Source organism: Amycolatopsis sp. NBRC 101858, assembly GCF_030269325.1.
GTDB lineage: Bacteria > Actinomycetota > Actinomycetes > Mycobacteriales > Pseudonocardiaceae > Amycolatopsis > Amycolatopsis ponsaeliensis.
In genome coordinates this window covers 329391-440965 of sequence record NZ_BSTD01000005.1, presented here as the reverse complement: position 1 = coordinate 440965, position 111575 = coordinate 329391, and the positions used below count along the sequence as shown (strand labels likewise).

116 protein-coding genes and 4 tRNA genes (1 of these 120 only partly in view) are annotated in these 111575 nt (G+C 69.7%); 40 read left to right on the top strand and 80 right to left on the bottom strand.

Annotated features, from left to right (window positions below):
• The 31 genes from QSK39_RS36210 to QSK39_RS36060 form a co-directional block, all read right to left on the bottom strand.
• Window positions 1–19: the start of an adenylate kinase gene (locus tag QSK39_RS36210; protein ID WP_284745400.1), read on the bottom strand. 536 nt of this gene lie to the left of the window's left edge; only the first 19 of its 555 coding nucleotides appear in the window; it begins with the start codon at window positions 17–19; its stop codon lies off the left edge, out of view.
• Entirely contained in the window at window positions 16–1323 is a 1308-nt protein-coding gene (secY, locus tag QSK39_RS36205; protein ID WP_285482337.1) for a preprotein translocase subunit SecY, read from the bottom strand. The genes QSK39_RS36210 and secY overlap by 4 nt, the downstream gene beginning before the upstream one ends.
• A gap of 257 nt (window positions 1324–1580) precedes the next feature.
• Window positions 1581–2204 (bottom strand): LysE family translocator, encoded by a 624-nt coding sequence (locus tag QSK39_RS36200; RefSeq protein WP_285482336.1) that lies wholly within the window; start codon window positions 2202–2204, stop codon window positions 1581–1583.
• 31 nt (window positions 2205–2235) lie between these two features.
• On the bottom strand, window positions 2236–3474 hold the full coding sequence (locus QSK39_RS36195) for a hypothetical protein (RefSeq protein ID WP_285482335.1): 1239 nt from the start codon (window positions 3472–3474) through the stop codon (window positions 2236–2238).
• 152 nt (window positions 3475–3626) lie between these two features.
• Window positions 3627–4250 (bottom strand): hypothetical protein, encoded by a 624-nt coding sequence (locus QSK39_RS36190; RefSeq protein WP_285482334.1) that lies wholly within the window; start codon window positions 4248–4250, stop codon window positions 3627–3629.
• Between the two features lie 100 nt (window positions 4251–4350).
• On the bottom strand, window positions 4351–4797 hold the full coding sequence (rplO, locus tag QSK39_RS36185; RefSeq protein ID WP_285482333.1) for a 50S ribosomal protein L15: 447 nt from the start codon (window positions 4795–4797) through the stop codon (window positions 4351–4353).
• On the bottom strand, window positions 4794–4979 hold the full coding sequence (gene rpmD / locus QSK39_RS36180) for a 50S ribosomal protein L30 (protein WP_155548877.1): 186 nt from the start codon (window positions 4977–4979) through the stop codon (window positions 4794–4796). Before rpmD ends, rplO begins: the two co-directional genes overlap by 4 nt.
• A 1-nt stretch (window position 4980) precedes the next feature.
• Window positions 4981–5628, bottom strand: a complete 648-nt coding sequence (gene rpsE, locus QSK39_RS36175; protein WP_076163010.1) for a 30S ribosomal protein S5 — start codon at window positions 5626–5628, stop codon at window positions 4981–4983.
• A 34-nt stretch (window positions 5629–5662) separates the two neighbouring features.
• Window positions 5663–6061, bottom strand: a complete 399-nt coding sequence (gene rplR / locus QSK39_RS36170) for a 50S ribosomal protein L18 (protein WP_285482332.1) — start codon at window positions 6059–6061, stop codon at window positions 5663–5665.
• 2 nt (window positions 6062–6063) lie between these two features.
• A complete protein-coding gene (gene rplF / locus QSK39_RS36165) occupies window positions 6064–6603 on the bottom strand; it encodes a 50S ribosomal protein L6 (protein WP_285482331.1) in 540 nt (179 codons plus the stop codon).
• A 16-nt stretch (window positions 6604–6619) separates the two neighbouring features.
• Window positions 6620–7018 carry a 30S ribosomal protein S8 gene (gene rpsH, locus QSK39_RS36160; RefSeq protein ID WP_285482330.1) on the bottom strand — a complete coding sequence of 133 codons (399 nt, stop codon included), beginning with the start codon at window positions 7016–7018 and terminating at the stop codon, window positions 6620–6622.
• 85 nt (window positions 7019–7103) lie between these two features.
• The gene (locus QSK39_RS36155) at window positions 7104–7289 is read right to left on the bottom strand and encodes a type Z 30S ribosomal protein S14 (RefSeq protein ID WP_004558870.1); all 186 of its coding nucleotides are present in this window, start codon (window positions 7287–7289) and stop codon (window positions 7104–7106) included.
• Between the two features lie 4 nt (window positions 7290–7293).
• Window positions 7294–7857 carry a 50S ribosomal protein L5 gene (rplE, locus tag QSK39_RS36150; RefSeq protein ID WP_285482329.1) on the bottom strand — a complete coding sequence of 188 codons (564 nt, stop codon included), beginning with the start codon at window positions 7855–7857 and terminating at the stop codon, window positions 7294–7296.
• A complete protein-coding gene (gene rplX / locus QSK39_RS36145) occupies window positions 7857–8171 on the bottom strand; it encodes a 50S ribosomal protein L24 (RefSeq protein ID WP_086675498.1) in 315 nt (104 codons plus the stop codon). The genes rplE and rplX overlap by 1 nt, the downstream gene beginning before the upstream one ends.
• Window positions 8171–8539 (bottom strand): 50S ribosomal protein L14, encoded by a 369-nt coding sequence (gene rplN, locus QSK39_RS36140; protein ID WP_004558867.1) that lies wholly within the window; start codon window positions 8537–8539, stop codon window positions 8171–8173. Before rplN ends, rplX begins: the two co-directional genes overlap by 1 nt.
• Before the next feature lie 89 nt (window positions 8540–8628).
• Window positions 8629–8907, bottom strand: a complete 279-nt coding sequence (gene rpsQ, locus QSK39_RS36135) for a 30S ribosomal protein S17 (RefSeq protein ID WP_284745390.1) — start codon at window positions 8905–8907, stop codon at window positions 8629–8631.
• A complete protein-coding gene (gene rpmC / locus QSK39_RS36130) occupies window positions 8904–9149 on the bottom strand; it encodes a 50S ribosomal protein L29 (RefSeq protein ID WP_285482328.1) in 246 nt (81 codons plus the stop codon). Before rpmC ends, rpsQ begins: the two co-directional genes overlap by 4 nt.
• The gene (gene rplP / locus QSK39_RS36125; RefSeq protein WP_004558864.1) at window positions 9149–9568 is read right to left on the bottom strand and encodes a 50S ribosomal protein L16; all 420 of its coding nucleotides are present in this window, start codon (window positions 9566–9568) and stop codon (window positions 9149–9151) included. The genes rpmC and rplP overlap by 1 nt, the downstream gene beginning before the upstream one ends.
• Window positions 9569–9571: 3 nt before the next feature.
• Window positions 9572–10399 carry a 30S ribosomal protein S3 gene (gene rpsC / locus QSK39_RS36120; protein WP_086842942.1) on the bottom strand — a complete coding sequence of 276 codons (828 nt, stop codon included), beginning with the start codon at window positions 10397–10399 and terminating at the stop codon, window positions 9572–9574.
• Complete coding sequence (gene rplV / locus QSK39_RS36115; protein WP_086675501.1) at window positions 10399–10818, bottom strand: 50S ribosomal protein L22; 420 nt, start codon at window positions 10816–10818, stop codon at window positions 10399–10401. The genes rpsC and rplV overlap by 1 nt, the downstream gene beginning before the upstream one ends.
• A gap of 29 nt (window positions 10819–10847) precedes the next feature.
• Window positions 10848–11129, bottom strand: a complete 282-nt coding sequence (gene rpsS, locus QSK39_RS36110) for a 30S ribosomal protein S19 (protein WP_003102083.1) — start codon at window positions 11127–11129, stop codon at window positions 10848–10850.
• An 18-nt stretch (window positions 11130–11147) separates the two neighbouring features.
• Window positions 11148–11984 (bottom strand): 50S ribosomal protein L2, encoded by an 837-nt coding sequence (gene rplB, locus QSK39_RS36105; protein ID WP_285482327.1) that lies wholly within the window; start codon window positions 11982–11984, stop codon window positions 11148–11150.
• A 15-nt stretch (window positions 11985–11999) separates the two neighbouring features.
• Window positions 12000–12311 carry a 50S ribosomal protein L23 gene (gene rplW / locus QSK39_RS36100; RefSeq protein ID WP_003102087.1) on the bottom strand — a complete coding sequence of 104 codons (312 nt, stop codon included), beginning with the start codon at window positions 12309–12311 and terminating at the stop codon, window positions 12000–12002.
• On the bottom strand, window positions 12308–12997 hold the full coding sequence (gene rplD, locus QSK39_RS36095) for a 50S ribosomal protein L4 (protein WP_155548870.1): 690 nt from the start codon (window positions 12995–12997) through the stop codon (window positions 12308–12310). Before rplD ends, rplW begins: the two co-directional genes overlap by 4 nt.
• Window positions 12994–13650 (bottom strand): 50S ribosomal protein L3, encoded by a 657-nt coding sequence (rplC, locus tag QSK39_RS36090; RefSeq protein WP_125306110.1) that lies wholly within the window; start codon window positions 13648–13650, stop codon window positions 12994–12996. Before rplC ends, rplD begins: the two co-directional genes overlap by 4 nt.
• A 31-nt stretch (window positions 13651–13681) precedes the next feature.
• Window positions 13682–13987, bottom strand: coding sequence for a 30S ribosomal protein S10 (rpsJ, locus tag QSK39_RS36085; protein WP_003102098.1), 306 nt, complete (start codon window positions 13985–13987; stop codon window positions 13682–13684).
• Between the two features lie 409 nt (window positions 13988–14396).
• Entirely contained in the window at window positions 14397–15590 is a 1194-nt protein-coding gene (gene tuf / locus QSK39_RS36080; RefSeq protein ID WP_285482326.1) for an elongation factor Tu, read from the bottom strand.
• A 131-nt stretch (window positions 15591–15721) separates the two neighbouring features.
• Window positions 15722–17821, bottom strand: a complete 2100-nt coding sequence (gene fusA, locus QSK39_RS36075; RefSeq protein ID WP_285482325.1) for an elongation factor G — start codon at window positions 17819–17821, stop codon at window positions 15722–15724.
• A 63-nt stretch (window positions 17822–17884) separates the two neighbouring features.
• Window positions 17885–18355, bottom strand: coding sequence for a 30S ribosomal protein S7 (gene rpsG, locus QSK39_RS36070; protein WP_003102106.1), 471 nt, complete (start codon window positions 18353–18355; stop codon window positions 17885–17887).
• The gene (gene rpsL, locus QSK39_RS36065) at window positions 18355–18729 is read right to left on the bottom strand and encodes a 30S ribosomal protein S12 (protein ID WP_003102113.1); all 375 of its coding nucleotides are present in this window, start codon (window positions 18727–18729) and stop codon (window positions 18355–18357) included. The genes rpsG and rpsL overlap by 1 nt, the downstream gene beginning before the upstream one ends.
• A gap of 546 nt (window positions 18730–19275) precedes the next feature.
• The gene (locus QSK39_RS36060) at window positions 19276–19431 is read right to left on the bottom strand and encodes a hypothetical protein (RefSeq protein WP_285482324.1); all 156 of its coding nucleotides are present in this window, start codon (window positions 19429–19431) and stop codon (window positions 19276–19278) included.
• 165 nt (window positions 19432–19596) lie between these two features.
• Here QSK39_RS36060 and QSK39_RS36055 point away from each other — a divergent pair, with 165 nt between their 5' ends.
• Genes QSK39_RS36055 through QSK39_RS36040 form a run of 4 tightly spaced genes read left to right on the top strand, consistent with a single transcriptional unit; the run spans window position 19597 to window position 22325 of the window.
• The gene (locus tag QSK39_RS36055) at window positions 19597–20154 is read left to right on the top strand and encodes a YbaB/EbfC family nucleoid-associated protein (protein WP_285482323.1); all 558 of its coding nucleotides are present in this window, start codon (window positions 19597–19599) and stop codon (window positions 20152–20154) included.
• A complete protein-coding gene (locus tag QSK39_RS36050) occupies window positions 20154–20495 on the top strand; it encodes a hypothetical protein (RefSeq protein ID WP_285482322.1) in 342 nt (113 codons plus the stop codon). The genes QSK39_RS36055 and QSK39_RS36050 overlap by 1 nt, the downstream gene beginning before the upstream one ends.
• Before the next feature lie 13 nt (window positions 20496–20508).
• Window positions 20509–21699, top strand: coding sequence for a hypothetical protein (locus QSK39_RS36045; RefSeq protein ID WP_285482321.1), 1191 nt, complete (start codon window positions 20509–20511; stop codon window positions 21697–21699).
• The gene (locus QSK39_RS36040) at window positions 21699–22325 is read left to right on the top strand and encodes a hypothetical protein (protein ID WP_285482320.1); all 627 of its coding nucleotides are present in this window, start codon (window positions 21699–21701) and stop codon (window positions 22323–22325) included. Before QSK39_RS36045 ends, QSK39_RS36040 begins: the two co-directional genes overlap by 1 nt.
• Here the strand turns inward: QSK39_RS36040 and QSK39_RS36035 are convergent.
• Entirely contained in the window at window positions 22306–22527 is a 222-nt protein-coding gene (locus QSK39_RS36035) for a hypothetical protein (RefSeq protein WP_285482319.1), read from the bottom strand. The genes QSK39_RS36040 and QSK39_RS36035 overlap by 20 nt on opposite strands.
• A 58-nt stretch (window positions 22528–22585) precedes the next feature.
• Between QSK39_RS36035 and QSK39_RS36030 the strand changes: the two genes are divergently transcribed.
• Window positions 22586–23065 (top strand): GNAT family N-acetyltransferase, encoded by a 480-nt coding sequence (locus QSK39_RS36030; protein WP_353051106.1) that lies wholly within the window; start codon window positions 22586–22588, stop codon window positions 23063–23065.
• Here QSK39_RS36030 and QSK39_RS36025 read toward each other — a convergent pair.
• The 7 genes from QSK39_RS36025 to QSK39_RS35995 form a co-directional block, all read right to left on the bottom strand.
• Window positions 23058–23516, bottom strand: a complete 459-nt coding sequence (locus tag QSK39_RS36025) for a hypothetical protein (RefSeq protein WP_285482318.1) — start codon at window positions 23514–23516, stop codon at window positions 23058–23060. The two genes, QSK39_RS36030 and QSK39_RS36025, sit on opposite strands and share 8 nt — an antisense overlap.
• A gap of 51 nt (window positions 23517–23567) precedes the next feature.
• Complete coding sequence (locus tag QSK39_RS36020; RefSeq protein ID WP_086857721.1) at window positions 23568–23786, bottom strand: hypothetical protein; 219 nt, start codon at window positions 23784–23786, stop codon at window positions 23568–23570.
• A 13-nt stretch (window positions 23787–23799) separates the two neighbouring features.
• Window positions 23800–24006, bottom strand: a complete 207-nt coding sequence (locus tag QSK39_RS36015) for a hypothetical protein (protein ID WP_285482317.1) — start codon at window positions 24004–24006, stop codon at window positions 23800–23802.
• A gap of 26 nt (window positions 24007–24032) precedes the next feature.
• Window positions 24033–25718 carry a hypothetical protein gene (locus tag QSK39_RS36010; RefSeq protein WP_285482316.1) on the bottom strand — a complete coding sequence of 562 codons (1686 nt, stop codon included), beginning with the start codon at window positions 25716–25718 and terminating at the stop codon, window positions 24033–24035.
• 54 nt (window positions 25719–25772) lie between these two features.
• Window positions 25773–27620 carry a hypothetical protein gene (locus tag QSK39_RS36005; protein WP_285482315.1) on the bottom strand — a complete coding sequence of 616 codons (1848 nt, stop codon included), beginning with the start codon at window positions 27618–27620 and terminating at the stop codon, window positions 25773–25775.
• Window positions 27621–27929: 309 nt separating this feature from the next.
• On the bottom strand, window positions 27930–28571 hold the full coding sequence (locus QSK39_RS36000) for a zinc ribbon domain-containing protein (protein WP_285482314.1): 642 nt from the start codon (window positions 28569–28571) through the stop codon (window positions 27930–27932).
• A 61-nt stretch (window positions 28572–28632) separates the two neighbouring features.
• Complete coding sequence (locus tag QSK39_RS35995; protein WP_285482313.1) at window positions 28633–29811, bottom strand: MFS transporter; 1179 nt, start codon at window positions 29809–29811, stop codon at window positions 28633–28635.
• Window positions 29812–29906: 95 nt separating this feature from the next.
• Here QSK39_RS35995 and QSK39_RS35990 point away from each other — a divergent pair, with 95 nt between their 5' ends.
• Together QSK39_RS35990 and QSK39_RS35985 are read left to right on the top strand one after the other, a co-directional pair.
• Window positions 29907–30413 carry an Lrp/AsnC family transcriptional regulator gene (locus QSK39_RS35990; RefSeq protein WP_285482312.1) on the top strand — a complete coding sequence of 169 codons (507 nt, stop codon included), beginning with the start codon at window positions 29907–29909 and terminating at the stop codon, window positions 30411–30413.
• Between the two features lie 42 nt (window positions 30414–30455).
• Complete coding sequence (locus QSK39_RS35985; protein WP_285482311.1) at window positions 30456–31250, top strand: M15 family metallopeptidase; 795 nt, start codon at window positions 30456–30458, stop codon at window positions 31248–31250.
• 42 nt (window positions 31251–31292) lie between these two features.
• Here QSK39_RS35985 and QSK39_RS35980 read toward each other — a convergent pair whose 3' ends face one another.
• The 17 genes from QSK39_RS35980 to rplJ all read right to left on the bottom strand — a co-directional run bounded on the left by QSK39_RS35980 (window position 31293) and on the right by rplJ (window position 54853).
• Complete coding sequence (locus tag QSK39_RS35980; RefSeq protein ID WP_285482310.1) at window positions 31293–32741, bottom strand: SpaA isopeptide-forming pilin-related protein; 1449 nt, start codon at window positions 32739–32741, stop codon at window positions 31293–31295.
• Window positions 32742–32919: 178 nt separating this feature from the next.
• The gene (locus QSK39_RS35975; RefSeq protein WP_285482309.1) at window positions 32920–36831 is read right to left on the bottom strand and encodes a DNA-directed RNA polymerase subunit beta'; all 3912 of its coding nucleotides are present in this window, start codon (window positions 36829–36831) and stop codon (window positions 32920–32922) included.
• Window positions 36832–36918: 87 nt separating this feature from the next.
• On the bottom strand, window positions 36919–40422 hold the full coding sequence (rpoB, locus tag QSK39_RS35970) for a DNA-directed RNA polymerase subunit beta (RefSeq protein WP_285482308.1): 3504 nt from the start codon (window positions 40420–40422) through the stop codon (window positions 36919–36921).
• A 640-nt stretch (window positions 40423–41062) separates the two neighbouring features.
• Entirely contained in the window at window positions 41063–41920 is an 858-nt protein-coding gene (locus QSK39_RS35965; RefSeq protein ID WP_285482307.1) for an ADP-ribosylglycohydrolase family protein, read from the bottom strand.
• A 91-nt stretch (window positions 41921–42011) separates the two neighbouring features.
• A complete protein-coding gene (locus QSK39_RS35960; RefSeq protein ID WP_285482845.1) occupies window positions 42012–42989 on the bottom strand; it encodes a hypothetical protein in 978 nt (325 codons plus the stop codon).
• Between the two features lie 87 nt (window positions 42990–43076).
• Window positions 43077–43670, bottom strand: coding sequence for a hypothetical protein (locus QSK39_RS35955; protein ID WP_285482306.1), 594 nt, complete (start codon window positions 43668–43670; stop codon window positions 43077–43079).
• A 36-nt stretch (window positions 43671–43706) separates the two neighbouring features.
• Window positions 43707–44972, bottom strand: coding sequence for an MCE family protein (locus QSK39_RS35950; protein WP_285482305.1), 1266 nt, complete (start codon window positions 44970–44972; stop codon window positions 43707–43709).
• The gene (locus QSK39_RS35945) at window positions 44972–46150 is read right to left on the bottom strand and encodes an MCE family protein (RefSeq protein WP_285482304.1); all 1179 of its coding nucleotides are present in this window, start codon (window positions 46148–46150) and stop codon (window positions 44972–44974) included. Before QSK39_RS35945 ends, QSK39_RS35950 begins: the two co-directional genes overlap by 1 nt.
• The gene (locus QSK39_RS35940; RefSeq protein ID WP_285482303.1) at window positions 46147–47328 is read right to left on the bottom strand and encodes an MCE family protein; all 1182 of its coding nucleotides are present in this window, start codon (window positions 47326–47328) and stop codon (window positions 46147–46149) included. Before QSK39_RS35940 ends, QSK39_RS35945 begins: the two co-directional genes overlap by 4 nt.
• Complete coding sequence (locus tag QSK39_RS35935) at window positions 47325–48311, bottom strand: MCE family protein (protein WP_284747838.1); 987 nt, start codon at window positions 48309–48311, stop codon at window positions 47325–47327. The genes QSK39_RS35940 and QSK39_RS35935 overlap by 4 nt, the downstream gene beginning before the upstream one ends.
• Entirely contained in the window at window positions 48308–49336 is a 1029-nt protein-coding gene (locus tag QSK39_RS35930) for an MCE family protein (RefSeq protein WP_285482302.1), read from the bottom strand. Before QSK39_RS35930 ends, QSK39_RS35935 begins: the two co-directional genes overlap by 4 nt.
• The gene (locus tag QSK39_RS35925) at window positions 49333–50658 is read right to left on the bottom strand and encodes an MCE family protein (protein ID WP_285482301.1); all 1326 of its coding nucleotides are present in this window, start codon (window positions 50656–50658) and stop codon (window positions 49333–49335) included. The genes QSK39_RS35930 and QSK39_RS35925 overlap by 4 nt, the downstream gene beginning before the upstream one ends.
• Window positions 50655–51491, bottom strand: coding sequence for an MlaE family ABC transporter permease (locus QSK39_RS35920; RefSeq protein WP_003060266.1), 837 nt, complete (start codon window positions 51489–51491; stop codon window positions 50655–50657). The genes QSK39_RS35925 and QSK39_RS35920 overlap by 4 nt, the downstream gene beginning before the upstream one ends.
• A gap of 4 nt (window positions 51492–51495) precedes the next feature.
• Window positions 51496–52248, bottom strand: coding sequence for an MlaE family ABC transporter permease (locus QSK39_RS35915; protein ID WP_086675527.1), 753 nt, complete (start codon window positions 52246–52248; stop codon window positions 51496–51498).
• A gap of 38 nt (window positions 52249–52286) precedes the next feature.
• A complete protein-coding gene (locus QSK39_RS35910) occupies window positions 52287–53489 on the bottom strand; it encodes an ABC transporter ATP-binding protein (protein WP_285482300.1) in 1203 nt (400 codons plus the stop codon).
• Window positions 53490–53863: 374 nt separating this feature from the next.
• Window positions 53864–54250: a 50S ribosomal protein L7/L12 gene (gene rplL, locus QSK39_RS35905; RefSeq protein WP_086675529.1), complete on the bottom strand. Its 387-nt coding sequence runs from the start codon at window positions 54248–54250 to the stop codon at window positions 53864–53866.
• Window positions 54251–54298: 48 nt separating this feature from the next.
• Window positions 54299–54853, bottom strand: coding sequence for a 50S ribosomal protein L10 (gene rplJ, locus QSK39_RS35900; protein ID WP_285482299.1), 555 nt, complete (start codon window positions 54851–54853; stop codon window positions 54299–54301).
• A gap of 274 nt (window positions 54854–55127) precedes the next feature.
• On the opposite strand from rplJ, the gene QSK39_RS35895 reads away from it, so the two are divergent.
• The gene (locus QSK39_RS35895) at window positions 55128–56069 is read left to right on the top strand and encodes a hypothetical protein (protein WP_285482298.1); all 942 of its coding nucleotides are present in this window, start codon (window positions 55128–55130) and stop codon (window positions 56067–56069) included.
• A 1-nt stretch (window position 56070) separates the two neighbouring features.
• Here the strand turns inward: QSK39_RS35895 and QSK39_RS35890 are convergent, their stop codons facing one another.
• From QSK39_RS35890 to QSK39_RS35865, 6 genes are all read right to left on the bottom strand, one after another.
• Window positions 56071–56844 (bottom strand): alpha/beta fold hydrolase, encoded by a 774-nt coding sequence (locus tag QSK39_RS35890; protein WP_285482297.1) that lies wholly within the window; start codon window positions 56842–56844, stop codon window positions 56071–56073.
• A 70-nt stretch (window positions 56845–56914) separates the two neighbouring features.
• The gene (gene rplA / locus QSK39_RS35885) at window positions 56915–57634 is read right to left on the bottom strand and encodes a 50S ribosomal protein L1 (RefSeq protein WP_284747830.1); all 720 of its coding nucleotides are present in this window, start codon (window positions 57632–57634) and stop codon (window positions 56915–56917) included.
• Between the two features lie 79 nt (window positions 57635–57713).
• Window positions 57714–58151 carry a 50S ribosomal protein L11 gene (gene rplK / locus QSK39_RS35880; RefSeq protein WP_003079266.1) on the bottom strand — a complete coding sequence of 146 codons (438 nt, stop codon included), beginning with the start codon at window positions 58149–58151 and terminating at the stop codon, window positions 57714–57716.
• Between the two features lie 73 nt (window positions 58152–58224).
• A complete protein-coding gene (gene nusG, locus QSK39_RS35875; protein ID WP_285482296.1) occupies window positions 58225–59058 on the bottom strand; it encodes a transcription termination/antitermination protein NusG in 834 nt (277 codons plus the stop codon).
• Window positions 59059–59131: 73 nt separating this feature from the next.
• On the bottom strand, window positions 59132–59572 hold the full coding sequence (secE, locus tag QSK39_RS35870) for a preprotein translocase subunit SecE (RefSeq protein ID WP_285482295.1): 441 nt from the start codon (window positions 59570–59572) through the stop codon (window positions 59132–59134).
• A 26-nt stretch (window positions 59573–59598) separates the two neighbouring features.
• Window positions 59599–59671: transfer RNA gene (locus QSK39_RS35865), tRNA-Trp, on the bottom strand.
• Between the two features lie 334 nt (window positions 59672–60005).
• On the opposite strand from QSK39_RS35865, the gene QSK39_RS35860 reads away from it, so the two are divergent.
• Window positions 60006–60887: a TIGR03619 family F420-dependent LLM class oxidoreductase gene (locus QSK39_RS35860; RefSeq protein ID WP_285482294.1), complete on the top strand. Its 882-nt coding sequence runs from the start codon at window positions 60006–60008 to the stop codon at window positions 60885–60887.
• A gap of 5 nt (window positions 60888–60892) precedes the next feature.
• Here the strand turns inward: QSK39_RS35860 and QSK39_RS35855 are convergent, their stop codons facing one another.
• Entirely contained in the window at window positions 60893–61108 is a 216-nt protein-coding gene (locus QSK39_RS35855; RefSeq protein ID WP_285482293.1) for a hypothetical protein, read from the bottom strand.
• A gap of 133 nt (window positions 61109–61241) precedes the next feature.
• On the opposite strand from QSK39_RS35855, the gene QSK39_RS35850 reads away from it, so the two are divergent.
• The 3 genes from QSK39_RS35850 to QSK39_RS35840 are packed head-to-tail and all read left to right on the top strand — an operon-like array spanning window position 61242 to window position 63483.
• Window positions 61242–61592, top strand: coding sequence for a GntR family transcriptional regulator (locus QSK39_RS35850; protein WP_285482292.1), 351 nt, complete (start codon window positions 61242–61244; stop codon window positions 61590–61592).
• A complete protein-coding gene (locus tag QSK39_RS35845) occupies window positions 61589–62545 on the top strand; it encodes a hypothetical protein (RefSeq protein ID WP_285482291.1) in 957 nt (318 codons plus the stop codon). Before QSK39_RS35850 ends, QSK39_RS35845 begins: the two co-directional genes overlap by 4 nt.
• A gap of 35 nt (window positions 62546–62580) precedes the next feature.
• Complete coding sequence (locus QSK39_RS35840) at window positions 62581–63483, top strand: SGNH/GDSL hydrolase family protein (protein WP_285482290.1); 903 nt, start codon at window positions 62581–62583, stop codon at window positions 63481–63483.
• 90 nt (window positions 63484–63573) lie between these two features.
• Here the strand turns inward: QSK39_RS35840 and QSK39_RS35835 are convergent, their stop codons facing one another.
• From QSK39_RS35835 to QSK39_RS35810, 6 genes are all read right to left on the bottom strand, one after another.
• Entirely contained in the window at window positions 63574–63972 is a 399-nt protein-coding gene (locus tag QSK39_RS35835) for a MaoC family dehydratase (RefSeq protein WP_285482289.1), read from the bottom strand.
• The gene (locus tag QSK39_RS35830) at window positions 63969–64418 is read right to left on the bottom strand and encodes a MaoC family dehydratase N-terminal domain-containing protein (protein WP_285482288.1); all 450 of its coding nucleotides are present in this window, start codon (window positions 64416–64418) and stop codon (window positions 63969–63971) included. Before QSK39_RS35830 ends, QSK39_RS35835 begins: the two co-directional genes overlap by 4 nt.
• A 78-nt stretch (window positions 64419–64496) precedes the next feature.
• Window positions 64497–64661, bottom strand: a complete 165-nt coding sequence (gene rpmG / locus QSK39_RS35825; RefSeq protein WP_005152047.1) for a 50S ribosomal protein L33 — start codon at window positions 64659–64661, stop codon at window positions 64497–64499.
• A 51-nt stretch (window positions 64662–64712) separates the two neighbouring features.
• Window positions 64713–64785, bottom strand: a tRNA-Met gene (locus QSK39_RS35820).
• Between the two features lie 50 nt (window positions 64786–64835).
• Window positions 64836–64908: transfer RNA gene (locus QSK39_RS35815), tRNA-Thr, on the bottom strand.
• 80 nt (window positions 64909–64988) lie between these two features.
• The gene (locus tag QSK39_RS35810) at window positions 64989–67634 is read right to left on the bottom strand and encodes a putative bifunctional diguanylate cyclase/phosphodiesterase (RefSeq protein ID WP_285482287.1); all 2646 of its coding nucleotides are present in this window, start codon (window positions 67632–67634) and stop codon (window positions 64989–64991) included.
• Between the two features lie 237 nt (window positions 67635–67871).
• Here QSK39_RS35810 and QSK39_RS35805 point away from each other — a divergent pair, with 237 nt between their 5' ends.
• From QSK39_RS35805 to lon, 4 genes are all read left to right on the top strand, one after another.
• A complete protein-coding gene (locus QSK39_RS35805; RefSeq protein WP_285482286.1) occupies window positions 67872–68810 on the top strand; it encodes a GNAT family N-acetyltransferase in 939 nt (312 codons plus the stop codon).
• A 70-nt stretch (window positions 68811–68880) separates the two neighbouring features.
• Window positions 68881–69735 (top strand): SAM-dependent methyltransferase, encoded by an 855-nt coding sequence (locus QSK39_RS35800; protein ID WP_285482285.1) that lies wholly within the window; start codon window positions 68881–68883, stop codon window positions 69733–69735.
• A complete protein-coding gene (locus QSK39_RS35795) occupies window positions 69732–70580 on the top strand; it encodes an SAM-dependent methyltransferase (protein ID WP_285482284.1) in 849 nt (282 codons plus the stop codon). Before QSK39_RS35800 ends, QSK39_RS35795 begins: the two co-directional genes overlap by 4 nt.
• 300 nt (window positions 70581–70880) lie before the next feature.
• Entirely contained in the window at window positions 70881–73286 is a 2406-nt protein-coding gene (gene lon / locus QSK39_RS35790) for an endopeptidase La (protein ID WP_285482282.1), read from the top strand.
• Window positions 73287–73347: 61 nt separating this feature from the next.
• Here the strand turns inward: lon and QSK39_RS35785 are convergent, their stop codons facing one another.
• On the bottom strand, window positions 73348–74364 hold the full coding sequence (locus QSK39_RS35785; protein WP_353051105.1) for a LacI family DNA-binding transcriptional regulator: 1017 nt from the start codon (window positions 74362–74364) through the stop codon (window positions 73348–73350).
• Window positions 74365–74535: 171 nt separating this feature from the next.
• Between QSK39_RS35785 and QSK39_RS35780 the strand changes: the two genes are divergently transcribed.
• From QSK39_RS35780 to QSK39_RS35760, 5 genes are read left to right on the top strand one after another with little or no spacing between them, the layout of a single operon-like run.
• Window positions 74536–76182, top strand: a complete 1647-nt coding sequence (locus tag QSK39_RS35780; protein WP_285482280.1) for a glycoside hydrolase family 13 protein — start codon at window positions 74536–74538, stop codon at window positions 76180–76182.
• Between the two features lie 19 nt (window positions 76183–76201).
• A complete protein-coding gene (locus tag QSK39_RS35775) occupies window positions 76202–77557 on the top strand; it encodes an ABC transporter substrate-binding protein (RefSeq protein ID WP_285482279.1) in 1356 nt (451 codons plus the stop codon).
• Window positions 77554–78510: a carbohydrate ABC transporter permease gene (locus tag QSK39_RS35770; RefSeq protein ID WP_285482278.1), complete on the top strand. Its 957-nt coding sequence runs from the start codon at window positions 77554–77556 to the stop codon at window positions 78508–78510. Before QSK39_RS35775 ends, QSK39_RS35770 begins: the two co-directional genes overlap by 4 nt.
• Window positions 78507–79367, top strand: a complete 861-nt coding sequence (locus QSK39_RS35765) for a carbohydrate ABC transporter permease (RefSeq protein WP_285482277.1) — start codon at window positions 78507–78509, stop codon at window positions 79365–79367. The genes QSK39_RS35770 and QSK39_RS35765 overlap by 4 nt, the downstream gene beginning before the upstream one ends.
• Window positions 79368–79390: 23 nt before the next feature.
• Window positions 79391–82237 (top strand): CBM35 domain-containing protein, encoded by a 2847-nt coding sequence (locus QSK39_RS35760; RefSeq protein ID WP_285482276.1) that lies wholly within the window; start codon window positions 79391–79393, stop codon window positions 82235–82237.
• 46 nt (window positions 82238–82283) lie between these two features.
• Here QSK39_RS35760 and QSK39_RS35755 read toward each other — a convergent pair.
• Window positions 82284–82366, bottom strand: a tRNA-Tyr gene (locus QSK39_RS35755).
• Between the two features lie 117 nt (window positions 82367–82483).
• Here QSK39_RS35755 and QSK39_RS35750 point away from each other — a divergent pair.
• Together QSK39_RS35750 and QSK39_RS35745 are read left to right on the top strand one after the other, a co-directional pair.
• Complete coding sequence (locus QSK39_RS35750) at window positions 82484–82975, top strand: YajQ family cyclic di-GMP-binding protein (protein WP_285482275.1); 492 nt, start codon at window positions 82484–82486, stop codon at window positions 82973–82975.
• Window positions 82976–83061: 86 nt separating this feature from the next.
• Window positions 83062–83535, top strand: coding sequence for an HIT family protein (locus tag QSK39_RS35745; RefSeq protein ID WP_285482274.1), 474 nt, complete (start codon window positions 83062–83064; stop codon window positions 83533–83535).
• Window positions 83536–83682: 147 nt separating this feature from the next.
• Here the strand turns inward: QSK39_RS35745 and QSK39_RS35740 are convergent, their stop codons facing one another.
• Entirely contained in the window at window positions 83683–84351 is a 669-nt protein-coding gene (locus tag QSK39_RS35740; protein ID WP_285482273.1) for a hypothetical protein, read from the bottom strand.
• Window positions 84352–84550: 199 nt separating this feature from the next.
• Here QSK39_RS35740 and QSK39_RS35735 point away from each other — a divergent pair, with 199 nt between their 5' ends.
• The gene (locus tag QSK39_RS35735) at window positions 84551–85687 is read left to right on the top strand and encodes a sialidase family protein (RefSeq protein ID WP_285482272.1); all 1137 of its coding nucleotides are present in this window, start codon (window positions 84551–84553) and stop codon (window positions 85685–85687) included.
• Window positions 85688–85738: 51 nt separating this feature from the next.
• Window positions 85739–86620: a glucose-1-phosphate thymidylyltransferase RfbA gene (rfbA, locus tag QSK39_RS35730; RefSeq protein WP_285482271.1), complete on the top strand. Its 882-nt coding sequence runs from the start codon at window positions 85739–85741 to the stop codon at window positions 86618–86620.
• On the opposite strand, the gene QSK39_RS35725 is transcribed toward rfbA, so the two are convergent.
• Genes QSK39_RS35725 through htpX form a run of 3 tightly spaced genes read right to left on the bottom strand, consistent with a single transcriptional unit; the run spans window position 86617 to window position 89927 of the window.
• The gene (locus QSK39_RS35725) at window positions 86617–87927 is read right to left on the bottom strand and encodes an NtaA/DmoA family FMN-dependent monooxygenase (RefSeq protein ID WP_285482270.1); all 1311 of its coding nucleotides are present in this window, start codon (window positions 87925–87927) and stop codon (window positions 86617–86619) included. The two genes, rfbA and QSK39_RS35725, sit on opposite strands and share 4 nt — an antisense overlap.
• A 1-nt stretch (window position 87928) precedes the next feature.
• Window positions 87929–89023, bottom strand: a complete 1095-nt coding sequence (locus tag QSK39_RS35720) for an LLM class flavin-dependent oxidoreductase (protein ID WP_285482269.1) — start codon at window positions 89021–89023, stop codon at window positions 87929–87931.
• A gap of 52 nt (window positions 89024–89075) precedes the next feature.
• Entirely contained in the window at window positions 89076–89927 is an 852-nt protein-coding gene (gene htpX, locus QSK39_RS35715) for a zinc metalloprotease HtpX (RefSeq protein ID WP_285482844.1), read from the bottom strand.
• 135 nt (window positions 89928–90062) lie between these two features.
• Between htpX and QSK39_RS35710 the strand changes: the two genes are divergently transcribed.
• From QSK39_RS35710 to QSK39_RS35700, 3 genes are all read left to right on the top strand, one after another.
• Window positions 90063–91031, top strand: a complete 969-nt coding sequence (locus QSK39_RS35710; RefSeq protein WP_285482268.1) for a YncE family protein — start codon at window positions 90063–90065, stop codon at window positions 91029–91031.
• Between the two features lie 40 nt (window positions 91032–91071).
• Window positions 91072–91947 (top strand): TIGR03560 family F420-dependent LLM class oxidoreductase, encoded by an 876-nt coding sequence (locus QSK39_RS35705; protein WP_285482267.1) that lies wholly within the window; start codon window positions 91072–91074, stop codon window positions 91945–91947.
• A gap of 86 nt (window positions 91948–92033) precedes the next feature.
• Window positions 92034–92624 (top strand): helix-turn-helix transcriptional regulator, encoded by a 591-nt coding sequence (locus QSK39_RS35700; RefSeq protein ID WP_285482266.1) that lies wholly within the window; start codon window positions 92034–92036, stop codon window positions 92622–92624.
• On the opposite strand, the gene QSK39_RS35695 is transcribed toward QSK39_RS35700, so the two are convergent.
• The 4 genes from QSK39_RS35695 to QSK39_RS35680 form a co-directional block, all read right to left on the bottom strand.
• Window positions 92617–93717 carry a lanthionine synthetase C family protein gene (locus QSK39_RS35695; RefSeq protein ID WP_285482265.1) on the bottom strand — a complete coding sequence of 367 codons (1101 nt, stop codon included), beginning with the start codon at window positions 93715–93717 and terminating at the stop codon, window positions 92617–92619. The two genes, QSK39_RS35700 and QSK39_RS35695, sit on opposite strands and share 8 nt — an antisense overlap.
• Window positions 93714–96668, bottom strand: coding sequence for a lantibiotic dehydratase (locus tag QSK39_RS35690; RefSeq protein ID WP_285482264.1), 2955 nt, complete (start codon window positions 96666–96668; stop codon window positions 93714–93716). The genes QSK39_RS35695 and QSK39_RS35690 overlap by 4 nt, the downstream gene beginning before the upstream one ends.
• Before the next feature lie 66 nt (window positions 96669–96734).
• Window positions 96735–96857, bottom strand: coding sequence for a hypothetical protein (locus QSK39_RS35685; protein WP_285482263.1), 123 nt, complete (start codon window positions 96855–96857; stop codon window positions 96735–96737).
• Window positions 96858–96962: 105 nt separating this feature from the next.
• The gene (locus QSK39_RS35680) at window positions 96963–97331 is read right to left on the bottom strand and encodes a YrdB family protein (protein ID WP_285482262.1); all 369 of its coding nucleotides are present in this window, start codon (window positions 97329–97331) and stop codon (window positions 96963–96965) included.
• 204 nt (window positions 97332–97535) lie between these two features.
• Between QSK39_RS35680 and QSK39_RS35675 the strand changes: the two genes are divergently transcribed.
• The 12 genes from QSK39_RS35675 to QSK39_RS35620 all read left to right on the top strand — a co-directional run bounded on the left by QSK39_RS35675 (window position 97536) and on the right by QSK39_RS35620 (window position 110294).
• Entirely contained in the window at window positions 97536–98768 is a 1233-nt protein-coding gene (locus QSK39_RS35675; RefSeq protein WP_285482261.1) for a class I SAM-dependent methyltransferase, read from the top strand.
• Between the two features lies 1 nt (window position 98769).
• Window positions 98770–99561 carry a glycosyltransferase family protein gene (locus tag QSK39_RS35670; protein WP_285482260.1) on the top strand — a complete coding sequence of 264 codons (792 nt, stop codon included), beginning with the start codon at window positions 98770–98772 and terminating at the stop codon, window positions 99559–99561.
• On the top strand, window positions 99558–100205 hold the full coding sequence (locus QSK39_RS35665) for a PIG-L deacetylase family protein (protein ID WP_285482259.1): 648 nt from the start codon (window positions 99558–99560) through the stop codon (window positions 100203–100205). The genes QSK39_RS35670 and QSK39_RS35665 overlap by 4 nt, the downstream gene beginning before the upstream one ends.
• A 4-nt stretch (window positions 100206–100209) precedes the next feature.
• A complete protein-coding gene (locus tag QSK39_RS35660) occupies window positions 100210–101229 on the top strand; it encodes an NAD-dependent epimerase/dehydratase family protein (protein ID WP_285482258.1) in 1020 nt (339 codons plus the stop codon).
• On the top strand, window positions 101229–102509 hold the full coding sequence (locus tag QSK39_RS35655) for a DUF4910 domain-containing protein (protein ID WP_285482257.1): 1281 nt from the start codon (window positions 101229–101231) through the stop codon (window positions 102507–102509). Before QSK39_RS35660 ends, QSK39_RS35655 begins: the two co-directional genes overlap by 1 nt.
• 5 nt (window positions 102510–102514) lie before the next feature.
• Window positions 102515–103891: an MATE family efflux transporter gene (locus QSK39_RS35650; protein WP_285482256.1), complete on the top strand. Its 1377-nt coding sequence runs from the start codon at window positions 102515–102517 to the stop codon at window positions 103889–103891.
• A 7-nt stretch (window positions 103892–103898) separates the two neighbouring features.
• On the top strand, window positions 103899–104843 hold the full coding sequence (locus tag QSK39_RS35645; RefSeq protein ID WP_285482255.1) for a glycosyltransferase family 2 protein: 945 nt from the start codon (window positions 103899–103901) through the stop codon (window positions 104841–104843).
• Window positions 104840–106024 carry a polysaccharide pyruvyl transferase family protein gene (locus QSK39_RS35640; protein ID WP_285482254.1) on the top strand — a complete coding sequence of 395 codons (1185 nt, stop codon included), beginning with the start codon at window positions 104840–104842 and terminating at the stop codon, window positions 106022–106024. Before QSK39_RS35645 ends, QSK39_RS35640 begins: the two co-directional genes overlap by 4 nt.
• A complete protein-coding gene (locus QSK39_RS35635) occupies window positions 106021–106569 on the top strand; it encodes a dTDP-4-dehydrorhamnose 3,5-epimerase family protein (protein WP_285482253.1) in 549 nt (182 codons plus the stop codon). Before QSK39_RS35640 ends, QSK39_RS35635 begins: the two co-directional genes overlap by 4 nt.
• A gap of 5 nt (window positions 106570–106574) precedes the next feature.
• Window positions 106575–107891, top strand: a complete 1317-nt coding sequence (locus tag QSK39_RS35630) for a glutamate-1-semialdehyde 2,1-aminomutase (protein ID WP_285482252.1) — start codon at window positions 106575–106577, stop codon at window positions 107889–107891.
• A 141-nt stretch (window positions 107892–108032) separates the two neighbouring features.
• Window positions 108033–109514: a right-handed parallel beta-helix repeat-containing protein gene (locus QSK39_RS35625; protein ID WP_285482251.1), complete on the top strand. Its 1482-nt coding sequence runs from the start codon at window positions 108033–108035 to the stop codon at window positions 109512–109514.
• 165 nt (window positions 109515–109679) lie between these two features.
• Window positions 109680–110294, top strand: coding sequence for an HAD family hydrolase (locus tag QSK39_RS35620; RefSeq protein ID WP_285482250.1), 615 nt, complete (start codon window positions 109680–109682; stop codon window positions 110292–110294).
• Here QSK39_RS35620 and QSK39_RS35615 read toward each other — a convergent pair.
• Entirely contained in the window at window positions 110281–110895 is a 615-nt protein-coding gene (locus tag QSK39_RS35615; protein ID WP_285482249.1) for a maleylpyruvate isomerase family mycothiol-dependent enzyme, read from the bottom strand. The genes QSK39_RS35620 and QSK39_RS35615 overlap by 14 nt on opposite strands.
• Window positions 110896–111575 lie beyond the last annotated feature (680 nt).

The window sequence follows — 111575 nt, the reverse complement described above, 5'->3', positions numbered from 1 at the left end:
CGAGAACCAGCCGCGTCACTTCAAGAACCCTTCGTAGTTGCGCTGCATCAGCTGGCTTTCGATCTGCTTCACGGTGTCGAGCCCGACACCGACCATGATCAGCACAGCCGTGCCACCGAACGGGAAGTTCTGGTTGTTCCCGCTACCGGTCACCGACAGGAAGAAGTTCGGAAGGATCGCGATGATACCCAGGTACAGCGAACCCGGAAGGGTGATCCGGCCGAGCACGAAGCTCAGGTACTCCGCCGTCGGGCGGCCCGGGCGGATGCCCGGGATGAACCCGCCGAACTTCTTCATCTCTTCCGCACGCTCGTCCACGTTGAACGTGATCGTGATGTAGAAGTACGTGAAGAAGATGATCAGGGCGAAGTACAGCGCGATGTGCACCCAGCTGGACTGGTTCACGATGTAGTTCTTGATGAAGACCTGCCAGCCGGAGTTGGCGTTCTGGTCGCCGACGAGGCGGCTGATCAGGTCCGGCAGGTACAGCAGGGAAGACGCGAAGATGACCGGGATGACGCCGGCCTGGTTCACCTTGATCGGCAGGTAGGTCGACGTGCCGCCGTACATCCGGCGGCCGATCATGCGCTTGGCGTACTGCACCGGGATCCGGCGCTGCCCCTGCTCGACGAAGATGACGCTCGCGATGATCACGAGGCCGAAGACGCAGATCATCGTCAGCGCGACGCCACCGCCGTTGCTGAGGATGTTGCCGCCCTCGACCGGGATGCGCGCGGCGATGTTCAGGAAGATCAGGACGGACATGCCGTTGCCGACACCGCGTTCGGTGATCAGCTCACCCAGCCACATCATGACGGCGGTGCCCGCGGTCATGGTGATCACGATGATGGCGAGCGAGTAGACGCTGTTGTCCGGGATGATCGGCTGGTCGCAGTCCGGGAAGAGCTGCTTGCGGTCCGCGAGCGCGACCACGCCGGTGGCCTGCAGGATCGCCAGCGCGACCGTCAGGTACCGGGTGTACTGGGTCAGCTTGCCCTGGCCCGACTGGCCTTCCTTCTTCAGCTCCTCGAACCGCGGGATGACCACGGTCAGCAGCTGGATGATGATGCTCGCCGTGATGTACGGCATGATGCCGGTCGAGAAGAGCGACAGCTGCAGCAGCGCACCGCCGCTGAACAGGTTCAGCAGCTGGTAGACGCCTTCCTGCTGCGCCTGGGAACTACAGGCCTGGACCGCCCCGTAGGAGATCCCGGGTGCCGGAATGGTCGCACCGATTCGGTAGACCGCGACGATGGCTAGCGTGAACAGGATCTTCTTGCGTAGATCCGGCGTCGCGAGAGCCGAGCGGAAGGCGCTGAACACGCGGGGGACCTCCTCGGCGTCGTCGGCCGTCCTCAACCGACGATCGGCTTGGCCGGCACGGGTGGCCGGCGGGAACACACAGCACTACTGGCACGCAAGCCAGGAACGCTTCGGGGCACACTCGTCCCGAAGCGTGTCGCCGACTCTAACAGCTTCACAGGGCGTGTCCGCAGTGCGTGTGCGTTTTCCGTACCAAGGTTGCTCCGGCGGGTTGATCCACATCGCCGTCTTGGCCGGATGGCTTGACAGATTGTCGATCAAGCGGTCGACGTCGCGAGCACGCCGGCCAGCCCGACGAGGACCACACCGGTGCCGCGGTCGACGTTGCGCCGGGCCCGCCGCGTGAGCTCGATCGACTTCACCGCCGCGCCGACGCCGACGTACACCGAGCCGGCCAGGAACTCGGCCAGCAGGTAGACCGCGCCCAGCAGTGCGATCTGGGCCGAAAAGGGCCCGTGAGCTGCGTCGATGAACTGCGGGACGAAGGCGGTGAAGATGAGGATCGCCTTCGGGTTGGTGATCGCGACCCCGAACTCCTTGCGCGCGACGCGCCACGCCGACGCCGGTCCGGTGCTCGCCCGGACGGCTTCGGGTTCGTCGCCTTTGCGCCGGATGGTGGACCACAGGATCCGCACGCCGAGGTAGAGGAGGTAGGCCGCGCCGGCCCACTTGATGATCGCGAGGGCGGTCTCGGACGCGGCCAGCAGCTGCCCGAGCCCGGCCGCCACGGCGGTGATCAACAGGGTGAACGCGGCCAGCCGGCCGGCCAGCCCGGCGAGGCCGCGGCGAACACCGTGCGTCATCCCGTGGTGGAGACCGAGCAGGTTGTTCGCCCCTGGCGTAAGCGCGATGAGCACGGACGCCCCGAAGAAGACCAACATGGCTTTCACGGTAGCCGGGATGGCGAGCGGGTTAATCGTGTTTTTCGTCCGGTTCCGGCGGCAGCACGGTGATCGCGACTCCGCTGGGCGGGGTCGGGGTGTCGGCGTAGGCCAAGGCCGGATCGGCCCAGGTGCCCAGGGTGCGCCGCCGAGCGGGCAGGTAGGCGAGCACGGCGGCGACGGCGGCCAGCGCGGTGGCCCCGATCAGCAGCCACATGCCGGCCCCCGTGACGACGTCGAGGTCCAGGCCGTCCGCCATGGAGGCCCACCCGGGCCCGGTCATCCCGGCGGTGCTGACCACGCCGGCGGTGAAGAAGGCCCCGGCGGCGATCAGCCACCGTCCCAGGCCCCGGTCCGGCCGCGAGTAGGCGGTGAAAGCGGCGACGGCCAGCACGAGAACGGCGAAGATCAGCGGAATGCCGACCGGCGGCGCCCCCTGCTCGGTGACCTCCTGCCCGGGAATCTCGGTGCGGCTGGCCCAGGCGGTCTCGGTGACGGTGAGCTGGGCTTCGAAGAACCCTTGCCGGATGTTGATGTGCTGCTGCAGCCGGAAGAGAGGAAGGAAGAGCCCGCCGACGGCCATGAGGGCGGCAACGGCGGTGAGGGCGGGTGCGAGGAAGCGCGGGAGCCCGGAGGGGGCGGCGGCGGCTTCGGTGGCGGGGATCGGTGCGGGGGCGGCTGCCGGGGCCGGTGGCGGGATGGGGGTGACCGCGCCGGGTAGCTCGGCGACTGGGAAGGGCAGCTGCTCGGCCGGGTGGGATGCGGAGGCGGCCTGCTCGGGGAAGGCGAGCGGATCGGCGGGCGCCGCTGCGGCCGGGAAGGCCAGTGGATTCGCCGGCGCCGCTTCCGCCGGGAGCGTCGGTGCGCCGGCGGGAGTTGCGACCTCCGAGGGGAAGGCCAGGGGGTTCGTGGGCTCAACCGGAACAGGCGAACCGCCAGCGGACGAGGTGACCTCCGCGGGGAAGGCGAGCGGACTCGCGGGTTCCGCCGGAACGAGCGGGGTGGCAGCCCCGACCGCAGGCGGGGTGACCTCCGCCGGGAAGGCGAGCGGATTCGCAGGCACGGCGGGCGCCGCGGTGGCTGGGATGGCCAGGGGATTCGCCGCCGCTTCCACCGGAACAGGCGGATCGGCGGGCGCCGCGGTGGCTGGGGAGGCGAGCGGATTCGCAGGCAACCCGGCCTCCCCCGGCACCAGCGGACCGGCAGCCCCCACCGCAGGCGGTGCAAACTCCGCCGGGAACTCGAGCGGCTCCCCCGCGCCCGGCTCCACTCCCGCGAGCTTCGGGGCCTCGACCGGGAAGCTCAGCGGTGACTCCGGCGTTGGGCCTGGCCGCTCGGGTGGGTTCTGCGACGGTCTGTCCACCCTGTGATCCTCCGTCCGGATCCGCGCCACGGCAAGGAAACGGCCCGGAACCTGTCCGGTCAGTCGTCCTCCGGGGGCAGGACCGTGATCACCACGCCCGAGGGCGGTGTCCGGGTGTCCGCGAACGCCACCGCCGGGTCGGCCCACTCCGGGCGGCGCTCCGCGAGCCGGCGGTGGTTCAGCAGTGCTGCCGCCACCGCTGCCAAGACTGCCGCCGTCAGCACCCACATGCCTGCCAGGGCCGTCGTGGTCACCGGGGGTGCGCTGTCGGCGAAAAGCCCGCGCGCGCCCTGCATGCCGATCGTGCCGACCGCTCCCGCCAGGAACGCCGCTCCCGCCAGCGTCGTCCGGCGCGCCGCCGCGGACGGGCGGTGGGTTGCCGCCTGGCGGATGCCCAGGACCGCTGCCACCAGGAGGATCGCGCTCGCCAGCAGCAGCGGGAACCCGAGCGGCACCGAAGGCGCGCTCAACTCGCCCTCACCCGGGAACGAGTAGTCGATCCGCCAGGCCCGCAGGGTCGACCGCGCGACCCCGGACGGTTCCATCCCCAGCGTCTGCTCGGTGCGGAAGAACGGCAGGAACGTCCCGAAGACCGTCAGCGCGAGCGACAGCACCACCAGCACGGGCGCCAGGAAAACCGGGAAGACCGGACCACGGCGAGCCGCCGGCGGGGTGACGTCCATCCCGCCGATCCTTCCGTCGGACCGAGGTCACCACAAGCGAACCCGGGAAACGCCGAAGGCCCGCCTGGCGAACCAGACGGGCCTTCGGACGAGCTACCGCTCAGTTGGTGGTGGCGGAGCCACCGGCCGCTTCGAGCTTCTCCTTGGCGGAGCCGGAGAAACCGTCGGCGGTCACGTCGAGCTTGACGCCGTTGACGTCACCGTTGCCGAGCACCTTGACGAGCTTGCCCTTGCGGACGAGACCCGCGGCGGCGAGCTCTTCGGTGCCGACCGTGCCACCGTCCGGGAAGACGCGGGCGATGTCGCCCACGTTCACCGGCTGGTACTCGGTGCGGAAGCGGTTCTTGAAGCCACGCAGCTTCGGGAGCCGCATGTGGATGGGCATCTGCCCACCCTCGAACCCGGCGGGCACGTTCTTCCGGGCCTTGGTGCCCTTCGTACCGCGACCGGCCGTCTTGCCCTTCGAGCCTTCACCACGACCGACGCGCATCTTCTCGCGCTTCGAGCCCGGAGCCGGGCGCAGGTGGTGGATCTTGATGGCCGTCATGCCTTGACCTCCTCGACCTCCACCAGGTGGCGGACGGTGTGGATCAGGCCGCGCACCTGGGGGGTGTCTTCCCGCACGACGCTCTGGCGGATCTTGCGCAGCCCGAGGGTGCGCAGCGACTCGCGGTGAGCGTGCTTCGTGCCGATCTTGCTCTTGACCTGGGTGACCTTGAGCTCAGCCATGTCAGACCCCCTGGCCCGCGCGCTGGCGCAGCATCCGGGCCGGCGCGACGTCCTCGAGCGGGAGACCGCGGCGGGCCGCGACCTCTTCGGGACGCTGCAGGCCCTTCAGGGCCGCCACGGTCGCGTGCACGATGTTGATCGCGTTGTCGGAGCCGAGCGACTTCGACAGCACGTCGTGGACACCCGCGCACTCCAGCACCGCGCGCACCGGGCCACCGGCGATGACGCCGGTACCGGCGGACGCCGGACGGAGCAGCACGACACCGGCGGCCTCCTCACCCTGGATCGGGTGGGGGATGGTGCCGCCGACGCGGGGAACGCGGAAGAAGTTCTTCTTCGCTTCCTCGACGCCCTTGGCGATCGCCGCGGGAACTTCCTTGGCCTTGCCGTAGCCGACGCCGACCTGACCGTCGCCGTCACCGACGACCACCAGGGCGGTGAAGCTGAAGCGACGACCACCCTTGACGACCTTGGCGACGCGGTTGATCGTCACGACCTTCTCGAGGTGCGGGGTCTTGTCCTGGCCGGCCCCGCCACGGCCGCTGTCGCGCCGGTCCCGGCCGCCACCGCGACGTTCATTGCGGTCGTTGCCGCCCTGCCCGCCGGGTCCGCCCTGTCCGCCGCCGAATTGCCGTGTACGTCCCGGCATCAGGCATTCCTTCCGTTAACAAGCTTCTGCATCGTCAGAACTCCAACCCCGCCTCACGGGCGGCGTCGGCGAGCGCGGCGATGCGGCCGTGGTAGGCGTTGCCACCACGGTCGAACACCACAGCCGAGATCCCGGCGTTCTTGGCCCGCTCCGCGACGAGCGCCCCGACCTTGGCGGCCTTGGCCTTCTTGTCGCCGTCGAACGACCGGAGGTCCGCCTCGAGGGAGGACGCCGACACCAGGGTGTGGCCGACCAGGTCGTCGATGACCTGCACGGCGATGTGCCGCGAGGACCGCTTGACGACCAGGCGCGGACGCTGGTCCGTGCCCGAGACCTTCTTGCGGAGCCGGAAGTGCCGACGGGCCTTCGCGACGCGGCGGCGGGTCGAGATGTCCTTGCCCACCGGCTTGCGCTTCGTAGTCGTGTCGCTCATGATCACTTACCCGTCTTTCCGACCTTGCGGCGGATCTTCTCACCCTCGTACCGCAGGCCCTTGCCCTTGTACGGGTCCGGGCGCCGCAGCTTGCGGATGACGGCCGAGATCTGGCCGACCTTCTGCTTGTCGATACCGGAGACCGAGAACCGGGTCGGGGTCTCCACCTTGAAGGTGATGCCCTCCGGGGCCTCGATCTTCACCGGGTGCGAGTAGCCGAGGGCGAACTCGAGGTCCGAGCCCTTGGCCTGCACGCGGTAACCGACACCGTGGATCTCGAGCTTCTTCTCGTAGCCCGCGGTCACACCCACGACCAGGTTGTTCACCAGGGTACGGGTGAGGCCGTGCAGAGCCTTGCTGGTGCGCTCGTCGTCCGGGCGCTTGACCAGCAGGGTGCCGTCGTCGTCGCGCTCGACCGTGATCGGCTCGGCGATGGTGTGCTCCAGGGTCCCCTTGGGGCCCTTGACGCTGATGTGCTGACCGTCGATGGTCACCTCGACCCCGGAGGGGACGGCGACCGGCAGCTTTCCGATGCGTGACATGTCTGTGCCCCCTTCCTTACCAGACGTAGGCGAGGACTTCGCCGCCCACGCTGTTGCGCTTGGCCTGCCGGTCGGTCTGGAGGCCGCCGGACGTCGAGATGATCGCGACGCCCAGGCCACCGAGAACGGACGGCAGTTCGGTCGATTTTGCGTAGACCCGCAGACCGGGCTTGGAGACGCGCCGGAGGCCGGCGATGCTCCGCTCACGGTTGGGGCCGTACTTGAGAACGACGACGAGGTTCTTGTGCTTCTCGCCCGGCTCGTCGTGGTAGCTCGCGATGTAGCCCTCGCGCTTGAGGATCTCGGCGATGTTCGCCTTGAGCTTCGAGTGCGGGAGCTTGACCTCGTCGTGGTACGCCGAGTTCGCGTTACGCAGACGCGTCAAGAAGTCTGCGATGGGGTCGGTCATCGTCATGGTGACCTGTCAACCTTTCTCGCCTGGTTCCCCGCTGCCCGGAAAACGGACAGCGGGGCCTGTGGCGAAGTGGGAGTTAATGCTCTTACCAGCTGGACTTGCGGACGCCGGGCAGCTCGCCCGCGTGTGCCATCTCGCGAAGGCAGATCCGGCAGAGCCCGAACTTGCGGAACACGGCGTGCGGGCGGCCGCACCGCTGGCAGCGGGTGTAGGCGCGCACGGCGAACTTCGGCTTCTTCGCGGCCTTGTGGACCAGTGCTTTCTTGGCCATCGGCTCAGTTCTCCTTGAACGGGAAGCCGAGCTTGCGCAGCAGCGCCCGGCCCTCGTCGTCGTTCGTGGCGGTCGTGACGACGGTGACGTCCATGCCGCGCGGGCGGTCGATGGAGTCAGGGTCGATCTCGTGGAACATCGACTGCTCGTTGAGACCGAACGTGTAGTTGCCGTGGCCGTCGAACTGCTTCGGCGAAAGCCCGCGGAAGTCGCGGATACGCGGCAGCGCGATGGTCAGCAGCCGGTCGAGGAACTCCCACATCCGGTCGCCGCGCAGCGTGACGCGCGCGCCGATCGGCTGGCCCTCGCGCAGCTTGAACTGCGCGATGGACTTGCGGGCCTTGCGGACCTCGGGCTTCTGGCCGGTGATCAGGGCGAGGTCCTTGACCGCGCCCTCGATCAGCTTGCTGTCACGGGCGGCGTCGCCGACACCCATGTTCACGACGACCTTCGTCACGCCCGGGATCTGGTGGACGTTGGCGAAGGAGAACTCCGCCTGCAGCTGGCCCTTGATCTCTTCGCGGTAGCGCACCTTGAGGCGCGGCGCGACCTTCTCTGCGGTGGTCATCAGATGTCCTTACCGTTCCGGCGCGAGATCCGGACCTTCTTGCCGTCCTCGCCGATGCGGTAACCCACCCGGGACGGCTTGCCGTCCGAGTCGACGACCATCACGTTGGAGACGTGGATCGGGGCCTCCTGCGTGACGATGCCACCGGACTGCGCACCGCGCTGGGTCTGGGTGATCCGCGTGTGCTTCTTGATCCGGTTCACGCCCTCGACCAGCACGCGGTCGCGCTCCGGGTAAGCCTGGATGACCTTGCCCTTGGCGCCCTTGTCCTTGCCGGCGATGACGACGACCGTGTCGCCCTTCTTCACCTTCATCACAGCACCTCCGGCGCGAGCGAAATGATCTTCATGAACTTTCGGTCGCGCAGCTCGCGGCCCACCGGGCCGAAGATGCGGGTGCCCCGGGGCTCGTTGTCGTTCTTGATGAGCACGGCGGCGTTCTCGTCGAACCGGATGTAGGAACCGTCCGGACGACGACGCTCCTTGACCGTGCGGACGATGACGGCCTTGACGACATCGCCCTTCTTCACCCCGGCGGCCGGGATGGCGTCCTTCACGGTGGCGACGATGATGTCACCGATGCCGGCGTAGCGCCGCCCGGAACCACCGAGAACGCGGATGCAGAGGATTTCCTTCGCACCCGTGTTGTCGGCTACCCGAAGCCGCGACTCCTGCTGGATCACGTCAACTCCTGTATGTCGCGCCGGTTCTCGCCCGCTTGTGAGTTCACATTGGCGAGCCTTGCGGAACTAAAGACTCCGAAGAGCCCTGCTTACTTGGCCTTCTCCACGATCTGCACCAGGCGCCACCGCTTCGTCGCCGACAGCGGGCGGGTCTCCATCAGGGTGACCCGGTCGCCCACGCCCGCCTCGTTGTTCTCGTCGTGCACCTTGACCTTGGTGGTGCTGCGGAGAACCTTCGAGTAACGGGGGTGCTTCTTGCGGTCCTCGAGCTCGACCACGATCGTCTTGTTCATCTTGCCCGAGACGACATAGCCCTCGCGGACCTTGCGGTCGTTCCGGGCCGGCGTCTCGGAGGTGGGCTCGCTCATGCGGCACCTTCACTCTCGGAGTCGGGGGCAACGGACAGGCCGAGTTCGCGCTCGCGCATGACCGTGTAGATCCGCGCGATGTCCGTGCGGACGGTGCGCAGACGGCGGTTGTTGTCGAGCTGCCCGGTCGCCATCTGGAAGCGGAGGTTGAAGAGCTCCTCCTTGTATTCCTTCAGACGCAGGACGAGCTCTTCCGCGGTGAGCTCACGCAGCTCCGATGCCAGAGCACCAGCGTTCGCCATCAGAACTCACCACCTTCACGGGTCACGATGCGGCACTTCATGGGCAGCTTGTGGATCGCGCGGCGGAGCGCCTCACGGGCGGTCTCCTCGTTCGGGAACGAGATCTCGAACATCACGCGGCCCGGCTTCACGTTGGCGATCCACCACTCGGGCGAACCCTTACCGGAACCCATGCGGGTTTCGGCCGGCTTCTTGGTCAGCGGGCGGTCCGGGTAGATGGTCGTCCACACCTTGCCACCACGCTTGATGTGACGGGTCATGGCGATACGAGCGGACTCGATCTGCCGGTTCGTCACGTAGCTGTGCTCAAGCGCCTGGATGCCGTACTCGCCGAAGCTGACCTTCGTGCCACCCTTGGCGGCGCCGTGGCGCTTCGGGGAGTGCTGCTTCCGGTGCTTGACCCTGCGCGGGATGAGCACGTCTCAGCCCTCCGTCTTTTCTGCGGTCTCGGTGGCCGGGGCCGCCTCGGTCGTGGCGGCCGCGGCGGCGCGACCGGCTTCGGTCGAGGTGGCCGTCGTGCCCGAAGCGCCGGAACGACGCGGACGGGACGGCCGGTCGCTGCGGTCGCGGTCGCGACGCGGCGCGCGCTCGGCGGCGTCGCGGGCCTCGCGAGCCTTCAGGCCACCGACGAGCTCGCCCTTGTAGATCCACACCTTGACGCCGATGCGACCGAACGTCGTCTTGGCCTCGAAGAAGCCGTAGTCGATGTCGGCGCGCAGCGTGTGCAGCGGGACCCGGCCGTCGCGGTAGTGCTCGGAGCGGGACATCTCGGCACCGCCGAGACGACCGCCGCACTGCACGCGAATGCCCTTGACCTGCGGCGAGCGCATGGAGGTCTGGATCGCCTTCCGCATCGCGCGACGGAACGCCACGCGGTTGGAAAGCTGCTCCGCGACCGCCTGGGCGACCAGCTGGGCGTCGGCCTCGGGGTTCTTGACCTCGAGGATGTTCAGCTGGACCTGCTTCTTGGTCAGCTTCTCCAGCGCGCCGCGGATCCGGTCGGCCTCCGCGCCGCGGCGGCCGATGACGATGCCCGGCCGGGCGGTGTGGATGTCGACGCGGACGCGGTCACGAGTGCGCTCGATCTCGACCTTGGAGATGCCGGCGCGCTCCATGCCCGTCGCCAGCAGCTTGCGGATCTTGACGTCCTCGGCCACGTACTCGGCGTACTGCTTGTCGGCGTACCAGCGCGACTTCCAGTCCGTGGTGATACCCAGGCGGAAACCGTGCGGGTTGATCTTCTGGCCCACTACCGGCCACCTGCCTTCTTCTTGCTCTGAGCCTTCTGCGCGACGGCCGGACGCGACTCCACCTCGACGGTGATGTGGCTGGTCCGCTTGCGGATCCGGTACGCGCGGCCCTGGGCCCGCGGACGGATCCGCTTGAGGGTGGGGCCCTCGTCGGCGTACGCGTTCTTGACCCAGAGCGTCTCCGGGTCCAGCTGAAGGTTGTTCTCGGCGTTGGCCACGGCGCTGGCGAGCACCTTCGCGACCGGCTCGCTGGCCGCCTGCGGGGCGAACCGGAGCACGGCCAAGGCGTCGGCGGCGCTACGTCCCTTGATGAGCTCGATCACCCGGCGCACCTTGGTCGGCGAGTCCCGGACGAAGCGAGCCCGCGCGTACGCCGTAGGCAGTTCAGCCTCGGTCGTCACGTCGTTCTGGGCGTTCATCGCTACTTCCTGTCTGGTTTCGTGCCCGCTCAGCGGCGGCGCGACTTGCGGTCGTCCTTGATGTGACCCTTGAAGGTCCGCGTCGGGGCGAACTCGCCCAGCTTGTGACCCACCATGGCCTCGGTGACGAACACCGGGACGTGCTTGCGGCCGTCGTGCACGGCGATCGTGTGTCCCAGGAAGTCCGGGATGATCGTCGAGCGTCGCGACCAGGTCTTGATGACCGTCTTCTTACCCGATTCGTTCAGCGCGTCCACCTTCTTGAGCAGGTGGTCGTCCACGAACGGGCCCTTCTTGAGGCTACGTGGCATGTTGTTCTACCTCCCTGCTCAGCGCTTGTTCTTGCCGGTACGCCGGCGGCGGACGATGAGGGCGTCGCTCGGCTTGCGCCGGCGCGTGCGACCCTCGGGCTTACCGTTCGGGTTGACGGGGTGACGACCACCGGACGTCTTGCCCTCGCCACCACCGTGCGGGTGGTCGACCGGGTTCATGACGACACCGCGGACCGTGGGGCGCTTGCCGCGCCAGCGGTTGCGGCCGGCCTTGCCCCAGTTGATGTTGGCGTGCTCGGAGTTGCCGACCTCGCCGACCGTGGCGCGGTTGCGCACGTCCACGTTGCGGATCTCGCCCGAGGGGAGACGCAGCTGGGCGTACGGACCGTCCTTGGCGACGAGCTGCACCTTCGCGCCCGCGGACCGCGCCATCTTCGCGCCGCCGCCGGGGCGGAGCTCGATCGCGTGGATCACGGTGCCGACCGGGATGTTGCGCAGCGGCAGGTTGTTGCCCGGCTTGATGTCGGCGCGGGGGCCGTTCTCGACCGTGTCGCCCTGACGCAGCTTCTCCGGCGCGATGATGTAGCGCTTCTCGCCGTCGGCGTAGTGCAGCAGCGCGATGCGAGCGGACCGGTTGGGGTCGTACTCGATGTGCGCGACCTTGGCGGGGATGCCGTCCTTGTCGTTGCGACGGAAGTCGATGACTCGGTACGCGCGCTTGTGGCCGCCACCCTTGTGCCGGGTGGTGATCTTGCCGGACGAGTTGCGACCGCCCGAACCGCTCAGCGGACGAAGCAGCGACTTCTCCGGGGTGGAGCGGGTGATCTCGGCGAAGTCCGAGACGCTCGAACCGCGACGACCCGGGGTCGTCGGCTTGTACTTGCGGATGCCCATTGTCAGCTCAGTCCTTTACGCGGTGGGTCCGCCGAAGATCTCGATCGCCTTGCTCTCGGGCGAAAGAGTCACGATGGCGCGCTTGGTGTCCTTGCGCTTGCCGAAGCCTGCGCGAGTCCGCTTCCGCTTGCCCTGACGGTTGGCCGTGTTGACGCTGACCACCTTGACGCCGAACACCTTCTCGACCGCGATCTTGATCTGGGTCTTGTTGGCGTCCGGGCGGACGATGAACGTGTACTTGTGGTCCTCGAGCAGCCCGTAGGACTTCTCGGAGATGACCGGCGCGAGCAGGATGTCGCGGGGGTCCGGAATGGCGACCGAACTCACTTCTCGTCACTCCCTTCCGTGACCTCGCCCGACCGCGCCGAAGCCTTGACGGTCTTGCCGCGGGCGGGGCCGGCGACGAACACGTCGTACGCGGCCTTGGTGAACACGACGTCGTCGTTGACCAGCACGTCGTAGGTGTTGAGCTGGTCGGCCCAGAGGAGGTGCACCTCGGGCAGGTTCCGCAGGGAGACCCAGCTGTACTCGTCGTCCCGGTGCAGCACCACGAGCACGCGCTTCGCCTGCGTCACCGCGGCGAGCACGGCCTTGGCGGCCTTCGTGGACGGCTTCTCACCCGTCACCAGCTCGGTGACGATGTGGAGCTGGCCGGCGCGGGCCCGGTCGGAGAGGGCGCCACGCAGAGCGGCGGCCTTCATCTTCTTCGGGGTGCGCTGCGAGTAGTCACGCGGCGTGGGGCCGTGGACGACGCCACCGCCGACGAACTGCGGCGCGCGGGTCGAACCCTGGCGGGCACGGCCGGTGCCCTTCTGCCGGTACGGCTTCTTGCCGCCACCGGAGACCTCACCACGGGTCTTCGTGTCGTGCGTGCCCTGGCGGGCGGCGGCCTGCTGGGCCACCACGACCTGGTGCATCAGCGCGACATTGGCCTGCACGTCGAAGATCTCCTCGGGGAGGTCCACGGTGCCGTCGGCTTTACCGGCCGGGGTCTTCAGCTCGACGCTTGTCATTCGGAGTTACCACCCTTCGCGGCGCTGCGCACGAACAGCAGGCCGCCCTTGGGACCGGGCACGGCGCCCTTGATCAGCAGCAGGCCGTCCTCGGCACGCACGGCGTGCACAGTCAGGTTCTGCGTGGTGACCCGGTCGTTGCCCATCCGGCCCGCCATGCGCAGGCCCTTGAAGACGCGGCCGGGGGTGGCGCAGCCACCGATCGAACCCGGCTTGCGGTGCACGGCCTGGGCACCGTGGCTCGCGCCCTGGCCCTTGAAACCGTGGCGCTTCATGACACCCGCGTAGCCCTTGCCCTTGCTGGTACCGGTCACGTCGACCTCGACGCCGGCGGCGAACACCTCGGCGGTGATCTCCTGGCCGACCTCGTAGGTCTCGGCGTCGGTGGTGCGCAGCTCGGCGAGGTACCGGCGCGGCGTCACGCCCGCCTTGTCGTAGTGGCCGGTGCGCGGCTTGTTCACCTTGCGCGGGTCGACCGCGCCGAACGCCAGCTGCACGGCCTTGTAGCCGTCTTTTTCCTGGGTCCGAACCTGGGTCACCACGTTCGGGCCGGCCTTCACGACGGTGACCGGGACAACCCGGTTCTGCTCGTCGAAGACCTGGGTCATGCCGAGCTTCGTGCCCAGGATGCCCTTCATTTGCCTGTCAGACATGAGTCTCTTATCTCCGCCGCTCGCCCAACGCTTACTGGATGTTGACGTCGACGCTCGCCGGCAGGTCGATGCGCATGAGCGCGTCGACCGTCTTCGGCGTCGGGTCGAGGATGTCGATCAGACGCTTGTGCGTGCGCATCTCGAAGTGCTCGCGCGAGTCCTTGTACTTGTGCGGCGAGCGGATGACGCAGTAAACGTTCTTCTCGGTGGGCAGCGGCACCGGCCCGACAACCCGGGCGCCGGTGCGCGTGACCGTCTCCACGATCTTGCGCGCCGAGGTGTCGATCGCCTCGTGGTCGTAGGCCTTGAGCCGGATGCGGATCTTCTGTCCCGCCATGGTGGCTGCTCGTTCCTTGTCGTCTCGTGCCGCTATCTCACAAACCCCGCCGGGTGTTCCCACCCTTGGCCTGGGTTTCCGCAGTTCAACGGCCCTGTCCCCGGTCCACGCGGTCGGGCGTGTCGCGCCCGACGCACAGACCGATCCCGCGGGATCGTCGTCTTGCCTGGTCTTCCTCAACGTGAGGAGGCTATGAGCCGGCTGACCGTCTCACTGCCTTTGCCCGCTCGCCTGCAACCCGAAGGAAGAGCTCGGCGGACCGTGGCCACTCGCACCAGGGCGGCCGGACCCTCTCGAGGAAAACCCCGATGAGGATCGGCCGCCCCAGGACGAGCAACCTGAATAGTGTCGCACACGTGATTTGACGCCCCTGACCCGGGGGTGTATTGCCCCCGGGCTGGGCGCCGAATCACTTGATGATCTTGGTGACCTGACCCGCACCGACGGTGCGGCCACCCTCGCGGATGGCGAACCGCAGGTTCACGTCCATCGCGACCGGCTGGATCAGCGCGACCGAGATGTCGGTGTTGTCGCCCGGCATGACCATCTCGGTGCCCTCGGGGAGGGTCACGACGCCGGTCACGTCGGTGGTGCGGAAGTAGAACTGCGGGCGGTAGTTGTTGAAGAACGGGGTGTGACGGCCACCCTCGTCCTTCGACAGGATGTAGACCCGGCCCTCGAAGTCGGTGTGCGGGGTGGTGGTGCCCGGCTTCACGACGACCTGGCCGCGCTCGACGTCCTCGCGCTTGATGCCGCGGACGAGGAGGCCGACGTTGTCGCCCGCCTGGCCCTGGTCGAGCAGCTTGCGGAACATCTCGACACCGGTGACCGTGGTCTTGGTCGACTTGTCCTTGATGCCGACGATCTCGACCTCTTCGTTCACGTTGACCACGCCACGCTCGACGCGGCCGGTGACGACGGTGCCGCGACCGGTGATCGTGAAGACGTCCTCGATCGGCATGAGGAACGGCTTGTCGAGCTCGCGCACCGGGTCCGGCACGTTGTCGTCGACGGCGGTCATCAGCTCGAGAACGGCCTCGGCCCACTTCTCGTCGCCCTCGAGGGCCTTGAGGCCCGAGACGCGCACGACCGGGGCGTCGTCGCCCGGGAACTCCTGCGAGGACAGCAGCTCGCGGACCTCGAGCTCGACGAGCTCCAGGATCTCCTCGTCGTCGACCATGTCGGCCTTGTTCAGCGCGACCACGATGTAGGGCACGCCGACCTGGCGGGCGAGCAGCACGTGCTCACGGGTCTGCGGCATCGGGCCGTCGGTCGCGGCGACCACCAGGATCGCGCCGTCCATCTGGGCGGCACCGGTGATCATGTTCTTGATGTAGTCCGCGTGACCGGGGGCGTCGACGTGCGCGTAGTGACGCTTCTCGGTCTGGTACTCGACGTGCGAGATGTTGATCGTGATGCCGCGCTGCTTCTCTTCCGGCGCGTTGTCGATCTGGTCGAACGCCCGGGACTCGTTGAGCTCCGGGTACTTGTCGTGCAGAACCTTGGTGATCGCCGCGGTCAGCGTGGTCTTGCCGTGGTCGACGTGACCGATGGTCCCGATGTTGACGTGCGGCTTGCTCCGCTCGAACTTCGCCTTCGCCACTGGAATGTCCTCCTGGACTGATTTCGCTTTGTGCTCGGGGGCCGGCGTGGCTGCCGACCCCCGAATGTTCCTTCGTCGGTGCTAGCGGACGTTCAGGAGAGTCCCTTAATGCCCGCGCGCGGTGAGGGGTTTTACTCCCCCGTCGCCTTCGCGATGATTTCCTTCGCGACGTTCGCGGGAACCTCGGCGTAGGAGTCGAACACCATGGAGTAGTTCGCCCGGCCCTGGGTGCGGGACCGCAGGTCGCCGACGTAGCCGAACATCTCCGACAGCGGGACCAGCGCCTTCACGACGCGGGTACCCGACCGCTCCTCCATGGCCTGGATCTGACCACGGCGGGAGTTGAGGTCACCGATGACGTCACCCATGTAGTCCTCGGGCGTGGTCACCTCGACCGCCATCATCGGCTCCAGGATCACCGGGCCGGCCTTCTTCGCGGCTTCCTTCATCGCCATGGAACCGGCGATCTTGAACGCCATCTCCGAAGAGTCGACCTCGTGGTAAGCACCGTCCAACAGGGTGAACTTCAACCCGACGAGCGGGTAGCCGGCCAGGACGCCGTACTGCATCGCGTCCTGCGCGCCCGCGTCCACCGACGGGATGTACTCCCGCGGCACGCGACCACCGGTCACCTTGTTGTCGAACTCGTAGAGCGCGCCATCGGTGCGCTCGAGCGGCTCCAGCTTCACGATGACCTTCGCGAACTGGCCGGAACCACCGGTCTGCTTCTTGTGGACGTAGTCGAGCTTGTCGACCGTCCGCTTGATCGTCTCGCGGTAGGCGACCTGCGGCTTACCGATGTTCGCCTCGACCTTGTAGTCGGACTTCATGCGGTTCACCAGCACCTCGAGGTGCAGCTCGCCCATGCCCGCGATGATCGTCTGGCCGGTGTCCTCGTCCAGCTTGACCTGGAACGTCGGGTCCTCTTCGGCCAGCTTCTGGATCGCCAGGGACAGCTTCTCCTGGTCGGCCTTCGTCTTCGGCTCGATCGCGACCCGGATGACCGGCTCGGGGAACGTCATCGACTCCAGCACGATCGGGTTCTGCGGGTCCGCCAGGGTGTCACCCGTGGTGGTGTCCTTCAGCCCGATGACCGCGTAGATGTGGCCGACCTGGGCGTCGTCGACCGGGTTCTCCTTGTTGGAGTGCATCTGGAAGATCTTCCCGATGCGCTCCTTGCGCTCCTTGGTCGCGTTGATGACCTGAGCGCCGGCGGCGACCTTGCCCGAGTACACCCGGATGTAGGTCAGCTTGCCGAAGAACGGGTGCGCGGCGATCTTGAACGCGAGCGCGGCGAACGGCTCGTCGACCGAAGCGGTACGCGTGGCCGGGGTCTCCCCGTCGGTCAGCGTGCCCTCGACCGGCGGCATGTCCAGCGGCGACGGCAGGTAGTCGATGACCGCGTCGAGCATGGGCTGGACGCCCTTGTTCTTGAACGCGGAACCGGCCAGCACCGGGAAGACGTCGCGGGTGATGGTGAGCTTGCGGATGCCGGACTTGATCTCGGCCTCCGTCAGCTCCTCGCCCTCGAGGAACTTCTCCATCAGCGCGTCGTCCGCCTCGGCGACGGTCTCGACGAGCTTCTCGCGGTACTCCGCGGCCAGCTCGGCCAGCTCGGCCGGGATGTCCTCGACGGAGTAGTCCTCGCCCTTCTGGACCTCGCCGCGCCAGGTCAGCGCCTTCATGCGGACCAGGTCGACGACGCCTTCGAAGTCGTTCTCGGCGCCGATCGGCAGCTGGATGACCAGCGGGCGGACGCCGAGGCGCTCCACGATGGTCTTCACGGTGTAGTAGAAGTCCGCACCCAGCTTGTCCATCTTGTTGACGAAGCAGATGCGCGGGACGTCGTACTTGTCCGCCTGCCGCCAGACCTGCTCGGACTGCGGCTCGACGCCTTCCTTGCCGTCGAAGACGGCGACCGCACCGTCGAGCACCCGGAGGTTGCGCTCCACCTCGACGGTGAAGTCGACGTGGCCCGGGGTGTCGATGATGTTGATCTGGTGGTCGTCCCAGAAGGTGGTGGTCGCAGCCGAGGTGATGGTGATACCCCGCTTCTGCTCCTCCTCCATCCAGTCCATGGTGGCGGCGCCGTCGTGGACTTCACCGATCTTGTAGTTGACCCCGGTGTAGAACAGGATCCGCTCGGTGGTGGTCGTCTTGCCGGCGTCGATGTGGGCCATGATGCCGATGTTGCGGACCTGTGTCAGGTCGGTCAGCACGTCACGTGCCACGAGAGTGTTCCCCTGTTCTCAAGCTTGGGGCCCGGCATGGCTTGGTCGACAGCCGGGCGGTCATCACCAGCGGTAGTGCGCGAAGGCCCGGTTGGACTCGGCCATCTTGTGCGTGTCCTCGCGACGCTTCACGGAGGCACCGAGGCCGTTGGAAGCGTCCAGGAGCTCGTTCTGCAGGCGCTCGATCATCGTCTTCTCGCGGCGGGCCTGCGAGAAGGAGACCAGCCAGCGCAGGGCCAGCGTGGTGGAGCGGCCCGGCTTGACCTCGATCGGCACCTGGTAGGTGGCGCCACCGACGCGGCGGCTCTTCACCTCGATGGTGGGCTTCACGTTGTCGAGGGCGCGCTTCAGCGTGACGACCGGGTCGGTGCCCGTCTTCTCGCGAGCGCCTTCGAGCGCGCCGTACACGATGCGCTCGGCCAGGGACCGCTTCCCGTCCTTCAGCACCTTGTTCACCAGCTGGGTGACCAGCGGGGAGGCGTAGACGGGGTCGGAGATCAGCGGCCGCTTCGGGGCCGGACCCTTGCGGGGCATTAGCTCTTCTCCTTCTTCGCGCCGTACCGGCTGCGCGCCTGCTTGCGGTTCTTGACACCCTGCGTGTCGAGCGAACCGCGGATGATCTTGTAACGGACACCCGGAAGGTCCTTCACACGACCACCACGCACGAGCACCATCGAGTGCTCCTGCAGGTTGTGGCCCTCACCGGGGATGTAGGCGGTGACCTCGATGCCGCTGGTCAGCTTCACACGCGCGACCTTGCGAAGCGCCGAGTTCGGCTTCTTGGGGGTCGTGGTGTACACGCGAGTGCACACGCCACGCCGCTGCGGGCTCCCCTTGAGGGCCGCGGTCTTCTGCTTGGCAGCCTTGTCCTGGCGGCCCTTGCGGACCAGCTGCTGGATCGTGGGCAATGGACCAGCTTCCTGTCGTGATCTGCTTCTTCGTGTCTTCACCGGCCCCCGCGGTCGGGCGTGTCGGCCCGCGTCACGGTCTCTCGACCGGTAACTTCCCGGAGGGATTTTCCGTCGGAACCCCGACCTGCCGAAGCCGGTGACCGGGTGCCTGAGCACCCCGCCCATGCCGCACGGCACGCGGAGCGGCCCGACGCCTGCCGGGCACGGTCTCCAAAGATACCCGCCCGGGTCCGGGCAGAGCGCGGCGGGGGGTCCGAAGGTCGGCGAACCTCCAGCCTACCTCCGAACAGCACAGCGCCGCGGGATGTTCCGCCAGGCGGTCGTGCCTGGGTACCGGACGCCGTTTCCGGCCCGGCACAGGAGATACGCCCTCCCCAGGCGTTTTCTACAACACTGCCCGCCTCGGGAATGTTCCCAGGCCGGACGGTCGGCTCGCGTACCCGGACAGTCGGCTCGCGTACTCCGACGGTCGGCTCGCGAGCCGACCCTCCAGGTACGCGACCCGACCCTTCGAGTACGCGAGCCGACCCTCCGGGCGGTGGATCAGTCCTCGTCGGGCTTCGCGTGGTCCGGCTTGCCCGGGTTCGGGTCGCGCGAGAGGTCGATGAGCGGGTGCACGTCCGCTCCCTCGGGAGCCGCGTGGCTGCCGGTCGACTTCGGCTCTTCGTCGGGCCGCTCGGCCCCTTCGCTGCTGCTCATCACACACTCCTAGCGACTCTTCCCTGCTTCCCCTTGCGGCCGGAAACCTACCCATTACCCGGTCGGGTGACGCAGTGGGATCGGATCGGGCGTTCCGTGCGTCACACCGTCGCCGAGGGGCCACGATGGGTGGCGAGCACCGGGCGAGCGGGGAGGAACAGAGACATGTCGGCCGAGTTCGACCAGCTGGTGGCGGAGTTCGAGCGGTTCGAATCGAGCATCCGCGACGTCGACGACCGCTTCGCCGGCGTCGGCGCGATGCGGCAGGAACTGACCGAGCTCCGGGCGAGCGCGTCCTCGCCGGACGGCGGCGTGACCGTGGTCACCGGCCCCGGCGGCGCGGTCCTCGACGTCAAGTTCACCGACGCGGCGCTCGCGAAGGGCCCGCAGGCGCTGTCCGCCGCGCTCATGGGCACCCTGCGCGAAGCCGTCGGCGAAGCGGCCCGCCGGCAGGCGGTGCTCGTGCAGGAACACCTGGGCGACCACCTCGGCCTGGTCGACCAGGTCATCGAAACCCAGGCCGTCGCGTTCGGAACCACCGTCGAGGAAATGCGGTCGAAGCTCGCGGAAGGAACGCCGGAGCCGCCGGCCCCCGCCGAGGACTTCTCCGAGGAACGGGTGCTGCGCCAGGCCGACACGCCTCCCCCGCCGCCGCAGGCACCGCCCGCGGCCGGGTCCGCCGGCGACACGTTCCTGCGCAACCTGTTCGACGAGGAGGACTGATGCCCGACGGAGCCGGCGGCTACCAGGTGGAGATCGACGCGCTGCGCCAGTACGTCGGCGTGCTCGGCAAGTACCAGGACCAGGGCGCGAAGTTCACCGAGAAGGTCGGCCAGTCCGACGTCGGCGACAAGTCGTGGGGCGTGGTCGGCCTGTTCACCAAGCACGGGTACGACGAGACGCTGCACGAGCTGCGCGACCTGCTGGCGTCGATGGCCGAGGGCCTGACGTCGGCGCAGGGCAAGTTCACCGACGCGGCGAACGTCTACCAGGGCATCGAAGACGACCACAAGGCCTTCTTCGGGCAGGTCGAGGTCCTGCTCGACGGCCCGAAGCAGCCCTGAGGGGGGCAGCACGATGGCGGAGTTCCAGGACGTCGCGAGCGGCGTCGGCGTGAAGAGCGACGACCCGGCGACCGTGCTCGGGGTGAACGTCGACAACGCGGTCAAGGCGACGCCCTTCGTGGGCAGCGCGGTGACCGTCGGCAAGGACTTCGTCTCGGTGGCGAAGGCCGCGACGGCACCGCACCCGGACGGCGTCGACATCGCCCTCGGGCTCGGCAGCATCGCGACCGACACGACGAGCTTCATCCAGTCGAGCGCGAGCACGATCACCGACATCGCCACCGACCCGCTCGGCTGGCTCGTCGGGCAGGGGCTGAACTTCCTGATCGGCGCCGTCCAGCCGATCCAGGACGCGATCCACTTCGTCAGCGGCGACGGGCCCGCGCTCGGCATCGCGGCGGACAATTTCACCGCCATCGCGACCGGGCTGGACCAGCTGGCGAAGAACTTCGCCGAGGTCGCGGACACGTCGCTGGCGAACTGGAAGGGGAACGCCGGCGACGCGGCGCGCACGTCGCTCGGCGAGTTCGCCCACGGCATCGGCGGGGTCTCCGCGAAGTCCGGTGACCTGGCGCAGATGCTGCAGCTGAGCAGCATGCTGATGAGCTTCATCGAAGACCTGATCAAGGCGATCCTCACCGAGCTGATCACCTGGCTGGTCATGATCTGGATCCCGGCGCTGGCGGCCGCGGTGCCCACCTGCGGGGCGTCGGTCGCCACCGCGGGCACGGCGTCCGAGGTCAAACTCGGCACGACCGCCGCGAAGACGACGCAGAAGGTATCGAAGGTCCGCGAGCTGCTGCAGAAGATCCTCGCCTGGCTGCAGAAGATGAAGGCCAAGCTGGCCGCGACGAAGCTGGGCAAGGTGTTCACCGAAGGCAAGACCGCGGACAAGCTCAAGGAAATCGCCGAAACGAACGCGGGCAAGAGCATGGTGGACAAGCTCAAGGGCGCCGAGGGGATGATCGGCAAGCGGGCCGGCAAGAACGCGCTGTCCGAGATCGCGAAGAAGGGCGGCGAGGCGGCGGCCAAGGGCGTGTTCGGCTTCAACCCGGCCAAGCCCGGCGACAACCCGGCCAAGACGCTGAACGACCACCTCGGCAAGCTCAACAGCCACGTCAAGAACGCCAAGAAGGCGAGCGACTACGGCGAGACGGGCCGCACCCAATCCGACGAAGAAACCCGCGAGGACCTGGACTTCTGATGATCCTGGCACTGGTGATCGTCCTGATCGTGGCCGGTTTCGCGGGCGCGGCCGCGCTCTGGTGGCGATCGCACACGAAGTACGTCGAAGGCCGCAAGGAGCACTGGTTCAAGGCCTTCGCGGCCGAGCGCGGCGGCACGTTCCACAGCGGGGTCGCCGGCGACGCGAACCCGGCGCCGACGTTCGGGGTCATCCACCCGACCGGGCGCCCGCTGGCCGAAAGCGGCCACAAGTCGTGGGTCGAGTTCCGCCACCGCGACCGGCCGGTGATCGCCGTCGACGGGCAGGAGCCGTACCGGCACTTCGACGACCACACGTACTTCCGCGACATCCACGTCACGCAGGTGCAGGTGCCGCCGTCTCCGGAGCTGCGGATCGTGCCGGGGAAGGCGCTCTCGATGCCGACGCTGCCCCCGGATTCGCCGCTCGAAGGCGAGCTCACCCGGTGGCTGGCCGCCAACCCGCGGTTCGCCCAACGGGACGTCGTCGTGGAGCACGGCTCGGCGCGGACCTGGGGTCAGGGGTGCGCGACCCGGCAGAACATCGTCGCCGACGCCGGCTACCTGGCCGACCTGGCCGACGAGCTGCCCGCGGCGTTGTGGAGCGTCAGCGACGGCGCGTCGTGAGGTGCGTCAAGCCCGCCGACAGCGCGAACACCAGGCCCAAGCCGACGATGTAGGGCCCGGCCAGCAGGGCGAACCCCGCGCCGATGTTGGCGTCGGCCTGCTCGTCGGACCGGAAGCCGAGTGCGCCCACCGACAGCAGGATCGCTCCCACCGTGATCAGCAGGACGGCCACCACTGTCAGGCGCTTCGTGATCGTCGTCATACCTTCATGGTGCCCGGGGCCCGGGCAATTCGCTGGACAGCGTCCCCAGGATGAGGACGTGAACTGGAAGATCACCCAGATCGACGTCGCTCACCCGGACGCCGTCGCGATCATGCGCGCGTACATGGACGAAGTCGCTTCGCGCTACTACGGGCGCCCGATCACCGAAGCCGAGCTCACGCACTACGTGGCCGAAGAGCCCGGGACCGACCTGGTGTCCCCCACCGGGGCGTTCCTCGTCGGCTACCGCGACGGCGAAGCCGCGGGCTGTGCCGGGACCCGGGTCGTCGCGCCGGGGGTCAGCGAGCTGACGAAGGTGTTCGTCAAGCCGGCGCACCGCGGCTCGGGGATCGCGCCCCTGCTGGTGGCAGCCGCCGAGGACGCGGCCCGGCGGCTCGGCGCCACCCTCATGCGGCTCGACACCCGAGACGACCTCGTCGAGGCCCGCGCGCTCTACGCGAAGCTCGGCTACGACGAGGTCGAACCCTTCAACGACGGGCAGTTCGCCGAGCACTGGTTCGCGAAGGCCCTCAGCTGACGCAGGCGGCGACTTCGCCGGGCGCCGCCTTGTGCGTCGTCACCACGCGACCGCCGACCGAGACGCGGCACTCCACCGCGCCGCTCCCCTGCCCGAGCAGCTGGACCGACCCGGCCGACGGCCACGAGAGCTCCTTGCGCCACGGCAGGGCGACGTCGAGCTCCTGGTGGACCAGGCCGAGGCCGTTCGAGTCGTAGACGACCGTCGCCGTGCCGGTGCCGGCCAGCTCGTAGGTCACCTGGTAGCCGGACGGCGCCGGCGGGGTCGAGGTGTACGTCGCCGTCGCCATGATCGTGCGCGGCGGCACCGAGGACGGCGACGGCTCCCCCACGACCGCGACCGGCGGCGAGGGTGGCGGCGAACCGTGGTCGCCCAGGATGAAGATGCCGGCGGTGACCGCCGCGATCGCGATCACCGCGATGCCGAGCCTGCCGACGAGCTGCCGGTCCATGGGGACTCCCAGGGGAAACGGCGGCCCCTCGGGTGAGGGGCCGCCGGAGGGTCAGAAGGAGGGCAGGAGCTTGCCGGGGACACCGTTGACCGACTGGATCAGGCCGAGCACCGGGACGCCGAGCGGCGCGAACGTCCAGATGTTGTTCAGGCCACTGGTGTCCGGCTCGTCGACCACGACGACACCGGGGGCGTCGGCGGCCAGCGCCGGCGCCGCCGCGCCGAACAGGGCCGCACCGGTGAGGATCGCGACAGCGAGGGTCTTCTTCATGGTTGCCTGCCTTTCAGGAAACAGCGGTGATCAGGTCGAAGACGGGGGCGAGCAGGCCGACCGGCTGGCCGATCGGCCCGAGCAGGCTGCCGAGGTCGACGCCGGGCACGAGCCAGACGGAGCCGTCGGTCGGGTCGGCACCGGCGACGCCGGCGGCCAGGCCGGTGAACGCCGTCGCCGCGACGAGCGGCAGCAGGACGCGGGCAGCAAGACGCTTCATGCTTTTCCTTTCGCAACAAGGGTTTTTCAGCGCAGAACCGACGTGATCGGCACGATGGTTCCGTCGGGGACCCACTGGCCCGCGTAGTCGCGGTCCATCACCATTCCGGTGGCGTGGGGTTCGGTGGGGTACATCGGCATGGCGTTGACCTGGGCGGCGGCGAAGATCTGGACGTCGCCCGCCGACCGGTCGGCGCCCAGCCAGGTCCGGAAACCGCCCAGCGTCGGGCTTTCGCCGCCGAAGCGGTCGCCGACCGCCACGGCGCACCCGACCGCGGTCGCCTCCCGCGGGTCGAACCGCAGCGGCAGCGACGCACTCGCGACCGCGTTGACGATCGGCCCGTTCAGCAGCCACGGCGCCAGGTAGAGCCCGTACTGGTGGGTGGGTTCGAGGCGTTGCAGCTCGGCGGCCCGCGTCATCGCCGTGTACCCGGCGGACCAGCCTGCGACGACGACGAGCGCGGTGTCCGGTCCGGCGTCCGGCCGCACGGCCAGCCCGGCGCGCGCGGCGGTGTCCCGCACCAGCTTCGCCGCCGCGACACCGCGCGGCGAGTCGTCCTCGGCCAGCGTGATCGCGGCCGGCTTCCGCCCGGCGAGGAACTCGACGAGCTTGACCAGCGCCCCGCTGTCCTCCGGCGTCAGCGTGTCGGACGGGCACGCCGTCAGGACGTCGGAGCGGCCCGCGACCAGGCCACCGAGAGCCGCCGACGCGCATTCCGGCGCGTCGGCCTCGGTGATCGCCGGACCGGGCGCACGGCCCGCGTCGACCTCGACGACCGTAGTCGCGTCACCCCGGTGGATCTCCAGGTCGCTGCGACCGGGTGGCAGGTCGACGTCGGCCCAGGTGCCTTCGGCGCCGGGCCGCGCGACGGCCTTGGTGATGATCCCGCCGCGGACGCCGGCGGCGAGGTCGTCGCCCGCGCTCGGCGGGAAGTGGACGACGTTGTGCCCCGGCCGGTGCGGGCTGACCAGCACCGGGAACCCCGGCGCGTCGGCCAGCAGCGGCACCCCGGGCACCGGCAGCGGCGGCGGCGCGGGGATCGCGCCCAGCGCGCTCCACGCGAGGAACCCGAGCGCGACGCCGGCCGCGCCGAACCGGTAGGCGCGCCCGCGCAGGACCACCGCGAGCCCACTCACCGCCAGTGGGAGGACCACCACGGCGAGCACCGCGAACCCGAAGAGCGTGGTGTAGAGCCGCCGGTCGAACCCGACGCCGGACAGCCCGAACCGCACCGCGCCGGCGAGGACCAAGAGCCCGCCGAGGGTGAGGGCCAGGGGTCCGGGCCGGATCGACGACGCCGGGACCGGCCCGTGCAGGGTGAAGCCGAACCAGACGGCGGCCCCGGCGACGAACACCGAGTCGAGCGCGAACTCGACACCCGTGCCACCCGACGACGTCTCCAGCACGACCAGCACCAGCAGCGCGAGCGACGTCCAGCGCGTGGCCCGCGGGAGGACCGGCACCGCCACCGCGAGCACGACGTGGATCGCCAGCGCGACGACGTTGATGTCGACGGCGAAGGACGACACCACCGCGAGCAGCGCCGAGACCCCGCCGAGGACGTACAGCACGCGGGGCGCCCGGCGGTCCGGCGGCCGCAGGAGACCGCCGCCGGCGAGGAACGCCGTCGACAACAGCAGGGCGAGCCGGAGGACCAGCGCCAGGACGTCCACTGTGGACGAACCGGTCGGCGCGGAGTGGTCGTGTTCCATCAGGGACCTTCCGGGAGAGCGGGCGGGGCCGCGGACGACCCCGCCCGCGGTCGGCTACTTGATGTCCGCGTCCGCGACCACGAACAGCTCGGAGTGCGGCTTGGCGTTGCCGAAGTCCCCGTGCGGCCACGACTTGCGGTTGAAGTTGATGCCGACCTGCCCGGTGAACTCGTCCCGGAAGTTCTGGTCGACCGCGACCTTCCCGTCCGGGCCCAGGTTCAGCAGGTTGACCTTGTGGTCACCGTCCAAACCGGACCGCGCGACGAAGTAGTTCGACACCGCGAGGTGCTGCGGCGACGTGGTTTCGTGGTAGAAACCGTCGCTGCCGAGCGCCCAGTTGTCGTAGGCGCCCCAGTGCGGGCCCGCGCCCGGCGTGCCGGGGTTGATCGGAGCCGCGCCGACGACGGTCGGCAGGTCGCCGCCCCCGCCCTGCTGCGCCTTCGCCTTGGTGTCGACCCGGCCCTGGATGTCCTCGACCCGGTCGCCCGCAGCGAGCAGCTTCCGGATGTCGAGGACGTAGACGCCGCCGGTGGTACCGGGGTCGTCGGCCGAGAGGGTGCCCTTCTGCCGCCCGACGATCGCGCGGTAGAGGTACTTGTCGTCCGGGCTCGTCTGGATCCAGCCGCCGTTGGAGCTGGCGCCGTTGGAGTCGTTGTTCGCGTAGATGGACTTGTTCGCGGCGCCGTCGTCGAACACCTCGATCCAGTGCGGCTCGGCCGCGGTGATGTCCGGCGTGTAGAACACCGCGCCGCCCTGCATGGTCTGGGCGAACGCGCCCTTGTGCCCCGGCAGGTTCGTCACCGTGGTCTCCATGACCGCGCGGCTCTCGGCGTGCAGCGGGTCGGCGGGATCGGCACGCGGGCCGTCCTGCAGGTACGACACCGACTTCAGCTTCGGGTGGTTGCGGTCGGAGATGTCCCAGGTCCGCACGGTCGGCCGGCGTAGGTACGGCGACGGCTGCTTCACCGGGTCGAGGATGATGTTGCGCGGCTCGGCGTAGTCGCTGGTGACGAGCGTGTTCAGGTCCTCGCGGGCCTGGATGCCGTGCGGGTTGGCGCACGTCGGCTTGCCCAGCTGCGGCAGGTTGTCGCAGAGCTTCTGGTTGTCGCCCTGCGGGGTCGCCGCCGGGGACTCCGAGAGGACCTCGGCGTTCTGTCCGAAGTGGACGACCTCGCCGGGGCTGCCCGCGAAGCCGTTGCCGATCTGCGTGGAGCCGTCGGCGTAGGAGTGCGGGCCGGGGACGACCGGGCCGCCCATGTACGTGCCGTACGCGGTGCCGTCCTTGAGCACCCAGTAGGCGTCCGGGACGCTGCCGCCCAGGGTGTTCGTCGGGAGGCTGACGCCCTTGAGCTTCAGCTGCGGCAGCGCGCTGACGTCGAAGGCGTACGTCACCGCGGCGAACAGCGCGCCGGCGTAGATCGTGTCGCCCTGGTGCCACACGTACTGCATGTGGTGCGGCTCGTTCTCGACCAGCGGCCCGACGGTGGCGGTGTTGACGACCTTGCCGTACGTCGGCGACCCCTGCGTCGCGTCGATCACGGCGAGGAAGTCCGGGCCGGGCAAGGCGTTCTTGAGCTTGTTGAGCCCGCCGCCGAGGGTGCCCGGCAGGTTCTTGACGTCCTTGACGAGCGTGTCGGCGATGTTCTCGTCGCCGGCCCAGACGAGCAGCCACTTCTTCGGCGTGCCGCTCGCCGAACGCGCGAGATCCTGGGACACCAGGTGGTTCTGCACCCAGTACTGCTTGCCGTCGGACGCGGTCTTCGCGTCGGTGACGGTCTGGACGTCGGCGTAGGCGCCGGTGGACGAACCGGTGTACGTGACCGCGCCGGCCGCGAGGGCGAGTGCCGCGGCGCCGGTCACCACCTTTCGCCACCGGCCCGGGCGCGACGGAGTTGATCGCATGGTTCTCCCTGTTCGTTCTCACGGATGGAAACCGTTGGGACACAACGGAAAGCTGACGTCAGCCGACCTGGACGGGATAGTCGCGCCAAGCGGGCAAAGGGTCCAGCCGTGATCAAAGAATGAGAACCGACCCGAAAGGGTTAATCTCCCACGAAGTGGGCCGATTTGACGTACGCCGCTGCGCCGAACGGGTGAGCGGACACACTGGACCAACCGGCGGTGTCACGGTTGGTCACAATGGCGCAGCCCCGGCGCCTGAACGCCGGGGCTGCGAGTTACGAATTCGTTATGAAGTGCCGGGAACTCCGGTCAGAGTTTGGAGCCGCAGTCCGAGCAGAACAGCGCGCCGGGCTTGTTGCCCTCGCTCCCGCAGCCGCCGCAGCGGACCTTCAGCGCGAGCGACGTCCCGCACGACGAGCAGAACTTCCCGCCCTCGGCCTTCAGGCCGCAGCCCGGGCAGGTGACCTTCGCCCGGGTGTCGATGTCCAGGTCGGACGTCCAGTCCTTCTCGCGGGCCTTGTCCCAGATCTGGTCGCGCTGGGCCGACGCCTGCGCGCGCGAGATCTCCTCGGCGACACTCGGCGAGCAGCGCAGGCACTGGCCGATCTCCTCGTTCCAGCACTGGTCGTGGCACATCCAGTCGCTGCAGCCACGGCACTGGCGGAAGCTCGGCGTGATCTCCTTGACCGCCGCCGCGAGCGCACGGTCCTTCGCGGGCGAGTTGGTCGCGCGGTCGTAGCGCCACTGGTCGGCCGAGTTGCTCAGGTCCCGCAGCGTCCCGCCGAAGAACGAGCCGACCGTGCGAAGCACGCTTCGCCCGGTTTCCATGGTGTCGCGCTGGAACGCGGAACGGAACCCGTTCCCGCAGCGTTCACAGCGGAACTCGAACTGGTACCCCTGCGTGTTGGAGAGGTCCGAGAAGTTGTCCGTGAAGGGCACAGAGTCAGCCACGGCCCATCTTCGCCAGCGCACCGCGCGTTCGGCGACGAGAGATTTGCCGACAACGACTCGGCTACCGGCCGTCACGGGATACCAGCAGGGCCAACGGAAGCAGCGCCAGCACGCCGCCGACGACCGCGACGAGCGCGTATCCGCCACCCGCAAACAGCTGTCCCGACCCCAAACCGGCCAAAGCGGACGCGGACCAGACCACCGCGTCGACCGTGCCCTGCACCCGGCTGCGCGTCTCCGGCGCGAGGTCACGGCTCAGCTGCGCGCTGCCGCCGACGAACACCAGGTTCCAGCCGTACCCCAGCAGGAACAACGCGACCGGCAGGCCGGACGTGTGCGCGGTCGGCGCGGCGAGCGCGGTCGCCGTCGACAGCGCCAGGACACCGAGCCCCGCGTTGATCGTCACGCGCGGGCCCCAGCGGTCGGCGATCCGGCCGGACAGCGGCGCCAGCGCGAACATGCCGAACAGGTGCGCGCTCAGCACCCAGCCGACGACGTCGAGACCGTGGCCGTGGTTCTCCAGCTGCAGCGGCGTCATGGTCATCACCGCGACCATCGTCAGCTGCGCGGCGACCATCGCGACCAGCGGCCGCGCGACGCCGGCCGGGCGCACTGGGGCAACCGCGGCCACCGGCTTCTCCGGCGGGAGCGGGACGTGCCGCGGGAGGAACGCGGCCGCCAGCGCGGCGCCCGCCGTGGCCAGCACCGCGACCGCGACCGGCCCGGACAGCGACGGCCAGCCGAACCCGGTGACGACGTCCGCCGCCGGAGCCATCAGCGCCGGACCCGCGAGGGCGCCGACGGTTCCGGCCCACACGACGTTCGACAGCGCGCGGCCCCGGTGTTCCTCCGGGTAGAGGTCCGCGGCCAGGTACCGCGACAGCTGCGCGCCGCCGTTGCCGAGCCCGACCAGCAGGATGCCGAGCAGGAGCGGCACGAGCGACGTCGTCAGCGCGCCGGCGAACGCGATCAGCGCACCGGCCGCGGCGATCGCGTAGCCGGCGGCCAGCACGCGACGACGGCCGTGGCCCGGCAGCAGCAGCCCGACGCCGAGCGCGCCGGCGGCGGTGCCGAGCACGCTCGCGACGCTCGGCAGCCCGCTCCAGCCCGGCCCGCTGCCCGCGGCGACGATCAGCGTCGCCGCGGTGCTCAGGCCGACCGTCGCCGTGTTGAGCAGCGCGACGCCGGCGAACAGCGCGCCCATCGACCGAGCCCGGCCGGTCACCGTCAAAGTCCCCATGACCAGCAACTTTAGGAACTCCCGGCGATCTCGCGAAGGGACGATCGACGGCAAATCCGTCGCCACGCCCGCTCTTCGGAAGGAAGATAGGGCCCATGACCTTCCGTTCGGAAAAGCCCCTGGACGACGTCGATTGGCGGCTGCTCGACCTGCTGCAGGCCGACGGGAGGCTGTCGTTCAAGGAGCTGGGCCGCCGCATCAACCTCTCGGCGCCGGCGGTGGCCGAGCGTGTGCGGCGGCTGGAGGAGACCGGCGTGATCACCGGCTACCGCGCGCAGGTCGACGCGCGGCGCGCGGGCCAGCCGCTGCAGGCGTTCGTCGAGATGCGCTGCGCGCTGAGCAGCTGCCTGCTGAAGACGTCGAAGTCCGAGGACTACCCGGAGGTCGTCGAGATCCACCGGCTGTCCGGCGACCACTGCACGATGCTGAAGATCCGTGCAGCCTCGCTCGAGCACTTCGAAGGGCTGCTGGAACGGCTCGGCAAGCACGGCGAGCTGCGGTCGTCGGTGGTGCTGTCGACGCAGTTCGAGGGACGGCCGGTGCAGCCGCCTTCGGACGACTTCCTGCGCGCGACGACGTCGGAAGGCTGGGGTTCACCCTGAGCGGCGGCTGATCGGGGAGCGATTACCTGCTAGATGAGAGGTATGCCGATCTTGACTCGGAGGGTGCGTGCCCTGGCCGTCACCCTCACCACGTTGGCCACCCTCGCCGTCCCCGCCACCGCCCAGGCCGCGCCGCCGGCCGCCCCCGCCGGGTTCGTCGCCCTCTCCGACGTCGCGCCGTCGATCCTGCAGGACATCCGCTACGCCACCCGGCACAACTTCGTCGGCCGGCGCGTCGACGGCTACCTCGAGCCCACCTGCATCCTGACCCGGCAGGCGGCCGAAGGCCTGCGGCAGGCCCAGGCTCGGCTGCGGCAGCAGGGCTACACCCTCAAGGTCTACGACTGCTACCGCCCGCAGCGCGCGGTCGACCACTTCGTGCGGTGGGCCAAGGACCTCGCCGACGAGAAGATGAAGGCCGAGTTCTACCCGAACGTCGCCAAGGACCGGCTGTTCGAAGAGGGGTACATCGCCGAGAAGTCCGGGCACAGCCGGGGCAGCACCATGGACCTGACCATCGTGAAGCTCCCACCGCGGTTCCAGCGCCCGTACTTCCCCGGCGAGCCGCTCGTGCCGTGCTTCGCGCCGCGGAACCAGCGCTTCCCGGACAACATGGTCGACATGGGCACCGGCTACGACTGTTTCGACCCGCTCGCCCACACGGACAACCCGGCGATCACCGGCGTGGCGCGGCAGAACCGCGACCTGCTGCGGGACACGATGATCGCGGCGGGCTTCCACAACTTGCCCGAGGAGTGGTGGCACTTCACCCTCGACGGCGAGCCGTTCCCGGACACGTACTTCGACTTCCCGGTGTCGCACCGCAGCGTGCGCTGAACCGGAAGCGCCCCGGTCCACTGTGGACCGGGGCGCTGCCCGTCAGGGCGTGCAGTCCGCGGGGTTGACCGGCACCTCCGGCTTCGGCGCGCCCCCTTCTTCGGCGGCGATCCGGTACGCGTAGTGGTTCTCCGGCGGGCCCTGGACGTCGATCCCGGTCGGGTTCTCGTACTTCGTCTTCCAGCCCGACGGTGTCAGGAAGTACAGCTGGTAGGCGGGCCCGGGAGCCACGTCCTCGAAGAGGAAGTGCCCGTTCTCGTCGCTGGTGCGCCGGCCGGTGACCGGGCAGTGGCGGTCGGACACCAGCACGACCTCGGTTCCGGCCAGTCCCCGCGTCACCTCGCCCCGGTCGTCGATGACTCCGATGGTGCCCTCGACCACGGCCTTGGCGCCCGGCACGGCGGCTTCGGCGCGCGCGTTCGCGTGGTTGTCGATGTCGACTTCGCTGTACCCGAAGTCGCACGCGGCCACGACCTTGCCACGGTTCAAGGATGCCTGCGGCACCGTCTCGGACACGTCGAACGTCCGGGTCTCCCCGGCGGCGATCGTCACGCCGCGGTTCCACTCGAGATCACCCCAGCCCGGGCCGGTGCCGTTCAGCATGTAGCCGTCACCGATGCGGTTGCACGCGGCCACGATGCCGGTCAGCGGGGTCGAACCCGAGTTGGCCAGCGTCACGGTGAGGTGCGCCAGGTCGCCTGGCTGGTAGCTGTCGTGGGTGAACGCCAGCGACGCGGTCAAGGCGCCGTTCAACGGCGGCGCGCCGCGGACGAGCAGGTCCGGGGTGTCCGGGGCGATGCGGACGGTCTGCCACCGCACCAGCCAGCCGTCGACGACGTCACCGCCCAGGGTGTAGTCCCCCGCCGGGAGGTCGAAGGTGAACTTCCCTTCGGCGTCGCTCGTGGCCGTGTAGTTCCTGGTGCCGGTGACGTACCGCAGGGTGAGCTCGGCGCCGGCGAGCGGTTCGCCGGCGTCGAGGACACCGTCGCCGTTGCGGTCCGCGTAAAAGACGCCCGTCGCGCGACCGGGCACCCGCGTGACCGGCACCCGGGAGTCGAACGAGCCGACCCCGAACCCGGTCTCGTCGAACACGATGCCGCGCAGGGCCGTCGTGGTCTGCTCGGGGTCCCGGACGTGCCCGGAAACCGTCAGCTCGAACGACTGCCCGGACTCGATCGTCAACCCCGGCCGGTTCTGGAGCTCACCCCAGCCGCCGTAGGGAACGGACAGGTCGATCGGGTCGAAGTCCTGGAAAACCGTGAGCCCGGTGGCCCGGCCGGAGCCGTTGTTCGTCAGCTTGACCGTGGCACGAACCTCGTCACCGGTCCCGTAGGACGGTTTGTCGAAGGTGACCGAAACGCCGATCCGGTCCGAGGCCGCTCCCGCCGGAGCCGCGAACGCACTGGTCAACGTCGCCATCGCCGTGACGAGCACGGCGAGTAGAACCGCCGCTCTCCGCCCGGCGGAACGCAGGACAAATCGATTGGTCAAAGCAGTCTCCCCCTGCTACCCGCTGGAACGCGCAAAGCCCCCGAATCGCGCAGAACCACCTCACTGTAGCCACAGCGGGCAAAAGGGGAACAGGCTTTCCGGCCGATTGGCCGGTTCCGGACACAACGGGAAAGGCCCCCGCCGGAAACCCGGCAGGGGCCTTTCTCGTGACTCAGCTTCAGCGGAAGTCGCGGCCGAAGTCGTAGTCGTCCAGCGGCACCGCGGCACCGGTGCCTGTACCGAACACGTCCGGGGTGTAGTAGCCGTCGTCGTAGGACGGGATCGCGTACGCCGCGACCCGGGCCTCTTCCGTCGGCTGCACCTGGATGTTGCGGTACTTGTTGATGCCCGTACCGGCCGGGATCAGCTTACCGATGATCACGTTCTCCTTGAGGCCCACGAGCCGGTCCGAGCGGCCGTTGATGGCCGCGTCGGTCAGGACGCGCGTGGTCTCCTGGAACGACGCCGCCGACAGCCACGAGTCCGTGGTGAGCGACGCCTTCGTGATGCCCATCAGCACCGGACGACCCGAAGCCGGCTCGCCGCCCTCGGCGACCGACGCCCGGTTCGTCGCCTCGAACTTGGTCCGCTCGGGCAGCTCGCCCGGCAGGAAGTCCGTGGCACCGGAGTCGATGATCGTCACCCGGCGCAGCATCTGCCGGACGATGACCTCGATGTGCTTGTCGTGGATCGACACACCCTGCGCCCGGTACACCTTCTGGACCTCGTCCGTCAGGTGCATCTGCGCCTCGCGCGGCCCCATGACCCGCAGGACCTCGTGCGGGTCCGGCGTGCCCTCGAGCAGCTGCTGGCCGACGTTGACGTGGTCGCCGTCGCCCAGCGGGCCGTTCGGGGTGTTCGCGAGCCGCTGACGCTTGGACAGCTTGTCGAAGACGATCTCTTCGCCGCCGTCGTCCGGGATCAGCGTGATCTTCCAGAACCGCTCGCTCTCCTCGATGCGCACGCGGCCATCGACGTCGGCGATCGGCGCCTTGCCCTTCGGGACACGAGCTTCGAAGAGCTCCTGCACACGGGGCAGACCGGTCGTGATGTCGTCACCGGCGACACCACCCTGGTGGAACGTACGCATCGTCAGCTGCGTACCCGGCTCACCGATCGACTGGGCCGCGACGATACCCACGGCCTCGCCGACGTCGACGAGCTGACCGGTCGCCATCGAGCGGCCGTAGCAGGTCGCGCAGATGCCGACGGCCGACTCGCAGGTCAGCACCGAGCGGACCTTGACCTTCGAGATGCCGCTGGAGAGCAGCTTGTCGAGGGCCGGGTCGCCGATGTCGTCGCCCGCGTTCAGCACGACGTTGCCCTTGGCGTCCACCGCGTCCGTCGCGAGGTTCCGCGCGTACACGGAGGTCTCGACGTGCTGGTCGCGCAGCACCTTGCCGTCGCCGATGTCCTCGCCGATCGGCATCATGATGCCGCGGGTCGTGCCGCAGTCGATCTCGCGGACGATGACGTCCTGCGAGACGTCCACCAGACGCCGGGTCAGGTAACCCGAGTCGGCGGTCCGCAGCGCCGTGTCCGCCAGGCCCTTCCGGGCACCGTGCGTCGCGATGAAGTACTCCGCCACCGACAGGCCTTCACGGAAGTTGGCCTTGATCGGACGCGGGATGTACTCACCCTTCGGGTTCGACACCAGGCCACGCATGCCGGCCAGCGACCGGACCTGCGTCATGTTGCCCGCCGCGCCCGACTTCACGATCATGGCGATCGGGTTGTCGTCCGGCAGCGCCGTCTCCATGATCTTGTGGACCTCTTCGGTGGCCTGCGTCCACACCTTGACGAGCTCGTTGTTGCGCTCGGTGTGCGACAGCTGACCACGCTGGTAGCGCTTCTCCACCTGGGAGGCCTTGCCCTCGTACTCGTCGAGGATGGCGGCCTTGCCCACCGGGGTGAGCACGTCCGAGATGGCGACGGTGACACCCGAGCGGGTCGCCCAGTAGAAACCGGCGTCCTTCAGGCGGTCCAGGGTCTGCGCGACCTGGGTCATCGAGTACCGCTCGGCGAGGTCGTTCACGATCGCGGCCTGACGCTTCTTCGGCATCGGCTCGTTGATGAACGGGTAGTCCGCCGGCAGCAGCTCGTTGAACAGCACGCGGCCCAGGGTCGTCTCGGCCAGCCACGCCTTGCCCGGCTCCCAGCCCTTTTCCGCGAGCCGCGCCTCGTCGGCCTTCGCCGGCTGACGGTCGGTGACGCGGATCTTGATCGGGGCGTGCAGGCCCAGCGCCTTGCGGTCGAAGGCCATGATGGCCTCGGCCGGCGACGAGTACGCGTTGCCCGCGCCCTCGGCCTTCTCGTTGAGGCGGGTCAGGTGGAACAGGCCCGTCACCATGTCCAGCCGCGGCATGGCGAGCGGACGGCCCGACGCCGGCGACAGGATGTTGTTCGCCGACAGCATCAGGATCCGGGCCTCGGCCTGCGCCTCGGCCGACAGCGGCAGGTGCACCGCCATCTGGTCACCGTCGAAGTCCGCGTTGAACGCCTCGCAGACCAGCGGGTGCAGCTGGATGGCCTTGCCCTCGACCAGCTGCGGCTCGAAGGCCTGGATGCCGAGGCGGTGCAGCGTCGGCGCGCGGTTCAGCATCACCGGGTGGCCGGTGATGACCTCTTCCAGCACGTCCCACACCTGCGGCCGCGAGCGCTCCACCATCCGCTTGGCGGACTTGATGTTCTGCGCGTGGTTCAGGTCGACCAGCCGCTTCATGACGAACGGCTTGAACAGCTCGAGCGCCATGTCCTTCGGCAGGCCGCACTGGTGCAGCTTCAGCTGCGGGCCGACGATGATGACCGAACGGCCCGAGTAGTCGACGCGCTTGCCGAGCAGGTTCTGGCGGAACCGGCCCTGCTTGCCCTTGAGGAGGTCGGACAGCGACTTCAGCGGCCGGTTGCCCGGGCCGGTGACCGGACGCCCGCGGCGGCCGTTGTCGAACAGCGCGTCGACGGCCTCCTGCAGCATCCGCTTCTCGTTGTTGACGATGATCTCGGGCGCGCCGAGGTCGATCAGCCGCTTGAGGCGGTTGTTCCGGTTGATCACCCGGCGGTACAGGTCGTTCAGGTCGGAGGTCGCGAAGCGGCCACCGTCCAGCTGCACCATCGGGCGCAGGTCCGGCGGGATGACCGGGACGGCGTCGAGCACCATGCCGCGCGGGTCGTTGCCGGTGGCCTGGAACGCCGCGACGACCTTGAGCCGCTTCAGCGCGCGGAGCTTCTTCTGCCCCTTGCCGTTGCGGATCGTGTCGCGCAGGTTGTCGGCCTCGGCCGCGACGTCGAACTCGGTGGCCAGCTTCTGGATGGCCTCCGCGCCCATGCCGCCGGTGAAGTACTCGCCGTAGCGGTCGACGAGCTCGCGGTAGAGCAGCTCGTCGGCGATCAGCTGGCGGGTGTCGAGCTTCGTGAAGGTCGTCCAGACCTCCTCGAGGCGGTCCAGCTCGCGACCGGCACGGTCACGCAGCTGGCGCATCTCGCGCTCGCCGCCTTCCTTGACCTTGCGGCGGACGTCGGACTTGGCGCCCTCCGCCTCCAGCTCGGCCAGGTCGGCTTCCAGCTTCTGCGCGCGGGTCTCGATGTCCGCGTCACGCTTGGTCTCGAGGTTCTTGCGCTCGACGCCGATCTCGTTCTCGAGGGTCGGCAGGTCGTTGTGGCGCAGCTCCGTGTTCACGCCCGTGATGACGTAAGCAGCGAAGTAGATGATCTTCTCGAGGTCCTTCGGCGCCAGGTCCAGCAGGTAGCCCAGGCGGGAGGGAACACCCTTGAAGTACCAGATGTGGGTGACCGGCGCGGCCAGCTCGATGTGGCCCATCCGCTCGCGGCGCACCTTGGCGCGGGTCACCTCGACGCCGCAGCGCTCACAGATGATGCCCTTGAAGCGGACTCGCTTGTACTTGCCGCAGTAGCACTCCCAGTCCCGGGTCGGACCGAAGATCTTCTCGCAGAAGAGGCCGTCCTTCTCGGGCTTGAGCGTCCGGTAGTTGATGGTCTCCGGCTTCTTGACCTCGCCGTACGACCACTGACGGATGTCGTCGGCCGTCGCGAGACCAATGCGGAGCTCATCGAAGAAGTTGACGTCCAGCACGTCTAGATCCCCTTGGGGTTGTTTCGGCTAGAGGGGTTGGCGGGCGAGGCGGGCCCCGCGGGAGGTGGGGCCCGCCTCAGCTCGCGATCAGTGCACGACGTCGTCCACCGAGGGCGACTCGTTGCGGGACAGGTTGATGCCGAGGTTGGCCGCGGCGCGCTCGAGGTCCTCGTCGTCGGAGTCGCGCATCTCGATCGCCGCACCGTCGCTGGAGAGCACCTCGACGTTGAGGCACAGCGACTGGAGCTCCTTGAGGAGCACCTTGAACGACTCCGGGATGCCCGGCTCGGGGATGTTCTCCCCCTTGACGATGGCCTCGTACACCTTGACGCGGCCGACCACGTCGTCCGACTTGATCGTCAGCAGCTCCTGCAGCGTGTAGGCAGCGCCGTACGCCTGCATCGCCCAGCACTCCATCTCACCGAAGCGCTGGCCACCGAACTGCGCCTTACCACCCAGCGGCTGCTGCGTGATCATCGAGTACGGGCCGGTGGAACGGGCGTGGATCTTGTCGTCGACCAGGTGGTGCAGCTTCAGGATGTACATGTAGCCGACCGCGACCGGGTACGGGTACGGCTCGCCGGAGCGGCCGTCCAGCAGGGTCGCCTTGCCGTTCTCCTTGACCATGCGCTCGCCGTCGCGGTTCGGCTTGGTCGCCCCGAGCAGCCCGGTGAGCTCCTCTTCCTTCGCGCCGTCGAACACCGGGGTCGCGGTGTTCGTGTTCGGCGCGACGTCGTAGAGCTCCTGGGACAGGTTCTTCGCCCAGTCCGGGTTGCCTTCGATCGTCCAGCCCTGCGAGGCCAGCCAGCCCAGGTGCAGCTCGAGGATCTGGCCGATGTTCATCCGTCGCGGCACACCGTGCGTGTTCAGGATGATGTCGACCGGGGTGCCGTCCTCCATGAACGGCATGTCCTCGACCGGCAGGATCTTGCCGATGACACCCTTGTTGCCGTGCCGGCCGGCGAGCTTGTCGCCCGGCTGGATCTTGCGCTTCTGGGCCACGTAGACGCGGACCAGCTCGTTGACGCCCGGGGGCAGCTCGTCGTCGTCCTCGCGCGAGAACACGCGGATGCCGATGACCTTGCCGGTCTCGCCGTGCGGCACCTTCAGCGAGGTGTCGCGGACTTCGCGGGCCTTCTCCCCGAAGATCGCGCGGAGCAGGCGCTCTTCCGGCGTCAGCTCGGTCTCGCCCTTCGGCGTGACCTTGCCGACGAGGATGTCGCCGTCGCGGACCTCGGCACCGATCCGGATGATGCCGCGCTCGTCGAGGTCGGCCAGGACCTCTTCGGAGACGTTCGGGATGTCCCGGGTGATCTCCTCGGCGCCCAGCTTGGTGTCGCGGGCGTCGATCTCGTGCTCCTCGATGTGGATCGACGTCAAGACGTCGTCCTGCACCAGGCGCTCCGAGAGGATGATCGCGTCCTCGTAGTTGTGGCCCTCCCACGGCATGACCGCGACGAGCAGGTTCTTGCCGAGCGCCATCTCACCGTTCTCGGTGGACGGGCCGTCGGCGATGACCTGACCCTGCTCGACCCGGTCGCCCTCGTTGACGATCGGGCGGTGGTTGAAGCAGGTGCCGTGGTTCGAGCGGCGGAACTTGTACAGTCCGTAGCTCTTCCGCGTGCCGTCGTCGTGCATGATCGTGATCAGGTCGGCCGAGAGCTCCTCGACGACACCGGACTGCTCGGCGACGAGCACGTCACCGGCGTCGACCGCGGCGCGCAGCTCCACACCCGTGCCCACGTACGGGGCCTGGTTGCGCAGCAGCGGCACGGCCTGGCGCTGCATGTTCGCACCCATCAGGGCGCGGTTCGCGTCGTCGTGCTCGAGGAACGGGATCATCGCCGTCGCGACCGAGACCATCTGCCGCGGCGAGACGTCCATGTAGTCGATGTCGAGCGGGTCGATCAGCTCGACCTCGCCACCCTTGCGGCGGGCCATGACCCGGTCTTCGACGAAGGTGCCGTCGTCCGAGATCGGCGCGTTGGCCTGGGCCTTGACGTACCGGTCCTCTTCGTCCGCGGTCAGGTAGTCGACCTGGTCGGTGACCCGGCCTTCGACGACCTTGCGGTACGGCGTCTCGATGAAGCCGAACGGGTTGACCCGCGCGTAGGAGCAGAGCGAGCCGATCAGGCCGATGTTCGGGCCTTCCGGCGTCTCGATCGGGCACATCCGGCCGTAGTGCGACGGGTGGACGTCCCGGACCTCCATGCCGGCGCGCTCACGGGACAGACCACCCGGGCCGAGGGCCGACAGGCGGCGCTTGTGCGTCAGGCCCGACAGCGGGTTGTTCTGGTCCATGAACTGCGACAGCTGCGAGGTGCCGAAGAACTCCTTGATCGCCGCGCCGATCGGGCGGATGTTGATCAGGGTCTGCGGCGTGATCGCCTCGACGTCCTGCGTCGTCATGCGCTCGCGCACGACGCGCTCGGTGCGGGAGAGGCCGACCCGGATCTGGTTCTGGATCAGCTCGCCGACCGTGCGCAGGCGCCGGTTGCCGAAGTGGTCGATGTCGTCGGTCTCGACCGGGATCTCGGTGCCGTTCTGCGCGTCGAGCTTGTCCTCGCCGGCGTGCAGCCGGACCAGGTACTCGATCGTGGTGACGATGTCCTCTTCGGTCAGCGTCCCCGTGTCGTACGGCGTGTCGAGGCCCAGCTTCTTGTTGACCTTGTACCGGCCGACCTTGGCCAGGTCGTAGCGCTTCGCCTTGAAGAACAGGTTCTCCAGCAGGGTCTGCGCGCTCTCCTTCGTGGGCGGCTCGCCCGGGCGCAGCTTGCGGTAGATGTCGAGCAGCGCCTCGTCGGTGCCGGCCGTGTGGTCCTTCTCGAGGGTCGCCAGCAGCGTCTCCGAGAAGGAGAAGCGCTCGCGGATCGCCTCGGTGGTCCAGCCCAGGGCCTTCAGCAGCACGGTGACCGGCTGGCGGCGCTTGCGGTCGATGCGGACGCCGACGGTGTCGCGCTTGTCGACGTCGAACTCGAGCCACGCGCCGCGGCTCGGGATCACGCGGACGCTGAAGACGTCCTTGTCGGTCGTCTTGTCGACGTCCTTCGAGTAGTAGACGCCCGGCGAGCGGACCAGCTGGGACACGACGACACGCTCGGTGCCGTTGATGATGAACGTGCCCTTGTCGGTCATGACCGGGAAGTCGCCCAGGAAGACCGTCTGGCTCTTGATCTCGCCCGTGTTGTTGTTGACGAACTCGGCCGTGACGAACAGCGGCGCGGCGTACGTCATGTCCTTGTCCTTGCACTCCTCGATCGAGGCCTTGACCTCGTCGAAGCGCGGGGCGGAGAAGGACAGGGACATCGAACCGGAGAAGTCTTCGATCGGGGAGATCTCGTTCAGGACCTCTTCCAGGCCGCCGACCGGGTTTTCTTCACCTTCTTCGACACGGCGTTCGAACCACGCTTCGTCCCCGGTGAACCACTGGAACGACTGGATCTGGACGTCGAGCAGGTTGGGGGTGTTGAGCGGTTCGCGAATCTTTGCGAAGGAAACCCGCTTGGGCGCGCCGGGGATTCCCGTGGACTCCGAGCGAGATTCAGCCGAGGTGGTCGCAGCAGTGGCCTGGTTCGCGGGAGAGACTGCCAAGATGCGTCCTTCCGGGGACAATGAGCGGTGACGGCCGCCATAGCAACAGCTATCAGCGACTGTCAAGGGTGCCGTGTGCCCACTATCCTAACTACCGGCTCCGGGCAGCCTGAAAGAGGGCAGCGCAAAGAGGCAGTCTAGCCCGAACGGCGCGGTCTGTCCAGGGGGCGCTCCCGATGGGGCCCAGCCTGCCTCGCGACGTCTTCAGGTATGCCTCCAGGCGAGCCGGTTGTCCCTCCCGCAAGGGCCGCCGGTTTCGCCGTTCGGGAGTAAGCGTGAACCCACCGGGCCCGAGAGTCAAGATGCCACACGGGGGTCCCGCCGGTTGGCGCAGCGTTGGAGAAGGTCAGCGGAGCGTGAGCGGCCGAATAGTCTTCCAGCTACTGGCTGGTAGCGCCAGTAAGAGGCGTTGGACCTGGGCCTTTTCCTCGTTTCGCACCCGCCCGCACCTGTGTTCCAGGCCACTTCGGACGGCACCGGTTCCGCCGCCGGCGGCGTGTCGCGACGGTTTTCGGTAACCGGCCGGAGGCCCCTCGGGCGGCGTCACAGCTGCCCCACGCACCCCGCCCGCCTCAGCGGCCCGGAGGCGTCCGAGACGCCTCCCGGACCGGTTGCGGACCCGCCTCGCCGCCGCGGCCGCTCAGGACTCGGCGAGCCAGCCGGGAAGGGGCTCACAGGCCGCGCGCCAGCTCTCCGGGACCGGCGTGCCGTCCGCCGCGAGCACGCCGCCCACGATGGCGCCCACCGTGTCGACGTCCTCGGCCACCTGGGCCACCGTCCACAGGGCGTCGACGAAGCTGTCGCCGAAGCGGGCCGCGATCCACAGGGCCAGCGGGACCGTGTCGTGCGCGGCCAGCTCGCGGCCCGTGCCCAGCTTGGCGGCGGCTTCCCGCGCGTCGGAGAACTTCAGGGCCCACGTCAGCCCGTCGCGCACCCGGCCGGGCGGCACGAGCGGGATCACCCCGTCCAGCAGGTCCGCGCCGGCCAGCCCGGGTGACGCGGCCCGCAGCGCGGCCGCCGCCGCGACGGCCACCGCGCCCGCGACCCCGTCGAAGTGCGAGTGCGTGATCACCGCCGACAGCTCGGCCTGCCGCAGCGCCTGCGGCAGGTTGTCGCAGAACCACGCCCCCAGCGGCGCCACGCGCATCGCGCCGCCGTTGCCCCAGGAGCCCCGGCCGTTCCGCTCGGTGACCTCCTGCCACGACCGGCCGGCCTTGATCTGGTTCAGGCGCCACTGCGCCCCGGCGCCGTAGCCGCGGCCGGGGTCGAAGTGCTCGGCGAACGAGGCGGCCAGGACGTCCTGGTCGACGTGGCCGTGCCGCCGCAGGACGTCGACGACCGCGCAGGCCATTTCGGTGTCGTCGGTCCAGCTCCACGGCGCGGCCGGCAGCAGCCGGCCGGCGACGTCCGGGTGGTCTCCGGGCAGGAGGATCTGCGCGCCGAAGGCATCACCGACGACAAGGCCGGCGAGGCTGGCGTACGCCTGTTCGAATCCCATCGGCCCAGCGTAGCCGCGGCACTACCGCCCGCTGCCCCTCAACGGAGCCCCGGCGTCGACGAGCGGCAGCGCCCGTCGCCCGGCGGCACCACTACTTGGACGGGGACGCCGGCGGGGCCGAGGACGCCGGGGCCTGGGTGGCCGCCGGGACCTTGGGCGCGTTGTACGTGTCCATGTCCGTGATCTTCCACTTGTCCCCCTGGAGCTGGGCGTTCAAGTGGAGCTGGGCGGTGCCCGCGGTCGTCTTCTTCGTGTCCGTGCGGGTCGAGGTCTGGTCGACGAAGACCATCACCTTCGCCAGGTCGCCGTTGAGCATGATCACCGCCGCGCGGGTGACCTTGCAGGTCACGACCATCTTCTGCGTCGGCGCGAGGCGCTTCACCTCGCCCATCAGCGAGTTGTACTTGTTCTTGACGTCGTCGTTGGCGAGCAGGTCGTTCGCCGCGTCCTCGGTCTTCTTGATGTTGTTGAAATCGTAGGAGAACAGCGCCTCGGCCGCCTTCGACACGGCGTCCTTGACCTGGGCCGTCTTCGCGACGTCCAGCAGCGCGGTGTTGCTGGTCGCCTGCGACACGTCGACCTCTTCGGACTTGAACCAGAACGCCAGCCCGCCCAGGATCAGCGCGACGAGCACCAGCGCGCCGGCGACCACGTACGGCCGCTGCACCTTCGAGCCCGCGGGCTTCGCCGGCTCGTCCGCGGTGTCCGAAACCGGGACCTCGTCGACGTCGGTCGGCTTCGCGATCCCCGTGTCGCGCTTCTTCCGCCGCGGGGCCGGGCGCGCCGGGGCGTCCTCGACGTCGGGCTCACCCGTGAGGGCGTCGACCTTCGGCTCTTCCTCGGTCCCGACCGCCGCGAACACCGCCGTGTCCTCGGCGGACGGTGCGGTGTCCGCGTCGAGCTGCCCGCTCGCGGCCTCGAACGGCTCCGCGGGCTTGGCGGCCGGGCGCGGCACCGGGCGCGGCGCGGGCCGGGGCCGGGGCTTGCGCGGCTCGGCCGGCACCGCGGGGAGCTGGCCGGTCCGCTCGGCGGCGGACTCGTCCGCCGCGGGCTTGCGCAGGCCGGCCACGCGGGGCCGGCGCGACGGCGGGGTGCTGCTGCTGCGAGGCGGCTGGCGGCGGGAGGGGGGCACTACGAGCTCCTTCTGCGTGACGCGCTACTGGCCGGCCGCGACGAGCGGGACGCTGTCGATGCCGGACAGCTTCCAGTCTTCGCCCACGCGGGTCATCGACACCTCGAGGCGCAGCGGCTTCGCGCTGCTCTTGTCCCCCTGGGTGACGGTCGTGGCGATGGCGGCGAGGAAGCTGGCCTTGCCTTCGTGGTCGTCCAGCTCCTCGACGGCGATGTCCTGGACGTCCGTGGTGACCTTCGTCTTGGCGTCGGCGAGCGCCTTGCGGAACGTCGGCGCCGACTGGTCGATCTGCTGCGACATCTTGTCGTCCGACACCGACTTCTGCCGGGCGAAGAAGCCGTCCAGGTCCGTGTAGTCGACCTCGGTGTAGGCCTTCAGCGCGTTGGTGCCCGCCTTGACCACGGCCTCGCGCGAAGCCGCCAGGTCGGCGTTGTCGTCGTTGGCCGCCACCCACCACTGGACGCCGAAGATCGCCGCCGCGATCAGCGCGGCCAGGGCCAGCGCCGCGGCGCCGAGCACCAGGATCCGCGTGGACGGCTCCGTCGACGGCGTCTCGTCGGCCGCAGGGGCCGCTTCGGGCTCCTTCACCGCCACGTCGGCCGGCTCGTCCGAACTCATAGCACTCCAGGGTAGGTAACGGTCATCAAATCCACGTCAGGCGAGGCCGAGCAGCGAACCCAGGCTGTTCAGGCTGACGCCGGGGCTGCCGACGATGCCCGGGACGCCCCGGCTGTCCCGCTCTTCGGCCAGCTCCTCCGCGGGCCGGTTCGCGTTCGCCGACACGTCGCTCGCCGACGGCGCGACCGGCACCCCGCCGTACGGCGCGTTCTGCGCGCCCCGCACGTTGATCGGGCTGCCCTTCGGTTCGGCACAGTACGCGTCCTCCTTCGCCGCCTTCGGCGAAGTGTCGGCTCCGGTGCGGTACTGCGAGTACGGCAGGTACCCCTTGGTGCACGACGGCGGGTTGAACAGGTTGAGCACCAGGCCGAGGTGCGCGGTGCCGTCGCCGGGTGCCACGCTGCTCGCCGCGCCGGCCAGCGCCGGGTAGGTGACCAGGCCCTGCTCGATGCCGTCGAGCCGGGTCACGGTCAGGTTGGCCGTGGTGAGCAGGTTCGCCGTCAGCGCGCCGAGGCCCGGGCCGGACTCCTGCAGCACCTGGCTGATCTGCGTCGCCACCTGCGGTGTGATGCCGATGAGCTTGCGCAGGTCGCCGTCGGAGTTCTTCAGGGTGCCGGTGAGCTCGTTGAGGCTCTTGCTGAACGACGCGAAGTTCTCGGCCTCGTCGTTCTGCGTGTCCAGCACCTTGCCGCCCTGGTCGAGCAGCTGGATCGTCTGCGGCAGGTACTCCTGCGCGGTCGTGGTGAAGCTGCGCGCGGTGTCCAGGAGCTTCTGCAGGTCGCCACCGGTGCCGCGGAAGGCGTCGTAGGACTCGTCGACGACCGTGCGCAGCGAGTCGACCGGGACCGACGCGGCGAGCGTGTCGAGGTCGCCGATCAGCCGTTCGGTGCTGACCGGGGTGGTCGTCTTCGACGCCGGGATGACCGAGCCGGCCGCCAGGTACGGGCCCTTGTCGGCCTTCGGCTTGAGGTCGACGTACTGCTCGCCGACGGCCGACCGGTTGGCGACGACCGCGTCGAGGTCCGAGGGCACCTGCGGTGCCGACGGGTCGATGTTCAGGTCGGCTTCGAGCCCGGTCGGGGTCAGCCGCATCTCGCCGACCCGGCCGATGTTGTAGCCGCGGTAGGTGACTTCGGCGTTGGTGAAAATGCCGCCCGACTCGTTGAGCTGCAGCTTCACCGTGTAGCCGCTGTTCCCGAACACGGTGCCGAGCCCGGCGAACCGGATCAGCGCGTAGACGATCGCGACGATGGAAATGACCGCGAAGGCGATCAACTGGATCTTCGTCCGGCGAACCAGCATCAGCCCGCACCTCCCGGCAGGAGCCCGAACAGGTTGCCGAGCCCCGGCTTCGACTGCCCGGACTGCGGCTGGCCGCTCTCCCCGGGGATCGGCAGCGGCGGATTGCCCGACGCGCCTTCGGTACCGCCGGTCAGCCCGGCCAGCGGCAGCTGCCCGGACAGGATGTTCTGGCGGCTGTTGCCCAGGTTCTCCACGACGGTCTTCAGGTTCAGGTCCACCTTCGCGAACAGGTTGAAGTAGTCGCCCTTGACGCCGTTGACGGCCTGGTCGCTGAACGGGAACGTCAGCAGGATCTGCAGGGCCTTCGGCAGGTCGTTGCCCGCCTCGCCGAGCTTCTGCAGCGTCGGCGTCAGCGCCTTCAGGTCGGCGACGAGGTCCTTCTGCGACCGGTTGACCGTGTCGGTGGCGACGCCGGAGAGGTTGTCCAGCGCCTGCAGCATCGTGACCAGCTGGCCGCGCTGCTGCTCCAGCACACCGAGGCCGGGCCCGAGGTTGTCGACCGCGCCGACGAGCTTGTCCTTCTGGCCGTTCAGGGTCGAGGACAGCCGGTTCAGCCCGTCGATGGCCCGGGTGATGTTGCGCGACTGCTGGTCGAGGTTCGTCACCAGCTGGTTCGCGTTGTCCAGCAGCGCCTTGATGTCCGGCTCGCGGCCGGACGTGGCGTTGTTGAGCTCCTTGGTGATGGTGTTGAGCTGGTCGACGCCACCACCGTTGAGCAGCAGCGACAGCGCGCCGAGCAGCTCTTCGACCTCGACGCTGCGGTTGGTCCGGGCCAGCGGGATGGTCGCGTTGTCGGCGAGCTTGCCCTGGGCCTGGTCGTCACCGGGCGAGGCCAGCTCGACGTACTTCTCGCCGAGCAGGCTCGACTGCTTCACGTTGGCGATCGCGTTGGCCGGCAGCTTGATGCCGCCGTTGACCTTCAGCGTGACCAGCGCGTGCCAGCCGTCCTTGGTGAGCCCGACGTTCTCGACGCGGCCGACCGGCACCTCGTCGACCTTCACCCCGGCCTGCGGGGTCAGGTCGAGCACGTCCCGGAACTCGACGTTCACCGTGTACGGGTGGTCGCCGAGGTCGGCGCCACCGGGCAGCGGCAGGTCGTAGATGCCGTTGAACGCGCAGCCGGACAGCGTCAGCGCGGACACGGTCGCGAGTGCCCCGACGGACAGGAGCTTCCTCACTGGCCACCTCCGTAGAGCTGCCCGGCGATGGGCAGCGGCAGCGGCGGCAGCTGGCCCGCCTGGAGCGCCTGGACCGTCTGCGCCAGCGACGGCAGCGGCACGATCCCGTCGACGACCTTGGCGATGCCCTCGCAGGCGTTGCCGAGCACGTCCGGGATGCCCTTGCCGGCCTGCTTGAGCAGCCGGCAGATCATCACCAGCGGCGGCTGGGTCAGCTCGTTGAGGTTCGGCCGGGCGTCGAGCGTGCCGGACGAGCCGTTGTACGTGTTGACCAGGTTGCTCAGGCCGACCGGCGCGACGTCGAGGATCTCGGCGAGCGAGCTGCGCTGGTCGACGAGCACCTTCGTGATGCCGGCCAGCTTGTCCACATTGGACTTGAGCCGCTCGTGGTTCTGGTCGATGAACGACTGCACCGCGGTGAGCGTCGTGCCCAGCTGCTGCACGGTCGCGGCCAGGTTGTCCTTCTCGGACGCGAGGTAGCCGCTGACGTCAGCAAGCTGGCTCTCGAAGCCGCGGACCTGCTTGTCGCTGTCGGCCAGCGTCTGCGAGAACTTGCCGAGGTTCTCCACGGTGGAGAACAGGTCGTCCTTGTTGCCCGACAGCGTCCCGGCCGCCTGGCCGAGCTTGGTGATCGTGTCGTGCAGGGCCTGGCCGTTGCCGTCGACGTTGGCCGCCGCGGTGTTCAGCAGGTTCGACAGCGACCCGTTCTTGTTGGCGCCGTTCGGGCCGAGCGTCTCGCTGACCCGGGCCAGGCTGGAGGCCAGCTGGTCGACCTCGAGGGGCACCTCGGTGCGGTCGAGGCCGATGACCGCGCCGTCGGAGATCCGCGGGCCGCCGGTGTAGGCGGGCGCGAGCTGGACGTAGCGGTCGGACACCAGCGACGGCGCCACGATGAGCGCCTTGGCGTCGGCCGGGACGGCGACCGAGCGGTCGTACTCGAACTCGACCTTCACCTGGTTGCCCATCGGCTGGATCTTGGTGACCGTGCCCATGTCGACGCCGAGCATCCGCACGCTGTTGCCCTCGTACAGGCCGACAGCGCCGGCGAAGTACGCGGTCAGGTGGTTGCGGCCGGCGTCCTTGAGGGTCCACCAGATCCCGCCCGCGACGACGAGGGCCAGGACGATCGCGATGGTGAAACCCCGGGTCAGGGCCACTCCGAAGCGGGTGTCACTCATTTCGTGTAGCACCCCTCTTCGTTGATCGGGCCGAACGACGGCAGCACCAGGCCGCAGATGTAGTTGTCGAACCAGCGGCCGTTGCCGATGGTGTTGGTGAAGACGCGGATGAACGGCGCGAACTTCGCGATGCCCTGGGCCAGCGAGTCCTGGTTGCGCTGCAGCATCGACGTCAGCTGGTCCAGGGACGTGAGCACCGGGTCGAGCTGCTTGCCGTTGTCGTCGATCAGGCCCTGCAGCTGCGTCGCCAGCTCGCGGGAGCCGTTCAGCAGCGACGTGATCGCGTCTTCGCGCTTCGAGAGCTCGTCGAGCAGCTTGTTGCCGTCGGTGAGCAGCTTCTGCACCTCGGCGTCGCGGTCGACCAGCGTCTGCGACACCTCACGGGTGTTGGCCAGCAGGTTCGACAGCTGCGTGTCGCGCGAGGCGATCGTGTCCGACAGCTTCGACAGCCCGGACAGCGCGCCCTTCACGTCTTCCGGCGTGTTGGCGAAGGTCTGCGAGATGGTGTCGAAGCTCTGCGCCAGTTGCTTGGTGTCGATGTTGTCGACGGTCTGCGACAGCCCGCGGAACGCGTCGAGCACGTCGTAGGGGGCCATCGTGCGGTCCCGCGGGATCCCGGTGCCCGGGTTCAGCGAGCCCTCGCCCTGCGGGTCCAGCGACAGGTACTTCTGGCCGAGCAGTGTCTTGATCTTGATCGCGGCGCTCGTCCGGTCGCCCAGCCAGGCGTCCTTGACCTTGAACGACACCTTGACCGACGCGCCGTCGAGCTCGATGTCGCTGACCTTGCCGACCTTGACGCCGGCGATCCGGACGTCGTTGTCCTTCTGCAGCCCGGAGGCCTCGCTGAACTCGGCGGAGTACGTCGTGCCGCCGCCGATCACCGGCAGGTCGTCGGAGTTCAGCGCGGCGATGAAACCGAGGGCCAGGACGGCGATGCCGACCAGCGCGATCGGGACGGGGTTGCGCTTCTGGAAGGACTTCATCCCTTGCACCTCTCCCGGTTGGCCGGGATCAGCGGGATCGGCACGTCGTTGATCAGTGGGGGCAAGCTGACGCTCCCGGAGAACTCGCAGGCGTAGAAGTTGAACCAGGAGCCGTAGTCCGCGGTGCGGGTCAGCGTGCTCACCTTGGTCGGCAGGAACTGGATGAAGTGCTCCAGCTCCGGCTCGTTCTTGTTGAGCTGGTCCGTGAGGTTCCCGAGGGCGCTGATGTCGTTCTTCAGCGGCTCCCGGACGTCACCCAGCAGGCCGGACGTCGTCTCGGCCAGGTTGCCGAGGCTCTCGATCGCGTCGCCGATCGGCTTGCGGTCCGCGGCCAGCCCGGACACCAGCTGCTGCAGCTTGACGATCAGGTCGTTGAGCTGCGGGGTGTGCGCGTTGACCGTGTCGAGCACCGAGTTGAGGTTGTCGATGACCTGGCCGATCACCTGGTCCTTGTCCGCGATCGTGGTGGCCAGCGACGCCGTGTGCGACAGCAGGCTCTCCACGGTGCCGCCCTCGCCCTGCAGGACCTGGATGACCTCGTAGGACAGCTTGTTGACGTCGTCCGGATTGAGGGCGGTGAACAGCGGCTTGAAGCCGTTGAACAGCTCGGTCAGGTCCAGCGCCGGCGTCGTCCGCTGCAGCGGGATGGTGCCGCCGGGCTGCAGGGTCTTGCCGGAGGAGTCGTCGCCTTCGCCGAGCGAGACGTAGCGCTGGCCGACCAGGTTGCGGAACTTGATCTGCGCGGTCACCCCGGCGGGCAGCTGCCGGCCGGCGTCGACCTCGAACTCGACCTCGGCCTGGCGCTTGTCGACGATCTTGACGTCCTTGACCTGCCCGACCCGGACGCCGGCGATGCGGACGTCGTCGTTGGGCAGCAGCAGCGTCGCGTCGGTGAAGCGCGCCTTGTAGGCGTTGGTGCTGGTGGTGTTGATGTTGGCGATGCTGATCCCGAGGATCGTCGTGAACAGCACGGTGACGACCACGAAGATGCCGAGCTTGATCAGCGGCGCGAGCAGGCCCCTCACTTCACCGTCACCTCCGCCCCGCGGTAGAGCGGTCCGACGAGCAGCGAGCTCCAGCCCGGGACGTCGGCCGAGTTCATGCCCAGCTGCGGGCCGAGGAGGTCGGCGAGGAAGCCCTGCTCCGCGGTCGAGTAGGCGAGGTCACCCCCGCTGCCGTTGCCACCGGCCGCGTCGGCCTTGAAGTTGGCCGGGTTGAGGCCTTCGCCGACGGTCTTCGGCGCGGTCTGGTGCTTCGTGCCGTCCTGGAACGCGCCGTCCGGCGGCTCCGAGGGGAACGGGTTCGGCAACTTGTCCGCGTCGTAGCACCGCGGGCCGCGCTTGTCCTCGAACCGCGGCTCTTCCTTGCCTGCCTGGTACGGGCCGCGCGGCACGATGATCTCGATCGTCGCGTGCAGGCCGGGCTTGTCGGTGCCCTTGCCCAGCGCCTGGTCGATCAGCGGGACGTTCTTGGCCATCTGGGAGATCACGCAGGGGTACTCCGGCGCGTACTTCGCCAGCAGCTCGGCCGTCGGCCGGGCGGTGTCGGCGAGGGAGATGATGTTTTCCTTGTTGTTCTGCAGGAACGTCTGCAGGTCCACGGAAGCCTGGGTCAGGCTGCCGTAGAGGTTCGACAGGTTCTGCCGCTCGTCGACCACGGTCCGGGTCGTCGTGCTCAGGTTGTCGAGGCTCTGCACCAGGTCGGGTGCGGCGTCCTTGAGGTGGTCGGAGAACTCCGCGAGCGCCTTCAGGTTGTGCTGCAGCTCCGGCTCGTGCGGGTTCAGCTCGCCGATGTAGGTGCCCAGCTGCGTGAGCGTGTCGCCGAGCTGGTCGCCGCGGCCCTGCAGGGCGGTCGAGATCGCGGTGAGCGTCGCCGACAGCTTCTGCGGCTGCACCGCCTGCAGCACCGGCATCAGGTGCTCGAACGCCTGGTCCAGCTCGACGGCGCTCGACGTGCGGTCCTGCGGGATCACGTCGCCGTTGGCCAGGGTCTTGGCCGACGGGTCCTTCGGGATCTCCAGCGAGACGAACCGCTCACCGAAGAGGGTCTTCGGCAGGAACCGCGCCGAGACGTTCTCCGGGATCAGCTTCACCGACTCCGGGTTGAGCGCGAGCGTGAGCTCCGCCCCCTTGTCGGTGGCGACGATGTCCTGGACCGAGCCGACGATCAGCCCGCGCACCTTGACGTCGGACTGCTTGATCAGCTGGTTGCCGATCTTGTCGGCCTGCAGCTTGACCGTGACGACCGGCGTGAAGGCCTTGTCGTAGAGCGCGATGGACAGCGCCACCCCGCCGACCATCACGGCGACGAGCAGCAGGCCGAGCAGCCTGCGTCGGAGCGTCCTCATCCCGCGATCCTTACCGTGACGTCGGTTCCCCAGATGGCGAACCCGATGAAGAAGTTCATGATCGACACCGTGACGATGGACAGGCGCACGGCCTTGCCGACCGCGACGCCGACACCGGCCGGCCCGCCGGTCGCCCGGTACCCGAAGTAGCAGTGCGACAGGATGATCAAGACGCTGAAGAGCAGCACCTTGATGAACGAATAGAGCACGTCCTGCGGTGGTAAGAACAGGTCGAAGTAGTGGTCGTAGGTACCGGCCGACTGGTTGTAGATGTAGATGACGACCAGTCGTGACGCGAGGTACGAGCTCAGCAGGCCGATGATGTAGAGCGGGATCACCGCCACGAACCCGGCGATGATCCGGGTCGTCACCAGGTACGGCAGGCTCGGCACGCCCATGACCTCGAGCGCGTCGATCTCCTCGGAGATCCGCATCGCACCCAGCTGCGCGGTGAAGCCGGCGCCGACGGTGGCGCTCAGGGCGAGGCCGGCGACCAGCGGGGCGATCTCGCGGGTGTTGAAGAACGCCGTCAGGAAGCCGGTGAAGGCCGACGTCCCGATCGAGTTCAGCGCCGAGTAGCCCTGGAGGCCGACGAGGACACCGGTGAACAGCGTCAGGCCGACCATCACCCCGACCGTGCCGCCGATGACCGCGAGCGAGCCGGACCCGAAGCTGACCTCGGCGAGCAGCCGGAGGACTTCCTTCGTGTAGCGGCGCAGCGTCCGCGGCGTCCACAGCAGCGCCCGGCCGTAGAACGACATCTGGTCACCCAGGGTGTCCAGCGTCTGGAGGGGTCGGTTGGCGACGCGTTTCGCGCCCTGGAGGAACGTCATGGCGCTAGTCCAGCTTTCCGGGCACGATCTGCAGGTAGATCAGGGTGATCACGAAGTTCACGACGAACAGCATGAGGAACGTGATGACCACCGACTGGTTCACCGCGTCCCCGACGCCCTTCGGGCCGCCGGAGGGGTTCAGACCCCGGTAGGACGCGACGACGGCGGCGATGAACCCGAAGATCAGCGCCTTGAGCTCACCGACCCAGAGGTCGGGCAGCTGCGCGAGGGCCGAGAAGCTCGCCAGGTAGGCACCCGGCGTCCCGCCCTGCAGCACGACGTTGAAGAAGTAGCCGCCCAGCACGCCGATGACGCTGACCATGCCGTTGAGCAGCAGCGCGACGAGCATCATCGCGAGGGTGCGCGGCACGATCAGCCGCTGCACCGCGGAGACGCCGAGCACCTCCATCGCGGCGATCTCTTCGCGGATGGTCCGCGCCCCGATGTCGGCGCAGACGGCGGAGCCGCCCGCACCCGCCACCAGCAGCGCGGTGACCAGTGGACTGGCCTGCTGCACGGTGGCGAGCACGGAGCCCGCGCCGGTGTAGGACTGCGCGCCCAGCTGGCGGGCGAGCGAACCGAACTGCAGTGAGATGACCGCACCGAACGGGATCGCCACGAGGGCCGTCGGCAGGATCGTCACGCTCGCGATGAACCACGACTGCTGGATGAACTCCCGCAGCTGGAACGGGCGCTGGAACAGGCCTCGGATGATGTCCAGGCCGAGAGCGAACAGGTTCCCGGTTTCGCGGAGCATGCCGATCCCGGGGATCTTCGCCTGTGTTGCGGGAGAACTCACCGGCCACCTGGCCCGTTGTTCGGCGGCGGTGGCGGCATCCGGCGTGCGCCCGGTCTCGGCGGCTGGCCACCGGGGATCCGCGCGACCTGGTCCGCGGGCAGCTGGCCGTGGTGCTGGTTCGGGACGCCGTCACCCTGCCGGGCGCCCGCCGGGACCTGCTGCTGTTGCTGCTGCTGGGCGTGGGCGACCTGCCGCGGGCTGACGCCGTAGTGGCGCTGCTCTTCCGGGTTCAGCGAGGCGATGATGCTCTGCTGGGCGGCGTCCGGTAGCCGGTGCATGATCTCCATGACGCGGTCCTTGCGGCGCACCGCGCCCATCCGCTGCGGCACGCCCGGCGTCGTCTGCATCTGCGGCGGCACGCCCGAGACGTCCTCGACCCCGCCCGCGTGGTGCCCGGCGTCGAACATCGCCTGCTCGGCGGCCATCTGCGCGCTGTCCTTCTCTTCGGACATGCCGATCGGGCCCTGCATCTTGCCGTTGAGGAACTGCTTGACGACCGGCTCTTCGCTGGTCAGGAGCACCTCGCGCGGGCCGAACATGACCAGCTCCTTGCGGAAGAGCATGCCCAGGTTGTCCGGCACCGTGCGGGCCAGGTTGATGTTGTGCGTGACGATCAGGAACGTCGCGTCGATCTGCGCGTTGACGTCGAGGAACAGCTGCGAGATGTAGGTGGTGCGGACCGGGTCGAGGCCCGAGTCCGGCTCGTCGACCAGGATGATCTCCGGGTCCAGCACCAGGGCGCGGGCGAGGCCGGCGCGCTTGCGCATACCGCCGGAGATCTCGCCCGGCAGCTTCTTGTCGGCGCCGTTCAGACCGGTCATGTCGAGCTTCTCGAGGACGATCCGGCGGATTTCCGTCTCGGACTTCTTCGTGTGCTCGCGCAGCGGGAAGGCGACGTTGTCGTAGAGGTTCATCGAGCCGAACAGCGCGCCGTCCTGGAAGAGGACGCCGAAGAGCTTCCGGATCTCGTACAGCTTGTGCTCGGAGCAGGTGACGATGTCCACCCCGTTGATCACACAGCGGCCGCGGTCGGGCTTGAGCAGGCCGATCATCGACTTGAGGAACACCGACTTGCCGGTTCCGGACGGTCCGAGCATCGCCGACACTTCGCCCGGAGGCAGCGTCAGCGTGACGTCCCGCCAGATGGCCTGCTTACCGAAGGACTTGGTCAGACCTTCGATGACCACCTCGGCACCCATCGCACCTCCAGGAGCTGTTCCGCGTCATTGCGCCCGCTGCCACACCCTGTCGGCGGGTGCGGGCCGTGGCGCCCCGAGAACCCGCGTCAACCAGGTGCAACGAGCTGAGTGCGAACAGGTTACTCACCAGTTTTCTTTTCTGGCCAGCCCTCGTTCCATCGTCACCCCGCCGTGATCGGCAACTCGCAGCACGGTAGTCCATTCGGGGCAACGACGCAGATCTTCGCAGCCCCGAATCCGCGATTTAGGGACCCGGGGCTATTCGGACACCACTCCTAGGGGGTCCGGGCGACCAGGCAAAACGGAAGGGGCGGGCATCCGCGTGGATGCCCGCCCCTTCTCGAGGTGGTGCAGAGGCGCTCACGCGCCCCGGATCACTTGATGGAGATCTTGGCGCCCGCGGCCTCGAGCTTCTCCTTGGCGGCCTCGGCGGCCTCCTTGTCGACCTTCTCCAGGAGGGCCTTGGGAGCGGCCTCGACCAGCTCCTTGGCCTCCTTCAGGCCCAGACCGGAGACGACCTCGCGGACGACCTTGATGACCTGGATCTTCTTGTCGCCGGCGCCCTCGAGGACGACGTCGAACTCGTCCTGCTCCTCGACGGCGGCCGGGGCGGCACCGGCGGGGCCGGCGGCGGCAACGGCGACCGGCGCGGCGGCGGTCACGTCGAAGACCTCTTCGAACTCCTTCACGAACTCGGACAGCTCGAGGAGGGTCAGCTCCTTGAAGGCGTCGATCAGCTCGGCGGTGCTCAGCTTCGCCATGATGGCTTCCTCTCAGAAAAACGAACTAGACGTTCGGGGTGGGGTGGTTCAGCTCTCGGCGGGTGCTTCGGCTGCTTCGGTACCGGCGGCGTTGCGCTGCTTCTCCTCCAGCGCGGCAGCCAGGCGGGCGACCTGGGACGCCGGCGCCTGGAACAGCGCGGCGGCCTGGGACAGCTTCGCCTTGAACGCGCCCGCCGCCTTGGCGAGCAGGACCTCACGGCTGTCGAGATCGGCGATCCGGTTGATCTCGTCCACGGACAGCGCTTTGCCGTCCATGTAGCCGCCCTTGATCACAAGCGCGTTGTTGTCCTTCGCGAAGTCGCGAAGCGCCTTGGCGGCGTCGACCGCCTCACCCTCGACGAAGGCGATGGCGGTCGCACCGACGAACAGGTCGTCGAGCCCGGCAACGCCGGCGTCCTCGGCGGCCCGCTTGACGAGGGTGTTCTTCGCGACCCGGTACTTGGCACTGGTGCCGAGAGCGCGGCGCAGCTGGGACAGCTGGGACACGGAGAGGCCGGTGTACTGGGTAACGACGGTGGCCGAGCTGGTGCGGAAGCTCTCCGCGATCTCGGCGACGGCCGCCACCTTGTCGGGCTTCGCCATGGTCGCCTCCTCTCTTGGCTAGTGTTTCCACTGGCACCGAGGGGCCCCCGAAACGACGAAACGCCCTCGCGCATGCAGGCGCGGGGCGTCATCCCGGCACACGTGCCGGGGCCTCGTTCCTCCTGCGCGGGCCGCCCCGGCGAGTGCGGGACCTTCGTTCCCCTTGCGGGGAAAACCAGCGGTCTTCGGTAGAACCATCGAGAAGAATACCTTGTCAAGTCGACATGCCTTCTCCCACCCCCACCTTCGCGGCGCCGTGGGGCATCATGGTCACGTGGCGGAGCAGCGCGATGACGGAAAGCCGGGCTCGGAAATCGAACCGGCGGGCTCGAACGCGCCCACACCGCCCGGCGGGAACGCACGACCGCTGCTTCCCCAGCCTTCCGGCGGCGCACAGCCGCCGGTGGATCCGGCGCAGCTGGAGCAGTTCAGGCAGTTCCAGCAGTTCCAGGACTACTTGAAGTTCACGCAGTCCCAGCAGGGCAACCAGCCGGCGCCCCCACCGGACGCCGGGATGGTCCAGGCCCCGCCTTCCCAGCCGGCCACGCAGTCCTCCGGCCAGCCACCGATGATCCCGCCGGGCTACGAGCTGGTCCCCACCGAGCGCCGTCGGGCGCCGAAGTGGCTGAGCTGGCTGGGCAAGAAGGTGATCGCGTGGGTGCTGGCGATCGTGATCCTGGGCCTGGCGGGAACGTGGCTGTACAACCACTTCTTCCCGAACGACGCCGGCAAGACGTCGGCCCAGCTGGCCCAAGAGGGCGGCGGGACCTACCACACGAACCACGTGTTCTCGACGAACCCGTACGAGGCGGTGCGGTTCGTGTACCACAACATCGCGCAGGGCCGGGTCGCCGACGCCTGCGGCCGCTTCCAGAACGAGGGACAGCGCGACATCCAGACCCAGTTCGCGCAGGACATCGCGCAGACGTTCCGGCAGAACACCGCCCAGACCGACTGCAAGAAGGCCGTCGAGTTCCTCGCCACCCAGGTGACGAACAAGAACGACTACGCGGAATCCCTGCCGTCGAGCGTCTCGGAACCGCTACCCGGCGACACCGTGACGATCGATTCCTGCACCTTCGCCATCAGCGGCGGCCCGGCACTGGGCGTCTTCACGGTTTCGAAGGTGGAGAAGGGCCAGTGGCTCATCACCGGCCACGCCATCGGCCCGGCGAAGTGCAGCGGGGTGCCCACCACCCCGACGCCGACCAGCTGAGTCAACGGGGCTGCGGCGCGGTCAAGAACGTCACCAGCGCCTCCGAGAACGCCGGGGACATCACCGCCGTCATGTGGTCGCCCGGGATGCGGACCAGCCTTGCCCCCGCGATTGCCGCCGCCAGGCGCTCCGGCTCTGCCGCCAGTGGGTCCTGATCTCCCGCCAGCACCAGTGTCGGCACGCCGATCGAAGACAGGTCGAGGTGGCCCTCCTGCGAGGCCAGCGCCACCGCTGCCAGTGCCTGGCGGTCGCCGCCCGTGGCGTCGGCCAGCAGCCTGAACGGGACTCCGGACGGCGGGACCGTCGACGGGTCCTCCGCCAGCAACGCCGAAGCGATCTCCGCCGGCTTCACCACGCGCAGGTCGACGCCGCCGAAGTCGACGATGCCAGAACCCACTCCGCCCGTGGCCAAGCAGCGGATGCGCTTGTCCGCCGCCGTCGCCGCCAGGGCGATGATCGCGCCCATCGAGTAGCCGACCAGGGACACCTCGTCCAAGCCCAGCTCGTCGAGCAGGGCCGAAATGTCGCGGGCCATGCTGTCGCCCGTGTAGCGGCACTCGTCGTGGGGCTTCTCCGAGCGGCCGTGGCCGCGGGCGTCCAGGGAGATCACCGTCAGGCCGGCCGCGCGCAGGGCCGCGACCACGCCCGTCGAGATCCAGTTCGCGTTCGTGTCGGCCGCGAAGCCGTGTTGGAGCAGCACCGGGTGGTGGGCGGCGGTGCCCTCCCACACGGTGTAGTTCAACCGGAGACCGTCGAACGACGCGAAAGTCGGCATGGCCTCCATGAGACACGAAGAAAGGGCGCCCCCGCAGCAAGCGGGGACGCCCTTTCTGGTGATGTCCGACTCAGACGTTCGCGTCCTCGGAAAGGAGGTTGCGGGTCCGCAGCGGGTCGACCGGGATGCCCGGGCCCATCGTCGTGGTGAAGGTGACCTTCTTCAGGTAGCGGCCCTTCGCCGAGGACGGCTTGGCGCGGAGGATCTCGTCCAGCGCGGCGGCGTAGTTCTCGACCAGCTTCTCCGTGTCGAAGGAAGCCTTGCCGATCACCAGGTGCAGGTTGGCCTGCTTGTCGACGCGGAAGTTGATCTTGCCGCCCTTGATGTCCTTCACGGCCTTCTCGACCGCGGGGGTCACCGTGCCGGTCTTCGGGTTCGGCATCAGGCCACGCGGGCCGAGGATGCGGGCGATGCGGCCCACCTTGGCCATCTGGTCCGGCGTCGCGATCGCGGCGTCGAAGTCGAGCCAGCCACCCTGGATGCGCTCGATCAGCTCGTCGGTGCCGACCGCGTCCGCGCCGGCGGCTTCGGCCTCGGCGGCCTTGTCGCCGACCGCGAAGACGATGACGCGAGCGGTCTTACCGGTGCCGTGCGGCAGGTTCACGGTGCCGCGGACCATCTGGTCGGCCTTGCGGGGGTCCACACCGAGACGCATCGCGACCTCGACGGTCGCGTCCATCTTGGTCTTGGAGGTCTCCTTCGCCAGCTTCGCGGCGTCGAGAGGCGCGTACAGCCGCGCCTTGTCGATCAGCTCCGCAGCCTGGCGGTATGCCTTGCTGTGCTTGGTCATGCTTCTGTCCTTAACTTCGAAAACGGATCAGTGTGGTGACGAGCCAGCACTGGCTCTCCCACGGGTAAAGCTGCAGACGTCAGGCGTCGACGACCGTGATGCCCATGGAGCGGGCGGTGCCGGCGATGATCTTCGCCGCCTGGTCGATGTCGTGCGCGTTGAGGTCGGTCTCCTTGGTCTTGGCGATCTCGCGGACCTGGTCCCAGGTGACCTTGGCGACCTTGGTCTTGTGCGGCTCGCCGGAGCCCTTCTCGACACCAGCGGCCTTGAGCAGCAGGCGCGCGGCCGGCGGCGTCTTCAGCTTGAAGTCGAACGACCGGTCCTCGTACACGGAGATCTCGACCGGGACGACGTCCCCACGCTGCGACTCGGTCGCGGCGTTGTAGGCCTTGCAGAACTCCATGATGTTGACGCCGTGCTGACCCAGAGCCGGGCCGACCGGCGGAGCGGGGTTGGCCGCACCCGCCTTGATCTGCAGCTTGATGATCGCCGCAAGCTTCTTCTTCTTGGGTGGCATTTCTTTTCCTGTCCTGTACTACGTTCCCCGCGTACCTGCCGTGGACGTGGGGACTGCGGCCGCGCGGCGGCCGTCAGATCTTGGAGACCTGGTTGAACGACAGCTCGACCGGGGTCTCCCGGCCGAAGATCGACACCAGGACCTTCAGCTTCTGCCCGTCGACGTTGACCTCGGAGATCGTCGCCGGCAGCGTGGCGAACGGGCCGTCCATGACCGTGACCGACTCGCCGATCTCGAAGTCGACCTCGACGGCCGGGCCGCCGAGCGGGGCCGCGGTCGCGGTGGACTCGCCCTTGCCGCCCTTCGCCGGGGCTTCGCTCTCGACCTTCGGGGCGAGGAACTTCAGCACCTCGTCCACGGTCAGCGGCGACGGCCGCGAGGTGGCGCCGACGAACCCGGTCACGCCCGGCGTGTTGCGCACCGCGCTCCACGAGGCGTCGTTCAGGTCCATCCGGACCAGGATGTAGCCGGGCAGCACCTTGCGCTGCACCTGCTTGCGCTGGCCGTTCTTGATCTCGGTGACCTCTTCGGTCGGGACCTCGATCTGGAAGATGTAGTCCTCGACGTCCAGGGTCTGGGTCCGGGTCTCGAGGTTGGTCTTCACCTTGTTCTCGTACCCGGCGTAGGAGTGCACGACGTACCACTCGCCGGGCGCGGCGAGCAGCTCGGAACGCAGCTTCGCGACCGGGTCCTCGTCGTCCGCCTCGGGCTCGGCTTCGTCGGCCTCGGCCACGTCATCGGTGCTTTCCGCGGCGTCATCAACGTCGGAAGCGGCTTCGTCGACCTCGTCGGACACCTCGACGGGCTCGAGGTGCGCGGAGTCCTCGTCACCGAGTGCCGCGTGCACCTGCTCGTCGGAAAGCTCGGTCAGGTCGTGACCGGCTGATGTGCCGTTGTCGGAGGTCACGTTCCGTCCTCTCAGTTGATCATTGCCGGGGTCAGGCCGGGACCTGAGCCCCATCGGCGCGCGCCGAGGCGCGTCAGCCGAAGATCTTGCCGATGCCCCACTTGAATGCCAGATCGAGCACGCTGACAAGGGCCACCATGAACACCACGAAGGCCAGCACGACCGCGGTGTAGGTGACCATCTGCTTGCGGTTCGGCCAGATGACCTTGCGCAGCTCCGCCCACACCTCGCGGATGAAGCGGACCAGCCGCGCGAACACCGACGCCTTCTTCGGCTTCTGGTCCCGCTTGGGAGTCGGAGCGCCCTTCGCGTCGGGGGCGGTCTTCTCCCCCGACTTCCCGGCCGGCCGGGTCTTGTCGTCCGCACGTGCCGCGGACTTACCCGCCGGGCGAGCGGTCGCACGTCGCTCACGCCTGGCAGCGGCTGTGACGGGACGGGACGGGCTCTCGGGCTTCTGCCCGGTGCCGTCCTGCTCCTGCTCGCCGCCGCTGGCGTCGCTGTCGCTCACGACCACTCCTCTGCTCCACCAGTTCCGTTACGCAGGGGTGACAGGACTTGAACCTGCAACCTGCGGTTTTGGAGACCGCTGCTCTGCCAATTGAGCTACACCCCTGTGGAGCCCCGATTGCTCGGAGCCCCGGAGGACGCATTCCATCATCCCCACCATCCAGGCGGGGATGACCGTAGTGCGTTCCAAGTCCCGAAGTCTACGGCAAGCCTCACGAGAGCCCGCAACCGCGCCCCCCGATCGACCGCCGTACCCCGGCCGGCCAGCGGAAAACTCCCCGCCGACCACCCGATCATGCCAGGATGTCCGCCATGACGAGCATCCCGGGCTGTGACAACCGGGGCTTCGCCCCGGGCCGGGGGCGTCGCCACCCGAACCCCCCGAAAAGCGGGCCCGCAAGCGGTCCGCCACGGCCGTCCGTCGGGGACCGGTGAGCGGGATGCGGCTCGGACTGGCCCTCCCGCAGTACGGCTCCCTCGCCGACCCCGCCTCCGTCGCGCGCTTCGCGACCGCCGCGGAGGACCTCGGCTTCGGCTCGCTGTGGGTCGGCGACCGGATCCTGACGCCGCACGCGCCGTCCGATCTGTACCCGGGCGGCGGAACGCCGGAGCACCCGTACCCCCGGGAGTTCGAGACCTTCGCGGACCCGTTCACGACGCTCGCGACCGCGGCCGCCGTGACCCGCACGGCCCGCCTGGGGATGAGCGCGCTGACCGGCCCGGTCTATTCCCCGGTGCTGCTCGCCAGGGCCCTGACCTCGCTCGACCTCGCCAGCGGCGGCCGGCTGGACGTCGGCCTCGGGCTCGGCTGGCTGCGCGAGGAGTACTTCGCGACCGGCGTGCCGTGGGAGCACCGCGGCAGGCGGCTCGACGCGGTGCTCGACGCGCTCGACGCGATCTGGACCGGCGACCCGGTGGCGCACGAGGGCCCGCAGTGGCGGATCGCGCCGTCGACGGTCGGCCTGCGCCCGGCGCAGGACCCGCGGCCGCCGGTGCTGCTCGGCGGGTTTTCGCCGCCGGCGCTGGCCCGCGTCGGGCGGCGCGCGGACGGCTGGCTGGCCGGCTGGATGCCGAAGCAGTACCTGAACGGGCTGTGGTCGGTCGCGCTCGAAGCGGCGGAAAAGGCCGGGCGCGACCCCGGCACCCTGCGTCGCGTGCTGCGGATCAACCCGCGCGCGGGTACCGGGGTCGAGACGGTCGCGGACGTGGCGCCGTGCCTGGACGTGGCCCGCGAAGAGGGCATCACCGAGGTGCTCGTCGACCTGCACTACGTCGCGAAGGACGTCGACCACGCCCTGGAACTGGCCGCCGAACTGGTCTGAAGCGGTCAGCTCTCGCTGTCGGCGAGGGTGGCGAGCGCCCGTGCCTTCGCGGCGTACTTCCAGTTCGCGAGGTCGCGGATCGTCTTGATCTTCAGCTCGGCCAGCAGTTCGTCGTGCTTCGGCGTGAGCCCCTCCAACGCCGACGGCGGGGCGTCGAGCAGCTCCTTGATCGACTTGTCCTCGTATGCCTTGTCGACGAGCTTGTTCAGGTTCAGGCCCATGGCGCTTCCTGCCTTTCTCGGTTCGACTTCGGAACGCGGCCCACCCTCGCCGCCATCCCCGCCTACCGCAACCGCCGGTCCCCCACACAGGGTCGCCCACCCAAAGTCAGTTAGTTCTAGTACAGTTAGAACTATGCTCGTGCGGATCGACCCGGCTTCGACCGTCCCGCTGTTCGAACAGGTGGCGGCGTCGCTGCGGCGCGCCCTCGCGGACGGCAGCCCGGCCGCCGGCGAACAGCTGCCCACCGCCCGCGAACTGGCGGCGTCGCTGGAGATCAACGTCCACACGGTGCTGCGGGCATACGCGGCACTTCGCGACGAAGGCCTCATCGACCTGCGGCGACGCCGGGGTGCCGTCGTGATCGGCGGCGCTTCGGCGCGGGCCCGCCTGGCCGAACTGGCCGGCGAACTGGCCGGCGAGGCCAAGCGCGCGGGCATCGGGTTCGAGGAACTCACCGGGATCCTGAAGGAGAAGTACTCATGACCAAGCTGATCCGGGTCCTGACCGCGACGGCCGTGCTGCCGGGCGCGGTGCTGGCCACCGCCGCGCTCCTCGCGAGCGCCTGGGCCGACCGGCTGCCCGACCCCATCGCGACGCACTGGAACAGCGGGCCGGACAGCTCCACCCCGGTCGCGGTGTTCGTCACCGTGTGCCTGGCGCTCGGCGCGGTGGCGACGGCGGTCCTCACGGCGACGGCCGTCGCCGCGCTGCGCCGCGGGCGGCCGGTGCCGCGCGTCACCGTCGGTGTCGGCGCCGGGTTCGCCGCCCTGGCCCCGGCCACCCTGCTTTCGGTGCTCGTGCCCAACCTGGACGTGCCGGACTGGCACGCGGCGCGCAGCGGCGCCGTCGTCGTGCTGTTCCTGGCGGGCGCGACCGCGCTCGGGGTCGTGGCGGCGTTCGTCGGCGGCCTGCCGGCCCCCGCCGTCGAAAGCAGTCCCGGCCGCCCGAGCGTCGGGCTCCGGCCCGGGCAGCGCGCCTACTGGTCGGGCCGGGCGGCGAACCCGGCGATGCTCTGGGCGCTCGCGCTGGTCCCGGTCGCGATCGCCTTGCTGCCCGCCGGGCTCTCCTGGCCGATGGCCGTCTGGATCGCGCTGGTCGGCACGTTCGTCACGGTGGTGACGTACCGCCTGAAGGCGACGGTGGACGCCAAGGGCGTGACGATCCGCTTCGGCCTCCTGGGCTTCCCGTGGCGGCACATCGGCTTGAGCAGCATCCGCGAAGCCACCGCGCGCGAGCTGACGGCGTTCGGCGACGGCGGCCTCGGCCTGCGCTTCAACCCGGTGACCGGCACGACCGCGTACAAGGTGCGCGGCGGCCCGGCACTGGCGCTGGCCCTCGAAAGCGGCCGGACGGTGCTGGTCAGCGTGGAAGACCCGGAGACGGGCGCGGGCTTGGTGAACGACCTCCTCGCGCAGCGAACCACCCGGATTGACTAGGTTCCCGCCAGTCCTGGTTCGGTAGAAACGAAGGTGTGGCGAAGAACAGCGGGGGCGGCTGCCTCGTCGTGGTGGTCGTGGTCGGGCTTCTGGCATTCGGGTACTACAAGTGGGACCACGGTTCGTCCTCCGCACCGCCGGCGGGCGCGGCCACCGGGGACGGCACCGGTCGCTACGTCGCTCTCGGTGACTCCTACACGGCCTCGCCGCGCACCGGGAAGAACGTCGGTACTCCGCCTGGGTGCGATCGCTCCGACGACAACTACCCGCGGCTCGTCTCGGCGGATCTGAAGCCGGCCGAGTTCGACGACGTCAGCTGCAGTGGTGCGACGACCGCCAACTTGACCGGGGCGCAGAAGACGGGGAACGGATCCAACCCGCCTCAGTTGGACGCCGTGACCGCCAAGACGACGCTCGTGACCCTCGGCATCGGGGGCAATGACATCGGGTTCTTGTCGCTGGCTTCTTCGTGTGCCACCGCGCATCGGTCCGGTTCGCCGTGCAAGGACCGGATGACCGCTGGGGGGCACGACCAGCTGGCCGAGCGGATCGATGCCACTGCGCCGAAGGTGGGGGCCGTGCTGGATCGGATCCACAAGCAGGCTCCGAAGGCGAAGGTCGTCGTTGTCGGGTATCCGTCCGTGCTTCCCGATGGGGATGGGTGCTGGCCCGTGCTTCCCATCGGGGCTGGGGATGTTGCTTACTTCCGGGGGGCTCTGGGGAAGTTGAACAAGATGCTCGAGGACCAGGCTGATGCTCATTCGGCCGGGTATGCCGATACCGCTACGCCCGGTAAGGGGCATGACGTCTGCACTGCTTCGGATACTCGGTGGGTCGAGGGGGCTCTGCCTATCTTGCACGGGACGCCGCTTCATCCCAATGCTCGGGGGGAGCAGGGGATGGCTGATGCTGTTCTTGGTGTCCTGAAGCTGTTTTAGGCCGGCTGCCGGCACCCCGGAGCCTTCATTGTGACTACGGCCGGGGGCGGTCTGGGTTCGCGTTGCCGCTTTCCGCTGCCGTCTTGCTTTTTAGACGCGGATCAGCGCCTGCGGCTTGCCCAGGACCGTCTTTCCGTCGAACTTGACCACCAGGTCCACTCGGGCGATGCCCTCGTCGTTGACGTCTGCCACCTTGCCCGTGATCTCCACCCGTGCGCCTTCCGGTGTGTTCGGGACGACCACTGGGCGGGTGAACCGGGCGCTGAAGTCGACCAGGCGGCCTGGGTCGCCCAGCCAGTCCGTCACCACTCGGCCTGCCACCGCCATCGTGAGCATTCCGTGCGCGATCACGTCGGGGAGGCCGACCTCTTTTGCGAACGTCTCGTTCCAGTGGATCGGGTTGAAGTCCAGGGCCGCGCCCGCGTAGCGGACCAGCTGGTCGCGGGTGATGCGGATCTCGAGGGCGGGCAGCTCTTCTCCGGCGTTCATGCGTCCTCCCCCCGCACCACGAGCTGGGCCTTCGTGGTGGCGATGTGCGCTCCGTCGCCGTCGGTGATCTCGGCTCGCAGATTGATGAAGTCGTTGCCCGCGCGGGCCATGATGCGGTCGATGTGCGTTGTCAGCAGCAGCGTGTCGCCCGCGTGGGCCGGGCGGCTGTACGTGAACTGCTGGTCGCCGTGGACCATGCGTGAGTAGTCCAGACCCAGCTCGGGGTCGGTGACGATCGAGTTGATCGATGCCAGGTTGATGATCGTGAGGAACGTCGGGGGCGCGATCACGTCCGGGTAGCCGGCCGCCTTCGCGGCTTCGGGGTCCCGGTAGAGCGGGTTCTGGTCACCGATCGCGTCGGCGAACTCCCGGATCTTCTCCCGGCTCACTTCGTAGCTGGTCTGCGGCGGGTAAACCCGTCCGGTGAACGACTCGTCCAAGGGCACCGGAGGAGGCTACCAACAGCAAGAAGCCGCCCTGGTGAGCCAGGGCGGCTTCTCGAAAGCTGGTGCGAACGCGCTACGTCAGCGGGTTTCCTTGTGCGTCCGGTGCGTACCGCAGTTCGGGCAGAACTTCTTCATCTCCAGGCGATCCGGGTTGTTGCGCCGGTTCTTCTTGGTGATGTAGTTGCGGTGCTTGCACTCTTCGCACGCCAGCGTGATCTTGGGTCGCACGTCGGTGGCAGCCACAGCGTTTCCTTCTCTCTCAGGTCCCGGGGGCCAGCCCCAGTCGTTACCGCGTAGCGGTGGCCGGACTTGAACCGGCGACACAGCGATTATGAGCCGCTTGCTCTGCCAACTGAGCTACACCGCCCTTACATGACCCAAGCCGCGACACGCAGGCGTGACGCGGCTGAGGTCGTGAGCCCCTTTACGGAATCGAACCGTAGACCTTCTCCTTACCATGGAGACGCTCTGCCGACTGAGCTAAAGGGGCCTGGCCTCTCGCGAGGACTTCGAAAGATTACCAACCCCCGTCACCCCGTCGTGCAACCGGGGTCCCGTTAGAGCAAAACCTCAGGTCAGCAGGGTCAGCACGGTCTCCGAGTGCCGCCCCGGGGAGCGCGCCGTGCGGGCCTGCAGCCACGCCTCCAGGCGGTCCTCCGGCAGCGGGCGCGAGATCAGGTACCCCTGGGCGACGTCACAGCCCATCGCCTCGAGCTGGTCGCGCGCCACGTCTTCCTCGACGCCCTCGGCGACCACCGTCAGCCCGAGCGAGTGCCCCAGCTCGACGATCGAGCGCACCACCGCGAGGTCGCCGAGGTCGGTGCCCATGCCGAGGACGAAGCTCTTGTCGATCTTGACCTGGTCGACCGGCAGCTGCCGCAGGTACGCCAGCGACGAATACCCGGTGCCGAAGTCGTCCACCGCCAGCGTGATGCCCAGCGAGTGCAGCTCGCGCAGGATCGGCAGCGCCTTCTGCGGGTCCGACATCACGCCGGACTCGGTCAGCTCGAACGTCAGCAGCTCCGGCGGGATGCCGACGCGCTCCAGCTCGCGGGCCACCTTGTTCGGGAAGTCCTCGTCGGCCAGGTTGCGCACCGACAGGTTGACCGCCACCGAGATCCGCAGGCCCTCGTCGAGCCACTTGCGGCAGCGCTTGAGCGCCTCCCCGAGCACGAACGACGTCAGCACGCCGATCAGGCCGGCCGCCTCGATGGCCGGGACGAACTCGTCCGGGCCGAGCCGCCCGAACTCCGGGTGCACCCAGCGGACCAGCGCCTCGACGCCGGCCACCTGCCGGTTCGGCAGCGTGATCTTCGGCTGGTAGTGCACGCTGACCTGGCCGTCTTCGAGGGACTGCCGGAACTGCGTGACCATCTGGAAGCGGCGCAGGAAGATCTGGCCCATGCTCGGCACGTACCCGCGGACCTCTTCGCCGCCCTTGGTAGCGCGAACAGCGACATCGGCGCGCTGGAGCAGGCCTTCGATGTCGACGACGTCGCCGGACTCCTCGGGCGTCGTCGTCGCGTAGCCGATCATCGCGTTCGCCTCGACCGAAAGCCGGTCCACCGGGTAGGGCGCGGAAAGCTCTTCGCGCAGCCGTTCCGCCGCGGCGTGGGCGTCCTCGGGCGGGCAGCCGACGAGCAGCGCCGCGAACGACGCGCCTTCCAGGCGGGCGAGCGGGACGTCGGGGCCGAGCGCGTCGCGGATGCGGCGGCCGGCGGCGATCACCATCCGGTCGGCCCAGGCGTAGCCCAGCGCGTCGCTGACCGTCGAGAAGACGTCGAGGTCGATCCGCAGCACCACGGCGTTCGCGAAGTCCCGCAGCGGCTCCTTCGCCACCTGCCGGAAGCCCGGCCGGTTGAGGTGCCCGGTGAGCGGGTCGTGGTAGGCGTCGTGGCGCAGGGTCGCGAGCAGCCGCCGGTTGTCCAGCGACGTCGCGAGGTGGCTGGCCATCGTCCCGAGCAGCTGGACGTCGTACTTGCCGAAGCCGCGCCAGCGGGACAGCCGGTCGTGCGCCTCGACGACGCCGAGCAGCTGGTTCGCGCTGCGCAGCGGGACGACGAGCGCTTCCTGCGCGCCGCGGTCGAGCAGTGCGGCGCGGACGTCGGGGTTGGCTTCGGTGATCCGGAAGTGCCGGACGTGCGCGCCGGGCAGGCGCAGCAGCGGGTCGTCGGCGCCCGGGTCCGCGGCGGGCAGGTCGTCGCCCGCGACGACCACGCGCATGGTGTCCTTCGGCTCCAGCCGCAGCCGCAGCACGACGCGGCCCGCGGCGAGCTGGTCCTTGATGCGCTCGGCGATCGTGGCCCACTCGCGGACGTCGACGCCGCCGACGAGCTCGTCGGCGCGGCTGGCCGGGCGCGCCGCCGCCTGCTGGCCCGAGCGGGCCACCATCAGGCTGACGTCGGAAAGCGCCTCCATGTCCCGCTGCTCGCGCAGCAGGTCGGAGTAGGCCCAGTACAGCGCGGTCAGGCCGAGGAACACGGCGAGCACCAGCGGCCACGCCTTGGGCGTGTTGGAGATGACGAGGTAGCCGGACAGGCCGACGGACGCGTTGACGAACCCGACGACCAGGATCCGCGCGGTGAGCCGGACCGCGGTGCTGACCCGCATCCGGCGGCGCAGGACGCGGACCGCGGCCAGCGCGAGCAGCGTGCTGACGAGCGGCGCGGTCAGCGTGCCGGCGAGCGCGGCGACCCACGGGATCTCGCTGCCCGCTCCGGCGCCGACGGCGACCTTGACCAGCCCGGCGACCGCGAAGGCACCGGTGATCTCGAGCAGGAACGCGCCCGCGTTGTAGAGGACGCGGCCGGCGACCTTGCGCGCGAGCAGCGTCCCGATGCCGGCCACCAGGTGCGCGGCCAGCACGACTTCGAACGGCGCGACGAAGAACCCGATGACGAGCGGGATCTCGGTGAAGGAGATGGTCCACGAGATGCCGCTGCGCACGTCGACGTTGATGCCGAGCTGCTCGGCGAGCAGGAACGCGACCGCGAGCACCGGCCCGATCCACAGCAGCCTGCTGTCCCAGTGGAACGGCAGCCAGGACCCGACGGCGAACGCGGCGACGAGCCCGATGCTCAGGACGGCGAAGGTGTACGCGCGGAACCGGCGCTCGTCGGTGCGGGCTTCGGCGGATACGGGCGGTGTCCCGGAAGCGGCTCCCGGCCCGGGCTGCGCCTGTGCGACGGCGTCGCCGTGGGCGTTGGTGTCCGGCATCCGACCTTCCCTCCCGGCTTGTCCACCGGTGCTGATCCGTGACTTCGGGTGTGGACAAGGGCCATACCGTACCCCGTAGGGCGTACCCGCGTCCCTTTCGAGACAGTAGGAGATCACCCCAGGGTTAACAATGCCTCGATGGCGCTGACCTGCGTGGACCAAGGGGTGAAAGTTCTGGATTCGGAACCAGGGGTGGTTCCGTGCGCACGCCAGTCCGGGTAGCGCTTCAATGTGCCCATGCACAGCGACGTGATTGCCACCGAACACGCGGCCCGGCTCGCGGCGGTGGATCCCCTGCTCCCCGGTTCTCTCCCCTTCGAAGCGGCCGAAAGCGCCGTGGTGCTGGAAGTGGCGACGCCCGACTCGGCCGCGTCCGGCCTCGCCTCGCGCATCCAGGTGGACCACGACGCCCCCAACGCGCCGTGGCGGGCGCTGACCGAGCACCGCCTCGACCTCCAGCTCGCCGGCCCGCAGCCCGCGGCCGTCCTCGACGCCCTCCTCACCCGATGGGATGAACATCTGCGCGCGGTCGCCGAGCGCGGCGACACCGAGACCGCGGCGGTCGTGCCGCGCGCCAGCCGTGACGGCGCGGGCGCGCGGGAAATGCTGCACCACGGGTTCGCCCCGCTGCGGGTGATCGCGGTCCGCCCGTCCGAGCGGATGGTCCCGGCGACGCCGCTCGGCACCCCCGGCGTCAAGATCCGCCGCGGCGAGCCCGGCGACCTCGAGACCGCCGTCGCGCTCGGCATGGAGCTGCACTCCTACGACGCGCAGTACGGCACGGTGAACTGGCGCGAGGGCGTCGAGGACATCCTGTCCAAGGACCTGGCCGAGAAGCTGAACCGGCCGGAGCCCGCGGTGTGGATCGCGGAGCTGTACGGCCGCCCGCTCGGCATGGTGAACGTCCAGCACCCGGGCGAGACCGGCTGGATCAGCGACCGCGTCGCCGCGGACCGCGTCGGCTACCTGTCGTCGCTGGCCGTCGCGAAGGAGGCGCGGTCGTCCGGTGTCGGTACCGCGCTGGCCACCCACGCCCACCACGTCCTCGACGAGGAGGGCGCCGACGTCGTCCTCCTGCACCACGCCGCGGCGAACCCGCTGTCGACGCCGTTCTGGTACGCGCAGGGGTACCGCCCGCTCTGGACGTACTGGCAGCGTCGCCCGGCCGTTCGGTGAACGACTGGCGGATTACCCCTGGTCGTCAGTCCTTATAGGCTGGCTCCCGGAGCAGTGAGGGGAGCCGGACGTGACCGATCAGCGAGATTCCGCGCCGAGAGCACCCGAGGGCGTCGACACCGAGAAGCCGTCCGCGGCCCGGATCTACGACTGGTACCTGGGCGGTACGCAGAACTGGGCCGTGGACCGCGAGTTCGGCAGGCGCATGGAGCAGCAGTGGCCGCTGGTGCGCCCCGGGTCGAAGCAGAACCGCGAGTTCATGAACCGCGCGGTGCGGGCGGCGCTGCGGGCCGGGATCCGGCAGTTCGTCGACCTCGGCTCCGGGGTCCCGACGGCCGGGAACGTGCACGAGGTCGTCGAGGCCGAGCTGCCCGAGGACCACGACGCGACGGTCGTGTACGTCGACTACGAGCCGGTGGCGGTCGCGCACGCGACGCTGATCCTCGAAGAGGAGGCGGCGACGGACTGGGCGGGCATCGTCCAGGCCGACATGCGGGACGCGAAGGCCGTGCTGCGCGCCGAAGAGACGAAGCGGCTGATCGACTTCTCGAAGCCCGTCTGCCTGATGATGATGGCGGTGCTGCACTTCGTCGGCCCGGACGACGACCCGATCGGCCTGCTGAAGGCCTACCGGGACAAGCTCGCGCCCGGGAGCTGGCTGGCGATCTCGCAGATGAGCGAGGGTGACGGAACCGGCGAGACCCTGGCCGGGCTGCGCTGGTTCGTCGAGCAGTACCGCAAGACGAGCAACCCGGTGTGGCTGCGCGACCGCGAGGAGATCGAGCCGTTGTTCGGTGATTGGCCCCTGCTCGAGCCGGGCATCGTGCACCTGCCGGACTGGCGGCCCGACCGGAAGCTCAACGCGCTGGAGGCGGAAGCCCGCCCGTACGCGTGGTGCGGCATCGCGGAGAAACCCGGCGCATGAGCGAAGGAGCCCCCATCGCCCCGGCCGGGGTGGACACCGACAAGCCGTCCGCGGCCCGCGTCTACGACTGGTACCTGGGCGGCGACCACCACTGGGCGGTCGACCGCGAGTTCGGCAGGCGCGTGGAGAAGGTGTGGCCGCTGATCCGGCCGATCTCGCGGCAGAACCGGGCGTTCATGAACCGGGTGGTCTCGGCGGCGATGGACGCCGGTGTCCGCCAGTTCGTCGACCTCGGCTCCGGCGTGCCGACCGCGGGCAACGTGCACGAGATCGTCCGCGACCGGCTGCCCGCCGGCGAACGCGTGTCGGTCGTCTACGTCGACTACGAGCCGGTCGCGGCCGCGCATTCGCGGCTGATCCTGGAGAAGGAAGGCGCGACGGGCTGGGCGGGCCTGGTCGAGCGGGACATCCGGCGGCCTGCCGCGATTTTCGCCGACGACGTGACGACGTCGTTGATCGACTGGTCCCGGCCGGTGTGCCTGCTGATGATCACGGTGATGCACTTCGTCGGGCCGTCCGACGACCCCGAGGGCCTGCTGGCGACGTACCGGTCGAAGCTCGCGCCGGGCAGCTGGCTGGCGCTGACGCACGGCACGTGCCGCGACGACGCCCCACCGGCGCGTGCCGCGGAGGTGAAACGATTCATCGACGCCTACCGCGACACGTCGAACCCCGCGTGGCTACGCTCGGCCGAGGAACTGCTCCCCTGGTTCGGCGGCTGGCCGTTGCTTCCGCCGGGGATGACATCGTTGCCGGACTGGCGTCCCGACGAGCCCCCGAACGTCATCGACCTGGAGACGCGCCCCTTCGCCTGGTGCGCGGTCGCGCGGCGGCCAAGCCTCTGACCGATGGGCGAGCGAGCCTTCCCACGCTGCCCCTCACCGGCCCTGCCGCCCCGACGCCGGACGGGGAATTCGACTCCGGACGGCCGGCTCGCGCGCGCCGGCAAGCGCGGCCGACCGCGTCCATCTCCCGCCTACGACCTCCGGCGGGCAGACCAGTCCACTGACCGGAAACCGCCCGTGATCCACGCGCAAGCCTCTGACCTGCGCATTCACTGATCGCTGTGGGCGAACGCACTCTCGGAAACAAACACACCCATCGGAGAGTTGAGCTAGGCAGACTCAACTACCCGAGGAGTGCACATGTCCGACACCCGCCTCCTGCCCGTGCTCCCGCTCGATGACGACGTCGTGCTGCCGGGCATGGTCGTCCCGCTCGACCTCACCGACACCGAGACGCGGGCCGCGGTGGAGTCCGCCCAGGCCAACACGCCCAGTCAGGCTTCCTTCCCCGGCATCCGGTCGACCGCCGGCACCACCAAGGCCGAGGTCCTGATCGTCCCGCGTGTCCACGGTGAGTACGCCGAGTACGGCACCGTCGCCACGGTCGAGCGCATCGGGCGCGTGCCCGGTGGCAAAGCCGCCGTGCTGCTGCGCGGCACGACCCGCGCGCTCGTCGGCCGGATGGCCGACGGTCCCGGCGCCGCCCGCTGGGTGCACGCCGAGGACGCCACCGAGACCACCGACGACCGGACCGCGCAGCTCGCGGCCGAGTACAAGGCCGTCGTCATCTCCATCCTCCAGCAGCGCGGCGGCTGGCAGCTGATCGACGCCGTCCAGCAGGTCGAGGACGGCTCCGCGATCGCCGACCTGTCCGGCAACGCGCCGTACCTCGACACCGACCAGAAGGTCGAGCTGCTGACCACGCTCGACGTCAGCGCGCGCCTGGAGAAGGCGCTCGAGTGGAGCAAGGAGCACCTGGCCGAGCTCGAGGTCACCGAAACGATCCGCAAGGACGTCTCCGAGGGCATGGAGAAGCAGCAGAAGGAGTTCCTGCTGCGCCGCCAGCTCGAGGCCATCCGCAAGGAGCTCGGCGAGCTCGACGGCACCGCGCAGGACGACGACTACCGCGCCCGCGTCGAAGGCGCCGAGCTGCCCGACGCCGTGAAGAAGGCCGCGCTGGCCGAGGTGGACAAGCTGGACCGCACGTCCGAGCAGTCCCCCGAGGGCGGCTGGATCCGCACCTGGCTCGACACCGTCCTGGAGCTGCCCTGGAACGAGCGCACCGAGGACAGCTACGACATCGCCGCCGCGCGCGCCGTGCTCGACGCGGACCACGCGGGCCTGGACGACGTCAAGGAACGCATCATCGAGTACTTGGCCGTGCGCAAGCGCCGCGCGGAATCGGGTCTCGGCCCGGTCGGCGGACGCCGGTCCGGTGCCGTGCTCGCCCTCGCGGGCCCTCCCGGGGTCGGCAAGACGTCGCTGGGTGAGTCCGTCGCGAAGGCCATGGGCCGCAAGTTCGTCCGCGTCGCCCTCGGCGGCATCCGCGACGAGGCGGAGATCCGCGGCCACCGCCGCACCTACGTCGGCGCGCTGCCCGGCCGGATCGTCCGCGCCATCAAGGAAGCCGGCTCGATGAACCCGGTCGTGCTGCTCGACGAGATCGACAAGGTCGGCGCCGACTACCGCGGCGACCCGACCGCGGCGCTGCTCGAAGTGCTGGACCCGGAGCAGAACCACACGTTCCGCGACCACTACCTCGAGGTCGAGCTGGACCTGTCCGACGTCGTGTTCCTGGCGACGGCCAACGCGCTCGAGACCATCCCCGGCCCGCTGCTGGACCGCATGGAGCTCGTCACGCTGGACGGCTACACCGAGCACGAGAAGGTCACCATCGCCCGCGACCACCTGCTCCCCCGCGAGCTGGAGCGAGCCGGCCTGGGCGCGTCCGACGTGACCCTGACCGACGCCGCGTTCAGCCGGATCGCCGCCGAGTACACCCGCGAGGCGGGCGTGCGCGCCGCGAACCGCACGATCGCGAAGGTGCTGCGCAAGATCGCGACGAAGGTGGCGCTGGACGAGGCCGCCCTGCCGCTGACCGTGGACGACACCGACCTGGAGAAGTACCTCGGCCGGCCGCGTCACCTGCCGGAGTCGTCGCTGCCCGCGTCGACCCAGCGGACCGCGACCCCGGGTGTGGCGACGGGCCTGGCGGTGACCGGGGCCGGCGGTGACGTCCTCTACATCGAGGCGTCGCTGGCGGACCAGGAGTCCGGCGCGTCCGGGCTGCAGCTGACCGGCCAGCTCGGCGACGTGATGAAGGAGTCCGTCCAGATCGCGCTGTCCTACCTGCGGTCGCACGGCGCGGAGCTGGAACTTCCGGTCGGTGACCTGAAGAACCGCGGCATCCACGTCCACGTCCCCGCGGGCGCGGTGCCCAAGGACGGCCCGTCGGCCGGCGTCACGATGACGACGGCCCTGGCCTCGCTGCTCTCGGGCCGCGTGGTCAAGGCGGACGTCGCGATGACCGGCGAGGTGTCCCTGACCGGACGCGTCCTCCCGATCGGCGGCGTCAAGCAGAAGCTGCTGGCGGCCCACCGGGCCGGGATGAAGACGGTGATCATCCCGCAGCGCAACGAGCCGGACCTGGACGACGTCCCGGCCGAGGTGCTGTCCCAGCTGGACGTCCACGCGGTGGCAAACGTGCGCGAGGTCCTCGACCTCGCTCTGACCCCGGCTTCGACGCCGGTTTCCCAGGCGGCGTAGCCCCGAACGCCGCCACCTGAACGGCCGGTTTCCCTCTCCCCCAAGGGAAACCGGCCGTTTCCTATGTCCGGACCGGGGCGGTCGACTCGCGCTCGACGAGCGAGACGTCGATCGTCACCGGCTTCTTCGGGCGTTCGCCCTTCTCGATCGAGTCCATCAGGATCGAGACCGCCGTCGATGCCTTGCGCGCGATGTCCTGGGCGACCGTCGTCAGCTTCGGCGTCACGTAGTTGCACAGGTCGAGGTCGTCGAAGCCGACCACCGAGACGTCCTCCGGGACTCGCGCGCCCGCCTCGGTCAGGCCGTGGACGATGCCGACCGCGAGGATGTCCGCCGTCGCGAACACCGCCGTCAGGTTGTGGCGCTCCCGCAGGACCAGCCCCAGCTCGTGGCCTTCCGCGTACGTCGTGTTGACCGTCTCGACCAAGTCAGGGTGCGGGATCCCGGCGTCCGCGAACGCCTGCCCGAAACCCTCGAAGCGTTCGTGGACCACACCGACGCCGCTGAACGCCGGGCCGGCGAACAGGATCCGACGGTGGCCGAGGTCCAGCAGGTGCCGCGCCGCGAGCCGAGCGCCCGCGAAGTCGTCGGAACGCGTGCCCGTCGTGAGGCGATTCGCCGAGTAGCTGTCGATCGCGACGACGTGGACCGCGCCGATGGTCTTCTTGGTCAGCTTGCCGACCTCTTCGTCGAGGAAGCCCAGCAGGATCGCGCCGTCGAGGCTCCACGAGCGCAGCGCCTCGGCGACCTCGTCCGGGTGGGCGACCCCGCGCAGCAGCAGGTGGTAGCCGTACTTGCGCAGCTCACGCTCGATCAGGCCGACGATCGCCATGGTGTGCGGGCTGATCATCAGGCTGTCCTCGTCGGCGGCCGGCACCAGCAGGCCGACCAGCCGGGACGCCTTCGTCGCGAGGCTGCGGGCCGACGCGCTCGGGACGTAGCCCAGCTCGTCCGCGATGCGCTGGACCTTCTCGATGGTGCTCGGTGAGACCCGCGCGCGGTTGCCGTTCATCACGTTCGACACGGTCATCATGCTCACGCCCGCCTGCTCGGCGACCTCCCGCAGCGTGACGCGCACCCTCGGTCTCCTCTCGCTCACCCGGGCCCCAGGTTACGGGACCGGCCGTTGACAACCGGCCGGGGACGACATTACCGTCTATCGAGGTATAGCGCTAAACCTAATCCCTGCGGACGCCGGTCCGCACCCTTCGCCGCGCTCCGGAAACCGTTGAGCCAGAACGGGAGTCCCGTGACCACAGACCTCTCGACCGACCCGCTGACCGCACCCGCCGAGCAGGCGGCGCCGTGGTGGCGCGGTGCGGTCATCTACCAGATCTACCCGCGCAGTTTCGCCGACGGGAACGGCGACGGCACCGGCGATCTCGCCGGCGTCCGCGCCCGACTGCCCCACCTCAAGAGCCTCGGCGTGGACGCCCTCTGGTTCACGCCCTGGTACTCCTCACCGCTGGCCGACGGCGGGTACGACGTCGCCGACTACCGCGTCATCGACCCGGCTTTCGGCACCCTCGACGAGGCCGAGCAGCTGATCGCCGAGGCGGCCGGGCTGGGCATCAAGACCATTGTGGACATCGTCCCCAACCACGTCTCGGACCAGCACGAGTGGTTCCAGGCCGCCCTGGCCGCCGGGCCGGGATCGCCTGAGCGGCAACGGTTCTGGTTCCGGCCGGGCCGCGGCGAGCACGGCGAGCTGCCGCCGACAGACTGGGAGTCCAGCTTCTCCGGCGGCACCTGGACCCGCGTCACCGACCCGGACGGCACGCCCGGCGACTGGTACCTGCACCTGTTCGCGCCCGAGCAGCCGGACCTCAACTGGAACCACCCGGACGTCCGCGCCGAGCACGAGCGGGTGCTGCGGTTCTGGTTCGACCGGGGCGTCGCGGGCATCCGCATCGACTCGGCGACCATGCCGGTCAAGGACCCCGCGCTGCCCAACGAGGTGACGCCGGACGCGCACCCGTTCGTCGACCGCGACGAGATCCACGACATCTACCGCGGCTGGCGGGCGGTCGCCGACTCCTACGCCGAGCCGCGCGTCCTGGTCGGCGAGGTCTGGCTGGCCGACCCGCACCGCTTCGCCCGCTACCTGCGCACCGACGAGATGCACACGGCGTTCAACTTCGACTTCATGATGCGCCCGTGGGACGCCGACGAGCTGCGCACCGCCATCGTGTCCACTTTGGACGCCCACGGCCCGGTCGGGGCGCCGCCGACGTGGGTGCTGTCCAACCACGACGTCACCCGCGCGGCGACCCGTTACGGCCGTGAGGACAGCTCGTTCGGCTTCGTCGCCCGCGCCTTCGGCATCCCGACGGACCTGGCGAAAGCGCAGCGCCGGGCCCGTGCGGCCGCGCTGCTCTCGGCGGCGCTGCCCGGCTCGCTGTACGTCTACCAGGGCGACGAGCTGGGCCTGCCCGAGGTCGAGGACCTGCCGCTCGACGTCCTGCAGGACCCGATGCACTTCCGCTCCGGCGGCACCGACCCCGGCCGAGACGGCTGCCGCGTCCCGCTGCCCTGGACGTCCGACGCCGGCAGCGCGTTCGGCTTTGGCGGAACCCCCTGGCTGCCTCAACCCGCGAACTGGGGTGACTACTCGGTCGAGCGGCAGGACGGTGATCCCCGGTCGATGCTGACGCTCTACCGCACCATGATCGCGCTGCGCCGGTCCGAACCCGCGCTGCGTGGTGAGGAGTTCGCCTGGGCGGCCGGCGACGGCGACGACGTCCTCGCCTTCCGCCGTGGCGAAGACCTGCTCTGCCTGGTCAACTTCGGCGAAACCGCCGTCGACCTGCCGTCCCACCTCGAAGTCCTGCTCGCCAGCGGCGAGCTGACCGGCTCCCAGTTGCCCACCGACACAGCCGTCTGGCTGCGAGTCTGAAACCCCGCCAGGAGTGACGATGAAGTCCTCGAAGATCGCCGCGGTGTGCCTCTGCGCCGCCGCCGCGCTGACCGCCTGTTCCGGCACCGACGACACCACGACCGCCGATGGCAAGACCGTCGTGAAGGTGTCCATCGAACCGGGCCTCGACCAGGGCGCGGTCGCCGCGTTCAACGCCCGGGTCACGCAGTTCGAGACCGCGAACCCGAAGATCGACCTGGTCCCGCAGGAGTTCAAGTGGGACGCGACGACGTTCACCGCGCAGCTGGCGGGCGGCACGCTGCCGGACGTCCTCACGATGCCGTTCACCGACGGCCGCGGCCTGATCGAACGCCGGCAGATCGCCGACATCAGTGACCTGGTCGCCGGTCTCCCGTACGCGAAGAAGTTCAACCCCGAGGTCGCGAAGGCCGGCTCGGCCGCCGACGGGAAGATGTGGGCCGTCCCGATCGCCGCGCACGGGCAGGCCCTGCACTACAACCGGACGCTCTTCAAGCAAGCCGGCCTCGACCCCGACAAGCCGCCGTCCACTTGGGACGAGATCCGCGCGGACGCGAAGCAGATCGCGCAGAAGACCGGCCAGGCCGGGTACGCCCAGCTGACCACGGACAACACCGGCGGCTGGATCCTCACCACGCTCGACTACGCCTTCGGCGGCCGCACCGAACAGCTCTCCGGCGACAAGGCGACGGCCACGCTGAACACCCCGCAGATGGCCCGCGCACTGCAGACCATCCACACCATGCGCTGGGACGACAACAGCATGGGCGCCAACTTCCTCTACGACTGGAACGGCATCAACCAGGACTTCGCCGCCGGCCGGATCGGGATGTACGTCTCCGGCGGCGGCAACTACGGCTCGCTGAAGGCGCAGAACGCGATCAAGGCGGACGACTACGGCGTCACGGCCCTCCCGCTCGACGGCCCGGACGCCGGTGTCCTCGGCGGTGGCACCCTCGCCGGCGTCAACGCCAAGGCCAACGACGCCGTCAAGGCCGCGGCCGTGAAGTGGATCGACTTCTACTACCTGAGCAAGCAGGCCGACCAGGCCGCCGCGGTCGCCGACGCGAAGACGACGGCCGACTCGGGTGAAGCCGTCGGCTCGCCCGAGCTGCCGGTGTTCGACAAGGCGACCTACGACCAGCGGATGGGCTGGATCGCGCAGTACGTCAACGTGCCGGTGAAGCAGATGACGCCGTACACGGACAAGATGTTCGGCCAGCCGCTGATCCCCGAGCCGACGCGCTCCACCCAGCAGGTCTACGGCCTGCTCGACCCGGTGGCCCAGAAGGTCCTGACCGACCGCGGCGCGGACATCCCCGCCCTGCTGGCCGACGCGCAGACGCAGGCCCAGGCGTTGCTGGACAAGCCGTGACGCTCACGGCGGCCCGGCCGGCGGCGCCCACCCGCCGCCCGGCCCGGGCCCGCCGCCGGCGCACCCCGATGACGTGGGTGCGCGGCGGCGGCCTCGGCACCGTGCTGTTCCTGCTGCCGATGCTGGCGGTGTTCGGGCTGTTCTCGTGGCGGCCGATCGGCCAGGCCGTGGTGATGAGCTTCCAGCAGACGAACCTCGTCTCGGACCCGGTGTTCGTCGGGCTGGACAACTACCGCGCGGTGCTCGGCGATCCGCAGCTGTGGAACGCCGTCGGCAACACGCTGTGGTTCGCCGTGCTCGCGCTGCTGCTCGGCTACCCGATCCCGCTGCTCGCCGCGGTGCTGATGAGCGAGGTCCGCCGGGCGAAGGGCCTCTACAGCGCGCTGGCCTACCTGCCGGTGGTGATCCCGCCGGTGGTGGCCGTGCTGCTGTGGAAGTTCTTCTACGACGCGAGCCCGAACGGGGTGTTCAACACCGTGCTGGGCGCGGTCGGGATCAGCCCGGCGCCGTGGCTGCAGTCGGCGTCGACGGCGATGTTTTCGCTGGTCGCGGAGGCGACGTGGGCCGCGGCCGGCGCCACGATCATCATCTACCTCGCCGCGCTGACCAGCGTCCCGCCCGAGCAGTACGAGGCGGCCGAGATCGACGGCGCGTCGGTCTGGGGCAAGGTCTGGCACGTCACGCTGCCGCACCTGCGCGGGGTCCTGCTGATCACGTTCATCCTGCAGATCGTCGGCACGGCCCAGGTGTTCCTCGAGCCGTTCCTGTTCACCGGCGGCGGCCCGGCGCGCTCGACGACCACGATCCTGCTGCTCGTCTACAACTACGCCTTCGCCGACAGCCTCGGCGGCGACTACGGCGCGGCGACCGCGTTGAGCGTCCTGCTCGCCCTGGTCCTGGGCCTGTTCTCCGCGGTGTACTTCCGCCTCACCCGCTCCTGGAGCAAGTCATGACGCGCGCCCTGCTCTCGCCGTCGGACTGGCGGCGCCCACTTGTCCGGCGTACCACCCGCACGCTGCACGCTTTGCTGCTCGCGGCGTTGTTCCTGGCCGGGCTCGGGCCGATGCTGTGGCTGGCGAAGGCGGCCGTCACGCCGACGCAGGACACGCTGCGCGACCCGCTGGCCCTATGGCCGCACGGGATCGACTTCGCCAACCTCTCGACGGCGTGGACGCGCGTGCAGATCGACAAGTACTTCCTCAACACCGTGTGGGTGGCCGCCGGGTCGTGGCTGGTGCAGCTGATCGTCGCGACGACGGCCGGGTTCGCGCTGTCGGTGCTGCGCCCGCGCTACCGGCGGGTGCTCACCGGAGTCGTCCTGACGACGTTGTTCGTGCCGGCGATCGTGCTGCTGGTGCCGCTTTACCTGTCCATGGTGGACTTCTCGCTGATCAACTCGTTCTGGGCGGTCTGGCTGCCCTCGGGCGCCAGCGCGTTCAACATCCTTCTGGTGCAACGGTTTTTCGACAACCTCCCGCGTGAGGTGTTCGAAGCGGCCCGGGTCGACGGCGCCGGGCCGCTGCGGCTGTTCTGGTCGGTCGTGCTGCCGATGTCCCGCCCGATCCTCGGCGTCGTTTCGGTGTTCGCGATCGTGGCTGCCTGGAAGGACTTCCTGTGGCCGATGCTGGTGCTGCCCGACCCGGAAGTCCAGCCGCTTTCGGTCCGGCTGCCGGCGTTGCAGAAGTTCGTCGAGCTGGACGTCTTCCTCGCCGCTTTGGCTATTTCGACGGTGATCCCCGTCGTGTTGTTCCTCGTGTTCCAGCGGATGTTCCTGCGCGGCAACGCCTTGAGCGGAGCCGTCAAGGGCTGACTCTCTTTGTTGGGAGAAAACAGATGCGCTCATCCCCTGTCCTGGCCGTCGCGGTGCTCGCTTTCACCGCTCTCTTGGGCACGGTCCCGGCTCATGCCGCGACCACCCGGCTGGAAGCCGAATCCGCTGTCCTTTCGGGCGGCGCGGCGGTCGAAACCGACCATCCCGGCTACAGCGGTTCCGGCTTCGTCGGGGGTTTCACCGACGGCCACCGCGGCACCGCCCGGACGACCTTCGCCGTCTCCGCCGCGTCGGCCGGTTCGTACACCCTCGCACTCGGCTACGCGAACGGCACCGGCTCTTCCCGGACCCTCACCCTGACCGTGGATTCCACGGCACAGCAAATTTCCTTGCCCGCTACGGCTTCCTGGGACAGCTGGGGCTCGGCGAGTGTGGCCGTCTCGCTCGGCGCGGGCGCGCACAGCGTGTCGTACACCTTCGGCTCGGGTGACAGCGGGAACGTCAACCTGGACCGCCTCGACGTGACGCCGTCCGCGACCGGGCAAGCGGGTCCGCTGTTCGAGGCCGAGAACGCGACGCTGTCGGGCGGCGCGGTCGTCGCGACCGACCATCCCGGCTACAGCGGGACCGGGTTCGTCGGCGGGTACACCGACGCGAACAAGGGGGCCGCGCGGACGTCGTTCGCGGTCAAGGTGACCACCGCCGGGGCGCAGTCGCTCGCGCTGCGGTACGCGAACGGCACCGGGGTGGCCATGACGCTTTCGCTCTATGTCGACAACGTCCGGCAGCGGCAGGTGTCACTACCGGCGTCGGCGAACTGGGACACCTGGACGTCGGCGACCGAGTCCGTGACGCTGACCGCGGGCGACCACACGGTGGCGTACGCCTTCGACAGCACCGACTCCGGCAACGTGAACCTGGACAGCCTGACCGTGACCGCTTCGGTTCCCGCTGGTCCTGGCGAGGCTGAAGCTGCGTTCCTTTCCGGCGGTGCGACCGTCGGCGCCGCGACCGCGGGCTACACCGGACCCGGCTATGTGACGGGCTTCGCGACGCCGGGTGCGCGTCTGGTGCGCACCTTCGCGATGGCTTCCGCCGGAACCGCCACCGCGACGATCCGGTTCAGTGGCGCGGGCACCCTTGCCGTGGCGGCGAACGGCCGTGACGCCGGGTCCGTCTCGTTGCCGTCGGGCTCCGGCTGGCGTACGGCCACGGTCTCGGTGCCGGTCCGCGCGGGCGTCAACACGCTGCAGCTGGCCGGCACCGGCAGCGACGTGCTGGTCGACAGCGTGGTCGTCGCGAACGAGACGGCGCTGGCCGCGCGGGGCGCGACGACGCCGTACACCGAGTACGAGGCCGAAGCCGGGACGACGACCGGGACCGTGCTCGCGGCGGACCGGACGTTCCACACGGTCCAGGCCGAGTCGAGCGGCCGCCGGGCGGTACGACTGGGCGCGACCGGGCAGTCGGTGAGCATCACGCTGACCAAGCCCGCCAACGCCGTCACCCTGCGGTTCTCGATCCCGGACAGCGCCGACGGCGCCGGGCAGACGGCTCCACTGGCGCTGTACGCGAACGGGACGAAGATCCGCGACCTGTCCCTGACGTCGAACTACAGCTGGGTCTACGGGGCGTACCCGTACACGAACGTGCCGTCGCAGGGCAGCCCGCACCGGTTCTACGACGAGACACGCGCGCTGATCGGCGACTGGCCCGCGGGCACGGTGCTGAAGCTGCAGAAGGACGCGTCGAGCACGGCCGCGTACTACGACGTCGACCTGCTGGACGCCGAGCAGGCACCGCCCGCGGCGACGGCACCGGCGGGTGCGTTGTCCATCACGTCGTACGGCGCGGTGCCGGACAACGGCTCGGACGCGACGTCGGCGATCAACGCCGCCATCGCGGCGGGCGCGTCGCAGAATAAGCCGGTGTGGATCCCGGCCGGGAGGTTCCGGATCACGTCGAAGATCAATGTCGCGAACGTGAAGGTTTACGGCGCCGGGCCGTGGTCGTCGGTGATCCAGGGCACGGGTCCGCGCGGTGGCTTCTTCGGGACGGGCAGCAACGTGACACTGGCCGACTTCGCGATCTTCGGTGACGTCCGGATCCGCGACGACAACGGCTCGGACGGCGCTTTGGACGGGAACTTCGGCTCCGGATCGCTGATCCAGAACCTGTGGATCGAGCACACGAAGGTCGGGCTGTGGGCCGACTCGGGCACGAACGGGCTGTACGTGGTGGGCTTGCGAATCCGCGACACGTTCGCGGACGGCGTCAACATCCACGCCAACGTGGCCAATGTGCGGGTCGACCAGTCCATGGTCCGCAACACCGGCGATGACGGGCTGGCGATGTTCTCCGAAGGTAGCGCCGTGACCGGCAGCGCGTACACGTTCAACACGGTCCAGTCGCCGGCGCTGGCGAACGGCATCGGCATCTTCGGCGGGTCGGGTAACCGCGTCGAGGACAACGTGGTGTCGGACAACGTCGAGGCGGGTTCGGGCATCACGGTCGGCACGCGGTTCAACCCGGTGCCGCTGTCCGGCACGACGTCGGTCCGGCGCAACACGCTCGTGCGGACGGGCAGCTTCGAGCACAACTGGAACTCGGCGATCGGCGGGCTCTGGATCTACGCGGATTCGGCGCCCATCGCGGCCCCGATCGTCGTGGAGGACCTGACGCTGACCGACAGCACGTACCAGGGTGTGCTGCTGAGCTTCCAGAAGTCGATCACGCAGCTGAGCTTCGACCGCGTGACGATCGCGGGGGCGGGCACGTACGGCCTCGAGACGAACGCGACGGGCAGCGCATCGATCGCGCACACCACGGTGACGGGAACCACATCAGGCGGCTTGCTCAACGACGGCGGCTACACGCTGGTGCGGGGAGCGGGCAACTCCGGCTTCTAGACACACTTCAGCCCCGGTGACCTGCTGGTCACCGGGGCTGATGGTGTGGCGGGTGAGGGATTCGAACCCCCGTAGGCGTAAGCCAACTGGTTTACAGCCAGTCCCCTTTGGCCACTCGGGTAACCCGCCCAAGCCGGTCGTACCGGCCGGGAAGAAGCTTACCCAAGCACTCCCGGCGGGGGTCAACCGGGATACCCGGGACTAGGCTGGGTGCCCCTGACAAGCGAGTACGAGGTGTGAGGACACGTGGCGGATCCCTCTTTCGACGTCGTGAGCAAGGTCGACCGCCAGGAGGTGGACAACGCGCTGAACCAGGCAGGCAAGGAGCTCGGCACCCGCTTCGACTTCCGCGGCACGGGCACGACGATCAGCTGGTCCGGCGAGGAGGCGATCACGGTCGAGTCCGAGACCGAGGAACGCGCCCTGGCCGCGGTCGAGGTGTTCAAGGAGAAGCTGATCAAGCGCAGCATCTCGTTGAAGGCGTTCGAGGCAGGCGAGCCGGCCCTGTCGGGCAAGATCTACAAGATCGGCGGCAAGATCCTGCAGGGCATCGCGTCGGACAAGGCGAAGCAGATCGCCAAGTTCATCCGGGACGAGGGGCCCAAGGGGGTTCAGGCTCAGATCCAGGGTGATCAGCTGCGGGTTTCGGGCAAGAAGAAGGACCAGCTGCAGGACGTGATCGCGTTGCTGAAGGGCAAGGACTTCGAGATCGCGTTGCAGTTCACGAATTACCGGTGACTTTATGGCGTTGACCTGCGGGTATCTGAGTTCAGGTGCCCGTGGGTACAACGTCGGTACAACCGAGCGCGGAGTCGACTTCAGCCATGAAGAGCGAGTGGCCGGGCAACTGGGCCGAGCAGATCAGCGGCCGGGCCTGCGAGATGTGCCGGTCGGAGCGCTTGGACGAAGACACCTACGGGATCCGCATCTTCAGCACGGCGGATGTGGACGCCGTGCTCCAGCGAGCCGCCATCCAGCGCGGGTACACGCTCGTCATCTGGCGCGGGCGGCACGTCGTCGAGCCGTTCGAGCTGACCGAGCCCGAAGCGCAGTCGTACTGGAAGGCGACGCTGACCGTGGCGAAGGCGCTGGCCACGTTCTACCGGCCGCTCAAGATGAACTACGAGACGCTGGGGAACAGCGTCCCTCATCTCCACACTCACCTTCTGCCGCGGTTCGTCGAGGATCCCGCTCCGGGGAGGCCGTTCCCACTCCTGCCTCAGAGTCGCGACGAACCCCCGATCGACCCTGTGCAGCTCGCCAGCGACGCCGCAGCGCTTCGGGCTCTCCTCGGTTGAGCCGCTGGCCGTAGGGCAGAGGCTTGGTGAGAACTTTGTCCTCGCCCGGACGGGCAGGTCTCGGAGATGGCGGGGCTTTCGTCCTGCGCTTGGGTTCGTGGATGCCGCGGGCCACCCACTTTGCCTGTCGTTCTCTGCCGCGGCTTTTCAGGACGGTGTCACCGTCCAACTCGCCTCATACCCGTCCACCCGCAGATAGGCCGGCCCGCGGACCTCGCGGTCCACGTCCACATCACCGATCTCGTTCACCAGCAAGTCGCGGTCCTCTTCCGAGTGCACCCACAGACCGATGTTGCCGCGCGTCTTCGCCGTGAACTTCACGTGCCTGATCCCCTCCGGTACGCGCAACACCGTGTCGCCCTTGCCCGACGTCGGTGCGCCCACAGCTACCGACGGCACGCTTCGGTAGTCCGCGATCGTTGCCGTCCAGGCCGCGTTCGCCAGGACCGTCACCTTTCTCGTCGGGCGGTCCGGGTCCGTGTTGAGCCACGTTGTGCCCTTGTACTTGCCGATTGCGTTGACCAGGCCGAACTCGCCGCCGTCCGTGCTGATGATCACGTTCGAGTCGCACTTCGGGCAGTCGAACGTGAAGAAGCCCAGCTGGTCCGCCGGCCATGTCACCGCGAACTGGCCCTCGCCCTTGCCCGTGTGCGTCTCCGTCGGCACGTCGTGCGGCACCGGGGCCGCGGACGACGTAGGCGCGGGCACCTCAGCCGAAGAAGGCGTCGGCGCCCCGACGATCGTGCCGAACCCCGTCGCGGGTGCGCACGCGGACACCAGGACCACCGCCAACAGGCAGGACAGCCGGAGTTTCATCGTTCCCCCTCGGGGCCACCAACCGGCCCCCTGGTGATCTTTCGGCGCCCTTTGCCGGAGCGTTACCGTCGCCGCGCGTCACCGGTCACCCGAAAGCGCACAGCAAACCCCCCGAACGCGGGAATGCCCCGTGTGACTGTCCACGAAGGACCCGGGACGCGTGCTGTAATCGCGCGGTCACCACGTGGAGAGGGTCAAGATGCGCCGCTTGCTCGTCTTCGTGCTGTCACTGACCGTGATCGGCGCGACACTGACCCCTGCGAGCGCCGCCGAGCGCAAGCAACTGCTGCCCGGCCTCGGCTCCTACGCGCGCCTGGTCCGGCTCGACTACTCGATCTTCGGCCGCGGGCACATCATCGCCGCGCTGACCAGCGAAGACGCCGGTGGCAAGTTCACGCCCGTCATGGAGAGCACCGACGAGGGCGAGACGTTCCACCAGATCGGCGCCATCCACGACCCCGACGGCCGGTACGGGATGTGCTGCGGCACGCTCTACGAACTGCCGCAGCGGGTCGGCCGGCTCCGCGCGGGCACCCTGCTCTGGGCCGCCTCCTACCGCCAGGACGCCGGGGCGCAGCGGCGCGTCGGGATCAAGGTCTGGGCCAGCCCGGACGGCGGCCGCTCGTGGCGGTTCCTGTCCGAGGCCGCCCGCTCGCACAACATCGACGGCATCTGGGAGCCCGAGTTCACCGTCGACGCCGGCGGCACGCTCTGGCTCCACTTCGCCGACGAGACGCAGGCACCGAAGTACGCGCAGGTCCTCAACCGCGTCGCCTCCACCGACGGCGTGAACTGGGGCACCAAGCAGCTCACCCTGGCCATCCCGCCGGACCGGGTCCGGCCCGGCATGCCGATCATCCGCAGGCTGCCCGACGGCCGCTACTACTTCGCCTACGAGATCTGCAACTTCCGCGACCGCTACTGCGACCCGTACTTCAAGATCTCCCCCGACGGCGCCAACTGGGGCAGCCCCACCGACCCCGGCACCCGCGTCGACACCGCGAACGGCAACTACTTCCAGCACGCGCAGACGATCACGCTCTTCCCCGGCGGCCCGAACGGCGTGCGGATCGTCATGGTCGGGCAGATCTACACCAACGCGAAGGGCCAGCCGCAGCCCAAGAACGGCCAGGTGCTGCTGGCGAACGACAACTTCGGCAGCGGCAACTGGTACGAGCTGCCCGCCCCGGTGCACATCACCGGCATCTACAACAACTTCTGCCCGAACTACTCCTCGACGCTGCTGCCGGTCGACGACGGCAAGAACGTGCTCGAGATCGCCACCGAGTACAACCTCGGCTGCAAGGCCTACTTCGGCAAGGGACCGGCTTTCTGATCCCGCCCGGCCCGTAGGGTGGGGCCGACGTCGGACTCGAGGAGGCAGTTCATGAAGGGCATCGTGCTGGCCGGAGGCAGCGGGACACGCCTGCACCCGATCACCCAGGCGGTGTCGAAGCAGCTGCTGCCGGTCTACGACAAACCGATGGTCTACTACCCGATCTCGGTGCTGATGCTGGCCGGGATCCGCGAGATCCTCGTCATCTCCACCCCCGCCGACCTGCCGATGTTCCGCAAGCTGCTCGGCAACGGCGACCAGTTCGGCCTCTCGTTCTCCTACGCCGAGCAGCCCAGCCCGAACGGACTGGCCGAGGCCTTCGTGATCGGCGCGGACTTCATCGGCGACGACGACGTCGCGCTCGTGCTCGGCGACAACATCTTCTACGGCCAGGGCTTCTCCGGCCGCCTGCAGGAGGCCGTGCGCGAGCTCGACGGCTGCGTCCTGTTCGGCTACCCGGTGAAGGACCCCGAGCGCTACGGCGTCGGCGAGGTCGACGCGGGCGGCAAGCTGGTGTCCATCGAGGAAAAGCCCGCCAAGCCGCGCTCGAACAAGGCGATCACCGGGCTGTACATCTACGACAACCAGGTCGTCGAGATCGCGCGCGATCTCAAGCCGTCGGCGCGCGGTGAGCTCGAGATCACCGACGTCAACCTCACGTACGTGCGCCAGGACCGGGCGTCGCTGGTCGACCTCGGCCGCGGTTTCGCCTGGCTCGACACCGGCACGCACGACTCGCTGCTCGAAGCCGGCCAGTTCGTCCAGGTGCTGGAACACCGCACCGGCGTGCGCATCGCGTGCCTCGAGGAGATCGCGCTGCGGATGGGCTTCATCGACGCCGACGAGTGCTACGCGCTGGGCGAGAAGCTCGCGAAGTCCGGCTACGGCGACTACGTGAAGGCAGTCGCCGCGGCCGCCGGAGCTTCGGTCTAGAACAGCTGCTCGCGCAGGGTCGGCCCGGCGTACTCGGTCCGGAACACGCCGCGTTCCTGCAGGTGGGGGACGACTTTGTCGACGAACTCGTCGAGCCCGCCCGGCGTCAGGTGCGGCACGAGGACGAACCCGTCGGCCGCGTCGGACTGGACGTAGGTGTTGAGCGTCGAAGCGACGGTCGACGGCGTGCCGACGAACTGCTGGCGCGCGGTGGCCTCGATCACCAGCTCGCGGATGGAGAGCTTCTTCTCCTCCGCGAGCGCCCGCCACTTGCGCGCGAGCGCGAGCTGGTCCTTCTCGTGCCGGACGCGGCCCCAGGTCAGCGGCTCGGCGGCCGGATCGGGGTCGATCTCGGGCAGCGGGCCGTCGACGTCGTAGCCCGAGAGGTCGCGGCTCCAGACCTGCTCGAGGAACTGGATCGCGGTCGCCGGCCGCACCTGCTGGAGCCGGATCTCGCGCGCGTGCTCCTCGGCTTCGGCGTCGGTGTCGCCGAGGACGAACGTCGCCGCCGGCATGATCAGCAGCTCGCCGTACTCGCGGCCGTACGTGGCCAGCCGCCGCTTGACGTCGTGGAAGAACGCCTGGCCGTCCTCGAGGGTGCCGTGCCGGCTGAAGATGACGTCGGCGGCCTTCGCGGCGAACTCGCGGCCTTCGTCGGAGTCGCCGGCCTGGATGACGATCGGCTGGCCCTGCGGGGTCCGCGGCAGCGTGAACTCGCCGTGGATGTCGAACTGGGGTCCGCTGTGGACGAACTTGCCGGGGTCGCGCGCGAAGACGCCGTTTTCCTTGTCGCCCACCAGGGTGCCGGGCTGCCAGCTGTCCCACAGCTCGCGCACGGTCGTCAAGAACTCCTCGGCGCGCGTGTAGCGGTCCTCGCGCTTGAGGAACCCGCCGCGCCGGAAGTTCTGGCCGGTCCACGCGTCCGGCGACGTCACGACGTTCCACGCCGCGCGCCCGCCGGAGAGGTGGTCGATGCTCGCGACCTGGCGGGCCACCTCGTGGGGCTCGTTGAACGTCGAGGACAGCGTCCCGGCCAGGCCGAGGTGCGTGGTGACTCCCGCCAGCGCGGCCAGCACGGTGGTCGTGTTGGGCCGGCCGACAACGTCGGAGTCGAGGATCTTGCCCGCGTGCTCACGCAGCCGCAGGCCCTCGGCGAGGAAGAGGAAGTCGAACTTGCCGCGCTCGGCCGTGCGGGCGAGGTGCTCGAAGGAGGCGAAGTCGATCTGGCTGCCCGAGGTGGGGTCGCTCCACACCGTCGTGTTGTTGACGCCGGGGAAGTGCGCGGCGAGCTTGATCTGCTTGGTCATCTCAGGCTCCCGGGGTGACGGCGTAGGCGTTGACGGCCCGGCCGAGGCCGAGGTGGTCGCGCAGGGTCGCACCGCGGTAGCCGGTCCGGAACGCGCCGGCCGCGCGCAGCGCCGGGACGACTTCGCCGGCGAGCAGGTCGAGGTCGTCGGGCAGGACGGCGGGGCGCAGGTGGAACCCGGCGACGCCGGTCTCGGCGGCCCAGCGGGGCAGCTCGGCGGCCAGCTGGGCGGGCGTGCCGACGAACGCCAGGCCGAGGGGTTCGAACGGGACCAGGGCGTCCAGCTCGTGCTGCCGGTCGCGGGCGCCCTGCTCGGTCTCGGCGAGCACGATCGACACCGTCGCGAGGACCTTGGCGCCGGGGAACCGGGCGGCCGCGGCGCGGACCGCGTCGAGGTGGTCCGCGCGGGTGATGACCAGGTCGGCCCCGACCGCGTGCGGCGAGTCGCCGTAGACCGCGGTCACCGGGTGGCCCTGCGGCGGGCGCGGGGTGATCGACGGGCCCTTCACGCTGAAGAAGCGGCCCTGGAAGTCGACGTAGTGCAGCTTCTCGCGGTCGATGAACCGGCCGGACGCGGCGTCCCGGATGATCGCGTCGTCCTCCCAGCTGTCCCACAGCCGGGAGATGACGTCGAGGACCTCGGCGGTCTCGGCCTCCCCGTCCTGTGCCGAAGGGGCCGAACGGCGGCCGAAGTGCGTGGCCTCGGCGTCGGTCAGGGACGGGACCGCGAGCACGCCGGCGCGGCCGCGGCTCGCGTAGTCCAGGGTCGCCACCGACGTCGAGAGGTGGAACGGCTCGGTGTGCGTGGTGGTGACCGTCGGGACCAGGCCGATCCGGCTGGTCGCCGGGGCGATGGCCGACAGCGTGAGCAGCGCGTCGAGGCGGCCGCGCACGACTCCCTCACCGCCGGACTGCAGCGCCAGCGAGTCGTCGAGGGTGACGAAGTCGAGCGAAGCGGCTTCGGCCAGCTTCGCGTACTTCAGGTAGTGGCCGGAGGTGAACAGCGCGGCGGGCTCGGCCGCGGATACCCGCCAGGCGGCCGGGTGGAACCCGGCCCCGTCGATCGCGACGCCCAGGTGCAGCTCTGCGGAGACCATGCCCTGAGAACCCCGTGCGAGAAGCGCGGATTCCCGCTCCCACCAGGTGGGATCAGAACCCGCGGCGGGCCATTTCCTCGAGGCGCGCGATGCGGTCGGCGATCGGCGGGTGCGTCGAGAACAGCTTGCTCAGGCCCTCACCCGGGCGGAACGGGTTCGCGATCATCAGGTGCGACTGCGACACCAGCTGCGGTTCGGCGACCAGCGGCCGCGCCCGCGTCCCGGCTTCCAGCTTCCGGAGCGCCGAGGCCAGGCCCAGCGGATCGCCGGTCAGCTCCGCGCCGGACGCGTCGGCCTGGTACTCCCGCGAGCGGCTGACGCCCATCCGGATGACCGCCGCCGCGATCGGCCCGACGAAGATCAGCATCAGGCTGACCAGCGGGCTGCCGTCGCGGTTGTTGCCGCCGAAGAACAACGCGATGTTCGCGAGGACGCTGATCACGCTGGCCAGCGCGCCGGCGACGCACGAGATCAGGATGTCGCGGTTGTAGACGTGGGACAGCTCGTGGCCGAGCACGGCCCGCAGCTCGCGCTCGTCCAGCAGGTCGAGGATGCCGGTCGTGCAGCAGACGGCGGCGTGGCGCGGGCTGCGGCCGGTCGCGAACGCGTTGGGCGCGACGGTCGGGCTCAGGTAGAGCTGCGGCATCGGCTGGCGGGCGACGTGGGCGAGCTCGCGCACGATCCGGTACATCGCGGGCTGCTCGACCTCGGAAACCGGCCGGGCGTGCATTGCGCGCAACGCCAGCTTGTCCGAGTTGAAGTACGCGAACGCGTTCATCCCGAGGGCGATGACCAGGCCGATGACCAGGGCGCCCCGGCCGAACAGGCCGCTGATCGCGATGATGATCGCCGACAGCAGACCGAGCAGCATCGCCGTCTTCAGTCCGTTCTGGTGCCCGTGCACGCGCGCTCGCCTCCGTCCGCTCATTCCCCGTGGTTACCCAGTGGAAACAACGCGATCGGGCGACGCGAAGTTCCTTCACGTGATGATCGCGCGGGTTAGGCTCGCTGGGCGAGTTGATCACGAGCGGAGGCGCCGATGCGAGGTCGCCCGATAGGCCGGAGGACCCTGTTAGCCCTGGTCACGGCCAGTGCCGGGGCCCTGGTCCTGCCCGGGGTCGCGCGGGCGGAGGACGTCCGCTCGATCGAGCTCGGCGGGTCGCCCACCGCGGTCGCGGTGAACCCCGTCACGGGGCTCGCATACGTCACGGACCCCGAGGCCGGGACGGTCACGGTCCTCGACCCGCGCACCGCCGCGGCCGGCGCGGTGATCCGCGTCGGCGGCGCCCCCGGGGACGTCGCGGTCGACCCGAAGGCCAACCGGATCTACGTCGCGAACCCGCCCGCCGGCACCGTCGTGGTGCTGGACGGCCGCACCCACGACCTGGTGAGCGTGATCGGCGCGGGTGCCGGCGCGTCCGCGCTGGCCGTGGACGAGCAGGCCAACCGCGTCTACGCGGCCAGCGGCGGCACCGGCACGCTCGCCGTGCTCGACGGCGTCAGCTGCACCCTCGCCGCGCTCGTGCCGGGCCCGAAGCCGAGCCTCGGCGGGATCGCCGTCGACCCCGGCCGCAAGCTGGCCTACTGCGCCAGCACCGGCACGGACTCGCTGGAGGTGTTCTCGATCGACAGCGGGAAGTTCGTCGCCAGCGTGAAGGTCGGGGCGCGGCCGACTGCCGTCGCGGTGCACGCCGAGAGCGGTTCGGTGTACGTGGCCAACTCCGGCATCCACCACATGTCCATTGTGGACGCGGCGACGCACGCCGAGCGCAAGACCGTGCTGCTGCGCAGCGAGTCGTCCGCGCTGGCCGTGCACCAGGGCACGAACACCGTGTACACCAACGGCGGCCAGAACGGCCTGAGCCGGATCGACGGCGCGAGCGGGACGCTGACCGGCGAGCTGTCGCTGGGCGTCAACCCCGGCGACGTCGCGGTCGACGAGCGCACGCGCACGGTGCTCGTCACGGATCCCTTGCACGGCAGGGTTTCCCTCGTCCGGGATTTCTGACCCCGCAGCTGGGGTAACTCCAGGTATACGGTTGAAGACTATGAAACTCGGACTGCAGATCCCCGACTTCACCTGGCCAAACGGGGCGTCCGCGCTGGGCGCCGAACTGGCCGCCGTCGTCCGCACCGCCGACAACGCGGGCTTCGACTCCATCGCCGTGATGGACCACTTCTTCCAGATCGGCGGGGTCGGCCCCGTCGAAAACGACATGCTCGAGGCGTACACGACCCTCGGCTTCATCGCCGCGCACACCGAGCGCGCCAAGCTGCTGACCGTCGTCACCGGCGTCCTGTACCGGCACCCCGGGCTGCTGGCCAAGGCGATCACGACGCTGGACGTCCTGTCCGGCGGCCGCGCGATCCTCGGCATCGGCGCGGGCTGGAACGAGGACGAGTCCCGCGGGCTCGGCTTCCCGTTCCCGCCGGTCGCGGAGCGGTTCGAGCTGCTGGAGGAGAACCTCCAGTACGTGCTGCAGATGTGGGCCGACGGTGACGAGCCGTTCAAGAGCAAGCACTTCGACGCGTCCCGGCTGCTGAACGTGCCGCAGGCGCTGTCGGACCCGCGCCCGCCGATCATGATCGGCGGCGGTGGCGAGAAGAAGACGCTGCGGCTGGTCGCCAAGTACGCCGACCAGTGCAACCTCTTCAACAGCCCGGAGCTGGAGCACAAGCTCGACGTCCTCAAGCAGCACTGCGAGAACGAGGGCCGCGACTACGACTCGATCACCAAGACCGTCTACCACATCCTCGACATCGGCGAGCGCGGTGAGAAGACCGGCGAGCTGCTGAAGGAGCTGGAGCGGCTGCACGGCCTCGGCATCGACGTCGCGCTCGGGATGGTCCCGCACGTCCACAGCCCGGCGGTGCTGGAGAAGTTCGGCACCGACGTCATCCCGGCCGCCGCGAAGATCGGCTGACGACCGCCGGACAAAAGAACAATCAATTCCCCGCGGATCCCCTGATATCGTTTCTTCGATATTTCGGGATCCGCGGGGGTGAAACCATGGAATTGCCTGCCCAGCTGAGCGTTGTCGCGCCGGCCTGTCTCGGCGCCGCCCTTTCGCCGCACGTGTTCCTGCTCGAAAAGCAGGACATCCGGCTGGTGCTGACGGCCGAGCTGACCCGCACCCTGCGGGAACACCGCGGCGCCGTGGCTGCGGTGCCCGCCTTCACCGAAGCGGAAGTATCGGTGATCAGCTCACTCCGGGAGGCCTTTCCCGGCCAAGCGGTGATCGGCGTCGTCGACGACGTCTCCGGAAACCAGACGTACGCCGCGATGCACGCCGGGGCGCACGGGGTGCTCAACGTCCAGCTGCCGCCGTCCCGCGCGGTCACCGTGATCCACCGGCAGGCCGCCCGCCTCGCCCTGGCCGCGCCGGAAAGCCCCGGCGCGGCCCCGGCGTTGAGCGTGAGCGACTTCGCGGTGCTCGAAATGGTGATCGAAGCCCGGTCGACGCGGGAGATGGCGCGGCGGTTCTACTGCTCCGAGCGGACGATGTACCGGCGGCTGAAGGACATCTACGGCCACGTCGGGGTCGACGGCCGCCGCGGGCTCCTCGAACTGCTCGCCACGCGACGGCGGGCGTTCAGCTGAACAGCAGGACGCGGTCCCACGGCGAAGGGCCGCGCACGTCGTAACCCGCGAACGGCAGCAGCACGCAGGCGACCCCGGCCGCGCCCTCGACGAGCCCGGCCGCGTCGACGGGCGAGCCGGACTCGTGGTGCCGGAACAGGAACTCCGCCGTGTCGTCCGCGGCGGCGGCCACGACCAGGGCGACCCGGCCGGCCGCCGCCTGCAGCTCCGGATCGCCGGCCGCCGTGCCGACCACGTGCAGGGCGTGCAGCAGGCCGGCGTAACCGTGGCAGACGGTCGGGCCGTCGAGGTGCCACTCGGCCTCGGGACGCCGGGCGGCGGCTCGCAGCGCCTCGACCGCGAGCCGCTGCCAGGCCGGTTCGCCGAGCACGGTCCCGGCCCGGTGCAGGGCCACGGCGACACCGGGAGTGCCGTAGCACCAAGCACTCTTGGCCGGGACCGCGATTTCCCCGGCCCAGGCCGGGAAGTACGGTCCGGCGGCGTCTTCACCGGCGATGTCGCCCAGCCAGCCGGCGAGGTGGTGCATCACGTCCAGCTGACCGGGCACCAGCCGCCCGTGGTCCGCGGCGAGAGCCAGGAACGCGAGGATCCCGGCGACGCCGTGGGCCATCCCGGCGTCGGCGCCGGGCCGGGTTTCCGTGACCGCCAGCCGGGCCAGCGCGTCCAGGGTCGGTCCGACGTCGGCACCCGCGTCGAGAAGGACGCGGCCGAGCCCGGTGAGGCCGTTGACGACGTCGTAGCCGCCCAGGTGAGCAAGCCGGTGGGCCTGCGCGGCCTCGGCGTACGCGGTCAGCCGCTCCCGCAGCCCGCGGTAGCGGCCGGTGCCGCCCGCGCACGTCTGCGCGGCGGCGAGCACCGCGGCCGGGCCCTCGTAGAGACCGGCGGTCGGCGCGCTGTCCAGGGCGGCCACCGCGGCCGCGAGGTGCCGGTGCGCCACCGGCAGCCAGCGCTCGTCCGCCCGGCCCAGCTCCCCGAACAGCATCGCGACGCCGGGGTGGCCGCGGAACAACGACGTCGGCCGCGCGGTGATCGGCCCGGCGGCCGAGAGCCGCCGTGCGGTCTCGGTCACCAGCGCCGCGAAGTCCGCGGTCACGAGTGCGTCCGGCGGCCGAGGTGGTCCAGCACGGCGGCGCGTGCGTAGCCGTGCACCTTCCGCTCCCGCTCGATGGGCCCGCCGAACAGCCGGTTGCACGTCATGTGCAGCAGGCTCGCCAGGATTCCCGCAATATCGCCCGACTCGCGGACGACGTCGGCGTAGTGGCGCACCGCCTCGTCACGCGGGCCGAGCGCTTCGACGACCGCGCGCCCCTCGGCCGTCGCACGCAGGCCGGGCCAGCCGCCCGCCGGGTCCACAATGGACCGCCACCGCACGCGGTTGCGGGCGTACTCCCGGTCCGGAGCGGCCGCCGGGATCCGGTCCGCCGCACCGAACGCGTGGGCCAGCGCCGCCAGCGACACCGCGGCCAGCTCGTCCAGGGAAAAGCCCGTTCGCCGCTCGAGGTCCAGCAGCTTCACCGCGAGCTCGCTGTCGGCGTGGAACACCGCCTCGGCCACCGGCATCGCCGTCGGGCCGCCGTAGCGCTCCACCTCCGGCTCGTGGCTCGCCACCAGCCAGTCGCCGATCAGCCGCTGGTCCGACCACTCGCCGAGCCGCGCCGCGAGCCGCGGGAACACCAACGGCCACAACGTTTCCGGGTCGCCGTGGAACCGCAGCCGCAGGACCGGGTCCGGCTCGGCATAGCGGACGAAGTACCAGGGCAGGCCGGCTTCGGCGGCCAGCGCCGGGAGCCGGTCGCGGACGACGTCCGGCCGCGGTGAGAAAACCTTGACGTGGAGCCATTCCCCGCCCGGCTGGTACCGGCGGCGGGCCTGCAGCCGGGGAGGCGGCTCGGTCCGCACCGGCGTCCGGCGGCTGAGCCCGACGACCACCTCGGCGGGCCGGCCACCCAGCCAGCCACCCGGCTCGACGGACTCGGTGGCGACCAGGCTCGCGTCCTTCCGCAGTTCGTCGCGCAGGATCGCCAGGTGCCAAAGGTCGGTCAGGTCGAGCGTCAGCCGCTGGTCCCGGCTCCGCACCTCGACCCGCTCCGGCACCCGCCACGCCGCCCGCCAGCGCTCGACCGCGCCGGGCCAGGCGTCGTCCGGCAGCTCGCGCAGGACGTCCAGCCGCCACACCGCCGGGCTCAGCACCGTGCGCCGGTAGCGCACGCGCGGCAGGTACGGCCCGGCCAGCGCGCTCCCCCAGTCCCACGGTTCCCACTGCCGCGTCCCGGCCAGCCCGGCGTCGTGCAGGAACCGGACGACGTTCGGCGCCTGGTCCTCGAGCCGCAGCATGCTGTGGACCACCGGCAGCAGCTCGGTGCCGGTCGGGACGTGCACGACGATCACCCGGCCGTCGGACACGCCGACGGCCAGATCGGCGAGGCTGAGGGTGTCCCCGGGCAGGCCGACCGCGATCCGCTGTCCGGTGTGCGCGGGCGTGTTGACGACGTTCGCGCCGCGGCCCTCGCGCGGCTGGTAGGCCAGCGTCACGGGCACGATCGGGGCCAGCTCGCGGGCCGCCTCGGCCGCCTCGTCGCGCAACGCGGCGTCGAGGTCGGGGAGCAGGCCGGCGAACCGGCTCGCGGTGGCGCCGGGCTGGTAGGACCCGTGGCTCGGCGCGGTGACCAGCCGGAACTCGCCCGCGGCGAGGTCTTCGAGCGACGCCGCGCACAGCTGGAAGCAGTACTCGCCGAACCGCGTGACCTCGGCCGGATCACCGTCGTCGGCCAGTGCATCGACGGTCTCGTCGTCGAGCACGACCTCGCGCGCGCCGTCCCGGACCGCCTCGGCCACCAGCGCGGCCACCCGGCGGTCCCTTGCGGTCCGTTCGGGCGGCGGCTCCGGCGTCCCGGGCCGCGCGGCCGGCCACCGGTAGCCCGCCGGGGCGCCGACCCCGGAGGTCTCGTCGAGGGCCTCCAGCAGCGGCACGAGCGCTCCGGTGCCGTACCGCTCGGTGAACCGGGCCTGCCACTCCGCGAGGACGGCGCGGCGCGGCGCCATCCGCCACATAGCGGTGACCGCGGCCGCGGCCTCGGCGCGGACCTCCTCGGGCAACCGGACGCGCAGGCCTTGGCGCGTGTCGACGTGCACGGGGTTCGCGTGCGGCCGCACGGCGCACGCGAGGGCGACGACGCGGCGCAGTTCTTCGGTGCCTTCGCCGATCGGCCGCGCGTCGTAGGCGTCGCGCGCTTCGGCGACGGCGGCGAGGGCCGCGCGCCACGGCACGGCCGCACCGCGGCGTTCGGCCGTGGCCAGCACAGCGAGCACGTGGGTGAGCGGGTCGCCACCGTCCAGCGACGGCCGCAGCGACGTCAGCAGCAGACCTTGACGCACCAGTTCGGTGATCAGCCTGGTCGCCACGACCTCGGAAACCGGGAACCGGTCTCGCAGATCGGCGACGACGTCCGCGACCGGACGGGCCGTCTGCGTGCCGGCGAGCACGGCTTCGACCGCCGGGGTGCGCCGCACCGAAACGGCCGCCGAAGCCGTCTCGACGTGCAGCCGGTCACCGCGCGCGACGACCAGGCCGTGCGCTTGGACGTCGAGGTGGATCAGCAGGTCAGGCTCGAGTTCGGCCGCTTCGACGACCTCTCGCAGCCAGCCGAGGTCGAGTCGGGTCCGCGTCCGCGCCGGTCCGTCGTCCTCCACCTTCGGCGCGACGTCGAACCGTCCGGCGGACACCCCGGCGAAGAGCCCGAACGGGGTCGGCCGGGTCCGTGCCCGGAGGTCGTACTTGAGCACGGCGAGCGCGGCCCGCCGCAGCTGGGCGGGCTTGCGCGAGGCGAGCCGCCCGGCCCGCGCGTCCGCCAGGACCGCGGCGAGGCTCGGGCTGGCGACCTCGATCGCTTCGGCCAGCTCGGCCCGCTCGGCGGCGGCCCGCAGGACGTCCCGGCACGCCTCGGGGTCCGGGCCGCCGGGTGCGGCCGGGAGCCGCGGGTGAGTCGGGTGCAGTGGGGTGCGTACGACGAAACTGTCGTGTACGCGGAAAATCTCGTCGTCCATTTCCGGCCTCCGGGAAACCGGCGGCGGAAAACCGGAGCCCGTCCGGTTTTCCGCCCGCCGCGGTGCTCAGAAGGACGAGCAGCAGTCGGTGCCGAGGATCCAGACCACGATGTCCGGGTTGAACTCGGCCTGGACGTCGAGGTCGAACTCGTCCGGCACGACCTGCATGTCACCATTTGCGTTCTGCATGATTCCGCTCCTGTCCGTGGGTTTCGGGGTGCTCACCCAGTAAATGGGCGCACCCGCGGCCGGAGCAATCGAATGCGGGCAGGTTGGCAGTGATGGCAGGGCCGGTCAGCCGTCCTTGGCGACGACCCGGGTCAGCGCCGCGACGCCGATGCCGGCCACGGCCAGCACGATCCCCGCGACCACCCAGCCGACCAGCACGAGCACCACTCCGGTGACCGCGAACAGGGCGAACTCCACCAGGAAGCGGCCTGGTTCCGGCAGCCGGCGGCGGGCCCGCGGGGCGATGAACAGGCCCCAGATCGCGGCGGCCACCAGCGGCAGCAGGACCGCGTCGACGATCGCCAGCGCCACCCCGCTGCCGAGCTGGGTGCCCGCCAGGGCCAGGCCGCCCAGGAGGGCCAGCTCCGTCAGGAAGCGGACCGTCAGCACCACGCCTGCGATCCCGCTCAGGCGGGGACCGGTCTCCGAAGTCATCCGGTCAGCCTAGTCCCGCCGCCAAGTCCACTGTGGACGTTACGGATCCAGGCCGGCACCGTCCGTGATCTCTGCCACATTCCCACGATCCATGTTGCGGTTCCGAATCGGTCCACCAGGCCGCCACGCGTCGCTGTAACGACGATCCACCCCTGCTCGACGTGTTAAGCGCATATCGCGACCGCGAGCCAAGGAGCCTGGTAGATGACCACATGTCGACTCTGCGGTTCGACAAACACGGCCAGCGTGGTGGACCTCGGGGCCACTCCCCCGTGTGAGCGATTCCTGACCGCCGAACAGCTCGACGAGCCGGAAGCCACCTTCCCGCTGCACCTCATCGTGTGCACCGACTGCTGGCTCGCCCAGATCCCCCCGCTGATCGACCCGGACGACACCTTCACCGAGTACGCCTACTTCTCGTCGTTCTCGACGTCGTGGGTCGAGCATGCGAAGCGCTACGTCGACAGCTCCGTCGAGCGGCTGGGCCTGGGCGAGAAGTCCTTCGTCGTGGAGGTCGCCAGCAACGACGGCTACCTGCTCAAGCACGTCGTCGGGCACGGCATCCGGTGTCTGGGAGTCGAACCTTCGGTGAACGTCGGGCAGGCGGCGCGCGACGCCGGCGTGCCCACCCTGACGGCCTTCCTCTCCGAGGAGACCGGCCTCCGGGTGCGCGAGGAGCACGGGCCCGCCGACCTCGTCGCCGCGAACAACGTCTACGCGCACATCCCCGACGTGATCGGCTTCACCAAGGGCCTGCGCGCCCTGGTCGCCGACGACGGCTGGGTCTCCATCGAGGTCCAGCACCTGCTCACGCTGATCGAGAAGAACCAGTACGACACGATCTACCACGAGCACTTCCAGTACTACACGGTCGAATCCGCGCGCCGGGCCCTCGCGACCGGCGGCCTGACCGTGGTCGACGTCGAGCTCGTGCCGACGCACGGTGGTTCGATCCGGCTCTGGGCGCGGCCCGACGCGGTCGCGGGCGAGCCCAGCGAGCGGATGACCGACGTCCTGGAGCGCGAAAAGGCCGCCGGGCTGCACGAGCTGTCCGGGTACACCGAGTTCGCCGAGCGCGTCACCCGCGTACGGCTGGACCTGCTGAAGTTCCTCATCGAGGCGCGCAACGACGGCAAGACCGTCGTCGGCTACGGCGCCCCGGGCAAGGGCAACACCCTGCTGAACCACTGCGGCATCCGGACGGACCTGCTGCAGTACACGGTCGATCGCAACCCGTACAAGCACGGCCGGTTCACCCCGGGCACGCGCATCCCGGTGCTGCCCCCGGAGCGGATCGAAGCCGATCGGCCCGACTACGTCCTCGTCCTCCCGTGGAACCTCCGGGAGGAACTGACCGAACAGCTGTCGTTCGTGGGTGCCTGGGGCGGAAAGCTCGTGTTCCCCATCCCCCGCCTGGAAATCGTCGAGGTGTCTTGAAGTGAAGGTCGTTCTCTTCTGCGGTGGCTACGGGATGCGGATGCGCAACGGCGCGGCCGACGACGTCCCGAAGCCGATGGCGATGGTCGGTCCGAGACCGCTCATCTGGCACGTCATGCGCTACTACGCGCATTTCGGCCACACGGAGTTCATCCTGTGCCTGGGCTATGGCGCGGCGCACATCAAGAACTTCTTCCTGAACTACCAGGAAACCATTTCCAACGACTTCGTCCTGCGGGGCGGCAAGGCGGAGCTGCTCTCGACCGACATCGCCGACTGGACGATCACCTTCGTGCAGACCGGCATCGAGTCGCCGATCGGTGAACGCCTGCGCCGCGTGCGCGACTACCTCGACGGCGACGAGATGTTCCTCGCGAACTACGCCGACGTCCTGTCCGACGTCCCGCTGCCCGACATGATCGAGCGGTTCTCGAACACCGACGCCGGCGCGTCGATGATGGTCGTGCCGCCGCAGTCGTCGTTCCACTGCGTGGAGATGGACGAAGGCGGCATGGTCGGCTCGATCACCGCGGTCAGCGAAATGCCACTGTGGGAGAACGGCGGGTACTTCGTGCTGCGCCAGGAGGTCTTCGACCACATCCCGGAGAACGGCGACCTGGTCGCCGACGGCTGCGGCGAGCTGGCCAAGCGCGGGCGTCTCCTGGCCTACCCGTACCGCGGGTTCTGGAAGCCGACCGACACGGTCAAGGAGCGCGCGGCGCTCGACGAGGCGTACACGCACGGCAAGAAGCCCTGGGCGCTCTGGGAGCAGCCCGTCGCGAGCACCGCGTGATCGGGCTCCGGCCGGGACGCCTCGGCAGCGTCGTCGCCCTCGGCGCGCACTGCGACGACATCGCGATCGGCGCCGGCGGCACCCTGCTGACGATGTGCTCGTCGCGGCCGGGGCTGAAGGTCGACGCGCTGGTCCTCTCCGGTGGCGGCACGCCCCGCGAGGACGAGGAGCGGGCGGCGCTCGCGGCGTTCTGCCCGGGCGCACAGGTCGACGTCACGGTGCTGAAGATGCCGGACGGGCGCTTCCCGGCGCACTGGGAAGAGGCCAAGAACGCGCTGGAGGAGCTGCGGCGGCGGACCGACCCGGACGTCATCCTGGCGCCGCGGACCGACGACGCTCACCAGGACCACCGCGGGCTCGCGAAGCTCGTGCCGACGGCGTTCCGCGACCACCTGGCGCTGGGCTACGAGATCGTCAAGTGGGACGGCGACCTCGGCGCGCCTTCGGTGTACCAGCCGCTCGACGACGACGTCGCCGAGGAGAAGGTCCGGCTGCTGCAGGAGCACTACGCGTCGCAGCGGCACCGCGGCTGGTACGACCGCGAGGCGTTCCTCGGCCTGGCGCGGATCCGCGGGATCGAAGCGGCCGCGAAGTACGCCGAAGCGTTTTTCGTCAAGAAACTCACTCTCGACCTGAAGGGCTGATCCGATGCGGGTGTTGCTGACGGGGCACAAGGGCTACCTGGGGACGGTGATGGCCCCGGTGCTCGCGGCCGCCGGTCACGAGGTCGTCGGCCTCGACTCGGGGCTGTTCGAGGACTGCCTGCTCGGTCCGACGCCGGCCGACCCGGCCGGCCAGGTCGTCGACCTGCGCGACGTCACGCTCGAGCACGTCACCGGGTTCGACGCGGTGATCCACCTCGCCGCGCTGTCGAACGACCCGCTCGGGTCGCTCGCGCCGGAGCTGACCTACGACATCAACCACCACGCGTCGGTGAAGCTCGCGAAGCTGGCGAAGGAGGCCGGCGTCGGGCGGTACCTCTACGCGTCGACCTGCTCGGTGTACGGCGCAGGCGGCGACAAGCTGGTCGACGAGGACGCCCCGCTGAAGCCGGTGACGCCGTACGCCGAGTCGAAGGTGCGCGTCGAGGCCGACGTCCACGAGCTCGCCGACGACGACTTCACCCCGGTCTACATGCGCAACGCGACCGCGTTCGGCTACTCGCCCCGGCTGCGCGGCGACATCGTGCTGAACAACCTGACCGCGCACGCGCACCTGTCCGGCGAGGTGCTGGTGCTCTCCGACGGCACGCCGTGGCGGCCGCTGGTGCACGCCCAGGACATCGCGCGGGCGTTCACCGCCGCGCTGACGGCGCCGAAGGAGGCCGTGCACAACAAGGCCTTCAACATCGGCACCGAGGACAACAACGTCACCGTCGCCGAGATCGCCCAGGAGGTCGTCGAGGCCGTGCCGGGCTCGACGCTGAACATCACCGGCGAGGCCGGCTCCGACCCGCGCTCGTACCGGGTCGACTTCTCGCGCTTCCGCTCGGCGATCCCCGGCTTCACCTGCGAGTGGTCGGTCAAGGACGGCGCCGTCGAGCTCATCGAGGCCTACCGCAAGTTCGGGCTGACCCGCGAGTCGTTCGAGAAGCTGTTCACCCGGCTGGCCTGGCTGCGCAGCGAGGGTGAAGCCGGCCGCGTCGACGACACCCTGCGGCGGCGCTAGTGGCGGGCCCGCAGCTGCGGACGGGGGCGGAGCTGCACGCCCTGGTCGAGCGGCTGTACCCGATTTGCCGCAGCATCACCGGCGACGGCGTGCGGCAGACCCTGGACATCATCGGCGAGCACATCGCGCTGGAGCGGCACGAGGTCCCGACCGGCACGGCGGTGCTGGACTGGACGATCCCGCAGGAGTGGAACATCCGGGACGCGTACGTCGCGTCTCCTTCCGGTGAGCGCGTCATCGACTTCCAGGAGTCGAACCTGCACGTCGTCGGGTACAGCGTCCCGGTGAACGAGCGGATGCCGCTGAGCGAACTGCGGGAGCACCTGCACACGCTGCCGGACCAGCCGTCGTGGGTCCCGTACCGGACCAGCTACTACGCGCCGGCCTGGGGTTTCTGCCTCGCGCAGGAGAAGCTCGACGCGCTGCCCGACGGCGAGTACGACGTCGTCATCGACTCGACCCTGGCCGACGGTTCGCTGACCTACGGCGAGCACGTCGTGCCGGGCCGCGTCACCGACGAGGTCATCGTGTCGTGCCACGTGTGCCACCCGTCGCTGGCCAACGACAACCTGGCCGGCATCGCGGTGGCGATTTCGCTGGCGCAGCAGCTGGCTCTCACTCAGCCCCACTACACCTACCGGTTCCTGTTCATGCCGGGGACGATCGGCTCGATCACCTGGCTGGCGCGCAACGCCTCCCGGATCGAGAAGGTGCGTCACGGCCTGGTGCTGGCGTGCGCGGGCGACCCGGGATCGTTGACGTACAAGAAGTCCCGCCGCGACGACGCCGAGATCGACCGCGTCATGCAGCACGTGCTGCGCTCGCGCGAGCACCGCGTCGTCGACTTCTCGCCCTACGGCTACGACGAGCGCCAGTTCTGCTCGCCGGGCTTCAACCTCGGCGTCGGCTCGCTGACGCGGACGCCGTACGCGGGCTACCCCGAGTACCACACCTCGGCGGACAACCCGAGCTTCGTCTCTCCGGCGGCCATGGAGGACACGCTCGGCGCGCTGCGGGATGCCTTCGGCGTCCTGGACCGCAACCGCCGGTACGTCAACCTCAGCCCGTACGGCGAGCCCCAGCTCGGCAAGCGCGGGCTGTACGACTCGCTCGGCGGCCGCAGCGACGCCAAGCAGGCCCAGATGGCCATGCTGTGGGTGCTCAACCTCTCCGACGGCGAGCACTCGTTGCTGGACATCGCCGAGCGGGCCGGGCTGCCCTTCGACATCGTCGACGTCGCCGCCCGCGCCCTGCACGACGCCGGTCTGGTCAAGGAGTGAGCGACGTGGCCAACCATCGCCGGGCCCCGCGCTCGCTGCTCCGGAACGGCGCCGTGCGCGCCATGGCCGGACGGCTGAGCTGGGGCCTCGGCGACCAGGCAGTGTCCAGTCTGACCAACTTCGCCGTCGGGCTGTACGTGGCCCGCGAGCTCGGCACGTTCGCGTTCGGCATCTTCAGCCTCGCCTGGGTCACCTACGGGGTGGTGCTCAACATCTCGCGCGGGCTGGCCACCGACCCGCTGATGGTGCGGTTCAGCGCGGTGCCGGAGGACCGCTGGCGCCTGGGGGTCGCCAGCGCCTCCGGTACCGCGATCGGCGTCGGCTGCGCGACCGGGCTGGTCAGCCTGGTCGCCGGGCTGGCCGCGGGCGGCCCGCTCGGCAACGCGTTCGTCGCGCTCGCCGTCGTCCTGCCGGGCCTGCTCCTGCAGGACGCCTGGCGGTTCGCCTTCTTCGCCCGCGGACAGGGCAAGAAGGCGTTCCTCAACGACGTCGTGTGCGGCGTCGCCCTGATGCCGGCGCTGTTCATCGCCGGCCGGATCGGGACGGTCGTCGCGTTCGTGCTGGCGTGGGGCATCGCGGCCGCGCTCGCCGCGGTCTACGGCTGGTTCCAGACGGGGATCCTCCCGCACCCGCGGGAGCTCGTCGGCTGGCTTCGCTCGCAGCGTGACCTGAGCGTGCGCTACCTGGTCGAGAACGTCAGCAACAGCGGCGCGTCCCAGCTGCGCGCGTACGGTCTCGGCGCCATCGCCGGCATCACCGCCGTCGGCGCGGTCCGCGGCGCCGAGCAGCTGCTCGGCCCGTTCCTGGCCCTGCTCATGGGCCTGTCCCTGGTCACGGTCGCCGAGGGCGCGCGGGTGCTCCAGCGAGCCCCGCACCGGCTCAAGCACTTCTGCATGATCCTCGGCGGCGGCCAGGCCGCCGCCGCGCTGTGCTGGGGCCTCGGCCTGTTCCTCCTGCTCCCCGACTCGGCCGGCCGCTGGGTGATGGGCTCGGTGTGGGACTCGTCGTCCCCGCTGATCCTCCCGGTCACCCTCGCCGTGGTCGGCGCGAGCTTCGCCACCGGCGCGGCTGCCGGGCTCCGCGCACTGGGCGCCGCACCACGGAGCCTGCGTTCGCAGCTGATCGCCTCCCTGTTCTACGTCACGTTCGGCATCACCGGCGCCTTCCTCGGCGGTGCGCCCGGGTCCGCGTGGGGCGTCGCGGCCGCGACCCTCACCGGGTCGATCGTCTGGTGGTGGCAGCTGCGGATCGGGCTGCGCGAGTACGTGCCGCCGACCCCGGACGACGCCGGGGCCAACGAGACCACCATCGTCTTCGCGCCGATCGGGATCAACGAAACCACCGTGGTCTTCGAGCCGATCAAACTGCCGATCAAGGAATGAGGACTCCATGACCACCGTCCCGCGGCTGAGCCTCGGCCTCCCGGTGTACAACGGCGAGGAGTACCTCGCCGAGTCGCTGGACGCCCTGCTCGGCCAGACCTACGAAGACTTCGAGCTGATCATCTCGGACAACGCCTCCACGGACGGCACCGACGAGATCTGCCGCCGCTACGCCGAGAAGGACTCCCGGATCCGCTACGTCCGGCAGCCGAAGAACATCGGGGCGACCCCGAACCACAACTACGTGTTCGACGTGTCCCGCACCGAGCTCTTCAAGTGGGTCTCCCACGACGACCTCTACGCCCGCGACCTGCTCAAACGGTGCATCGAGGCCCTCGACGAGCGCCCGGACATCATGCTCGCCCACTGCGACCAGGCGATCATCGACGGCGACGGCCGCATCGTCCAGCCGCTCGAGTACACGCTGAACACCGCGTCCCCGCACGCCCCGGACCGCTTCCGCAGCGTCCTGTTCGAGCCCGGCGGCGACGACTTCTACGGCGTCATCCGCGCGGACATCCTCCGCCGCGTCAAGCCGCTCGACAGCTACCACCACGCCGACCGGACCTACTCCGCCGAGATGGCCCTGCACGGCGCGTTCCACCAGGTGCCCGAGCTGCTCTACTTCCGCCGCGACCACCCGGGCCGCGCGGAACGGGCCAACCCGACCATCCGGAGCCGGTGCGCGAATCTGGACCCGCGGCGCGCGAACCGGCTCCGGAATCCCACCGTCCGCCTGCTCGGCGAGTACGTCTACGGGTTCGCGGACCTGATCCGCCGCGCGCCGATCTCGGCCGCCGACAAGCGCGAGTGCTTCGGGCACCTCGGCGCCTGGCTGACCAACCGGGCGCGCTCCGGCCACGGCGAGCGCGTCGAGGACCGCGCGCCGACCGCCTCCGACGTCGCCACGGTCAACGAGATCGTCGCCGGCCGCGAAGGCAGGCTCGCGTGAAGCGTGCCCCCCGCGTCGGCGTCTTCGGCCTGCTCGGCTCGGGGAACCTCGGCAACGACGGTTCCCTCGAAGCCGTGCTCGGCTACCTGCGCGCCGAACACCCGGACGCCGTCCTGACCGGCCTGGTGGGCGGCCCGGACATCGTCCGCGAGCGGTACGGCGTCGACACCACGCCCCTGCACTGGAACCAAGCCGAGTACGAGACGGCGTCCGGCCTGCGCTCGATCGTCCTCAAGGGACTCGGCAAGCTGGTCGACATCGGCCGCACGGCCGCCTGGGTCCGGAAGCAGGACGTCGTCATCGTGCCCGGCATGGGCGTCCTCGAAGCGACGCTTCCGCTGCGTCCCTGGGGTTTTCCGTATTCGCTCTTCCTCCTTTCCGCCACCGGGCGGCTCTTCGGCACGAAGGTCGCGCTGGTCAGCGTCGGCGCCAACGAGATCAGCGCGCGGGTCACGCGGACGCTCGTCCGCTGGTCCGGCCGGCTCGCCGCGTACCGCTCCTTCCGCGACGACCTCTCCCGAGACGCCATGCGCGCCATGGGTGTCGACACCAGCCGTGACGAGGTCTACCCCGACCTCGCGTTCTCCCTCCCCACTCCGGCTGCCGGCGGCGAGCCGGGCACCGTCGGCGTCGGCGTGATGGCCTACTACGGCGGCAACGACGACCGCGCCGACAGCGACCGCATCTACCGCCACTACGTGGACACGATGAACCGGTTCGTCGCCTGGCTCGTCGACCAGGGCAGACCCGTCCGGTTGTTCATCGGTGACCAGATCGACCGGCAGGTCGTCGACGAGATCCTCGAGAAGACCGCTTCCCCGCTGGTGACGGCGGCTTCGGCGAAGACCCTGGACGAGCTGATGCACGAGATGGCGGTGGTGGACAGCGTGGTGGCCACGCGCTACCACAACGTGCTCTGCGCCCTGAAAGTCGCGAAGCCGACCGTCGCGATCGGGTACGCGCCGAAGAACGACGTGCTCATGGCGGAGATGGGCCTCGACGGCTTCACCCAGCGGGCGAAGACAGTCGGCTTCGACCGGCTCGTCGAGCAGTTCACCGAACTCGAAAACCGTTCGCCGGAACTGCGCCAGATCCTGGCGGAACGGAACGAGAACAACGTGCAACGACTCAAGGACCAGTTCGCCGCCCTTTCGGCGGCCCTCTTCGGGGGTGCGCGATGAAGGCCATTCCGGTGCCCGAGATCGAGGGCGTGTACCTGTTCGAACCGACCCCGCACGCCGACCAGCGCGGCTTCTTCAGCCGGACGTTCGACCGCGAGGTCGTCGCGTCGGTCGGGATCGACCCGGACGGCTTCGCCCAGGACAGTCTTTCCCGCTCACGCAAGGGAGTCATCCGCGGGATGCATTTGCGCGGCGGGGCCGGCGAGGCGAAGCTGGTGCGCTGCTCGCACGGCGCGATCTTCGACGTCGTCGTGGATCTCCGACCGGATTCGCCGACATTCCGCAATGTCAAAACGTTCGAACTTTCCGGTGATACCCAGGTTTCCGTGTACATCCCGGCGGGGTGCGCGCACGGATTCCAGTCACTCACCGATATCTCGGACGTCTCGTACCGTATCGATCGACCCCACGACCCGTCCGAAGACATCACAATTTCGTACAAAGACCCAGAATTGGACATTTCGTGGCCACTGTCGGTCACAATGGTCAGTGACCGGGATGAGCGCGCGCCGTCTCTCGGAGAGGCGTTGAAACCAACGAGGTGACCCACATGGGAACGAACTTGCCCCGCTCCACGGAGGCGAACGAGCGGCTGCACCGGGTCATCCCGGGTGGTGCGCACACTTACGCCAAGGGCTCGGACCAGTATCCCGAAATGATGGCTCCGGTCATCTCCCACGGCCTCGGCGGCCACGTCTGGGACGTCGACGGCAACGACTACATCGAATACGGCGCCGGGCTGAGAGCGGTCAGCCTGGGCCACGCCCACCCGCGGATCCTGGACGCGGTCCGCGCCGAGCTCGGCAAGGGCAGCAACTTCATCCGCCCGTCGATCATCGAGGCCGAGGCAGCCGAGCGGTTCCTCGAGAACGTGCCGACGGCCGACATGGTGAAGTTCACCAAGAACGGCTCGGACGCCACGACGGCGGCAGTGCGGCTGGCCCGCGCGGCGACCGGGCGCAAGCTCGTCGCCAAGTGCGCCGACCACGCCTTCTTCTCGACCGACGACTGGTTCATCGGCACCACGGCGATGAACGCGGGCATCCCGGACGAGACGACGGACGCGACGGTGTCCTTCCCGTACGGCGACCTGCAGGCCACGGAGGAGCTGCTGCAGCGCCACGAGGGCGAGATCGCGTGCATGATCCTGGAGCCGGCCGCCGCGGTCGGCCCGCCGCCGGGGTACCTGCAGGGCCTGCGGGAGCTCGCCACGCGCCACGGCGTCGTGCTCGTCTTCGACGAGATGATCACCGGGTTCCGCTGGTCCGCGCACGGCGCGCAGGGCCTCTACGGCGTCACCCCGGACCTCTCGACGTTCGGCAAGGCGCTCGGCAACGGCTTCGCCGTCTCGGCGCTGGCCGGCAAGCGGGAGCTGATGGAGATCGGCGGGCTGCACACCGACCGGGAACGGGTGTTCCTGCTCTCGACCACCCACGGCGCCGAGACCCACTCCCTCGCCGCCGCGATCGCGGTCATGGACGTCTACCGCGACGAGGACGTCATCGCCCGGCTGCACGCCCTCGGCGACCGCCTGGCCGCCGGCGTCCGCGAGGTGGCGGCCGGGATCGGGGTCGGGGACCACGTGGTCGTCCGCGGGCGGTCCAGCAACCTCGTCTTCGGCACCCTCGACGAGGAACTCAAGCCGTCCCAGCCGTACCGGACGCTGTTCCTGCGCGAGCTGGTGAGCGGCGGGGTGCTCGGGCCGTCCTTCGTGGTCAGTGCCGGGCTCACCGAGGCGGACATCGACAAGACCATCGACGTGGTCGCCCAGGCCTGCACGGTGTACCGGAAGGCCCTCGACGCGAACGACCCCACGCCGTGGATGGGCGGGCGCCCGGTGCAGCCCGTGTTCCGCAAGTTCGCCTGACCCGGGATCGGTGCCGGTCGGCCGGGGCGAGCGCCCCGGCCGGCCTGCATCCCCCGAAGGCGAGCAGGATTCACCCCTTGGGTCCGATGAGGACACTTGAGGGTGACTGTTTTCCGGCCTGTTCGTGCGTAACTTCCATCCATGGGCAGACCTCGTGCGGTTCTCGTCGCCGCTTGCTCGCTCCTGATCGCCGTGGCGTGCCCGGCGACCGCGCGAACCACCGACGGACCCGGGCCGGTGTGCGACCACCAGCCCGCGGAGCACGAGGAAGCGCCTCCTGGGGCCGTCCCCGTCGATCCGGGCGTCGACGGGGACCTCTCGGCCAAGACGGCGGCGAACCCGCCCGGCACGACGTTCTGGCTCCGCCCCGGCACCCACACGCTCGGCACCGATCAGTTCGGCCAGGTCGCACCGAAGGACGGCGACGTCTACCTCGGCGCGCCGGGCGCGGTCGTCGACGGCCGGGGCGTCAACCAGGCGGCCTTCACCCAGCGGGCCCGCGACGTCGAGCTCCACGGGCTCACGGTCCGCGGGTTCGCCGCGCCGCAGGACCAGGGCGTGGTCAACCACGACTCCGGTGACGGCTGGCTCATCGAGAACACGACCATCGAGGCCAACGCCGGCGCGGGGCTGATGGCCGGGGCACGCCAGGTCGTCCGGCACAGCTGCCTGCGCGACAACGGCCAGTACGGGCTCAACGCTTACCAGGCCGGAGACGGCATCACCGGGCTGGTGCTGGAGGGCAACGAGATCACCGGCAACAACACCGGCGACTGGGAGGCCAAGGTGCCGGGCTGCGGCTGCAGCGGCGGTGCCAAGTTCTGGGCCGTGGACGGCGCGGACGTCAGGGGCAACTGGGTCCACGGCAACCACGGCGCCGGCCTGTGGGCGGACACGAACAACAACGACTTCCTCGTCGAGGACAACCTGTTCGAAGCCAACGACGCCGAGGCGCTGTTCTACGAGACCAGCTACAACCTCGTGCTGCGCGGCAACACGTTCCGCGGCAACACCCTGGTGCAGGGCCGCGCGTTCGCGGCGCGCGGCGACAACTTCCCGGCAGCGACGGTGTACCTGTCGGAGTCGGGCGGCGAGCCCCGTGTTCAGGCGCGGACGTCGGCCGTCGACATCAGCGGGAACACGTTCGAGGACAACTGGGCCGGGATCACGTTGTGGGAGAACGCCGACCGCTTCTGCACCAGCCCGGCGAACACGTCTTCGGGCTACTGCACCAAGGTGGCTTCCCGGTCTTCGTGCACGGCGGGCACGATCGCGAAGCCACCGGCCTACGACGACTGCCGCTGGAAGACCCAGCGCGTGGAGGTTCACGGGAACACCTTCCGGTTCGATCCTGGACGGGTGGGCTGCACAAGCCTCTGCGGGCGGATGGCGCTGCTGTCGAACTACGGGACCTTCCCGGACTGGTCTCCCTACAAGGGAACCGTCGTGGAGGAGGCGATCACCTTCCAGCAGGGCAACCGGTGGCACGACAACTCCTACGCCGGGCCGTGGACCTTCGTCGTGCATGACACCTCCAGGACGGTCGACGCTGCGGGCTGGCGGGCGGGGCCCTACTCGCAGGACGAGTGTTCTTCGTTCGACGGTGGGACCGCCGGCTGCTGATCAGAAGCTTGCCGACGGGGTCCGACACTTTTCGCCGCGGCGTCCGACTTTGACCGCGAATCTCGTTGGCACACAAGGGAAAAGTCGCGAGCGGAGAATTTCGGACAGGGCACATCACCCGTTTCAGCGATGGCGTTCGCACAGGTGTTCGGTACCGTCGGAGACATGTCCGCCATCCCCGCACCCCTCGACCGCGACGCGATCGACATCGTCCTGTTCGATGCGATGGGCGTCCTCTACTCCGCCGCCGACGACGTCGGCGAGCTGCTCGTGCCCTACCTCCGCAGCCACGGCTGCGTGCTGCGCAGGGAAGAAATCGCCCAGCTGCACCAGGAATGCAGCCTCGGCAAGATGTCCTCGGCCGACCTCTGGGCGAACGCCGGCGCATCCGGCGCGTCGGACGAGGAGTACTGCCGGAACCACCGCCTGACCGAAGGGGTGGTCGCGGTCCTCGCGGATCTCGACGCGACCGGAGTGCGGCTCGGCTGCCTGGGCAACGACGTCAGCGAGTGGTCGAAGCTCTTGCGTGAGCGGTTCGGTCTCGGCGAGTACCTGACCGACTGGTTCATCAGCGGCGACACCCGGGTGCGCAAACCGGCGCCCGAAGCCTTCACCGGCGTGTGCCGGCGTCTCGACGTGATCCCGAGCCGGATCCTGCTCATCGACGACCGCGCGGAGAACGTCTCGGCCGCGCGTGCCGCCGGCCTGCAAGCACTGCGCTACGGCGCAGACGCACTGTCCACAATGGAAGAGTTGCGGAAGGAGCTCAGACCGTGGTGAAGCGCGCGCTCGGCTCGCCCCGAAGACGTCCCACCGGCAGACGCCGGTTGCAGAGCACCAGCAGCAGGTCCTGGGCCAGGCCGGTGAGCGGGGTCCCGGTGCCGTACGACCAGTCGAGATCATCGGCACGCAGGCAGACACCGGCCAGATCGGTGCCGAAGTACTTCGCCTGCTTGGGCCGGACGCCGCCGAGCACCACTTCCAGCCGTTCCGCGGGCACGCGGCGATCCAGCCCGAGGGCGGTCGTGATGTCGAGGCCGTGGATGACGTCGTGGCTGAGAGCACCCTCCGGCCCACCGCCGGGCGGCTGCCAGGGGTGGTCGGCGTTGTCCCGCAGCGAGCCGACGAGAGCCTCCCTCGAAAGCTCGGCGGCCTCCTGCCGAGCCACGCGATCGGCCATCCGGTTGAAGCGACCCGCGGACTTCACCAGCTCGCGCACGAACCGCCCGGTCGTGAACCGGAAGGGCATGGTCATATGGGCAACAACCTCGGGAGCCCGCCACCCGGCACACAGGGTGGCCGAGCCCCATTCGGCGGGCGTGAGCTCACCAAGCAAGGCGGCCAGCTCCCGCCGCTCGGCGGCGATCAGGTCTTGGATCATCGGAGTCTCCTTCGCGGGTAGGTCACCCCACCGACGAACGAGCCCCACCCAGACCGACACCCCGCTCGCGCGAGGAAGCCCGCTCGATCTGCCGGCTGCCCCGCCACGACACTGAGCCTGGCTACCCACCCACCGGCGGGCAGCCCCTCACGGGACGCCACTTCGCCGAGGGCACGAACGCCACCGGAAGCCGGCCCCGGGCACCCCAGCACCTCCGGCCACCCGGCCCACCCGGTAGCCCGTGCCGGGGTCGGCATCACAGCCGTTCAGCCACGCAATCCACCGGAAGCCCTGCCGAGGCCCGGCATCAAAGCCGCTCAGCCACCCGACCCACCAGAAGCCCCGCCGTACCCCGGCATCACAGCCGCTCAGCCACCCAGCCCACCAGAAGCCCTGCCGAAACCCGCCATCACAACCGCGGCCACCCAGTCCACCGGAAGCCCGTGCCGGCACCGGCATCACAGCTGGTCAGCCACCCGACCCACCGGGAGCCCCGCCGAACCCCGGCATCACAGCCGCTCAGCCACCCGACCCACCAGAAGCCCCGCCGAACCCCGGCATCACAGCCGCTCAGCCACCCAGCCCACCAGAAGCCCTGCCGAAACCCGCCATCACAACCGCGGCCACCCAGTCCACCGGAAGCCCGTGCCGGCACCGGCATCACAGCTGGTCAGCCACCC

Coding starts and splice junctions, on each gene's coding strand:
- QSK39_RS36200 (WP_285482336.1), bottom strand. CDS start 2,204: ATGTTGGTCTTCTTCGGGGCGTCCGTGCTCATCGCGCTTACGCCAGGG.
- QSK39_RS36190 (WP_285482334.1), bottom strand. CDS start 4,250: ATGGACGTCACCCCGCCGGCGGCTCGCCGTGGTCCGGTCTTCCCGGTT.
- rplO (WP_285482333.1), bottom strand. CDS start 4,797: ATGACGGCCATCAAGATCCACCACCTGCGCCCGGCTCCGGGCTCGAAG.
- rpmD (WP_155548877.1), bottom strand. CDS start 4,979: ATGGCTGAGCTCAAGGTCACCCAGGTCAAGAGCAAGATCGGCACGAAG.
- rpsE (WP_076163010.1), bottom strand. CDS start 5,628: ATGCCGGGACGTACACGGCAATTCGGCGGCGGACAGGGCGGACCCGGC.
- rplR (WP_285482332.1), bottom strand. CDS start 6,061: ATGAGCGACACGACTACGAAGCGCAAGCCGGTGGGCAAGGACATCTCG.
- rplF (WP_285482331.1), bottom strand. CDS start 6,603: ATGTCACGCATCGGAAAGCTGCCGGTCGCCGTCCCCTCCGGGGTCGAG.
- rpsH (WP_285482330.1), bottom strand. CDS start 7,018: ATGACGATGACCGACCCCATCGCAGACTTCTTGACGCGTCTGCGTAAC.
- QSK39_RS36155 (WP_004558870.1), bottom strand. CDS start 7,289: ATGGCCAAGAAAGCACTGGTCCACAAGGCCGCGAAGAAGCCGAAGTTC.
- rplE (WP_285482329.1), bottom strand. CDS start 7,857: ATGACCACCGCAGAGAAGGTCGCGCCGCGCCTCAAGGTGCGCTACCGC.
- rplX (WP_086675498.1), bottom strand. CDS start 8,171: ATGAAGGTGAAGAAGGGCGACACGGTCGTCGTCATCGCCGGCAAGGAC.
- rpsQ (WP_284745390.1), bottom strand. CDS start 8,907: ATGAGCGAGCCCACCTCCGAGACGCCGGCCCGGAACGACCGCAAGGTC.
- rpmC (WP_285482328.1), bottom strand. CDS start 9,149: ATGGCGAACGCTGGTGCTCTGGCATCGGAGCTGCGTGAGCTCACCGCG.
- rplV (WP_086675501.1), bottom strand. CDS start 10,818: ATGAACGCCCAGAACGACGTGACGACCGAGGCTGAACTGCCTACGGCG.
- rpsS (WP_003102083.1), bottom strand. CDS start 11,129: ATGCCACGTAGCCTCAAGAAGGGCCCGTTCGTGGACGACCACCTGCTC.
- rplB (WP_285482327.1), bottom strand. CDS start 11,984: ATGGGCATCCGCAAGTACAAGCCGACGACCCCGGGTCGTCGCGGTTCG.
- rplD (WP_155548870.1), bottom strand. CDS start 12,997: ATGACAAGCGTCGAGCTGAAGACCCCGGCCGGTAAAGCCGACGGCACC.
- rplC (WP_125306110.1), bottom strand. CDS start 13,650: ATGTCTGACAGGCAAATGAAGGGCATCCTGGGCACGAAGCTCGGCATG.
- rpsJ (WP_003102098.1), bottom strand. CDS start 13,987: ATGGCGGGACAGAAGATCCGCATCCGGCTCAAGGCCTACGACCACGAG.
- rpsG (WP_003102106.1), bottom strand. CDS start 18,355: ATGCCCCGCAAGGGTCCGGCCCCGAAGCGGCCGCTGATCTCCGACCCC.
- QSK39_RS36060 (WP_285482324.1), bottom strand. CDS start 19,431: ATGAGCAGCAGCGAAGGGGCCGAGCGGCCCGACGAAGAGCCGAAGTCG.
- QSK39_RS36055 (WP_285482323.1), top strand. CDS start 19,597: ATGTCGGCCGAGTTCGACCAGCTGGTGGCGGAGTTCGAGCGGTTCGAA.
- QSK39_RS36050 (WP_285482322.1), top strand. CDS start 20,154: ATGCCCGACGGAGCCGGCGGCTACCAGGTGGAGATCGACGCGCTGCGC.
- QSK39_RS36045 (WP_285482321.1), top strand. CDS start 20,509: ATGGCGGAGTTCCAGGACGTCGCGAGCGGCGTCGGCGTGAAGAGCGAC.
- QSK39_RS36040 (WP_285482320.1), top strand. CDS start 21,699: ATGATCCTGGCACTGGTGATCGTCCTGATCGTGGCCGGTTTCGCGGGC.
- QSK39_RS36035 (WP_285482319.1), bottom strand. CDS start 22,527: ATGACGACGATCACGAAGCGCCTGACAGTGGTGGCCGTCCTGCTGATC.
- QSK39_RS36025 (WP_285482318.1), bottom strand. CDS start 23,516: ATGGACCGGCAGCTCGTCGGCAGGCTCGGCATCGCGGTGATCGCGATC.
- QSK39_RS36020 (WP_086857721.1), bottom strand. CDS start 23,786: ATGAAGAAGACCCTCGCTGTCGCGATCCTCACCGGTGCGGCCCTGTTC.
- QSK39_RS36015 (WP_285482317.1), bottom strand. CDS start 24,006: ATGAAGCGTCTTGCTGCCCGCGTCCTGCTGCCGCTCGTCGCGGCGACG.
- QSK39_RS36010 (WP_285482316.1), bottom strand. CDS start 25,718: ATGGAACACGACCACTCCGCGCCGACCGGTTCGTCCACAGTGGACGTC.
- QSK39_RS36005 (WP_285482315.1), bottom strand. CDS start 27,620: ATGCGATCAACTCCGTCGCGCCCGGGCCGGTGGCGAAAGGTGGTGACC.
- QSK39_RS35995 (WP_285482313.1), bottom strand. CDS start 29,811: ATGGGGACTTTGACGGTGACCGGCCGGGCTCGGTCGATGGGCGCGCTG.
- QSK39_RS35990 (WP_285482312.1), top strand. CDS start 29,907: ATGACCTTCCGTTCGGAAAAGCCCCTGGACGACGTCGATTGGCGGCTG.
- QSK39_RS35985 (WP_285482311.1), top strand. CDS start 30,456: ATGCCGATCTTGACTCGGAGGGTGCGTGCCCTGGCCGTCACCCTCACC.
- QSK39_RS35965 (WP_285482307.1), bottom strand. CDS start 41,920: ATGGGATTCGAACAGGCGTACGCCAGCCTCGCCGGCCTTGTCGTCGGT.
- QSK39_RS35955 (WP_285482306.1), bottom strand. CDS start 43,670: ATGAGTTCGGACGAGCCGGCCGACGTGGCGGTGAAGGAGCCCGAAGCG.
- QSK39_RS35950 (WP_285482305.1), bottom strand. CDS start 44,972: ATGCTGGTTCGCCGGACGAAGATCCAGTTGATCGCCTTCGCGGTCATT.
- QSK39_RS35940 (WP_285482303.1), bottom strand. CDS start 47,328: ATGAGTGACACCCGCTTCGGAGTGGCCCTGACCCGGGGTTTCACCATC.
- QSK39_RS35935 (WP_284747838.1), bottom strand. CDS start 48,311: ATGAAGTCCTTCCAGAAGCGCAACCCCGTCCCGATCGCGCTGGTCGGC.
- QSK39_RS35925 (WP_285482301.1), bottom strand. CDS start 50,658: ATGAGGACGCTCCGACGCAGGCTGCTCGGCCTGCTGCTCGTCGCCGTG.
- QSK39_RS35920 (WP_003060266.1), bottom strand. CDS start 51,491: ATGACGTTCCTCCAGGGCGCGAAACGCGTCGCCAACCGACCCCTCCAG.
- QSK39_RS35915 (WP_086675527.1), bottom strand. CDS start 52,248: ATGCTCCGCGAAACCGGGAACCTGTTCGCTCTCGGCCTGGACATCATC.
- QSK39_RS35910 (WP_285482300.1), bottom strand. CDS start 53,489: ATGGGTGCCGAGGTGGTCATCGAAGGTCTGACCAAGTCCTTCGGTAAG.
- rplL (WP_086675529.1), bottom strand. CDS start 54,250: ATGGCGAAGCTGAGCACCGCCGAGCTGATCGACGCCTTCAAGGAGCTG.
- rplJ (WP_285482299.1), bottom strand. CDS start 54,853: ATGGCGAAGCCCGACAAGGTGGCGGCCGTCGCCGAGATCGCGGAGAGC.
- QSK39_RS35890 (WP_285482297.1), bottom strand. CDS start 56,844: ATGCCGACTTTCGCGTCGTTCGACGGTCTCCGGTTGAACTACACCGTG.
- rplA (WP_284747830.1), bottom strand. CDS start 57,634: ATGACCAAGCACAGCAAGGCATACCGCCAGGCTGCGGAGCTGATCGAC.
- rplK (WP_003079266.1), bottom strand. CDS start 58,151: ATGCCACCCAAGAAGAAGAAGCTTGCGGCGATCATCAAGCTGCAGATC.
- QSK39_RS35860 (WP_285482294.1), top strand. CDS start 60,006: ATGCGGCTCGGACTGGCCCTCCCGCAGTACGGCTCCCTCGCCGACCCC.
- QSK39_RS35855 (WP_285482293.1), bottom strand. CDS start 61,108: ATGGGCCTGAACCTGAACAAGCTCGTCGACAAGGCATACGAGGACAAG.
- QSK39_RS35850 (WP_285482292.1), top strand. CDS start 61,242: ATGCTCGTGCGGATCGACCCGGCTTCGACCGTCCCGCTGTTCGAACAG.
- QSK39_RS35845 (WP_285482291.1), top strand. CDS start 61,589: ATGACCAAGCTGATCCGGGTCCTGACCGCGACGGCCGTGCTGCCGGGC.
- QSK39_RS35835 (WP_285482289.1), bottom strand. CDS start 63,972: ATGAACGCCGGAGAAGAGCTGCCCGCCCTCGAGATCCGCATCACCCGC.
- QSK39_RS35810 (WP_285482287.1), bottom strand. CDS start 67,634: ATGCCGGACACCAACGCCCACGGCGACGCCGTCGCACAGGCGCAGCCC.
- QSK39_RS35805 (WP_285482286.1), top strand. CDS start 67,872: ATGCACAGCGACGTGATTGCCACCGAACACGCGGCCCGGCTCGCGGCG.
- QSK39_RS35795 (WP_285482284.1), top strand. CDS start 69,732: ATGAGCGAAGGAGCCCCCATCGCCCCGGCCGGGGTGGACACCGACAAG.
- lon (WP_285482282.1), top strand. CDS start 70,881: ATGTCCGACACCCGCCTCCTGCCCGTGCTCCCGCTCGATGACGACGTC.
- QSK39_RS35775 (WP_285482279.1), top strand. CDS start 76,202: ATGAAGTCCTCGAAGATCGCCGCGGTGTGCCTCTGCGCCGCCGCCGCG.
- QSK39_RS35765 (WP_285482277.1), top strand. CDS start 78,507: ATGACGCGCGCCCTGCTCTCGCCGTCGGACTGGCGGCGCCCACTTGTC.
- QSK39_RS35760 (WP_285482276.1), top strand. CDS start 79,391: ATGCGCTCATCCCCTGTCCTGGCCGTCGCGGTGCTCGCTTTCACCGCT.
- QSK39_RS35745 (WP_285482274.1), top strand. CDS start 83,062: ATGAAGAGCGAGTGGCCGGGCAACTGGGCCGAGCAGATCAGCGGCCGG.
- QSK39_RS35740 (WP_285482273.1), bottom strand. CDS start 84,351: ATGAAACTCCGGCTGTCCTGCCTGTTGGCGGTGGTCCTGGTGTCCGCG.
- QSK39_RS35735 (WP_285482272.1), top strand. CDS start 84,551: ATGCGCCGCTTGCTCGTCTTCGTGCTGTCACTGACCGTGATCGGCGCG.
- rfbA (WP_285482271.1), top strand. CDS start 85,739: ATGAAGGGCATCGTGCTGGCCGGAGGCAGCGGGACACGCCTGCACCCG.
- QSK39_RS35725 (WP_285482270.1), bottom strand. CDS start 87,927: ATGACCAAGCAGATCAAGCTCGCCGCGCACTTCCCCGGCGTCAACAAC.
- QSK39_RS35720 (WP_285482269.1), bottom strand. CDS start 89,023: ATGGTCTCCGCAGAGCTGCACCTGGGCGTCGCGATCGACGGGGCCGGG.
- QSK39_RS35710 (WP_285482268.1), top strand. CDS start 90,063: ATGCGAGGTCGCCCGATAGGCCGGAGGACCCTGTTAGCCCTGGTCACG.
- QSK39_RS35705 (WP_285482267.1), top strand. CDS start 91,072: ATGAAACTCGGACTGCAGATCCCCGACTTCACCTGGCCAAACGGGGCG.
- QSK39_RS35700 (WP_285482266.1), top strand. CDS start 92,034: ATGGAATTGCCTGCCCAGCTGAGCGTTGTCGCGCCGGCCTGTCTCGGC.
- QSK39_RS35690 (WP_285482264.1), bottom strand. CDS start 96,668: ATGGACGACGAGATTTTCCGCGTACACGACAGTTTCGTCGTACGCACC.
- QSK39_RS35685 (WP_285482263.1), bottom strand. CDS start 96,857: ATGCAGAACGCAAATGGTGACATGCAGGTCGTGCCGGACGAGTTCGAC.
- QSK39_RS35680 (WP_285482262.1), bottom strand. CDS start 97,331: ATGACTTCGGAGACCGGTCCCCGCCTGAGCGGGATCGCAGGCGTGGTG.
- QSK39_RS35675 (WP_285482261.1), top strand. CDS start 97,536: ATGACCACATGTCGACTCTGCGGTTCGACAAACACGGCCAGCGTGGTG.
- QSK39_RS35660 (WP_285482258.1), top strand. CDS start 100,210: ATGCGGGTGTTGCTGACGGGGCACAAGGGCTACCTGGGGACGGTGATG.
- QSK39_RS35645 (WP_285482255.1), top strand. CDS start 103,899: ATGACCACCGTCCCGCGGCTGAGCCTCGGCCTCCCGGTGTACAACGGC.
- QSK39_RS35635 (WP_285482253.1), top strand. CDS start 106,021: ATGAAGGCCATTCCGGTGCCCGAGATCGAGGGCGTGTACCTGTTCGAA.
- QSK39_RS35630 (WP_285482252.1), top strand. CDS start 106,575: ATGGGAACGAACTTGCCCCGCTCCACGGAGGCGAACGAGCGGCTGCAC.
- QSK39_RS35625 (WP_285482251.1), top strand. CDS start 108,033: ATGGGCAGACCTCGTGCGGTTCTCGTCGCCGCTTGCTCGCTCCTGATC.
- QSK39_RS35620 (WP_285482250.1), top strand. CDS start 109,680: ATGTCCGCCATCCCCGCACCCCTCGACCGCGACGCGATCGACATCGTC.
- QSK39_RS35615 (WP_285482249.1), bottom strand. CDS start 110,895: ATGATCCAAGACCTGATCGCCGCCGAGCGGCGGGAGCTGGCCGCCTTG.